The organism is Pseudomonas sp. B21-047 (assembly GCF_024748775.1).
GTDB lineage: Bacteria > Pseudomonadota > Gammaproteobacteria > Pseudomonadales > Pseudomonadaceae > Aquipseudomonas > Aquipseudomonas capeferrum.
Genome location: NZ_CP087169.1, coordinates 2329790 through 2444879 on the forward strand (window position 1 = coordinate 2329790; position 115090 = coordinate 2444879).

Below are 115090 nucleotides of genomic sequence, written 5' to 3' on the forward strand. Positions count from 1 at the left end.
GTGTTCTAGGCGACCAACCCATCCGCTCAGCCGCGAACAGATGTCCGAAGCGCTTACCAACCAGCATAATGGCTTAAAAGGTGCGCCCATATTTTCAATGTCTGACCATCCTGGCGAAGGGTTTTAAGACCCTCTACCGCAGATATTTTGGTCGGGCATCCACCGGTGAGGAAGATTTTGTCACTCTCCTGAAGGTAAAGATGCAGCAGGGTAAGAACCATAATCCTCTGTACTGGCACCATAGCTCTGTATGACTTGCGCATAGCTTTTAATGCTTCAGGAATAGGCTCTGAGTGGTCATAGTCGAACCCCTGCGGTCGCATTGTGTAGTGACGGCCTTCATCACCATAGGGGCGTACTTGCTTGAAGCAACTCTCTAAGTCGTAGTCGTTGACAATCTGCCAAGCGGTTTCGCCAAAAATCACTCCACGCTGCGCCGCTGAAGGGAAGAGCGGTGGCTCTGCACCGCAAATAATAGCGAGCGCGGTGAGTTCAGTAGCGTCCATGCAACATACTTTAGTTACCAAATCTACAAGCGAGTAATTTGGAATGCGACCTGCGGCGAAGATGGGATCGATAGCTGCATAGGCAGCCGCAGCCACGGGGGTGCGAGAGTGATGCATGTTGCTCGAGCTTGCCGTTACCCTGTCAGTAAATGCCCAGGCGCCTGTAGGCGTTCGGTAAACGCCTAATTCATTGATGATTACAAATGCGTCATCCACATATTGGCCGTAGCTGCTCATAAAAGCCTCACGCGTTGCTTAAAGTTAGTGGTCGGGTATGACCTACGCACCCGAGTTATAATGGCGTAAGAGTATTTGTTTAAAAGGTAGGTCTTTTACTAGTGCCTGCGGTCATAGAGATCTAAGGTTTCGAGAGGCATCGAACAAGGGTTTCAGGGTTCATGCCCCCGATTACTCAATCTCATTCCAGATGATGTGGGGGTCATCAGCTATTTTTTAATGTCTTTTGGGTTGGAGTAAGCATCCGAGATCGCTCGGATGTTGTGTCCTGTCTTGAGGTCTAGTGCAGTGGTTTAATAGTTATAATGCTTCGCGTAGGTGCAAAACTTGTTGAGCATAGCCGAATAGTAGATGGTTGACGCTCGTCCCAAACTTGGCTCAACTCCGGCGGCGCGCGCCCAGTTCGTACATGTTTGGCTAAGCATGGCCAAAGTCATAGGTTTATTTGCATCTTTATCTGATGCAAAGAGGTAGTCGTCATGTGACAGTCTCGACGCCTTGATGTGCTCATAGATCGCACTACCGTCTTTTATGGTAGTGCGCACTAAGATATTGCTGTTGCGAGCGTTCCTGAATTCTATTTCTAATTTTCGATCGTTGGTGGTTTCGTAGATTACATGGCATACTTTGATTCGCAGTAATGCCGCCCGATGTAATCCAGAAGTGATTAAGCTTAATAGGGCTTGATCCCTTAGGCTCCCCGAATCAGCAACACTATTGGCGATGTGGCTCAGCTGGTCTGAGGTCAATAATTTCCCTTCGGACATCATGTGCTCTATTAGATGAAAAATCGGTAAAATATAGCTTTGAAGAGTATGTCGGTAGGGAGCGCTGGATTGCTTTCTCGAGTTGGACATATCAAAATCCTCTTGGGTGTTGTTTTGATAGTCAAGCGTGTAATTTGCTATCGCTGATCGGGTGTAAGTGATTTCAGAATTTAGAGCTTTTTCTCTCAAAAGCAAGCGATGCGCTTGGTGATGTATGGGCGTTTAAGTGACGAGCAGGTGTGATTTTTGTCAATATAGGTATTTCATTTAGTTGGTTTTTCAACTGTACCGGTCTATTCTGCTACAGATTGCAAGCGCAGTGTGCAAACTGTATCGGTTGGCTCTCACATAGCAGCCAGAATAATTGCCGAGCTTTTTCCGATGAGTGGCATCACTTGCTCGGAGAAGATGGCGATGAAATTCCATATTCATGAGGTTTCAGTCGGCCTGGAGGCCGCCGAATATTTGCCACCTGCCCTCGATAAACCCTGTCACAAGAGCTGGAGGGTCTAAGCATCCCAGGCGGCGGCAAATACTCATGATGGCTGAATCTTTAGCCGAGAGACCCCTGTCGCTGATTCGGACTCGAAGAGGCCGGCTGCTCTGACCTACCAGGCGTTGGCATATAGTGCTCAACAGTCCGAGATATAGCCTTGACGAACCAAACCCTCCCTCTAAGCTGTTAGTGACGCCATGTGTAGGCGTTACGCCGTGAGCTGTGAAGCGGCTAGACAATAGACAACCCCTTACCCCGTTCGACGGGGAGATCGTTTTCTATTGTCTGGAGCCCGCCATGAAACCAGACTTGCCACCACCATCCCCCCTTGCTTTCCATCCCACCAACCTTGATACCACCCAAGAAAACCGGCTCAAGCTGCCTAATGGCCGCATGGTAGAGCTTGTGAGCTCCAACCCTGAAAAATTGGAAGAATATTGCCAGGCAAAATTTGGGAAGAGCTGGTTGAACATTCGGTGCGATGCAGAGCAAGACCTGGCTACCCGCCTTATCGTAATAGCTGACCGGATTCCACCGCTGGAAGCGCTACTGAGAAAAGGTCAGCCACCTGAAACTCTTGTCGAAGCCTATGACGACATCGATGATGCGCTGTTAGGGGCGTATGGGGATGGTTCACTCAAAGCGGTAGTACTGATGGGACATCTCAGCACCATCGGAAGCAAATTTCCTCCATTGGCGAAGCCTGGGGCTGGAATTGGTAGCTTCCAGGCGGCTGCCGATATGGGCTATATCGCCGCCTATTGTTTTCTTGGTGATTACCTTTTGAAAGAGGGCAGGGCAGTTGAAGCGGCTACGGCATACCAGCAAGGGGCTCAGAAGGGTTGCAGCGCCTGCCTGTACCAGCTAGGGCAATTCACAGAGCGAGGGGTAGGAGGGCTCGCTCAGAGTGACCGAGCTGCATTCGATCTATACGCTGACGCCATAAACGGGAACTATCCACCTGCTTGGGTTGCCATCGCTCGACTCTGGTTGAAAAGGTCTGGAAAGCTGCCTAGGCCGGAACATGTTGTCCAAATGCTCAAAGAGTGCGTCGAGATGAAGTGCGAGGGGGCTGCAATGGCATTGGCGGAGGTCTCCTTAGGTCACAACTACTCCTCTTACACGAAGCGGGCTGTGATGACGCTTTATCGTTGTGCAGCGGTTGATGACGACATTGAAGCGCAGCTTAAGCTGGCGAGTTTGCTGGCGGATGAGGGGGCCTATGAGATCGGCATCGAGCCGGATTTTGATGAGGCTTCGTGCTGGTATCTGCGCATTTGCAAGTCTGAAAATGCTTCGCCAGCCCAAGCAGCGCAAGCACACTTAGAGATCGGCCACTTGCTCATGGAAAAGGATAAATATGAACAGGCGGCACATCACTTTTCCATGGCTTCTCCTACTTACCTTGAAGCTGCCGAGCTTCAGCATATCTGCGAGAGTAAGGCGGATCATCTCAGGCGCTGGCAGCAGCACAATGCAGGTGAGTGAGCTTTTGTAAACCATAAGAACGAGCCAAGAGAGATTTCTGAAGCGTAGGGTGACAGGATGATGGCCTTTTCATCGTCCTGTCGCTTATTCTCGGCCCTGACCACGGTTGGTCAGCAAGCCAATCCAGCAGGTGAGCGGCATTTAATGGTGCGTAGCATAGAAGTGAAGCGCACAGCACATACTCTATGTACTAAAATCATTAACGTAGACTGTGAGAAAGATCTCTTTCGCGATCCTAGAGTGAGGAGCTTCACTGATGACTCAAACGATCCAGGCTTTGATGAAACGTCATAGTGTATAAGCTATAGGGAAGCTAGCAGAAGCCGTTCAGCGTTCACGTCTGCATCCTGAGGTTTTTTCCGTGCAGTGTCAAAATTTCATTTCTTATACTAGGTAAAGATCTTGAAACTGCGCGTCAGCTGGTAATATAGCAGCTTGACGAATCCTGCTGTTGAGGAAGCATGGGGGACTCGCCTCGCTTTAGGGGGGCGCGATCTATTCATTCCGAGGATTTGCATATTCGACGTACATCTGCTTCTTGGTTGTGAATGAGCTCTTCAGTTGCCGAAATGTAGTCTTCGATCGAGCATCCATCGCGTAGCATGTTAAGTCCGCGAGAGATCTGATATTTCAGCTCTTGAATATAATTCATCAGTTTTGCAGTACTGATGCTTTCATCAATGTTGTGAATTTTTTTGTATGCAGATTTGACGTATGGCAACAAACCATCTAGCGATTTGTGCCCAGTATCCATCATCATCTCTCTCAGAAGGCTATCATCCGTCCGTAAGCGTAATTCAAATTCTGCAGGAGAGATAAACTTGTATTTTTGATACGCGCAAACGAAATAGTTTTCGCAATAGGCATGGCGGAACATATGAGGGCAAGCTTTTTCGTCGATCCCTGCTAGGCCGGCCAATGTGTTGATTTCATTCGTCAGTGTGGTCTCGGCTAAAGGTTTTCCAGTTGTTTCAGATATGAAAAGAAAGTCGTGGTCAGGTTTGCCAGATTTGGTAAATTTTTTTATTATTTTTGACCGCTGATCGTCGATGTAATCACGTGCTTGTGTTAATAATATCTTGGTTATTGACTTTTCTCTCGTCTTAAAAGCTCCCTGCTTAAGTGTAGTGATGGTCAACATCGGATTTTGCATGTTCCATGCCCTGTTTATTTCTGAGACGGTTATCAAGTTCAATTCACCTCTTCGTGGCCCTAGGTACTCTAAAAATGAAATGTGCAATTGACGCCGACTGCAAATGAAATCTGATGTGCTGTCGGAATCAGCCGCGTCACGAAGCGCCTTTATGGAGTGGTCTGTGATTGCGCTCCTAGGTTCTGGTTCGTTGCTTTCGGCTGAAAAACTGTGGTGGTACATTGATGTCGAGGTGATTATCTTCCCATCTCGGAGTTTGCGTGTATATGTTCGATGGCAGATATTTATAATGCCAGACGGGGCAACGAAATTTGGAGTGCCGGCATAGTTTCCAAGAAACTGGAGAAACTTGAGGCATCTTTGAGCAGTAAGATTAGTGGTTTTTGAGTTTTTTCTCCTTTGGGTTATATTCTCTGCGCTGCGCTCCGTTCGTATTTGGGACACAAAGTCTGTGAAATCACCATCGGACAGTTGCAGAAATGATATTTTGCGAATGTAGCAGAATCTAATGAGCTGGCCTATCTGGGAGGCATAAGTACCTATCGAACCACCTTTAGTACCGTGCCTTGATAATGGAGTATTAGCTCTACCTGGTGAGTCTAGGAGTGTCAACATATACAGATTGGCTTGAGTGCAGGGCGAACCATCAGGCCAAAACATGAATGGTAATTTTGATGCGTCTTTTGTGATTGTTTTTCCTAAGGAATCGTGACTGAATAGTATTAAATTGTTGAGGAGTGAATGTAGTTGTTTGCCGCCAGCTAAGCTCATTTCTATGACTCCGGATGTAGCGGGGCGATTGAGATTGGATTGTGCAATTTGTTGAACGGGTGATCATTAAATAATAAGGTCTTGGCGATGCTGGAGATTTCATCTCGTGCTATTTTTTGTCTAAGACGACTGTCGTCTGTTTTAGATGTGTTTTCCAAAGCTGTGACGGCTCTGTTCAAAGCCTGCAGAAGTCGAAAGTTGGCTTCTCGATGCTTTTCGAGTCGTGACTCTAACACAGCAATCTGGTTGGTTAGCTTGACTTTAGAAGGGATAATTGGCTGATCATTTGAGAGGTTGGGATCGACATCGCTGGCCAGGTTGGCGTCTAGTAAAGTCAATGAATCTAGGGCTTGTTTTCTGAGGTGGTCGTAACTATTGAAGTCGAAACCGCCGCTATGAGTGGTAACTTTTGCTTTGAGCGTGGTAATGCTGAGTGGCGCAATCTGGATTGCGTTTTCTATATCAGTGTAGGTGAGCCCAGCAAGTGCGCCTTGGGATTTAAGGGCGTCGCGGATTGTTTCATTTTCAGAGAATTCTGAAGGATGGTCTATGATTCTATTGAGAAGTCTAATAGTAGATATAATTGAAGTTTTAATCTGTCCGGATTTGTTCTTGTTAATTTTCATCGGATTCTCCTGGTTAGTGTTTAACTGTGGTGGATTTTTACCGCGACTTTCATGTGTTTGCCATCATGTGATTCAAAGAAAATAGGTTCGATGGAAATGACTCCTCGCATCATGAGGTCTTGCAGATGGCTGTCGAGGACGTCCTCGTCTTTCGCTGAGAAGTTAGAAATTCCATATTCAGATTTCAGGAGCTTTGCAAGATCCTCGAATTGTTTTCCACGCTCGCCTACCATTTGCTGCGCAATATGTTGTGATTTTGCACCTCGGAGAGACTCACCATCTAAGGTTGCGGTGATGTAATTCCAAATGTGCTCAGCGTCCCTGTGACCAAGTACCCACCTCAGAGTATGAATAGTTCCCTCGTCGAAATAGTGGAAGAACATCAAAGCGAAGTAACGTCTCAGTTGATGCTGTCGTAGATAGTATCGGCGGCCCTTCGGATCCGTACCCGTCTGTACGTAGTCGCAGAAAAGGTCAAGATTTCGATTGAATGTTGCCCAGGAAGGTGAGTGTAGTCGCACATTCCCTGCAAGCGTCGGAGTTGAAAAAATAGAATCGTAATGTGTGAGGAATCCGATTTTTTTCAGATACCGCTGCATCCGTTGCAGTTCTCGAATCATCTTGGTTCCAAGTTTATCCAGAGGCCTGGCTTGAGTCTCTCTTTCACCCCAAAGTCCTTTGGTGCTCTTTGCTATCTCTATTATTAACCATTCCAAACTTGAGTCGAGACAGGACGTTGGAAGCCCCATTAGTTCTGAAGCACGTCTTGCCATCAGAGCGCCTATAACAACTTGCACTCCGCCGATGTAAATCGCGAGCAGCTCAAGTAAACCTTCATTATTGCGAAGCTTCTTGTAGTATGTTGCTTTCTGAGATTTGCGGGGTTTTTTCTGTGTTCCGTCGATTGAGCTAAAATTTTGGCAAGCTAGGCCTAGCTTTTTAACGCCCAGGTTAGCGAGCTCTGGGCCTATAATTTCTATTATTTCCTCATTAGATAGGTGAGTCATTTCTACACGATTTGTCACGCAATGCTTTGCCAGCTTCAGAAATCCATCGATAATCATCCTGCCGTGTTTGAAATGAAGCTCTACTGCATGTCTAAAAGCGTGATGGATGATGTCGGAAGGAACGGGCGTAAATCGATGGTAGGCAATTAGTTCTGGTTTGTAGTTTTCGATTATTTGAATGGCTTCTAAACGTGGTGCGCCGACGCCGATCGCGTGCAAGGTAGCAAGTGAGATCAAAGATCGCCGGAACGCCATAAATGTGGCTTTGGTAATGCCATCGTCATTTTTTGATGCTATCGGAACTCCAGAAAGCTCGCGTTTGTATGGCGGCTCACCGGGATAGAATGAAAGAAGTGGAACTCTGAGGCGGCCGAACCTTTTTTTTAGGACGTTTGGATAAATAGCAGATGTCAGCATGGATGTGTTGACGTGATATCCTCCGGCGTCGTGTCCCTTATAAAAACCTTGGTGATAAAGTGCTGCACGCACTAACGGAATGTCGTCCTGGTTTAAAGGTAGTCGGTCAGGTGACTCTAATAAGTCTGCACTAATTTCAGCTATGGCAGGAATGTCTTCAATGATTTTGTACAGGATTTTTCGATCAATACTGTGTTTTAAGTATATTAAGAACGCGAGCGCTTTAGGGGTGAAGTCATAAATTGACTCAGCAATTGTACCTTTGCTTGCGAAGGTGTCTAGGATTGCTTTTAGGTGAGAATCGTTGATCGCTGCAAGTCCATACTCGGCAAGCTCAAAGTAATCGGCATTGAGCAACAAGAAGTCGATATTATATATTGTGTTTTGCAGGCGTTGACGGTCTGTGCGCGCGGCAGCATTTTTTGAAAATTTGCCGTAGGTGCCCTCCGTGGAGCTGATCATCCAGTATTTTAGGCTGGCTAAGAGGTTCGCGTTTTCCGGGGCAGTTAACATTGTATTGTTGTTCAGCGAAATGCGCCAATCGATAGTTCTATCTAGTGAATAACCTGCATTGATAGTCCACACAGGTTCATCAAAGTCAGAAATAAGCCACCACGCTTTTCGCATTGATTGAGAATAATCTGCGTCCAGATTCTGCAAGAAAGGCAGTTGTTCATTACTGTCCAAGGATCTTCCTCACGAAAGGGGTGGGGTCGACTAGCTTTTTGGCTTCTGCCATTTTTCGTTTCAATTCACGCTGGAAACCGTTTTCGATATATTCTGAAAGTAGGTTGGTGATGCTTGCCCAGTGTAAGTAAACCGGTGATATGATTGCCTGGCCTATCGTCAGTCGGGTGGCATCCCTAAGCGATAGAAGGGTGCTTAGGCTTTTGACCCCTATACTGAACACGATTTTGTCTAGCTCCTCGGATTTAAGAGCTTCATCTACCCTGTCGGGGTCTTTTAAATAAGCAGGTAGTTCCTCATGTAGATAGTTCTTGGTGAATTCTTCAAGGTCTGAAAGGTTATCAAATCCAGCAGCTTCAGCTAGGAAAGGACTATCTTTAAGGGCCGTACAGATGATGATTTTCTGAATTACCATCACGCTTCGGCTTTCGATCAGCATGATGAAAATTTCTGGAAGGTAACTTTCGAGTAGTTTCTTATCAGTTTTATCGTGGCCGAGACATTCGCGCATTATCTCGGTTTTACCTGTTTGTAGATATATTTCGACTGCGCGCGAAGCTCGGATTGAAGAAGGGCTAATCTGCGCGACGAATTCGAGCGCTTCGTTGATGTCAGTTGCACCCAAGATCTTAGCAAATTCATGGACGAATTCGGGTGGGTCGTCCTTTTTGCGTAGAGTTTGCGCTTTATTCCACCGCGGTGTAGAGCTTGTCGTGGGTTTGATGATGCCCGAGGAGCTGGCGATAAATAGCTTTCTCCAGTTGTCATCCCCAATTTTTCGTAAGTAGTCCCGAGCTTGCTGGGTAATGCGAATAACGTCATCTATGATTTTTATGGCGGCAGGGGAAAGTTCAAATTCCTGTCGGGTTAGTGTTACGCCTCTGCGGGGTTTGTAACCCGAAATTATTGTGGCTTCGATCCCGGATTTTGATACAAGGTATGTCTTGCCACCTTCTCTTCTTATGCCCTTGATATTGCCGTTTTTATCGTAGAGATTAAAATTTTTTAGAAAGCTGTCAGTGATGTTGGGGTGTTCTAGTATAAGAAGGCACTGGAATGGGTAGAGATCTCTGGTGGCAGGGATCCCTAAGGCTTTAGAAATTGTTCGTGAAGAATTTCTAATGTTGTTTGTGATTCGGTATTTACTTGCAATTGTGTTCCAAGGCAGGTCGTAAGGAGTGGCTTCGAACAAAGCAGCAATATTGGCTAGGGTATTTGATTCCCAAAACTCTCTATCGGCTATGTCTGAGTTGGTTGCAGATTTTGCCAATTTTGCTCTTTCTAGAGATGCCATAATTACGGATGTTGCTTTAGTGGTCGCCCATTCTCGAAGGATGTTTATGTCTTTACTGATCTGCACTGCAAGAATATGGATGGCTTCTGTTTGAGTGACTTGGAGAGGGAGGGGGGTAATAAGCTTGGTGCGGACTTCTTTTCCCGCTTTGGTTACCTTGATATGGGTTTCCCCGCCTCTCGAGGGCTTGAGTTTTGTGACGGGCAAAGTTCGGATTGGTGAGGCCCATATACGAGGGTTGATAAAGGATCTATACACCTCGGATATGTGTCTGTCCCACCTGTGCCCCAAGTCGATTGTTGACCTGCTTTTGATACTTTTACCCTTGAAGGTATGCTTAAGTAAGTCTGCGAAAAAATTATAAATTCCAGTTGGGCTTTTGAAAGTGCTCGGAGGCCATAGCAGCGGGTTTGATACTAAGTGCGCCACGAGGCGCTCATAACCACGGTCAAATGTTGTTGCTCGACTTTCAGAGTAAACTCGTACGCCACGATAGAGTTCGTCGACAAATTTTTTTCCGTGTGTATTATATAAGTTTGCTAAGTGCATCCAATGAATAGAGCACTTTTTATCTTCAATCGGCCATCCCTGCCAGTAAGCTGCCTTTTCCTCAGATATCTGGTTTTTTGAGTTTGTCCAAATCTCTATATGTGCAGCAAATGGTTCTGGCTGCCATTTTTTTCTTTGCATTGAAGGGAATTGAATTTTGATCTTCTGAAGAATTGAAGCGAAGTATCGACAGAATCGCCGAGTTCGAAAAGACGAAAGCTTTATGAGTTGACCTGAGAGAAGGGCTCCGCAGAAGCCATTATGAATGGTCGCTAGGCAGGAGGTTGTGAGCATCGCCTGCGTAACCCGAAGCCCTGCAAGGTCGCAATAGCACTCCAGCATATACACAGTCAGGGCAGGGTCGTCTCCGGTGAAGGTCAAGTCGCTGGCGGCTTTCAGAAGGGTGTTAGCGACCTTTTCATCTAGGGCTCGAAAAGGATAATGGCGCAACCTGCGGAGGTCGTTTTCGATGATTGCCATTTTTGCAACTACCGCCTAAGCGTCTGTTTCTATTGGGTCTAGACGAAATTGGCGATTCTGTCAAATTAGCGAAATCGTGGGCCCTGGTACCGATGGGCTTGAGTTCGTATTCGCGGGCCAGGTGCACGTTGCTGGTGCCGACGAAGCGGCCCGGGAAGTCGCGTTTGAGGGTGTGCACCACGGCCTCCTGAACGCGGTACGAGAAGCGCCGCCGGGTGCCGAAGTCGGCCAGTTGAAAGCCTGCCAGCTCATCGGCGCTGGCCTCGGCCTTGAGCCAGTCGAGCTTCTGGTACAGCCGCTCGCCCACCTGCTCCATCACCACCTCGCGGTAGCGATAGCGGTTGCGCACTTCGCTGATGATCGCCAGCAGCGGGATCTCGTAGAGGATCACGTGCAGCCACGGCCCACGCACGCGAATCGCCAGCTGCCCGGCGTCATCCAGGCCCACCTGCACGTAACGCAAGTTGAAGCGGAACAGGCTGAGAAAGCGGATGAAGTCTGGTTTGATGAACGGAATCTGCTCCAGATACGCCAGTTGGTCGTGGGTGACGGTGACCTCGGCCAGTTGCTCGACCTGGTAGCGGATTTCTGCCAGGTAAGGGGAGAGGTCTTCACCATTACGGCAGCGGAACTCCCATTCCACCTCGGCATTGGGGTAGTTGTGCAGCACCGCCTGCATCATGGTGATCTTGTAGAAGTCGGTGTCCAGCAGGTTCTGGATGATCCGTGGGCCGAATACGCTGTCATTCATGGGCGGTCTTCCTTGATCAACGCGAGCTGGTGGTCGAGCGCGGCCTCGTCGCCGCAGAGGATGACACCCTCGGCAGCCAGCGCCCCGCAGGCGCTGATGGCGCCTTCCTGGGTCAGGGCGCGGCAGGCGGGCAGGTACAGCAGCACCTGGAAACCGGCCTGGCGCAGTTGGCGGGCAGTGGTCTTGACGCAGTAGTCCAAAGCCAGGCCGCCGACGATGACGGCCCCCACCTGTTGCACGGTGAGGTATTCGATGACCCCGGTGGAGCGGCGTTCGGCCAGGTCGTGGTAGCAGGCGCCGTAGGGGTGCAGGTCGGGTTCGACGCCTTTCCACACGAAGTAGTCGTAGTCGATGGGGGCGGGCAGGCCGCGCAGCAGCTCGAAGCCGGGCGTGCCTGGCACGCAGTGGCTGACCCAGGTCAGGTCAGCATTGGCCAGCGTCAGCGGTTGCAGCATCTGCCCAGGTTCGGCCACCACCCAGGCGGCATTGGCCGGGTGTGCGTCCTTGCTGCCCAGGCGCAGGTCGGCACGAAGGGCCATGATGTTGAGGTCGGCGGCAATTTCATTGCCCTCGGGTACCGGCAGTTCGTGTGGGGCGTTGGCAGTGAAGCCGTTTTGCGCGTCGACGTCGAAACTGGCGATCTTCATGGTGCTCTCCTCGCGGGTTTTGCTATATATTCCACCTGGTGTATTAAGTGTGTCAAGCACCAGAGCAGGTAGGAAAGATGCTTGTACTACTAAAGCGCTCTGGTGGAATATTGCAGGATTGAAGAGTGGAGCCTTTGCGTGAGTAGCACTGAAGTCCTGGCCAGCGTCGATATCGTCGCTCTGCGCATGGCCCCTGAAGCCCAGCACCTGCAAGTGTTGTTGCACCGCCGTGAGCGCGAACCGCACGTCGGCCAGTGGGCGTTGCCGGGTGTCATCGTCAACGGCCGTATTGCCGACACCAGCCTGGAAGGCGCCGCCGAGCGCGCCTTGCGCGAAAAGGCCCGTATCGTACCGTGCTACATGGAACAGGTAGGCACCGAAGGCAATGCTTTCCGTGACCCGCGCGGTTGGTCGCTGAGCACCTACTACCTGGCCCTGCTCGACCCTGGGCAGGCCGTTGAGGGTGAGCAGCTGGCGTTTTTTGATGTGGACAGCGTGCTGGAGCGCAGGGTCCTGTTGCCCTTCGATCACAGACTGCTGGTGGAGCGCGCCCGCGAGCGACTGGCGGCGAAGACGGTGTACAGCAGCCTGCCGTTGTACTTGCTGGCAGAGAAGTTCACGGTGCTCGATGCGTTGGCGTCAGTGCAGGCGTGCCTGGGGCAGGCTGTGAACAGCACCTCGCTGCGCAAGCGCCTGGAGCGTTTGCGCGAGCAGGGGTGGGTGAGGGACACCGGGGAGAAGAACCAGCCACGGCTGGGCAGGCCGCAGCAGTTGTTTCAATACACACCGCAGGGGCCGCGGCCGTTCATGTTCGACCGCAGCCTGTTGCCGGAGGGCGGGCAGTAGCTGCCTTGCCTGTGTTGGTTGCTTCAGGAGGGTGAAGATCGAGCGGGGCCCGCGAAGCGCAAGCCCCTCGATCCGACGAGCAACCCGCAGCCATTCTTACCGCCCACACCGGCTGGTATCACCATGCTCCGCCGGCGCTGTGCGCGCCGCAGCCAGCAGGGTCGCCAACACAATCAACACCGCCCCCGCCGCCATGCGCAGGCTCGGCTGCTCACCAAACAGCCACCAGGCACCGAGGATCGCATACACCGGTTCCAGCGCGATGATCATGCCGGCGGTACGTGCCTCCAGGCCTTCGAGGCTCTTGACGAACAGAAACTGCGACAGCCCGGTGCAGAACACCCCCAACAGCGCCAGGTTGACCCAGTCGTCGCCGCCCAGGCTGGTAATGGCCAGGTGGGTGAAGGCGAACGGCGCAACCAGCGCGGCTACCACCACGTTCTGCCAGAAGGCTACCTGCAAGGCATTCATGCTCGACGCATTGCGGCGGTTGGCCACGGTCAGCACGGCGAACGCCAGGCCCGAGCCCAGGCCCCAGATCAGGCCAAGGGTGCCGCTGTCGAGCAGGTCGAAGGACGGCACCACCATCACCAGGCCCGCAGTCACCATCAGCAACAGCAAGCCCTGCACGGCACCGATACGCTGGCCGAACACGCCGCGTTCGATCATGGCTATGAAGGCAGGGAAGCTGGCGAAGCCCAGCGTGGCCACAGCCACGCCGCCGACCTTGACGGCGATGAAGAAGGTCACCCAGTGCGTCGCCAGCAGCGCGCCGGTCACGCCCATGATGGGCAGGTTGCGCAAGGTCAGCGCATCGAGCAGGCGGGTGCCCTTGAGCCCGGCGACAAAGCCCAGGGCAATGAAGGCGAAGGTGGCACGGCCGAAGGTGATGATGCTGGCGTCGGCCTCGATCAAGTGGCCGAGGATACCAGTCAGGCCGAACAGCACAGCGGCGAGGTGTGCAACGAGCAGGGCGTTGCGCCGGCCGGTGGCAGCACCGGCTACGGGGATTGAAGTCGCGATCATGGCAGTCAAGTCTTCACAAAGTGGCGCGCGCAAACACTCCCGGCTGGCGCGGCGCGGGTCTCTGATTCTGGGAGTTTTATCGTTATGAGCCCGGGCGAATTGCCCGGTGCAAAAAGGCGCCACAGCGTTGGAATTGTGAAGCGAGGCTGCTTACTCGCAAATACCGCGTCAACCAGCCCACGGCGCGGGGCTGGTCGATGTGTGTATTATTTTTGTATACAGGGGTGTGAGGCCGATTGCGGGCGACGCATACATGTCAGATCGCGACATCGCTTGTTGCTTGACCGCGCCGTGTCATTCTTCGCCGTAGTTCATGATCGACAACAGCCGGATCGGCACCTGCACCAGTTGCTCCGGCCCGTGTGGGGTTTCGCCATCGAAGGTCAGGCTGTCGCCGGCATGCAGGTGATAGAGCTGATTACCGTGGCGGTACACCAGTTCACCCTCCAGCAAATGCAGGAACTCCGTGCCCGGGTGGGCAAAGGTCGGAAACTCCTCGCTGGCATCGTCCATGCTCACCATGTACGCCTCGAAGTTCTTCTTCGGGCCCCTGGCGTGATTGAGCAAGTGGTAGGTATGGCCCTTCTCGGTGCCGCGGCGCACCACCTCCAGCCCTTCACCGGCCTTGACCAGCAGTGCGTTGCCATCGGGCTGGTCATACTGGCTGAACAGCTTGGCCATCGGCATGCCCAGCACGTCGCACAGGCGGCTGAGGGTATCGAGGCTGGTCGACACCTGGGCGTTCTCGATCTTGCTCAGCATGCCCTGGCTGATCCCGGCGATGCGCGCCACATCGGCGAGCTTCAGCGACTGGGCCTGGCGCTGGCGCTTGATCTGCAGGCCCAGGTACTGCTCCAGGCGAAGGCGGGGTTCGGTTTCGGTCGGCATCAAGAGTCCTGCACGGTTTCAGTTCAAGAATAAATATTTCGCACTGGGAAAGTGCGCCGGGCGGCTGCGATGGCCGTCGGTTTCCTCGGGTGAAAACGAGTTTCCCATATCTATAACGAAAATGTCTCCGTCATGGCACCAGATCCTGTCGCGGGCAAGCCCCCTGTGACAAGGGATTGTGGGAGGGGACGTGCCCGCTAAGCGGTAGCACTCGGTAAGTTGGCAAGCACATTGCATTCCTGTGATGAAAGTAAGTTTCCCATGCGGAATTACATGCCGCCCCTTACCAGGAGTGTTCAACCCATGTTGCCAGCAGAAACCCAGCGCACGCTCGACCAGCACGGCATCAAGTACGTGCTGGCGCAGTTCGTCGATATCCATGGCTCGGCGAAGACCAAATCGGTGCCGATCTCGGGCCTGAAGATGGTGGCCGAGGAGGGCGCCGGTTTCGCCGGGTTCGCCATCTGCGGCATGGGCATGGAGCCGCACGGCCCGGACTTCATGGCCCGTGGCGATCTGGCCACGCTGATCCCGGTGCCCTGGCAGCCTGGTTATGGCCGGGTGGTATGCGTCGGCCACGTCAACGGTAAACCTTGGCCCTACGACAGCCGCTATGTGTTGCAGCAGCAGGTGCAGCGCCTGGCCGACAAGGGCTGGACGCTGAACACCGGGCTTGAGCCCGAATTCAGCCTGTTCCGCCGGGACGAAGCCGGCAAGCTGCAGGTGGTGGATGCCTCCGACAACCTCGACAAGCCGTGCTACGACTACAAGGGCCTGTCGCGCTCGCGGCTGTTCCTCGAACGCCTGACCGAAGCCCTGCAGCCGGTGGGCTTCGACATCTATCAGATCGACCACGAGGACGCCAACGGCCAGTTCGAGATCAACTACACCTACAGCGATGCCATGGAGTCGGCCGACCGCTTCACCTTCTTCCGCATGGCGGCCGGCGAAATCGCCAACGACCTGGGGATGATCTGCTCGTTCATGCCCAAGCCCGACCCCAAGCGTGCCGGCAATGGCATGCACTTCCACCTGTCTCTGGCCAGCAGCACACACAAGAACCTGTTTCATGACCCCTCCGACAGCAGCGGCATGGGCCTGTCCAAGCTGGCCTACCACTTTGCTGCGGGCTTGCTTGCCCATGGCCCGGCGCTGTGCGCGTTCGCCGCGCCCACGGTCAATTCGTACAAACGCCTGGTGGTCGGCCGCTCGTTGTCCGGTGCTACCTGGGCGCCAGCCTTCGTGGCCTATGGCGCCAACAACCGCTCGGCGATGGTGCGCATCCCCTATGGCCGCCTGGAGTTTCGCCTGCCGGATGCCGGCTGCAACCCCTACCTGGTCACCGCCGCGATCATCGCCGCCGGCCTGGATGGTATCGACCGTGAACTGGACCCTGGCCAGATGTGCAACGAGAACCTCTACAACCTGAGCCTGGAAGAAATCGCCGCACGCGGCATCAAGACCTTGCCGCAGTCGCTCAAGGAAGCCGCCGACGCGCTGGAGGCCGACCCGCTGTTCCGCGAGGTGCTCGGCGCCGAGATCGTCGACGAGTTCATCAAGCTCAAGCGCATGGAGTGGGTGGAGTATTGCCGCCACGTCTCCGACTGGGAAATCCAGCGCTACACCGAGTTCTTCTGACCGCCCCCATCCTTGGCGCGGCCAGCAAGACAGCGGTCGCCCACTGCCCAGTAAGGAGCAACACCATGTGTGGAATCGTAGGCCTGTACCTGAAAAAGCCGGCGCTGGAAGCCCAGCTCGGCAAACTCTTCGAACCCATGCTGCAGGCCATGACCGACCGTGGCCCGGACAGCGCCGGCTTTGCCATCTATGGCGATGAAGTAGCCGATGGCTGGGTCAAGCTGACCTTGCAGGCGAGCGCTGTGGACTATCCGTGGGCGGCGCTGATGGGGCAACTGGAAGGGCGCCTGGGCTGCTCGCTGGACTGGTTCCAGAACGCCAGCGCCGCCGTGCTCAAGGTGCACACGTGCGAAGCGGCCGCCCGTGCAGCCTTGGCCGAACTGGCCGCCGACGTGCGCATCATGAGCGCCGGGCAGAGCATCGAAATCCTCAAGGGCATGGGCCTGCCAGCCGAGATCTCTAGCCGCTTCGGCCTGGCCGGCATGCAAGGCAGCCACATCATCGGCCACACCCGCATGGCCACTGAAAGTGCAGTGACCCTGGAAGGCAGCCATCCGTTTTCCACCGGCGCCGACCTGTGCCTGGTGCACAACGGCTCGCTGTCCAACCACTTCCGCCTGCGCGAGGAGCTGAAACGCGAAGGCATTAGCTTCGAGACCGACAACGACACCGAAGTGGCGGCTGGCTACCTGGCCTGGCGCCTGCAACAAGGCGACAGCCTGGCACAGGCCCTGGATGGCGCCCTGCAAGACCTGGACGGCTTCTTTACCTTCGCCATCGGCACCCGCAATGGCTTTGCCGTGATCCGCGATCCGATCGCTTGCAAGCCGGCGGTGCTCGCCGAAACCGACGACTACGTGGCCATGGCCTCCGAGTACCAGGCCCTGGCCAGCCTGCCGGGCATTGAAAACGCCAAGGTCTGGGAACCAGCACCGGCCACCTTGTACGTCTGGGAGCGCGAAAGCGCCTGACCTGTCACCGACTCACTGGAGCACCTCATGAAAACGATCGACCTTTCCAGCGCCTCGGTGCGCGAACTCAACCAGGCCCTGCATGGCGACGTGCAGGACCGCGAATGGCGGGTCAGCCGCCCGGACGGCAAGCACAACCTGGCCGTGGGCATCAACCAGCCGGTGTCGGTGGATATCGACGGCCACGCCGGCTACTACTGCGCCGGCATGAATCAACAGGCCAGCGTCACCGTGCACGGCAACGTCGGCGTGGGGGTGGCCGAGAACATGATGTCCGGCTCGGTGCGGGTCAAGGGCAGTGCCTCGCAGGCAGCCGGCGCCACGGCCCACGGCGGGCTCTTGGTGATCGAGGGCGATGCCGGGGCACGCTGCGGCATTTCGATGAAGGGTGTGGACATCGTGGTCGGCGGCAGCATCGGCCACATGAGCTGCTTCATGGGCCAGGCCGGGCGCCTGGTGGTATGCGGCGATGCCGGCGATGCGCTGGGCGACTCACTGTACGAGGTGCGCATCTACGTCAAAGGCTCGGTGCAGTCGCTAGGCTCGGACTGCATCGAAAAAGAGATGCGTGCCGAGCACTTGCAAGAGCTGCAGGCGTTGCTCAACGAGGCAGGCCTGGAGCACAAGGCCGCCGATTTCAAACGCTACGGCTCGGCCCGTCAGCTGTACAACTTCAAAGTCGACAACGCCAGCGCGTACTGATCCAGGAGCCTACCCATGAGCGAACAATTCCCCCCGGTACTGCGTGAATCGGCCACCTTCGATCGCCTGACCATCCAGGAAATCCAGCGTGCCGCCGAAACCGGCATCTACGACATCCGCGGCGGCGGCACCAAGCGCCGTGTGCCGCACTTCGACGACTTGCTGCTGCTGGGCGCCAGCGTGTCGCGCTACCCGCTCGAAGGCTACCGCGAAAAGTGCGGCACCGATGTGGTGCTCGGCAACCGTTTTGCCAAGAAGCCGATCCACCTGAAGATCCCCGTGACCATTGCCGGCATGAGCTTCGGCGCGCTGTCGGCCAATGCCAAGGAAGCATTGGGCCGGGGTGCGACCATCGCAGGTACCAGTACCACCACCGGCGACGGCGGCATGACCCCGGAAGAGCGTGGCCAGTCGCAGCACCTGGTGTACCAGTACCTGCCGTCGCGCTATGGCATGAACCCCGACGACCTGCGCAAGGCCGATGCCATCGAGATCGTCCTCGGCCAGGGCGCCAAACCGGGCGGCGGCGGCATGTTGCTGGGCATGAAGGTTACCGAGCGGGTGGCCGGCATGCGCACCTTGCCGATCGGCGTAGACCAGCGCAGCGCCTGCCGCCACCCAGACTGGACCGGCCCGGACGACCTGGCGATCAAGATTGCCGAGCTGCGCGAGATCACAGACTGGGAGAAACCCATCTACGTGAAAATCGGCGCCAGCCGCCCGTACTACGACGTCAAGCTGGCGGTGAAGGCCGGCGCCGACGTGATCGTGCTCGACGGCATGCAGGGCGGTACCGCCGCGACCCAGGAGGTGTTCATCGAGCATGTCGGCATTCCCATCTTGCCGGCCATCCCGCAGGCGGTGCAGGCGCTGCAGGAGATGGGCATGCACCGCAAGGTGCAACTGATCGTCTCGGGTGGTATCCGCAACGGTGCCGACGTGGCCAAGGCCATGGCCCTGGGGGCTGACGCCGTGGCCATCGGCACCGCCGCGCTGATCGCCCTGGGTGACAACCACCCGCGGCTGGATGAGCAGTTGAAGGCGATCGGCTCTGCGGCTGGTTTTTACGATGACTGGCAGAACGGCCGTGACCCGGCGGGCATCACCACCCAGGACCCGGAACTGGCCAAGCGCCTGAACCCGGAGGAGGCCGGCCGGCGGCTGGCCAACTACCTGCGCGTGCTGGTGCTTGAGGCGCAGACCATGGCCCGCGCCTGTGGCAAGTCGCACCTGCATAACCTCGACCCGGAGGACCTGGTGGCGTTGACTGTGGAGGCGGCGGCGATGGCACGGGTGCCGCTGGCGGGCACTGCCTGGGTGCCAGGGCAGACGCAGTATTAATGCCGTAATTGGGGCCGCAAAGCGGCCCCTACCAGAGCGCGATGTCATAGGTCAGGTAGACCCGGTTACTGTCCCGCCCCCGGGAATAATCAGCGCGGTAGACGTAGTTGCGCAGCTTCACTCCCAGCCCCTTGAATGTGCCCGCCTGCACGACGTAGGCCAGTTCGCTGTCGCGCTCCCATTCACGTGCCCCGGCATCACCTGCCTTGTCGTTGTCACCGCTCAGGTAGCGGCTCATGAAGGTCAGCCCAGGCACACCGGCTGCCGCGAAGTTGTAGGCGTAACTGACCATCCAGGTCTTCTCGTCTTCTTCAATGAACTTGCCGATACCGACGTTGCTGAACGAGTACACGGTGGCGCCGCTGATGTAGGGCAGCCCGGCAACCCCATCGAGCACCTGATAACCCGCACCCACGGTGTGGCCGCTGTGGGCATAGCTGAGCTGGCCGCTGAGCATGTCGTTATCAATGGGGCCACCCTGCGCTGCGCCATCGTCGCGGCTCTTGAAGTAACGCACATCACTGGCCAGCACGCCCCCTGCCAGCGGCAGTTCATGGGCAATGCCGGCAAAGTCCTGGCGGTAGAAGTTGTTCAGCTCGCCGCGAAAGTAGCTCAATCGCAGGGTTTTGCTCACTGCGTAATCGGCACCGGCATAGCTGAAATCCGCCGATGCATCGCCGCTGTAGCCATCGGCGAACAGGCCAGTGCTGTCGGACGAATCGCGCTGCTTGAAACGCTGCAGATGGCCACCGGTCAAGGTCAACCCGTCAATATCGCTGGAGACCAGCTGGGTGCCCTGGTAGGTCTGCGGCAGCAGGCGCGCGTCGTTGTACACCAATACCGGTGTCTTGGGCAGCAACGTACCGTGCTTGATCACGGTCTTGCCCAGCCGGGCCTTGGCGGTGACCCCGGCACTGGCAAACCCATTGGCCGCGCGGCCATCGTCATGCACCGGCAACAAGCCGGTACCGCTGCGCCCACGGCCCGAGTCCAGCCTGACGCCCACCAGCGCCATGGCATCCAGGCCTACCCCTAGCGTGCCTTGTGTGAACCCGGATGCGTAATCCAGCAAGAACCCTTGCGCCCATTCCACCCGTTCACTTTTTGCCGTAGCAGCAGCACGTGCGCTGAGGCCTTGCTCGTCGCGAAAGTTCTCGTTGAAGTACACGTTGCGCAATTGCAGCTTGAGTGCGCTGTCTTCGATGAAACCAGCAGCGTGGGTCAGGGGCACATGGGCAAACAGCAGGCCGCACGCAGCCCTGCGGAGAATGACTTGGGTCATGGTCCGGATACTCTCTTGTTATTGTGGGTTGGGCATTCAGACGAAGAACGACAGCGCTCCGGTCAGCAGCGCAATGGCAGTAATGACCAGCGAGGTGAGCACGGCCCACTTGACCGTGGCTTTCTGGAAGTCGCCGATATCCCGGTCGACCATGCCTACCAGCAACAAGGTCGAGGCCACCAGCGGGCTCATCAGGTGCACCGGCTGGCCGAGCACCGAGGCGCGGGCGATCTCTACCGGGTCGATGCCATACGCTGCGGCGGCATTGGCCAGGATCGGCACCACACCGAAGTAATAGGCATCGTTGGAGAGCACGAAGGTCAGCGGCATGCTAGTGATGGCCACCACCAGCGGGAACCAGTGGCCCCAGGATGGCGGAATCCAGTCGACCAAGGTCTGCGCCAGCGCATCGACCATCTTGGTGCCGGAGAAGATGCCCGCGAAGATGCCTGCGGCAAATACCAGCAGTACGACGGTCATGGCATTGCCGGAGTGCGCCAGTATCCGCTCCTTCTGCACATTCAGTTGCGGGTAGTTGATCATCAGCGCGGCGACAAAACCAATCATGAACAGAATCGCGGCGTGCATCACCCCGGCTACCAGGGCGATCATCACTGCCACCACCAGCACCAGGTTGACGTAGGCCAGCCGTGGGCGCTTGTGCGGGGTCTCTTCCAGAATGGCCTTGATGTAGCAGTTGCCGCCGCCTGCTTGCAGCTGGATGTTGCCGATGCGCTTGCGCTCGGCGCGCCCCAGCAGAAATGCCGTGAACACCACCCAGGCGGCACCGCCGACCATGGTCGGCAGCATGGGGATGAAGTACTCGGACGCGTCCAGGCCCAGTGCCGCAATCGCCCGCGTCGCCGGCCCGCCCCAAGGGCTCAAGCCACTCATGATGCTCAGCGACAGCATGGCTACGGTGGCGAGGATCATCGGGTTCATGCCGATGCGTTTGTACAGCGGCAGCATGGCTGCGCAGGTGATCATGTAGGTGGTGGTGCCATCGCCGTCCAGCGCCACCAGCAGCGAGAGCAGGGCGGTACCGATGGCGATCTTTACCGGGTTGCCGTTGACACGCTTGAGGATCATGCGGATCAGCGGGTCGAACAGGCCTGCATCGATCATCAGGCCGAAGAACAAGATGGCGAACAGCAGCAATGCTGCCGAGGGTGCGACCATTTTCAGGCCGTCGAGCATCATTTTGCCAAGGTCGGGCGCGAAGCCTCCGATCACGGCGAACACGATCGGCACCAAGGTCAGGGCGACGATAGGCGACAAGCGTTTGCTCATGATCAGGTAGGTGAATGCCACCACCATGGTCAAACCCAGCAATGCCAGCATGGTTTTCTCTCTTGTTGTTATTGTCAGTGTGGCCGAACGCAAGGCAAACGGCGGTCTTGCCGCCCGGCGTCATGCCTGCCGGGCGGTGCGGTTAACGTAGGTGCAGCGGGGGTCAGCTTTGGCGGGTAGGCTCAGCGGCCGGCCAGGGGGCGTTCGGCTCGGCGACGGCGGTTGACGGCATTTTCCCGTCTGCCAGCATTTGCCTGAGCACCTGCCGGTCGCAAGCACCTTCGGACAGCGAGATGACCACGGTGGCCACGGCGTTGCTGGCCAGGCTGGTGAGGGCGCGTGCCTCTGACATGAAGCGGTCGATACCGATCAGCAGCGCCAGGCCGGCCAGCGGGATATCGTGGATCACCGTCAGCGTCGAAGCGAGCGCCACGAAACCGCTGCCCGTCACACCGGCGGCGCCTTTGGACGACAACAGCATGATCGCCAGCATGGTCAGCGTCTGGCCCAGGCTCAGGTCGATGTTGCACGCTTGCGCGATGAACACGGCGGCGAGCGACAGGTAGATCGCAGTGCCATCGAGGTTGAAGGAGTAGCCCGTGGGCAGCACCAGCCCGACCACGCCCTTCCTGCAACCCAGCGCCTGCAGCTTTTCCAGCATCCTTGGCAATACCGGCTCGGTAGACGAGGTGCCGAGTACCACCAGGAACTCCTCGCGGAAGAACCGCAACAGCTTCCACAAGCTGAAGCCGTGCAGCCGGCACAGGCCACCCAGTACCACCAGCACAAAGAACGCGCAGGCGATGTACAGGGTCATCACCAGCTTGGCCAAGGCGCCCAGCGACGTAATGCCGTACTGGCCCACGGTAAAGGCCAGCGCGCCGAACGCACCGACCGGGGCAAAGCGCATCAGGTAGCCGAAGATGCGGAACACCATCTGCGAGGCGGACTCCAGCACGTTCAGCACAGGCTGGCCATGTTCGCCCATGGCCGACAGGGCAAACCCCGACAGCACCGCGATGAACAGCACCGGTAGCACTTCACCTTTGTTGAAAGCGCCCATGAAGGTGTCAGGGATGATGTGCATGAAGAAGTCGACCACGCCCAGCTTGGCCGCCGACGCGGTGTACTGGCTGAGGCCCGCCGTGCTCAACGTGGCAGGGTCGATGTTCATGCCCACGCCAGGCTGGAACACATGCACGGCCACCAGGCCGATTACCAGGCTGATCACCGTCAGCACCAGGAACAGCAGCAGCGTCTTGCTCATCAGGCGCCCCAGCGAGCGCTTGTCGGTCATGCCGGCAATGCCGGTGACGATGGTGCAGAACACCACGGGCGCGATCATCATCTTGATCAGCTTGATGAAGGCATCGCCCAGCGGCTTCAGCGCCACGGCCTGCTCGGCCCAGAGGTGGCCGACCAGTACACCCAGCAGCACGGCGCAGAGGATCTGAAAGTACAACGATTTGATGAGTTTCATGAGGCATCACCCATTGTTGAAATTGTGCGGATGCGCTTTGGGTTGAACATGTGCAGTACGCGCTAGCTGGCAAGGCGGCGCATTGTCGGGGCATACACGTAACCTGAAAAGAGCCGGCGGGCAGTGCGGATCACCGACGCCTGCAGCTTGCCGCCATCGCGGCTCAAGGCCACATCGATGACGCCGCTGGGGTGCTCCAGCCGTACTTCGGACAGTTGCAGGGCGTGCTCGCCCAACAGTTGGGCGGTCACGGTGCCGGGAGTCACGCAGGCCGTGGCCAGGCCAATCGCGCCAGTGATCGCCAGCGCACGGTGGCAGTTGTGCGGCATGAAGTAGCGCACCTGCAGCGTGCCGTCGCTGGTTGGCGGCGACACCACCACCGGTTTCGGGATCACCATGCCACGCACATCACCCAGGCCCATGGCCCGGCCCGCTTGCAACCGCAGGGCTTCCAGGCGCTCGAGCAGTGCGCTGTCGGCATCCAGGGCGGCAGGGCGCTCGTTACCGGCCAGGCCCAGCTGGCTGGCTTCGATGATCATCAGCGGCATGGCCATGTCGATGCAGGTGACGGCCGTGCCATCGAACACATCGCGGGCCTGCCCGGTGGGGAACAGTTTTCCAGTCTTGCTGCCGACCGCGTCGAGGAAGGTCAGGTGGATCGGCGCGGCCGTGCCGGGTACGCCGTCGATAGCGGTGCGGCCTTCGTACTTGACGGTGCCGCCAGGGGTTTGCACCAGCGAGGTGACGAAGGTCTGGGTATTAAGGTTGCGAATGCGCACCAGGGTTTTGTCGCCTTGGGCTTTCACCAGCCCCTGTTCGATGGCAAATGGGCCGACCGCACACAACATGTTGCCGCAGTTGGGCGCGGTGTCGACGCGTCGCTCGGCGACCATGACCTGCACGAACAGGTAATCGACGTCGGCGTCAGGGTGCAGCGAGGGGCTGACGATCGCCACCTTGCTGGTTTGCGGGCTGCCACCACCGATGCCGTCGATTTCCAGCTCATGGCCAGACCCCATCAGGCTGATCAGTACTTCGTCGCGTTCCACCACATTGGCCGGCAGGTCCCAGGCATGGAAGAAAGGGCCTTTGGAGGTACCGCCGCGCATGAGCACACAAGGGATTCGTTGCATGACTACTGACTCTCGTTGATCAATTGGCATCATTGATGTGTTGAGAGAAAGAGTGACAGGCGTTGATAAATCAATCCAATGCAAATATCGTAGCGATTGATGCGTGTAGTTGAATAATTGCCGACGCTATGACGTGGAGTCAAACTTGTGGAATATGAGCTGCAAGATATCCGTTCTTTCGTGAAAATCGCCGAACTCGGTAGCTTTCATGAAGCAGCAGAGGCCCTGCACCTTTCCCAGCCAGCACTCAGCCGGCGGATCAAGAAGCTGGAAGAGGGCCTGGGCACGCCTTTACTCGAACGCACCACGCGTCGGGTTGGCCTGACCAGTGTCGGCCGCGATTTCCTGCCCAAGGCGCGGCGCCTGCTCGATGACTTCGAAGACTCGATCCTGAGTATTCGCGAACTGGCCGAGCGCCAGACCGGACAAGTCACCCTGGCGTGCATCCCGACGGCGGCGTTCTACTTCCTGCCCACCGTGATTCGCCAGTACAACGAGCAATACCCGAAAATCCGCATCCGCCTGCTCGATCTCAGCGCCAACGATGGCCTTGAAGCCGTCTTGCGCGGCGAGGCCGATTTCGGCATCAACATGATGAGTGGCCAGCACCCGGACATCGAGTTTGTGCCGCTGGTCAACGAGCATTTCGTGCTGGCCTGCCGCCGCGATCATGAACTGGCAAGCCGCGAATCGGTGACTTGGACGCAGCTGGCTGACCACCGCCTGATCGGCGTGGGGCGCCTGAGTGGTAACCGCATGCTGCTGGACCACGCCTTGTCGGGGCTCAACATACGGCCCAAATGGTTTTATGAGGTGCAGCACCTGTCCACTTCGCTCGGCATGGTCGAGGCAGGGCTTGGTGTGTCTGCGATGCCCAGCCTGGCCATGCCGGCAGCGGACCACCCGACCCTGGTCAGCGTGCCCCTGACCGACCCACAGGTGACGCGCACTCTGGGCCTGGTCTATCGGCGCGGGGCTTCGCTGTCGCCGGCTGCAGAAAAGTTCGTGTCGATCCTGCTGGAAAAATGGCGGGGCGGCTAAAAACGCCGTACGGGGGTCAGAAACAAGCCGGCCCGTGTCGCCACGGGCCGGTTGCAGGTGATGCCGGTTGGCTCGGCGGGCGATCAGACGCCCATCGCCAGCTTGGCACTGGTCTGCCGACGACGATAGGCACTGTCGCGGCTCGCCAGCCACCCGTACAGCGGCGAGGTGACCAGCAGCCCGACCAGCCACGACAGGTCGGCGCCGTTGATGTGCTCGGAGATCGGCCCGACGTACAGCGGCGTGTTCATGAACGGGATCTGCACCACGATGCCCACCGCATAGGCAATCAGCGCCTGGGGGTTGTAGCGCCCGTAGATGCCGCCATCGACCTTGAAGATCGACTGGATGTCGTAGTCGCCCTTGTGGATCACATAGAAGTCGATCAGGTTGATCGCGGTCCAGGGCACCAGCACCACCAGCAGCACCAGCACCATGTCGACGAAGTGGCCGATGAAGTCCTTCGAGGCGAACACGGCTACCACACTGCAAGCCGTCAGCACGATCAGCGACAGCACCGCGCGGCTCTTGGCTGTGGGGATCCAGCGGTGGGCGAAGGTCTGGATCAGGGTGATGATCGACAGCACCGCGCCGTACAGGTTGAGGGCGTTGTGGCTGATCACGCTGAGCAGGAACAGCACCAGCATGATCGGGCCGAGGGTGCCGGTGGCGAGCTTGACCGCGTCCATGGTGTCCATGCCGGCCGGGATCGCCAGCACCGCCACGGCGCCGAAGATGAACGACAGGCTCGAACCCAGGGCCGAGCCCAGATACGTGGTCCAGAAGGTCGATGAGACTTTCACGTCAGCCGGCAGGTAGCGCGAGTAATCCGACACGTAAGGGGCAAAGGCAATCTGCCACAGCGCCGCCAGCGACACGGTGGCCAGCCAGCCGGCCAGGTTGAAGCCGCCGCGGGTCAGGAAGTCGTCGCTTTGCACATGGCTGAAGATGTAGCCGAAGCCGACCACGATGCCGATGCCGAGCACCCAGGTGCCGATGCGGTTGAGCACGTGGATGAAGCGGTAGCCGATGATGCCGATGATGCCCGACCCCAGCGCACCGATGACGATACCCACCGGTACCGGCACGGCCTCGACCACACCATGCAGCGACTTGCCGGCCAGGACGATGTTGGAGGCGAAGAAGCCGATGTACATCACCCCGGCGATCACCACCACCAGCAGCGCGCCGAGCGAGCCGAACTGGGCGCGGCTCTGGATCATCTGCGGGATGCCCATCTGCGGGCCCTGGGCCGAGTGCAGCGCCATCAACACCCCGCCGACCAGGTGGCCGACCAGGATGGCGATGATGCCCCACACCAGGTTCAGGTGAAACAACTGCACGCCCAGCGCGCCGGTGACGATGGGCAGCGGCGCGATGTTGCCGCCGAACCACAATGTGAACAGATCCCTTACCTTTCCATGGCGGTCTTGCGGGGGCACGTAGCCGATCGTGTGTTTTTCTATGAGGGGTGCCGTGTTGGCTGCACTGGTCATGACTGACTCCAAGGCAAGGTGGGGCAGGGGGTACTGCCCGGGGGCGTGCCGGCGAAGGGCAACGCGTTCTTGTTGGAGGGATGATGCGGGGAGTCGGGATAACGAGAAATTAGTAAATATGTGCCCATAAACCTTAAAAAACCTAAGGCTGACAAAAGGTTAAGGGACGAGTGGTAGCAAGGAGCGGGCCACCGCGCTGAAAGCCTTGAGCTTGGGGGCTGCAGGCTGTCGGGAAACAGCACAGGTGAGCCGGCGTGGTGCGGCGTGCGCGTTTCCAGTGCAGGTGAACAGGCGGTAGATAATCAGAAATTGTCACTACATCGGTAACAGCCGATCCTGAATCACTTCCTTCATCACCAATGTCGAACTCAGCCGCTTCACATTGGGAATGCTGGTCAGGTGCTCGTCATACAGCTTCTGAAACGCTGGCAGGTCCTTCGCCACCACGTGCAGCAGGTAATCCGGGTCACCGAACAACCGCTGCGCCTCGACAATCTGGGGGATCTCGGCTAGTGCCGCCTCGAAGTCCGCCACCGGCTGGCGCGTCACCTCGCGCAGGGTGACGAACACCAGCGCGGCAAAGTTAAGCCCCAGCGCGGCCGGTGCCAGGCGCGCGTGGTACCCGAGAATGGCGCCGGCGTCTTCCAGCGCCTTCAGGCGACGATGGCAGGGCGACAAGCTCAACCCTACGCGGTCAGCCAGCTCGGTCACCGACAGGCGCCCATCTTTTTGCAGCTCGGCAAGGATTTTTCGATCTGTCCGGTCCATTGAGAAGAATCTTCCAGTATTTGTATGTTGGTGGGGAATATACGAAAGAAAATGCCCCGACGGAATCCGTAATCTTTCTGCACACAAAGACAACACATAAGGAAGATTCAAGTGGCAATCAGTGTGCTGACGGCGTTCTGGGCCGTGTCGTTGCTGTTTGTGATCACCCCAGGGGCGGACTGGGCGTATGCCATCTCCGCGGGCATGCGCGGGCGCTGGGTGATGCCTGCGGTGGCAGGCATGTTGTCGGGGCACTTCCTGGCAACCCTGGTGGTGGCTGCGGGCGTGGGCAGCCTGCTCGCTGGGCACCCGCTGGCGCTGATGTTGCTGACGCTGGCGGGCTGTACCTACTTGCTGTGGCTGGGCGGCAACCTGCTGCTGAGCCCGGGTGTGCCGCAGGCGGGGCAGGACGGCGTGGGGGACTCCGGTTCGCGCTGGGCATTGAAGGGCTTTTGCGTGAGTGGGCTGAACCCGAAGGTGTTCCTGCTGTTTCTTGCCCTGCTGCCGCAATTCACCGACCCACACTCCAGCTGGCCCGTGCCGCTGCAGATCCTGTTGCTCGGGCTGGTGCACCTGTGCAGCTCGCTGGTGATCTATTCGCTGGTGGGCTATGGCGCCAAGGCCGTACTGAGTACCCGGCCTGGGGCAGCGAAGATGGTCGGGCGGGTATCGGGCCTTGCCATGATCGCGGTGGCCCTGGGGCTGATTGCCGGGCAGTTGGGCTGAATCTACCGGCGCTGACGTGGCTCGGATACACTTGCCGCTTCTCTTCGCACAGCCAGGATGTGCCCCATGCCCGAAACCGCCCAACTGCTGACATTCGCGCTGATCTGCCTGGGCATGGTGCTGACGCCCGGGCCGAACATGATCTACCTGATTTCTCGTTCGATCTGCCAAGGCCGTAACGCCGGCTTGATATCCCTTGGCGGCGTGGCCCTGGGCTTCGCCATCTATATGCTCTGCGCGGCGCTGGGTATCACCGCGCTGGTGATGGCGGTGCCGTTTGCCTATGACGTGCTGCGCATCGGTGGCGCACTGTACTTGCTGTACCTGGCCTGGCAGGCGCTGCGGCCCGGCGGTAGCTCGCCATTTCAGGTACGTGAACTGCCTGCCGACAGCCCGCGGCGGCTGTTCACCATGGGTTTTGCCACCAGCCTGCTGAACCCCAAGATCGCGGTCATGTACCTGTCGCTGATGCCGCAGTTCATCGAGCCCGGTCACGGCAGTGTACTGGTGCAGTCGCTGGTGCTGGGCTGCACGCAAATCGCCATCAGCGTATCGGTCAATGCGCTGATCGCCGTGATGGCCGGTTCCATCGCCGTGTTTCTCGGCGGCCGGCCCGTGTGGCAGCAGGTTCAGCGCTGGCTGATGGGCACCGTACTGGCCGGCCTTGCCCTGCGCATGCTGGCCGAAGGGCGCCGCTGAACAACCGCTGATCTCTGTGGAACGAACCGTTGATTGCAACGCTCCTATCGTAAGATGGATAGCAAGGTGCCCGGGGCTTCCCAGACATGAACCTGTTACAGCAACGCGATGCGCACACTCCGCCACTGCATTTTCTGCTCAACGGCGGCACCATCGGTGGCCTGCTGCAGTCGATGGACTGGAGCAGCTCGCCGCTCGGCCCCCCCGAGCACTGGTCGCCCCACCTGCAGGCGGTAATGGCTACATTGCTGCCGGCCCAGGCGCAGTTCGTGCTGTTCTGGGGCGAAACTTACGTAGCGCTCTACAACGATGCCTATGCACCGACCATTGGTACCAAACATCCCCAGGCACTGGGGCGCCCGGCTGAGGACAACTGGCGTGAGCTGTGGGACGACCTTGAGCCGCTGCTGCGTGGCGTGCGTGAGACCGGCCAGACGTTTTCAGCCAAGGACCGCCCGTTCTATATAGAGCGTCGCGGCCTGGGTGAGACCGTGTACTTCGATGTCTCCTATTCCGCCGTGCGCGAAGCCGATGGCAGCGTTGGCGGGGTGTTGTGCCTGGTGACTGAAACCACCGAACGGGTTCGTTTCCAACAGCGCCAGGCGTTTTTGCTGGAGCTGGGCCGCACCTTGCCTGGGCTGGGTGAAGCGGAGCGTATCGAAGCGTATGTGGTAGCACGCCTCGCCCAGCACCTGGGGGCGACGCAGGTGTGTTTCGGCGAGGACCTGGGCGACGGCACAGGTTACAAGGTTGCGCATGACTGGGCTGACGGCCTGCCTTCGAGGGTCGGCCAGCACCGCTACGCCACCTACGGGGCATCGCTGCGTGAGCAGTTGGTGGCGGGCAAGGTGGTGCAGCAGGCTTATGACAGCGCATCGGCGCCGCTGAGCGGCTTGTGTAGCACGCTGCATGTGCCGGTGCTGCGCGCCGGCCACCTGGAAGCCATGCTTGCCGTGCACTTTCACACGCCACATCACTGCTTCGAAGACGAGTGCCAACTGGTCGAGGATGCCGCCAAGCAAGCCTGGGCGGCCATTACCCATGCCCGTGCAGAGCGTGCCCTGCACCTGCTCAACGAAAGCCTGGAGGAGCGCGTCGCGGCCGTGCTGGCCGAGCGCGAGGCGGCGATTCTGCAACTGCATGAAGCGCACAAGCTGGAGATGATCGGCCAGTTGACCGGTGGCATCGCCCATGACCTCAACAACATGCTCACGCCAATTATCGCCTCCTTCGAATTGATGCGTCGGCACCCGCAATCCGAGCGAGCTCCCCGCTTGATCGACGGTGGCCTGCAGGCTGCCGAGCGGGCGCGCAACCTGGTGGGGCGCTTGCTGAGTTTCGCCCGTCGACAAACCCTCAAGCCACAAGCCGTGTCGCTGGCTGCCTTGGTGGAGGACATGCGCGAACTTATGGCGCGCTCGCTTGGGCCGACCATTGCCGTGCAGGTGCAAGTCGACCCGTTGCTGCCCGCCGTGCTGGTCGATCCGCATCAACTGGAGCTGGCGCTGCTCAACCTGGTGGTCAATGCCCGCGACGCCATGGCCGGCGGCGGTGCCCTGAGCATCGTCGCCGGGCTCGATGCCGACGGCCCACCGCACCCGGCAGGCACTGCGGGCGCGCCGTTGGTCTGGCTGCAGGTTCGCGACAGTGGCAGCGGCATGAGCGATGAGCAGCTGCGCCGCTGCGTCGAGCCATTCTATTCCACCAAGGGCGTGGGCAAGGGCACCGGCCTTGGCCTGCCGATGGTGCAGGGGCTGGCGGTGCAGTCGGGTGGTGGCTTCGCGATTCGCTCGCAGCAGGGGGAGGGGACTGTGGCCACGCTGTGGTTGCCGATCAGCGATGTCGCCGCAGTTGGCCGTGACAGTGACAGTGACAGTGCAGAGGCGCCCCTGGCCGACCGCGCCAGCCGAATTCTGTTGGTGGATGATGAGGCGATCGTGCGCCATGCCACGGCCTTGCAATTGCGCGACCTGGGGTACGAGGTGTGCGAAGCGAGCAGTGCCGCGGCAGCGCTGCAGCGGGTGGAGCAGGGCTGGCAGCCGGACGTGCTGGTGACAGACCACGTCATGGCCGACATGACCGGGGTGCGTTTTGCCCAACAGATGCGCGAGCGCCAGGCTGACCTGCCGGTGTTGATCATCACCGGCTATGCCAACCTTACACCCCGCGAGCTCAAGGGATTCGAGGTGTTGCGCAAGCCATACCGGCGCGCCGAGCTGGCGCAGAGTGTGGCGCGGTTGCTGGCCGCCCCGCGTTAGCCGCTGTTCAGCTTCCCAGCACTTTGGCCAGCATCTGGCACACCTGCTCGGCCGAGTACGGCTTGGCCAGGAAGGCAAAGCCCTGGTGGCCGCCTTCGGCAATCGCATCGCTGTAGCCCGAGGTGAGGATCACCGGCAGTTGCGGGCGTTGGCGCCGCAGTTCGCGGGCCAGTGCCAAGCCCCCCATGCCGGGCATGAGCACATCGGAAAACACGGCATCGAAATCGCCCGCCGGGCCTGCCAACAAGGCCAGCGCTTCCTCTGCCGAATTTGCCCAACTGATCCGGTAGCCGTGGTCCTCGAGAATCTGCGCGGTGAACGTGCAGAGGTCGGGGTTGTCCTCCACCACCAGTATCCGCCCTCGCGCCTTGCCGACCTCGGGTTGGGTGGGGGCGGCGGTGACGTCGGCCGGTTCGGCAGGCGGGGCCTCTTGCGGCAGGTACAGGGTGAACGTTGTGCCTTCGCCCTCGACGCTGACCACGGCTACATCGCCACCGGACTGCTTGGCGAAACCAAACACCTGGGACAGGCCAAGCCCGGTCCCTTCACCGGGGGCCTTGGTGGTGAAGAAGGGGTCGAAGATGCGGTCGAGCAACTTCGCGGCAATGCCGATACCGCTGTCCACCACCGAGATGGCCGCAAACGTGCCCGCTGGCGCAGGCTGACCACGCAGCGCGGGCATGTGCTGATCGGCCAACAGGCGCAGGCGCAAGGTGCCTTCGCCGGCCATGGCATCGCGACCATTGAGCATCAGGTTGATCACCGCCGTCTCGAGCTGGCTGAGGTCGGCGCGGATATGGCAAGGCGCGGCTGGCAGTTGCAGTTCCACCTTGATGCGTGCTCCGGTGGCGGTGTCGAGCATCTCGGCCATGGCTTCCAGGCGTGGCCCGGCCTCGAACACTTGCGGGCTCAATGCCTGGCGGCGAGCGAAGGCGAGCAGTTGGCCGGTCAGCTTGGCGCCGCGGTCGACGGTGTCGGCCATGGTCTTCAGGTAGCGTTCGCGACGGCTTTGCTCAAGGTCGGGGCGCTGCAGGAAGTGCAACGACGAGCGAATGATGGTCAGCAGGTTGTTGAAGTCGTGCGCCACGCCACCGGTCAGCTGGCCGATGGCTTCAAGCTTCTGCGCCTGGCGCAACACGGCTTCGGTGTGCAGCAGTTGGCTGGTGCGTTGGTCGACGCGCTGTTCCAGCGTGGCATTGAGCGCCTCCAGCGCCGCCATTGCCTCGCGTACTTCGGCATGGGCCTGGACCCGCTGGATATGCGACCAGCAGCGCTCGGTCACCTCGCCGATCAAGCGCAGCTCGTAGCCGGTCCACACCCGGGGCGCCTTGTCGTGGATGGCCATCAGTGCGGTCAGGCGACCGTCCTTGATCAGCGGCATGCAGATGGTCGCGGTGATGCCGATGGCCTGGAAGGTCGCCGCTTCTTCGGCGGCCAGTTCGCTGAGGTTGTCGTTGATGACCAGCGGCTCGCCAGCGCGCAACTGGCTGACTGCCAGGCGGCCGAAGTCGGCCAGGCGGTATTGGCCGATCAGCCGTGGTGAACCGGCTGACACGGCGTCGCCACAGATGTTGAAGCCATCCTGGTCTGCATCCATGACCGCGTAGGCGCAGCTGGAAAGCTGCAGGTGCTCGACCAGCATGCGCGTGGTGATGGCCATGATCCGCTCGGGGTCGGTGGCGTTGGCCACCTCCCGGCCCAGGCCGTCGAGGAAGTTGAGGCGCTGGCTGTTGACCACGCTGGTGGTGGTTTCGGTCACGGTGTCGAGCATGCCCAGCACGCTGCCGTCCTCGCCACGGATGGGGCTGTAGCAGAAGGTGAAATAGGCGCGCTCGGGGCCACCGTTGCGGTCGATGACCAGCGGGAAGTCTTCGATGAACACCGCTTCACCGGCCAGGGCGCGGTCGGCCATGGCGCCGATCTCGCCCCAGGCTTCCTGCCACACCTCGCTGAACGGGCGGCCCAGGGCCTGTGGCTTGCTGCCGAGAATCTCGGTGAAGGCGTCGTTGTAGAGGGTAATCAGCTCATTGCCCCATAGCACTGCCTGCGGGAAGCGCGAGCCCAAGCACAGGGCCACCGTCGTCTTGAGTACGCTGGGCCATGCCTGCAGTGGGCCAAGTGGGGTGCTGTGCCAATCATGCTGGCGGATGTGTTCGGCCATCAGCCCGCCGCCATCTAGCCATTTCGCCATGTGCTCTGCCGATCCTTTTGCCTGGGAGCATAAGGGTGCACCGAGAATGGCCAATTGGCGAGGCCTTTATGTCGCCTGGTCCGGCCTTTTCGCGGGGCAGGCTCAGCGAATGAAGTGCACCTTGCCGGTATCGTCGTTGCCCATGTAGATGCCGTAAACCCCCGCCTGGCGCTCAAGAATGTAGCGCTCTAGAATCTGCCGGATCGCCGGATAGTAGATTTCGTCCCAGGGGATTTCCCCCGGTTCGAAGAACTTGTAGGCCAGGGTCTCCGGCCCGAACTGCCCGGTCTCCTGGGTGGCGATGGCGCGGAAGATGATGTACACCTCGCTGATCTTGGCCACGCTGAAGATCGAATAGGGCGAGACGATTTCGGCGTGCACGCCGCTTTCTTCCCACACTTCGCGCAACGCCGCCTGCTCGGTGGTTTCGCCCGCTTCCATGAAGCCTGCAGGCAAGGTCCAGGTGCCAGGGCGCGGCGGGATGGCGCGCTGGCACAACAGGTACTTGCCATCGCGCTCGATGATGCAGCCGGCGATGATCTTCGGGTTGATGTAATGGATGTAACCGCAGGCGGTGCAGCGCAGGCGTTCGTGGGTGTCGCCTGTGGGAACGCCCCGAGCCAGTTCCGTGGTGCAGTGCGGGCAGTAGCGCGGGGCGTTGGGCATGGTCAGCGGCCTATGCGGGGTTCTATACGGGGTTCTTTGAGGGCCAGGGGCTCGACCATGTCGCGCACCTTGGTGTTGTCATCCTGCTTCTGGCGCAGATAGTCCAGGGCTACCTTGGCGGCAGCGCGGACGTGATCGACCGAGGCCTGGTGGGCAACCAGCGGGTCGCCGCCCTTGATCGCCTCGACGATCTTTTCCATCTCCCGGTTGCTGGCACCCCGGCGGTTCTCTTGCGAGACCGAGGTGGCACGCAGGTAGCTGATGCGTGCCTGCAACTGGCGCAGCTGCTGGGCGGCGACCTGGTTGCCGGAGCCTTCCAGCAGCACGTCGTAGAAGCCTTGCACCGAGTCGAGCACCTGTTGCAGCTCGCCTTCTTCCAGCGCTTCGCGGTTGACCTCCAGCGCGCGTTCCAGGGCGCGGATGTCCTTGGCCTTGGCATTGAGCGTGAACAGCTGGACGATCAGGCCTTCGAGCACGCAGCGCAGCTCGTAGATATCGCGGGCATCTTCCAGGGTAATGATTGCCACGCGCGGGCCTTTGGCATCGGCGAATTCGACCAGGCCTTCGGATTCCAGGTGGCGCAGCGCTTCTCGCACCGAGGTACGGCTGACCCCGAGGCGGTCGCAGAGGTCGCGTTCTACCAGGCGGTCACCCGGCAGCAGATGGAAGTTCATGATCGCGGCGCGCAGCTTGTCGAGCACGATTTCGCGCAGGGTAACGGGGTTGCGGTTGACCTTGAAGCTGTCGTCGAGTGGCTGGCGTTTCATCAGGTGCGCTCTTTATGAGGCTGTTGCGCCAACATCGCGGAGTGCCTGGAACCTTGGCACTCCTTGCAGTGGTTCGAACAGCCCGTTGTTAACGGGTTGACTCCGCATCGGCTTCGGCGAACGCTTCGCGGGCCAGGCGGAAACTGTCCACCGCCGCGGGTACGCCGCAATAAATGCCGACTTGGAGCAGGATCTCGCGAATCTGTTCACGGCTCAGCCCATTACGCAATGCGCCGCGGATATGCAGCTTGAGTTCGTGGGGCCGGTTGAGCGCGGAAATCATGGCCAAGTTTATCATGCTGCGCTCTTTGAGCGACAAGCCATCGCGGCCCCAGACATGGCCCCAGCAGTACTCGGTGACCAGCTCCTGCAGCGGTTTGGTGAACTCGTCGGCGTTCTGGATGGAACGGTTGACGTACTCCTCGCCCAGCACCTGGGTGCGGATCTGCAGGCCTTTCTCGTACTTTTCGTTGCTCATGCACTGTACTCCGGAAGAAAACAGGGGCCGCTACCGAGGGTGAGGCGATAGCGCGGCCCCTAAAAGCAGGACGGTCGGTGTCTGTCAGCCAAGTGGCGGCAGGGCGCCCAGCTTGCCCCGGTGATAAACCATCGGCGTCACCGGCGCAGCCGGCAGCACCAGGTTCTTCACCGCGCCGACGATGATCGCGTGGTCACCGCCGTCGTACTCGCGCCACAGTTCGCACTCGATGATCGCCGTGGCCTTGGCCAGCAACGGGTTGCCCAACTCGCTCAGGTGCCAGTCGATGCCTTTGGCTTTCTCCTTGCCCTTGCCGGCAAACGCATAAGCCTCGGCAGTCTGGTCGGCAGACAGCAGGTGAATGGCGAACTGCTTGCTGTCACGCAGGATCGGGTAGGTGTCGGAGGCGTAGTTGGGGCAGAACAGCACCAGCGCCGGCTCGATCGACAGCGCGCTGAACGCGCTGGCGGTGATGCCGACGATGCCGCCGTCGGCGTCCAGGGTGGTGACCACCGTAACGCCGGACGGGAACGAGCCCATCACGTCTTTGTAGATGCCTGGTTCGATCATCTCGTGCTACCTCTCAACGCATCACAAACGGGTCGGGCATGGGCGCGGTGGACAGGTTGATCCACACGGTCTTCAGCTCGGTATAGGCCAGCACCGAATCGATGCCGCTTTCACGGCCGTAGCCGCTGTTCTTGAAGCCGCCGATCGGCGCCATGGCCGATACCGCGCGGTAGGTGTTGACCCAGATGATGCCCGAGCGCACGTCGCGGGCCAGGCGGTGGGCGCGGCCCAGGTCGCGGGTCCAGATGCCGGCGGCGAGGCCGAACTGCGAGTCGTTGGCGATTTCCAGGGCTTCTTCCTCGGTCTTGAAGCGGATGACCGCAGCCACTGGGCCGAACACCTCTTCCTGCATGATGGTCATGGCGTTGCTGTCGCACTCGAACAGGGTCGGCTCGTAGAACCAGCCGTCACCCTCGACCTCGGCACGCTTGCCGCCCAAGTGCAGCTTGGCCCCTTCAGCCTTGGCCGCGGCGACCAGGCCTTCGACCACGGCCAGTTGCTGGGCGGTGGCCATCGGGCCCATTTCACTGGCCTCGTCCTGCGGGTTGCCGATGCGGATGCGCTTGGCACGCTCGACCAGGCGGGCGACGAATTCGTCGAAGATCTCGTCCTGCACCAGCAGGCGAGAACCGGCCACGCAGCTTTGCCCGGAGGCGGCATAGATGCCGGCCACGGCGCCGTTGATGGCGCTGTCCAGGTCGGCGTCGGCAAAGATGATGTTCGGCGACTTGCCGCCCAGCTCCAGCGACAGCTTGGCGAAGTTCTCGGCGCTGCTGCGCACCACGTGGCGGGCGGTGGCGGCGCCGCCGGTGAAGGCGATCTTGCGCACCAGCGGGTGGCGGGTCAGCGCCGCGCCGGTGCTTGGGCCGTAGCCGGTGACCACGTTGACCACGCCCGGCGGGAAGCCGGCCTCATGGGCCAGGCGAGCCAGTTCGAGGATGGTCGCCGAGGCATGTTCGGACGGTTTGAGCACGATGGTGTTGCCGGCGGCCAGGGCCGGGGCCAGCTTGATCGCGGTCAGGTACAGCGGGCTGTTCCACGGGATGATCCCGGCGACCACGCCGATCGGCTCGTGCACGGTGTAGGCGAACAGGTCCGGCTTGTCCAACGGCAAGGTGCCGCCTTCGAGCTTATCGGCAAGGCCTGCGGTGTAGTGGAAGAACTCTGGCAGGTAGCCGACCTGGCCGCGGGTTTCGCGGATCAGCTTGCCGTTGTCACGGCTTTCCAGCTGGGCCAGGTGCTCTTTGTTCTCGGCGATCAGGTCACCCAGGCGGCGCAGCAGCTTGCCGCGCGCAGTGGCGGTGATGCTGCGCCAGGCCTTGCTGTCGAACGCGCGCTGGGCGGCCTGCACGGCCAGCTCCACATCGGCTTCGTCGGCGTCGGGTAGTTGCGCCCAGGCTTGGGCGGTGGCCGGGTTGAGGCTGTCGAAGGTCTTGCCGCTCTGGGCATCGAGCCATTGGCCGTCGATGCACATCTGGAAACGTACGAGGGTCATGCAACAATCCCCTTGGCGGATTCGGTGAGGGTGCGGGCTTGCTTGAGGAAGTCCAACAGCATCTTGTTGACTTCACGCGGTGCTTCCACCGGCATCATATGCCGTTGCTCGGCGAGGACCACGCTGTGCGCGCCCGGAATGCTGGCGGCAAGCTGGCGGGTCATGGCCGGGGTGGAGCCCGAGTCGAGTTCGCCGGTGGCGATCAGTGTCGGCACCTGGATACTGCCCAGGTCGCTGGCGCGGTACATGTCCTGGGTGGCGAACAGCGAATAGGTAGTGTGGTAGCCCTGCGGGTCGTTGCTCGCCAGTACCTGGCGAATGGCGGCGACCTGGGCCGGGTTGGCGGCCTTGTATTCACGGCTGAACCAGCGGTCGAGGGCGGCGTCGACGTTGGCGTCGGGGCCCAGTTCTGCAGCCTGGGCGGCGCGGGCGATTACCCCGGCACTTTGCTCGGGGGTGCGGTTGAACACACTGTTGAGCACCACCAGCGCCGCCAGCCGTTGCGGGTAGGCGAGGGCGAAGGCGCGGGCTACCAGGCCGCCCATGGAGAAGCCGATGACGGTTGCCTGGGCAATCTGCAGGTGGTCGAGCAGCTCGGCGAGTTGGGCGGCGTAGCCTTCCAGGCTGGTGTCGGCGGCTGGCAGCGCGCTCTGGCCGTGGCCGAGCATGTCATAGGCGATGACGCGGTAGTCGTTGGCCAGGCCAACGAACTGACCACCCCACATTTCTTTGTTCAGGCCCACGCCGTGGATCAGTACCACAGCCTGGCCCTGGCCTTGAACCAGGTAACTGGTCCCGGCCGGTGTGCGTTCAGCGACAGGCTGAATCATGGAGGGCGCTCCTTGAAGGTCGGGCGCGGCGGGTAAGCACGCCACGCCCCGGCCCGTCTTGGTTGTTGTTATTGAGCGTTGGCTTTTTCGGCAGCCAGTTCTTCCAGGTCGATGTAGCGGTTACCGATGCGCGGGTGCAGACGGCCACCGTCGGCGGCGCCCAGGACCACGACGATTTCGTCGGCACGTGGGGCGTCTTCGATCTGCATTTCCAGGGTGATGTAGTGCGAACGCAGGCCTTCGTCGTCCTTCTGCATCATCGGGATCTGGATCGAGGTGCCTGGGCCGCCGCGCTTGTTGGTGAAGCTCAGGTAGCTCTTGGCCTGCACCGCTTCGCGGTAGTGGTTGCCAAAGCGCAGGGTGTGGATCACGGCAGAGGCGTGCTCGATTTCGCCGTCGGCGCCGACCACTGCGGCTTTACCGTAGGCTTCGATCTTGTCGGCACCGCCGATGGCGGCAATCAGGCGCTCGACCATCAGCGCACCCAGCTCGGAGCAATTGGCGCGGATTTCCGGCTTCAGATCTTCAACAAAACCGCGACCGGCCCATGGGTTTTTGATCACCACAGCCAGGCCGACCATGGTCACCGGTTTGTCGGTGGCCTTGCCGCCTTCGATGCGGGTCTCTTCGGAGTAGGTGACGATCTTGCGGATTTCGAAACTCATGGGTGGCTCCTGGTGAGGGTTATCAGCTCTTGTTGTCTGATGGTATACCATAATATTTGTTGTGCAAGAGGGGGCTGGAAAAATCTCTTGCCGGGGGACGAAAGGCGTCTTGATCCCTTGATTTGCGCGGCATCTGTACCGGCCGAAAACTCAAAAAAATGCCCGCTCGCGAGGGCCACGAGGACCCCCGGGAGCGGGCTGATCCCGCAACTACTTCAGGCAAAGGGAATTCAGGCGAATGCCGGCACCACTTCGTTGATGAACAGCTCGAGCGACTTCTTCTTCTCGGCGTGGGGCAGGCTGTTGTCGCACCAGAAACTGAACTCGTCGACGCCCAGTTCCTGGTAGTACTTGATGCGCGCGATGATCTCTTCGGGTGTACCGATCATGGTGTTCTTGCGGATGTTCTCCAGCTGGAACGCCGGCACTTCGGCAAACTTCGACTCCGGGCTTGGCGCAAGGAAGCCATTGACCGGTACGGTCTTGTTGCCGAACCAGGCATCGAAGGTGCGATAGAAGCGCGAAATGGCCTGGGCGCCGACCTTCCAGCCTTCAGGCTCGGACGGGCTGTGCACGTGGGTGTGGCGCAGCACCATCAGTTGCGGGCGTGGCACATCCGGGTTGTTGTCCAGGGCCGTCTGGAACTTGTTGCGCAGGTCCAGCACTTCTTCATCACCCTTCATCAACGGGGTGACCATGACGTTGCAGCCGTTGGCCACGGCGAAGTTGTGCGAGTCCGGGTCGCGGGCGGCGATCCACATCGGCGGTTCGGCGTTGAAAGGCTTCGGTACGCTGGTGGAGGTGGGGAACTTGTACACCTCGCCGTCGTGGGCGTAGTCGCCTTCCCACAGCTTGCGCACCACCGGTACCATCTCGCGCAGGGCTTTGCCGCCGTCGGTGGCGGGCATGCCATTGGCCATGCGATCGAACTCGAACTGGTAGGCGCCACGTGCCAGGCCCACTTCCATGCGGCCGTTGCTGATCACGTCGAGCAGGGCGCATTCGCCAGCCACGCGGATCGGGTTCCAGAACGGCGCGATGATGGTGCCGGCGCCCAGGCGAATCTTCTCGGTGCGCGCAGCGAGGTAGGCCAGCAGCGGCATCGGGCTAGGCGAGATGGTGTATTCCATGGCGTGGTGTTCGCCGATCCACACGGTGCTGAAACCGCCGTGCTCGGCCATCAGGGTCAGTTCGGTCAGGTCTTCGAACAGCTGGCGATGGCTGACCTGTTCATCCCAACGTTCCATGTGTACGAACAACGAAAATTTCATGGGGCTTTCCTCGGAGCTTGAAAGTCTCGCCTGGCGCACCAGGCGTCAGTAATAAGGCTAGGTGCTTCAGGCGAAGGCGGGCAGGCTGGCCATCTTGCCGCGGCAGTAGATCATCGGCTGCGGGGCTTGCTCGGGGACGATGAGGTTGTGCACTTTGCCGACCATGATGGCGTGGTCGCCACCTTCGTATTCACGCCACAGTTCGCATTCGATAATGGCGGTGGCATTGGCCAGCAACGGGTTGCCCAAGGCGCTGAGGGTCCACTCGATGCCGGTGGCCTTGTCCTTGCCCTTTTTCGCGAAGGCATAGGCTTCGGCTTGCTGTTCACCGGACAGCAGGTGAATGGCGAAGCGCTTTTGCTTGATCAGCACAGGGTAGGAGTCGGAGCTGTAGTTGGGGCAGAACAGCACCAGCGGCGGGTCCATCGATAACGAAGAGAAGGCGCTGGCGGTGAGGCCGACGATCGAGCCGTCGTCGTCCAGGGTGGTGATGACGGTGACGCCTGAGGGGAAGGAGCCCAGGACGTTCTTATAGACGGTTGCGTCGATCATGGCGTGTTCCTCGAAAGGGGTAGCGGTGGGCCGCTTTTTATCGTTGATGTGTCTGATGGTATACCGTAATACTCGATTTGCAAGCGGAATTTTCTAGCGCACAAAATTCGCGATGAATGGCGCAAAGCCGCGTGAATAGTGGGTTTGGCGAAAGCGAGACGGCCTGAGCGCGGCTGCTGAACCGGATCAGTTAAAGATTTTTAGACCGAATCAGTGTTGTCAAAAGTTTGGAATACCATAATATGGTCCGCAGCTGAGAGGCCGCCTAGACGCGGTTTCCTTACAAAGATAAAAACGACCTTTCGAGCTGAAAACCATGTCCCAACCGTCATCGCAACACCAGTTTGTCGAGAATCACACGGTCGATTACGTTCCACCTGCCGAGCGCCATGGGAAGGCGCGCGACCTGTTCACCCTCTGGTTCAGCACCAACATTGCGCCACTGCCCATCGTCACCGGCGCCATGGTGGTCCAGGTGTTCCACCTGAACCTGTTGTGGGGCCTGGTCGCCATCGTGCTTGGCCATCTTGCCGGGGGCGTGGTCATCGCGCTGGCTTCTGCGCAGGGACCGCAGTTGGGCATTCCGCAGATGGTCCAGAGCCGCGGCCAGTTTGGCCGTTATGGTGCGTTGCTGATCGTGTTCTTCACGGCGCTGATCTACGTCGGCTTCTTCATTTCCAATATCGTGCTGGCGGGCAAGACCATCCACGGCATCGCCCCGAGCGTGCCGATGCCCGGTGCCATCGTCATCGGCGCCCTCAGCGCGACGGCCATCGGCGTGATCGGCTACCGCTTCATCCATATCCTCAACCGCATCGGTACCTGGGTCATGGGCTCGGCGCTGCTGGCCGGTTTCATCATGATGTTCGTCCAGGAGCTGCCGGCTGATTTCTTCAGCCGTGGGGCGTTCAACCTGTCCGGCTTCATCGCCACCGTGTCGCTGGGCACGATCTGGCAGATAAGCTTCTCGCCGTACACCTCGGACTACTCGCGCTACCTGCCCAAGGAAGTGGGCATTGCCAAGCCGTTCTGGGCGACCTACTTCGGCGCCACCCTGGGCACCATCCTGTGCTTCAGCTTTGGTGCAGTGGCGGTGCTGTGCGTGCCAGAAGGCACCGACGCGATGGACGCGGTCAAGCAAGCCACCGGCTGGCTGGGGCCGATCCTGATGGTGCTGTTCCTGCTCAACATCATCAGCCATAACGCGCTCAACCTGTATGGCGCGGTGCTGTCGATCGTCACGGCCATCCAGACCTTCTTCGCCAAGTGGACGCCGAGCATCAAGGTGCGGGTGGCCCTGGCCTCGGTAATTCTGCTGGGCTGTGGCTTGGTGGCGCTGAATGCATCGGCGGACTTCATCGGCCAGTTCATCGGCCTGATTCTGGCGCTGTTGCTGGTGCTGGTGCCGTGGGCCTCGATCAACCTGATCGACTTCTACCTGATCAAGAAGGGCCAGTACGACATCGCGTCTATCTTCAGTGCCGACGGCGGTATCTATGGCCGCTTCAACCACCACGCGATCATTGCCTATGCTTGCGGGATTGCGGTGCAGCTGCCGTTTGCCAATACCGCGCTGTATGTGGGGCCGTATTCGAACCTTGTCGAAGGGGCTGATTTGTCCTGGTTGATCGGCTTGCTGGTGACGGTGCCGCTGTATTACTGCCTGGCCACGCGAGGGCAGGCGGTAAACAGTGCGCGGGTTATCAGCGTCAACGACTGACAGTTGCAACGGGTGGCCGCCTTGCGGCCCATTCGCGGGACAAGCCCGCTCCCACAGGATCACTCAAAAAACTGAATCAACCTGTGGGAGTGGGCTTGTCCCGCGAATGGGCTGCAAAGCAGCCCGGTTATTCCTGATCAGACTTTGAACTGCGCCACCATGCCATTCAGGTCCACTGCCAACTGCGACAAGTCCTGCGCCGCTGCACTGGTCTGGTTTGCCCCCGCCGATGTCTGCATCGCCAGGTCACGAATGTTCACCAGGTTACGGTCCACCTCGCGCGCCACCTGTGCCTGTTCTTCAGAGGCGCTGGCGATTACCAGGTTGCGCTGGTTGATCGAGGCGATGGCCTCGGCAATCACCTCCAGCGCCTGGCCCGCACCCTGCGCCACTTCCAGGGTACCCGCAGCGCGCCCTTGGCTGCTGTGCATGGCCGTCACCGCACGCTCGGTGCCGGTCTGGATGCCCACGATCATCTGCTCGATCTCTGCCGTCGACTGTTGGGTACGGTGGGCGAGGGCGCGTACTTCATCCGCCACCACCGCAAACCCGCGGCCGGCCTCACCCGCGCGGGCGGCTTCGATGGCGGCATTGAGCGCCAGCAGGTTGGTTTGCCCGGCGATTGCGCCGATCACATCGAGCACCCGGCTGATCTCGTTGGCGTTGCTGGCCAGCTGTTCGATTTCGGCCGAGGTGCCGGTCACGTCGTCGACCAGGTGCTGGATCGACGCCAGCGCCTGGTTGACCTGGTCGCGGCCGTCACGGGTGGTGCGGTCGGCGCCTTTGGAGGCGTCAGCGGTACTCACTGCATTGTTGGCCACTTCTTCCACGGCGGCGGTCATCTGGTTGACTGCGGTGGCTGCCTGGTCAATTTCGGCGCTCTGCTGATGCAGGCCGCGGCTGGTGTCTTCGGTGACGGTATGCAGCTCTTCGGAGGCCGAGGCCAGTTGGTCGGACGAGGCGGCGATCTTGCGCAAGGTGTCGCGCAGGCTCTCTTGCATGCGGCCCAAGGCGCGCAGCAGCAGGGCAGGCTCGTCGCGGCCGGTGACCTGGATGTTCTGGGTCAGGTCGCCGGTGGCTACGCGCTCGGCCACGGCCACGGCATCGGCCAGGGGCACCACGATGCTGCGGGTGAGCAGTGTGGCGATGGCGGCCAGTACCAGCATGATGACCAGCAATGAACCGATGATCGCGGTCAACGCCTGGTCAGCGACGTCGCTGCTGCGTTGCGAGGCCTCTTCGGCGCCCTTGCCGTTGTAGGCGATCAGCGCCGCCATGGCTTTCATCATGCTGTCGGCATGCTCGGAAAGCGGGCCGTTGATCTGCAGTTTGGCCTGGTCGAGGCGCCCGGCAGCGATGTCGCTGATGACCTGCGCCTGAAGACTGACGTATTGCTCGTGGGCGGTATTGAAGCGGTTGAACAGGGCGCGGTCATCGGCGGCGACGATGGTGTTGTCATAATCCTTCAGGCCGTCCTTGAGTTGCGCATTGATGCTTTTGAGCATGTCCAGACTGCGCGCACGCTCCAGGTCGGTTTCTTCCAGCGCTGCGCGCAGGGTGATGGCACGCGCTCGGCCGAGGTTGCTGCTGATTTCACTGAGGGCTACCACGGCCGGCATCCAGGTGACACGGATTTCATCCGTGGCCTCATCCATTTGCCGGGTTTCATAGAGGGCTATCATGCCCATGGCCAGTACCAATACGCCCAACAGGGCGAATACGCTGGCTGCGCGAATGCCGATCTTCATATTCCGTAATTGCATGGAATGCTCCTTGACGGTGGCGTGCAGGCGTCAAGAGCATGGACGGAAGGCCGGCTCACCAGGGAGTGCCAGCTCTCGATGCGCTGCGGATTTAGTGTGTGTGCCTCACCCTCTTACGTTTTTATTTAAATGATGTCACAGTGCCATCATTATTGACCAGTCATTCAATGTAACGACGTGTGCGGGCAAATCCGTCGTTTACTGACGGTTTTGCCCGCAATCAGACGTCATACGATCGGGATCAACGGGTCGGCAGCGGCCAGTGCCTGCGCGCGGTCAGCGGCTGGCGGGTAGATCCATACCGAGTTGATCTGGCGTTTCAGCGCCTTGCCCTCCTGGCCGTGCAGCTTCAGCTCCCGTTCCCAGCCCTCGCTGTAGGCCGCGCCCCAGTCACCCAGGTCGAGGCAGGTGACATATTTGGGCTGGCGGTAGATAACAGGTTCGACGCCGAGCAGGTCGGCGGCCGCATTGTTGCCAGAGTGCCGGCCCATGGGGATGGCGTGCTGGCAGGTCATCAGGGCGTGGTTGCCCAGGTCGTCGACGGCGGCCCACGCAGTGTCGCCCGTGGCATAGATGTGCGCCTGGCCGATCACTTTCAGGTGCTCGTCGACCCGCAGGCGGCCCGCGCCGTCACGTTCGCCAGCGACCTGTGCGGTCAATGGGCTGGCCTTGACGCCTGCGGTCCAGATCACGGTGTTGCTGGCGATGTACGCGCCGCTGTCAAGGGTTACCCCGCCGGCGTCGACTGCCACCACCGAGGTGCCGGTCAGCCATTGCACACTCGCCTGCGCCGAGGCGGCCTGGATCGAAGGGGTGATGCCCGCGCCCAGCGCCGCGCCCACGCTGGCGCCGCGGTCGACCAGCAGCACCCGCACCGCGCTGTCGTCACCCAGGATGGCGCGCAGGCGCGCGGGCATTTCGGTGGCGGTCTCGATGCCGGTAAACCCGCCCCCACAGACCACTACCGTGTTGCGTGCCGGGGAGGCGGGCAGGGCGGCCAGCCGCAGCAGGTGCTGCTCAAGGGCGATGGCCGACTCCATCTGGTCGACATCGAAGCTGTGTTCGGCCAGGCCCGCCACCGGCGGGCGTGCTACCTGGCTGCCGGCGGCGAGGATCAAGCGGTCGTAGCCGAGCTGCTGTTGCTGCCCTGCGGCGTCGGTGTAGCTGACGCTGCGCCCGTCGGCATCGATGCGGTCAGCGTTGCCCTGGATGAAGTGAATGCCCACGGCCTCGAACAGCTCGCCCAGCGGTGCCTTCATGGCCTGCACATCCGCCTCGTAGAAACGTGGGCGAATGCGCAGTTCGGGTTGCGGGGCGAGCACGCTGATGCGCACGTCTTCGCGTTGCGCCTGGTCCAGCAGGCGGGCAGCGCTCAGGGCGCTCCAGACACCGGCAAAGCCGGCACCGATGATCAGGATGTTGGATTTCATGCAAGTGCTCCGCAGAGGTCGGATAGAGAAAAAGGGGCTTCGATCACACGCAAGGTGCCTCTCGAATAACTACGACTCTATTGGTCGTAGTTATTGCCTGCAAGCTTTTTTTCTTATCCACCCCCTCCTGCAGTGGCAGGGAGGAGGGGGCGGCGGGGCCGCAAACCTTGATATCCCCACCCCCATCCGTTATAGATAAAAAGGAAACCATAAAGAAAAGAGGCCATTTCAGCCCCCATGCACGAGATCACACGTATCTTCCGCCCCTCAGGCCCCCATTTCGCGCCCTGCGCAGATGGATACGGGCCGACCTCAATGACTCCTTCTCCGCTTTCGAGCCTGTTCCACGTGTTGTCGATCCCGCCGGTCAAGCTCCTGCTGACCCAGATGCGCAAACGCCCCGTCCCTCCACCTGCACCGTAGCGCCTGAATTCCACCACCCCGGCCTTTTGCCGTTCGGGGTTGGGGAGTCTTTGCATTTTTTCAGCGTTCAACTGTTCAGGAATCACTATGACTCTTCGTGTCGCAATCATCGGTGCCGGCCCGTCCGGCCTTGCGCAACTGCGTGCCTTCCAATCCGCCCATGCCCAGGGCGCACCCATGCCCGAGATCGTATGCTTCGAAAAGCAGGCCGACTGGGGCGGTATGTGGAACTACACCTGGCGCACCGGCCTCGACCAGCATGGCGAACCGGTGCACGGCAGCATGTACCGCTACCTGTGGTCCAACGGCCCCAAGGAATGCCTGGAGTTCGCCGACTACAGCTTCGATGAGCACTTTGGCCGGCCGATTTCCTCGTACCCGCCGCGCGAGGTGCTGTGGGACTACATCCAAGGCCGCGTGAAGAAGGCCGGGGTGCGCGACTACATCCGCTTCAATACTGCGGTCAAGAACGTCAGCTTCGATGAGAACACCCGCGAGTTCACCGTCAGCGCCCACGACTACAGCGCGGGGCTTGGCATCGAGCAGGTGTTTGATTATGTGGTGGTGGCCAGTGGGCACTTCTCTACCCCGCACGTGCCGGAGTTTGAAGGCTTCGAGCGGTTCACCGGGCGTATCCTGCATGCCCACGACTTTCGCGAAGCGATGGAATTCAACGGCCAGGACCTGCTCATTGTCGGCAGCAGCTACTCGGCCGAAGACATCGGCTCGCAGTGTTACAAGTACGGCGCGCGCTCGATCACCACGGCCTACCGCACCCAGCCGATGGGCTACAAATGGCCCAAGGGCTGGGAAGAGCGCCCGCAGCTGGTCCGCGTCGAAAACGACTTGGCGTTCTTCGCCGATGGCTCGAACAAGCGCGTGGATGCGATCATCCTGTGCACGGGCTACCAGCATCACTTCCCGTTCCTGCCCGATGAACTCACCCTCAAGACCAACAACCGCCTGTGGCCTGCCGGGTTGTACCAAGGCGTGGTGTGGGAGCAGAACCCGCAGTTGCTCTACCTGGGCATGCAGGACCTGTGGTACAGCTTCAACCTGTTCGACGCCCAGGCATGGTTTGCGCGCGACTACATGCTGGGGCGCATCAAGCTGCCGGCCAAGGCGGCCATGCAGGCCGACAGCGCGCGCTGGCGCGAGGAAGAGGAGCAGCTGGCAACCACCGCTTCGATGTATGAATTCCAGGGCCGATACATCAAGCACCTGATCGAGCAGACCGATTACCCGCGCTTCGATATCGATGCGGTGAACCGCATCTTCCTGCAATGGAAGAGCGACAAGAAGCACGACATCATGGGCTACCGTGACAAATCGTACCGCTCTGTGATCACCGGCACCAAGGCCGTGCCTCACCATACCCGCTGGCTGCAGGCGATGGACGACTCGCTGCAGGAGTACTTGCGCGAAACGGACGGCAAGCAAGGTGAGGTGAAGGTGCTGCGCGGGTAGCCGCCGGCACTGACATCGCGACCAAGTTGTGTGGCACGCGGGGAAGTGCTTTGCGGTGCTGGCCTTCCCCGCGTATCATTTGCGACAAAGTTGGTCGGAGATTGTTATGGCGCTTTACAGTGCTGGCGTCGAATACGGCATCCATTGCCTGTTGTACCTGGTGGGCGAGCGCGGTGACACGCGTGAGTCCAGCGTGCGCGACCTGGCTGAGCTGCAAGGTGTGCCTCAGGAATACCTGGCCAAGGTTTTCACCAAACTGGCCCGCGCCGGGCTGGTGGCTGCCACCGAAGGCGTGCGCGGTGGTTTCCGCCTGGCGCGGCCGTCGGACGAAATCACCGTACTGGATATCGTCAATGCTATTGACGGGCCCAAGGCTATTTTCGACTGCCGCGAGATTCGCGAGCGTTGCACGCTGTTCGAAGGTTCGCCGCCCGCTTGGGCGACTGAAGGCACCTGTGCGATTCATGCCGTGATGCTGGGGGCGCAGAAGCGCATGGAAGAGGCGTTGGCGCAGCAGACCATCCTCGACCTGGCGCGGCGCTTCGGGCGCAAGGCACCGGCGGCGTTTGGGCAGCGGGTGAATGAGTGGATGGGTGAGCGGCGTGATGGCAAGAGCGGGGGGGATATCCCGGTCGGTCAGCTGTAGGGCGCGCTCAGATTCAGTACGAACTGTCTGCAAACTGGCTTCTCACCGATGCACAACCTCTGTATTGAGTTGCGAATCGGTGGGAGGCCTGTTCGGCGCAGTTGGGGCCTGATGCAGCCTTTACTCTTCTGGAGTAAAAAATCGGCGCCTTCGCAGTTCTGATCGGGTATTCCCTGTCAAATTTTATTGGCAGGTAACTTCATCCCGAGGTTCAATTTTATTTCTGATGCACGGCAGGCGACGTAGTCGTAGACTTTATATTGGTGGCCGGCGGTTTCGAGTGTGTTGAAGGCGTCTTCGAGTGTGTGGGAGCCGGTGTTAGGTTTGAGAACCAGTATGTCGACATTATGCTTCTCCACGAGGTCCCACAGATTCGTGTGGTTGTATTTTTCAAAATGGTCAATCACGTAGTTAGATGTATAGTGGCCGCCGGGTACGGTTTTGGTTATATTACCTGTTCCTGCAGCTACTTTTCCTAATCCAACATCTCGAGAGACAATGTTTGTTCTCCGGATGTATGCGATGTCAGTGTTTGCCGTGCCAGTTGCGGGGGCGTAATGATTAAGTTGGGAATTGGACGGGATTTCTACTTTCCCTCCTCTGATTGCATTTTTCCCGTGGAATGACATGACCACTCTGTCTGATGGATGATAGGTCCTGCGGTACAAGTCATAGTCGCCTAGACTATCTACCGTCACTACGTGAGGCACATGCAACGTGCGGGGTGCAGCGACATTGGCAGGTGGAGTAGCGGGCCGGCTGGCGTTGAGCAAGTCTCTTTGTTTTTTCGTTACACGTCCAGGTATTGTATTTACCGGCATTTTCGACACTGTAACAATACGGTATTTGATACAACTGCTAAGGCTCTCGAAACCACTGCCCATGCGCTGTGAGAGTGAGGTGGACAGTCTTGACAACTTCTTGAACGCAGAAGTACGTAATAGCTGTAGTCCCTTAAGGCCTTTGCTGGCCCCTTTCATCAGTAAATTGCCAAGTTTCGCCAGGCCTCTGCCGGAGCCGTCGAACACAGTAGCCGCCGCGCTTGCCCAGCCCAGTTTCGACGATAAGCTGGGGTTGCGCTGTCGCAACGAAAGTTCCGCTGCTCCCAGGGAGAACGCCACAGCGGCAACGGCAAATAACAGACCCCCAAGCAAGCCGCCTGTCATGACTGAGCCGATGACAGCCAGCACAAAAAAGCCAGCCAGCAGCAGCCATTCCCACAACGCTGCAGGTTCATGATGGGGCGGGGTCGTTTCTCGGATCATCTCATCCAGTGAGGCTAGCTGCGTCGCTTGTTCTCGGCGGCTCACCATGATGTGCCCACTGGGATCATGCCAGTTGACAGGGTCACGCCCTGCGCAATACGCCCGATCGTTCAGACCACCTTCGTCAAATGGGCTCAGGTTGTCGCCCTGAAAAAAGGCCTGGAACTTGGGGTCGTACACGCGGTAGCCGTTACCCAGGTGGTAGGCGCCGGTTACCGGGTCGACGCGCTGACCGTTATAGCCCAAACCGCAATTGAGCGCATTAAGCTGATCCAGTGGCGCTTCGCCCCAAGGCGTGAAGCCTACCGACTGGCTTTGCCAGTTGCCGCTGGCATCGACCGAATACTCTTCGGCGCCACCGTTTTGTGGGTCTGGCAATAGGAAAAGGGTGTGCGTCGCAGGGGTCGCCTGGCCCATTTCTCGACACTGCACCACCAGCCCGGCCTCTTCATCGAGCACCCGGTGCCGCACAGGTTTGCTCTGCGCATCCAGCCACATTTCCCCACACAGCAGGTCGCCTTTGTATTGCATGACCCGGCGTTGTTTATTGGCTTCATCCCATTGAGAGGCCAGGCGACCGATGTGATCATATTCATAGCTTGCGAGGAGCTTACCATCACTGCCTCCAGTCACCGACTGCAGTTGCCCTTCAGGCGTGTAGGCGAATTGCCGTCCTGAGACGTCAGTCGTGAGGTTGCCATTGGTGTCACTGACAAGTTCGAGGATGGTTGAGGTGCTTTGTGTTGCCCCCTTCGGCGTCCTCGCCACCGTGACCTTCGTGCGTAGGGTGGGTTGCAGCTTATTGTCGTACGCGTAGGTGCGCTTCTCGCTTGCGCCGTCGTTATAGGCCGTGGTGCAGGTCAGCAGGTTGCCAAGCGCATCATAGGTGTAGGCCTGATTCTTGATGCTGTTCTTGTCCCTGTCTTGAATCTCGTAGCCTGTGACTGCCGTCACGCTCCAGCTTTTGAGTTCGTTGCGGTAGGTTTCGTAGGTGAAGGTTTCGGTACGCGTGGCCGAGCTTTCACCGTTGCGGTACCACGTTTTGCTCAAGAGCTGCCCGGTTCGCGACCACGTTTGGTCATAGCGGCTTTTGATCACGCCATCCAGGCGGTAAGTCCGCTGGGTTTCCCGGCCAAAGCTATCGTAAGCAAGGTCAACCAGCAGGTTTGTACCATTGCGCCGGTCGCTTACGAGCAATTGTTCAAGCTCGCCTTGCCCGGCATAGCGATAGCAATAGTCCAGGCCCGAGCGGCGTACCCGCGTACGTCGGTTCTGCCCATCGTGCCAAGCGCGGCTGACGATACCGTTGTTCAAGGCAGTTCGGTCGATAGTGCCACGCAGCGAATGCTGAACACGTTCCTGCTGCCGCATGCCTCGAAGCGTTCGGGTTGTCAGTATCTGCCCTAGCAGAAGAGGCGAAACGCTTTCGGTGCTGATCAGACTTTGCTGGTTGGGTTCGGTTGCGAGGCGCTCGGCCTTGATGCCCTGCGTGATTTCGTTGTAAGTGAATGTTTTAATCAGCACTTTGGCTGCGGCGTTCTTACCCTTGACGAACCAAGACACACTGGTGCCGTCGGCGCTGCTTTTATTCGTTACTTCAGTGCCATCAGGGCGTTGATAGCCACCTACCTTGAATGTGAACATCTGCGGTGAGCTGCTGGCATTGCCTTCATTCGTTACTTCAGTGCCATCAGGGCGTTGATAGCTGCTTCTCTTGAACGTGATCGTCGGCGCCGAGTCGCCGGCGCCCACCGTCCTGGAAACGATATCGCCGCCGTGCAAAGTTTGTTCAGCCAGTTGCTGCTCTTGGCCTGATTTGGCTTTGATGGTGACCTGGGTGGCAATGGTGCTGAGCCCTTCGTAAGCCCATTTGACCACCGTGTCATCGGGGCCGGTAGTCTGGGTTCGCCGCCCAAGCTCGTCATAGGCAAATGTCCATTCCCGGCTAACGGTGCCTACTTTTTCAGTGACCTTGTCGCATAGGCCGCGAGCATTGATTTGCTGCTTTCTACTCAGGCCTATGGCCTCCAGTTGTTTGCTCGTCGCGTTCCAGACTTTATGGCTGAGGGCGAGTGTGACCTTGCCGTCGGTGTGGTTACTCTGTGTGTCTTCGACGCTGTGCAGAGGGCCTCGCAGCAGGGTGCCAACGATAGTTTCTGTACGCTTACTCTGCGTGCCGTTTGCCTCCACCTTGTCGCCCTGCGCCTCGGCTTCCCAGAACCAGTCCCGCAAGGTGCCTGGCAAGCTCACGCCGTCGTTGCGAACGCACAATCCCCCAGGGTGGTAGTCGTAAATGCACTGGTGCTGCGGCTCACCGTCTGCGCCGTAGGCGATTTCTTCAAGGCATACGTAGTTCTGTGCCGAATCGTCATCGCCTGCCTGGCGCTGCAGTTCACGCCGAACGGGGCGTTGCAGGCCATCGAGCAAGGTGCGCCCTTTGCGGCCATCCGGGCCGAAGGTGACGATCCAGGTGCCGTTGCCTGTCTCTACCCATTGCTGTTCGGTTTTCGCCAGGGCCTCGCCATTTGCCTCTTGCGAGGTGTATTTATCGGAATTCCAGGCATAGGTAGTGCTGGTCAGCAAACGGTCTCGTGCGTCATAGGTGTGGTAAGCCATCGATGTTGGCCTGCCCAGCTCGTCTTGATCCGTCTCGGCTAGCACGCGGTCGCTGCGCGCGGAGCGAATGTGCTGGGCCACGGTAGCTGTGAGGTTCAGCTCGCCGTGCTTGAAGGGCGACTCGCTCTTTACCCGCAATTTGCCACTTGCGGTTGTGGTGGTTTCAGTCAGGGTGCGCGTCTGCCGGGCAGTATTGTTCTTGTACCAACGGGTCGAAGTCGTTTCGGTCTGCGTTTCTGCGCCGGTCTTGGTGTGGGTCACCTGCTGCAAGTCGACCACCAGCCCTTGGCGCCCCGTCGCAGTGGTGAGGGTCCACGGTGTAGTCGAAAAGTCGACCGTAACGCCTTCCAGGCTCAGCACCATGTCGGGCATCAAGACGCCGTGGCTGTCGGTGCTGGCGTTTGCATAACCGAACAGGGTCACGTTCATTTCCGACGTGCTGCCGTCGGGGAACTTCAAATAGCTGCATTGCGCAAGCAAGGGCGGGGTGCTGGTATCGGGGATCGTCGGGCAGGACAGCGACTGGGTGCGGATAGCAGCCCCATCCTTTTCCAGTTTGAGCCCTCTCAACTGCGCCCTCAGCGCCGTCAGCGTAGGCACCTTGTCGCTACGATCAGGTTTTGCCGTGCTGGCCGTTACCGGGTAGTAGCACAGGTGAGTGGTTTGCCCATCGTCAGCGCCGATCTGGGAAAGCAGCCCTGAATCCGCATCGTAAGTGAAGTGCGAGGTTTCACTTACCGTTCTGACCGGTGTAAATGGATCAGTACTGATAGTTGCCTTGGCATCGGTATTCATGAGCGGCTTTCCTCCAATGAGTTTTCGGCAGTACTGTTCACGGGCGCAGCGGGCTGCGCCCTGACGTTCAGATCTTCAGTGGTTACCGTCGTGCTGATGGGCTGTGTGGCCAGGCGGAATTTTAAGATCGCGCTGCCAGAGGTCGACGGTTTACTCGGCCTGGATATCGCCATCGACTGCCGTGTGGGTACCCAGGTGCACGAAGTTACTGGAGGTGACGCGCGCAGCTGTTCGCGGAAAAAGGCAGGCCATTTGTCCCGTGTGTTGTTCTCGCCGAATTTGAAACCTAACCGTGGGCCTACCGGCAGACCGGTATCATCGTCATGCACGCAGAGGTAGCGATCGGCGGACGCGGACATGTCCCCCACCGTCAAGCCAGTGTTGCAGCGGCGCCATTCCATAGTGCGACTCCATCGAGTGAGGGCCTGGCACAATTTGGACATGGCCTGCAGTCAGCCAACAACTGACAAAAATGCTAGTTTTCAGGCCCCACGCACGGGAGTAATCTCGAGGCCCATGGGGGACACTACAACCCTGCGCGTGCTTCATGTTGCCGCCGATAAGCCCCCGGCTGCACCCCCACCGCCTTGGCAAACGCCCGGGTAAACGCCGCCACAGACTGATACCCCACCTGCGCACCTACCTGCTCAACGGTGTTCCCTGCCTGCAGCAGCTGGCACGCATGGCGCATGCGCAAGGCCAGCAGCACCTGCCCCGGTGACTGCCCGGCCAGTTCGTTGAAACGCTTGAAAAACGCCGAGCGCGACAACCCCGTGCAAGCCGCCATGCTCTCCAGCGTCCACGCCTGCCCAGGCTGTTCGATCAGTTGCGCCAGCAACGCGGCAAACGCGGGCTGCCGGGCCAGGGCCACAAGCCCGCCAAGGGGCTGTCCGGCATGCACTTGCTGGCGCAAAACGTACAGGAACAACAAGTGCGTCAGCCGCTCCAGCAAGGTCTGCGATGGGGCTGGCGGGCGCTCGCATTCTTCCAGGATCAGCCCGAACAGCGCTCGCGCCGCATGCCCGGCAGGCTCGTCGGCGCGCAACAGAATCCAGTCGGCCAAACCCTCGACGATCAGTGACGACAGCCCCGGGCGGAAGTGAAAGAACCCGCACACCAAGCCCACGCCATCGCCGGCATGGGCATCCAGGGCCTGCATGGCCTGGCGCGGCTGGTTGCAGGCGCTTGCCGGGTCGTGGTCGCTGGACAACCGATAAGCCAGGTCGCGCAGCAAAAACACCGCATCGCCGGCCTCCAGCCGCAGCACCTCGGCCTCGCCATCAATGTGCAGCCAGCAATGGCCCTGCACCACCAGGTGGAAGCTGGCCCGCCCCATGCCCTGGGTGCTGGCGTGCCAGCCACCGCAATAGCGGCCGACATGAAACAGGCTGGCATCGAGCTCCAGGCCTTCTAATAACCAATCGACAAGGGGGCTGGACGAAATCATCTAATGCAAAGACTCAGGAGCAAGGAAAGGCGACTGATGAATATGGAGGCGAATTCTTATAACCAACAGACTGTAAGGACACCCACCACAGGAGACCACTCCATGTCCTCGCGCATTACTTTACACACTCTGCAGAGCGCCCCGGAAGCGGCCCGTCCATTCCTCGAAAACGCCCAGAAGAATTCCGGCTTCATCCCCAACCTGCTGGGCATGCTGGCCAACGCCCCGGCCGCCCTGGAAACGTACGTGACCGTGTCGGCGCTCAATGGCAAGTCCGAGCTGACCCTGGCCGAGCGAGAGGTGGTGCAGCTGATTGCCGCTACCCAGCATGGCTGTGATTTCTGCGTCGCCGGCCACACTGCGGTGGCCCTGAACAAGGCCAAGCTGCCCCAGGACGTGGTCGACGCGCTGCGCGCCCGTGGCGAACTGCCCGATGCCCGCTACGAAACCCTGGCCGCGTTTGCCCGTGAAGTGATCGCCACCCGTGGCAACGTCAGCGAGCCCACCTACCAGGCATTTCGCGATGCCGGCTTCAGCGAAGGCAACGCCCTGGAGGTGATTCTTGGCGTGAGCCTCGCAACCTTGTGCAACTTTGCTAATGTCTTCGCCCAGACACCGCTCAACGACGAACTCAGCAAGTACCGCTGGCAGCCGTCTGCGTAAGCCAAGTGTGGTGCCGGCCACGCCGGCGTTTTCAAAGGAGTAGAGACATGCTTGATCCCGCATTTCGGCAATGGCTGGATGCCAACGCCGAGGCAATCGACCAGGGCGTGTGCGACCCGCACCTGGTCCTGGCGCACATCGCCGAAGCGCAAGTGCTGCGCATCGGCGTCGATGCGGCGCTGGGTGGCACGGGCGGGCAGGTGACCGACGCGGTCGAAGCGATCGCGGCCATTGCCAGCCGTTCATTGGCGGCGGCGTTCGTCTGCTGGGGCCAGCGCGCCTTCATCGAATACCTGCTGCAAAGCCCCAACCAGCCGCTGCGCGAGCGCCTGTTGCCACGCCTGTTGACGGGTGAGCTGGCCGGTGCAACCGGGCTGTCCAATGCCATGAAGTTTCTCTCCGGCATCGAGAGCCTGCAGGTGCGAGGCCGCCAGAGCCGCGACGGGTGGCAGCTTGAAGGCCGGCTGCATTGGGTGACCAACCTGCGCAAGAGTGGTTTTGTGGTGGCGGCAGCCATCGAAGGTGAGGCCGAAGGGGCACCGTTCGTGGTGGCCATTCCGTCCGAGGCGCAAGGGTTGGAGCGCTCGGACGACCTGCAACTGATGGGGCTGCAATCGAGCAATACTGCCGCGCTGGCGTTCCACCAGGTTGAGCTGGGCCGCGAGTGGCTGCTGCACGAGAATGCCCGCGCGTTCCTGCCCAAGGTGCGCCCGGCCTTCCTGGCACTGCAATGCGGCATGGCCATCGGCTTGGCCCGGCGGGCACTGGATGAGGTGGCGGAACACCTGCAAGGCCGTGGCTCGTTCCTCGACGAGGCCGGCCAGGTGCTGAAGGCGCGCCTGGAAAACACCGTGAGCGAACTCAAGCAGGGCCTGCTCGACGAGCGCTTCCTGCAGCAGCCGGGGGCGCTGTTCAAACTGCGCATCACCCTCGCCGAATGCGCTGCCGACGCGGTGCAGCTGGAGTTGCAGGCCAGTGGTGGCAAGGCCTACCTGAGCGAGTATGGCGAAGGCTTCGCCCGCCGTTGGCGCGAGTCGGCGTTCGTGCCGATCGTGACGCCGAGCCTGGTGCAACTGCGCGCCGAACTGCAACGCCAGGCGGGCGCCGCATGAGCGAGGTACTGCTCGACGCCCGCGCCATCAGCCTGGGCTACCCCCGCGAAGGGGGCTGGCAAGAGGTGCTGGCACAGTTCGACCTGCAGCTGGCGCCGGGCGAGGTGGTGACCATCCTGGGCCCCAGTGGTGTCGGCAAGTCCAGCCTGTTGCGGGTGCTGGCGGGCTTGCAGGCGCCGCGTGGCGGTAGCGTGACGCTGCGCGGCGAGCCGCTGCAAGGGCCGCATCCGCGCCTGGCGGTGGCCTTCCAGGACCCCAGCCTGCTGCCCTGGTTGAGCCTTGAGAAGAACGTCGCCTTCGGCCTGGACTTCGCCCGCCAGCCCAAATTGGCGGCCAGCGAGCGGCGTGCGCGTATCGACCATGCGATTGCCGCCGTGGGCCTGGCCCATGCGCGCAACCAGTACCCGGCGCAGTTGTCCGGTGGCATGGCCCAACGCACCGCGCTGGCCCGCTGCCTGGCACGCCAACCTGAAGTGCTGTTGCTTGACGAGCCGTTTGGCGCCCTCGACGAGGTGACCCGGGCCGACATGCAGCAACTGTTGCTGCAACTGATCGCCACCCACAATACTGCGGCGGTGCTGATCACCCACGATATCGACGAAGCCCTGCTGCTGTCCGACCGGGTCCTGCTACTGGGCAACCACCCAGCGCATATCCTCGGCCAGTGGTGTATCGACCTGCCGCAGCCGCGCACGCACCGGGTCGAGGAACTGGGCGCCCTGCGCATCGAGATCGTCAAAACCCTTCGGCGGGCAAGCCGCACAGTCGAACCTTCCCCCACCCCCTTGCCCTCGGAGGCTGTCCATGTGCATGGATGACTGCTGTTCTACTTCGTCGCGTCGCGACTTTCTCAAGCTTGGCGCCATGCTCACTGCCGCCGGTGCCTTGCCGTTGCTGTCGAGCTTGCAAGCCCGCGCCGCCGCCGAACCGGACGCGCCGGTGCGCATCGGCTACTTGCCGATCACCGACGCCACGCCGTTGCTGGTGGCGCACAACAATGGCCTGTTCGAGGCCGAAGGCATCAACGCCGAGCGCCCGGTGCTGCTGCGCAGTTGGGCGCAGGTGATCGAGGCGTTCATCTCCGGCCAGGTCAACGTGATCCACCTGTTGTCGCCAATGACCGTGTGGGCGCGCTACGCCAGCAAGGTGCCGGCCAAGGTCGTGGCCTGGAACCATGTCGGCGGTTCGGGCCTGACCGTGGCGCCCGACATCACCGACATGAAGCAACTGGGCGGCAAGACCGTCGCCATCCCGTTCTGGTACTCGATCCACAACGTCGTGCTGCAGCAGATGCTCAACGACAACGGCCTGACCCCGGTGTCCAAACCGGTCAATACGCAGCTTGCGGCCAACGAAGTCAACCTGCTGGTGCTGCCGCCGTCCGACATGCCACCGGCACTGGCCAGCAAGCGTATCGCTGGTTATATCGTCGCCGAACCGTTCAACGCCCTGGCCGAAAACCTCAAGGTTGGCCGTGTGCAGCGGTTTACCGGCGATGTCTGGCGCAACCACGCCTGCTGCGTGGTGTTCATGCACGAGCACGACCTCAACAACCGCCCGGAGTGGTCGCAGAAGGTGGTCAACGCCATCGTCAAGGCCCAGCAATGGACCCGCGAGCACCGCGCCGAAGCCGCCGCGTTGTTGTCCAAGGCCGGCCCCAACAAGTACACCCCGCACGAGCCTGCGGTGCTGAGCAAAGTCCTGGCCCCAGCCGCCGAGGACCGCGCAGCCTATATCGCCAGTGGTGCGATCCAGCACCAGCAATGGGACGAGCGGCGTATCGACTTCCAGCCTTACCCGTTCCCCAGCTACACCGAGGAGCTGGTCAAGCGCCTGCAGCGCACGTTGATCGAAGGCGACAGTGGTTTTCTCGCAGGCCTGGACCCGGCGCAAACCGCCCGCGACCTGGTCGACGACCGCTTCGTGCGCAACGCCATCGCGGCCGCTGGCGGGCCATCGGTGTTCGGTATTGCCGACAGTTTCGAGCGTAGCGAGGAGTTCGCGGTCTGATGGGCAAGCATGTGGTTCATACCGGCCTGGGCTTGGCCGGGCTGTTGCTGTTGCTGCTGGCGTGGTGGGCGGGTGTGGCGCTGTTTGGCGAGGCCGACGGCCTGTCGGCGCGCTTCTCGCCCGAGGCCACCCTGGCCAGCCTGGTCGAGCTGTTGGGGCAGGGCGAGGTCTACGGCCACGTGTGGGTCAGCCTCAAACGTATTTTGATCGGGCTGCTGCTGGCGCTGTTGATCGGCGTACCCCTCGGTTTGCTGGTAGGCAGCTACCGGCACCTGGAGGCGGCGACCACGCCGGCCTTCCAGTTTTTGCGGATGATTTCGCCGCTGTCGTGGATGCCGGTGGTGGTGATGCTGATGGGGGTGGGCGACCAGCCGATCTATTTCCTGCTGGCCTTCGCCGCGCTGTGGCCGATTCTGCTCAACACCGCTGCGGGCGTGCGCCAACTCGACCCGCGCTGGTTGCAACTGAGCCGCAGCTTGAGTGCCACGCGCTGGGAGACGTTGTGCAAGGTGATCGTGCCGGGGGTGATCGGCCATGTGCTGACCGGTGTGCGCCTGGCCATCGGCATCCTGTGGATCGTGCTAGTGCCGTGCGAGATGCTGGGGGTCAGTGCGGGGTTGGGGTATTTCATTCTCGACACCCGCGACCGGCTGGCGTATTCGGAGCTGATGGCGATGGTGCTGCTGATCGGCGTGCTGGGCTTCATGCTCGATGCCCTGGCGCGTGGCGTGCATCGGCGCTGGGTGCATGGCTGAAAACAGGAGGGGCCGCTGTGCGGCCCCCCGTATCAATGCACGGTCTTGCGCTGCCTTACACAGGCCTGCGCCTGAACAGCCAGCTCGTCCAGCCGCTCGTCGCGCATCTGCTCGGCCTCGATCATCGCATCCTCGCCCTGCTGGTTGAGCAGGTAGGTATGGATCTGATGTACCTCGGTGGTCTGGTAGATCGGCCCGATATCCAGCCGGCCAATCAACGCCCCGCTGGCTTGCCCGGTGCTGCTCATCAGCACCTGCGGCCCGTTGGCCTCCACCACCTGCATGCCCATCGCTTCGAACCACGGTACCTGGCCGGCAAAGGTGTTCAATTCGACGCAGGCATGGCGGGCCTGCAAATCACCCAGCAGGGCGCGGGCGATACCTTGGCGGCGATGGCTGGCGCGCACGGCGAGAAATGCCAGCGCGCAGGTGTCCGGGTCGTCATCGGCCGGCAACGCCAGGGCAAAGCCGAGCAATTGGTCAGGGGCCTCGGCATCCAGCGCCAAGGTCAGCGTCACCGACAGGCCACCGGTACCGTCCATGGCCTGCAGGTACTGGTGCACCTCCATCCCGACACCGTACTGGTACAGCGGATACAGCGGGTTGTCGGCAAGAATGGCAACGCTGCTCAATTCGCCGACGTGGTTGATCACCAGCTCACGGATCTGGTTCTGGAAAGACTCGGGCGGCACGCTGTCGAGGCGGCTCAGGATGAACATCGGGGGGCAGGCTCCGGCGGGTAGGAATACAACCCGCGCCTGGCTGACGCGGGTACTACAGTCTAACCGGTTTTGCCGAATCAGCCTTGCGCGTGTAGCGCCGCGAGCATCAGCTCGAGGTTTTGTACCGCCGCACCAGAGGCGCCCTTGCCAAGGTTGTCGAACACCGCAGTCAGCAGTACCTGGCCATGCTCCGGGTTGGCGTACAGCGCCAGGCGCAGGTCATTGCTGTCGTTCAGTGCTTCGGGGTCGAGCGCCGCCGCCGGGCCTTGCTGATGCAGGGGCATCAGTTGCACGTGGCGAGCCCCTTCATAGTGCTGTTGCAGGCAGGCATGCAGCTGTTCGGCGCTGGCCTGGCCGGGCAGCAAGCGCAGTTGCAGCGGGATGCTGAGGACGATGCCCTGGCGATAGGCGCCGTAGCCGGGCATGAACACCGGCCGCGCCGACAGCCCGGCGTGCTGCTGGATCTCCGGCACATGCTTGTGCGCCAGCTCCAGGCCATACAGTTGCAAGGTCGGGGTTTTCTCGGTACCTGGCTGCTCATGGCGCTCGACCGCCGCGCGGCCGCCGCCGGAGTAACCCGAGATGGCATGAATGCTCAGTGGGTAATCGGTTGGCAGCAGCCCGGCGCTGACCAACGGGCGCAGCAAGGCGATTGCACCGGTGGGGTAGCAGCCAGGGTTGCTGACACGTTTGCTGTGGGCGATACGTTCGGCTTGCTGTTCATCCAGTTCTGGCAGGCCATAGACCCAACCTGGGCTGGTGCGGTGGGCGGAACTGGCGTCGATAACCCGTACCTGCGGGTTATGGATCGCCGCCACGGCATCGCGCGCTGCGTCATCGGGCAGGCAGAGCACGGCAATGTCGGCGCTATTGATCGCTTCGGCGCGGCGTTGTGGGTGCTTGCGCTCGGCTTCGGGCAGGGTCAGCAGGCGCAAGTCGCTACGCCCGTGCAGGCGGGCGTGAATCTGCAGGCCAGTGGTGCCTTGGTCACCGTCGATGAAGACAACAGGGGTGTGCATGGTCGGGGTCCGGTCGGGGGAGAGATGGCCTATGCTCGCCTGCGGCTGGACTAAAGGAAATTTGAATATCATGATGCTGATGTTCATTTTTACTGAAGCATGCCATGCGCGAAATCAGCCTTGACCGCCTCCGCACCCTGGTCGAAATCTCCGACCTGGGTTCTTTTGCCGAGGCCGCACGCCGGCTCAACCTGGCCCCGCCCACCATCAGCCTGCACGTGGCCGAGCTGGAGGCGCGGGTGGGTGCCCCCTTGCTCACCCGTAACCGTGGCCAGGTGCGCCCTACGGCCATTGGTGAGACGTTACTGGCCCGCGCCCGACGCCTGCTGGCCGACGCCGACCTGGCCCTGGAAGAGGTTCGCCGTCAGGTCGAGGGCCTGACCGGCCGGGTACGCCTGGGCGCCTCGACCGGCGCCATCGCCCACCTGTTGCCCAAGGCGCTGGAACACTTGCGTGTGGCTCACCCGGGGATCGACGTGCAGGTCCAGGTGCTGACCTCCCAGGCGTCACTGGCGCGACTGCGCGAGGGGGCTCTGGACATTGGCCTGGTGGCCTTGCCGCAAGTTGCGGGCAAAGGGCTGAAGGTCACCCCTTGGCGGCGCGACCCGATCCTGGCCTACGTGCCGGCCGACTGGCAGCCACCGGCCAAGGTAACGCCGGCATGGTTGGCGCGGCGGGCGTTGATTCTGAATGACAGCAGCACGCAGTTGTCGCGGGTGACAGGGGAGTGGTTCGCGGCGGCGGGGTTGTTCCCCGCACCGCGCATCGAGCTGAACTACAACGATGCGATCAAGAGCCTGGTGGGGGCGGGATACGGTGCGACGTTGCTGCCGCAGGAGGGCGACGCGGCGGAGCTGGACCGGCGTATTGCCCGCCGGCCGCTGCGCCCGGGGTTGTGGCGGCAGTTGGGGATTGCCTGCCGAGAGGGGCAGGTCGAGCGGGCCACGGGGTATGTGCTGGAGGCGCTGGAGCGGTTGTTGTAGGGCACCTGCTGTAACAAGGGCCCTGGCAGTCCCGTAGGTCTTGGGAAAGCATTAGGGCTGGCGGGTGCATGCCTTGATGCTTTCAGCGCCTGTGAGATCGAGCGCCGCGCGGGCGGCGCTCGATCTCACAGGCGCTAAAACTCCCAAGGCATGCACCTTCCACCCCTAACGCCTAACCAACCTCAGAACCAGCGGTCGTTCTTCTTCCGCCCGCGGGTCAGCGCCGGCATGATCAACCCCACCAACAAACCCGCGCCCGCAATGCTGCCGCCATACACCATATAGCGCATCATCACCTGCTTGTTCTCGTCCCCCAGGCGCGCCTGGGTGTCGCGCAGGGTCGACTGGCTCTGGTCCAGCTGCTCATTCAGCGCCTGGTTGCGCGCCTCCAGCTCATCGATCAATTGCTTGCGCGAATCCAGCGTTTCCTGCATGCCCTGCACGCGGTTCTTCCAACTGTCATCGATGCTCTTGAGCTGCCCGGACAGGTCCGCCACTTGGGCATCGAGCTGCGGCAGCCGCTCGCCCTGGCCCGGCACGTCCTGCAGGTCGCTGCTGAGGATCCACACCAGGTCACCATTCTGCCCGCGTACCTGGCTGTAGCTGCCTTGGCTGCCGACCAGAGTCAGCTTTTGCCCAGACTTGAGCGTGCCGACTATGCGGTGGCCATCGGTCGGCCCGCTGCGCACATAGGTACTCAGGCTGTCACTGACCCAGCGCGCATCACTGGCAGGCGTTTCGGCATGCACCGGGGCGGCTAGAGCCACCAGGGCTGCGATCAAGCCGCCGCGCAGGGCTGGGAGGGCGGAAAATGTTGGACGGGAGTCGGGCATGTTGAGTCTTCGCTGAAACAGGACAAAAGTAGGCCCGATGACTGGGCCGATGAACCGGTCGGTGAGTTGACCGTCAGCGAAAGACCGTTTTTATGTAAGCAGGTTCACTACCTGACATCGGAAATGTCTGCAGAATGTTGCAAAAGCCGAGGTGCACGGCCTGTCGCGATGGTGGTTGAAACACCGCGACAGGCGCGTGGCGATCAGCTCTCTGGCTGCGGCACGATGGCCAGGGCATCAGGCTCCGGCCCGGTTTGCCAGCGTGCCTTCTCGCGCCAGTCAACGGTATCGATGACGGCTACCTGGTCACCGCCGCTGATGGCCACGTAGACCCGTTTGCCATCCGGCGAGACCACCGCGCCGATGGGCAGGGCTTCGGCACCCAACAGTGTCTTGCGGTACTCGGCGCCTTCCTGAGCCAGGCTGATGCGCTTGATCTCGCGCTTGGCCGCGACGTCGAACACGGCCAGCTCCGCCGACTTGGCGCAGGTGACCAGAGCATGCTTGCCGTCCGGGGTCATGACGACGCGTATCGGAAACAGGCCGGTACGGAGGCGGTCGGTGACCTCCAGGCGTTCGGCATCGACGATCACCACTTCATTGCCTTCGCGATTGCTGACCCACACCTGTGCGCCCGTCTGGGTCACCGCAACGCCCTCGCTGCCGTTGCCGGTGGGGATGTCGGCGATCTTCTTCTTGTGCAGCAAGTCGATGACCGACAACGTGCCGGAGTCTACATGGGTCACGTAGGCGCGGTCCGCACCGGGCGACAGGGCGACCATGTGCGGCTTGCCGCCGCCGACGTCGATGCGGTCGAGGACCTGGCCCTGGGCCAGGTCGACAATCAGCAAGTGCTCGCTGTCCTCGGTGGTAACCACCACCCGCTGGCTGTCTGGCAGGAAGCGGATGCCGTGGGGGCGCGAGTCCTTGCCCAGGTCGATAGTGCGCACCACGCTGCGTGACGGCCAGTCGATCACGCTCAGGCTGTTGTTGGCGGTGCCGTGGGCGCCATAGTTGCCCACCACGGCCAGGCGGCCATTGCTGGCAACTACCACCTCGTGCGGGCCGGTGCCCACGGGCAGGCGGACCAGTTCCTTGCCGTTGCTGATGTCCAGTGCCGAGACACTGGCATCGGCCTTGTTGCCCACCAGCAGCACATCCTGCGCCTGAACCAGCGACGCGCAGGCCAGTAGTGCGCCAGCCAAGGCCAGGTTACGGATGCGGAGGGCGATCGGGTTGTAAGGGTAGGGCATGTCCAGTCTCCTTTGGATTACAGTCCATGTTGCATGCTCATAGGGTGTGACCGGGGCAGGGTGGCAAGGGTTTCGTTTTTTTGCCGCGCCACGCTCACGATCTAGACTGAAGGGTTCACACCTGTTCATGGAGCTACACCATGACTGCCAAGAATACGGTTTGCCTCTGGTACAACAATGATGCCGAGGAGGCGGCGAACTTCTACGCCGCGACCTTCCCCGACAGCCGCGTGGTGGCGGTTCACCAGGCCCCCAGTGATTACCCGTCGGGCAAGGCGGGTGATGTGATCACCGTCGACTTCACCGTGATGGGCGTGCCCTGCGTAGGGCTTAACGGCGGCACGGCGTTCAAGCACAGCGAAGCGTTCTCGTTCCAGGTCAGCACCGAAGACCAGGCCGAGACTGACCGCCTGTGGAACGCCATCGTCAGCAATGGCGGCGAAGAGAGCGTCTGCGGCTGGTGCAAGGACCGATGGGGGGTATCGTGGCAGATCTGCCCGCGCATCCTGATCGAGGCCCTCGGCAACCCTGACCGGGCGGCGGCCAAGCGGGCCTTCGAGGCCATGATGGAAATGGGCAAGATCGATGTCGCCGGGATCGAGGCGGCCTTGAAGGGCTGACGGCGAGCAACCCAGGGGCCGACAGGCGGCCCCTGGGTTGCTGCTTAGTCGTTCAACTCCACGTCGGCCTGGGGTTGTGTCTGCTTGGTCGCAGACTTCTTCTCCTGCACCACGATGTAGAACTCCTCGCCATGTTTCACCGCGCCATACAGCACGGCCTTTTCGATCAGCTCGGTACCCCGCAGATGCCGCAGCATCATCGGGTCCTTGCGCAGGTCGCGGTACAGCGCCAGGCACAACAGCACCATCACTACGACAAACGGCAGCGCCACCACGATCGTCAGGTTCTGCAACCCCGTCAGTGCCTCGCCGGGGTTGCTGGGGTCGCCGATCGCCAACATGACCGCCGCCACCGTGCCGGTCAGCGCCCCCCAGAAGATCACGGTGCGCCGCGACGGCGCGGTGGTGCCGTGTTCCGACAGGGTGCCCATGACCAGTGAGGCGGCATCGGCGCCGGAGACGAAGAAGATGCCCACCAGGATCATCACCAGCACCGAGGTCAACGAGGCCAGCGGGTAGCTGTCCAGCAACTGATAGAGCGCGTGGTTGCTGTTGACGGCGCCATTGACCAGCGCGAAGCTGCCCTCGCGCAGGGCATCGATCGCCGCACCGCCGAAAATGGTGAACCACACCAGGCTGACCAGGCTCGGTACCAGCAGCACCCCGGTGACGAACTGGCGAATGGTGCGGCCGCGGCTGATGCGGGCAATGAACATGCCGACGAAAGGCGTCCAGGAAATCCACCAGGCCCAATAGAACACGGTCCAGCCGGCCAGCCAGCTGTCCATCTGCTCACCGCCGCTGGCGTTGGTGCGTGCCATCATTTCTGGCAGCAGCTTGATGTAGATGCCGATCGAGGTGGGCAGCAGGTTGAGCATCAACAGCGTCGGGCCGACCAGGAAGACGAAGGCCGCCAGCACCAGTGCCAGCACCATGTTGGTGTTGGACAACCACTGGATACCCTTGCCGATGCCGGACACTGCGGAGGTGACGAAGGCAATGGTCAGCAAGGTGATGATCGAGATGTAGAACAGCTTGCCGGGGCTCTCGATCCAGCCGTTGTATTCCAGGCCGCCGGCGATTTGCAGGGCGCCCAGGCCGAGCGAGGCGGCAGAGCCGAACAGCGTGGCGAAAATCGCCATCATGTCGATCACGCGGCCGACGGGGCCGTTGGCGTGCTTGCCGATCAGCGGCCGAAAGGCCGTGGAAATCAATTGCGAACGCCCGCGGCGGAACGTGCCGTAAGCAATCACCAGGCCGACGATGGCGTACATGGCCCAGGGGTGCAGGGTCCAGTGGAACAGCGTGGTGGCCATGGCCACCTGCATCGCCTCGCTCGATTGCCCGGTCGTCGTCCCGGGAGGTGGCGTCACATAGTGCGACAAGGGCTCGGCAACGCCGAAGAACATCAGGCCGATGCCCATGCCGGCGCTGAACATCATGGCCACCCAGGAGACGGTACGGAATTCTGGCGCTTCGCCATCACGCCCCAGCGGGATCCTGCCATAGCGGCTGGCGGCTAGCCACAGCACGAAGATGACGAACACGGTCGAGGTGAGTACGAAGAACCAGCCAAAGTTGAGAATGACCCAGGACTGTGCCGACGACGCGCTGGCGGCAAGGCTGGCCTGGCTGACGAAGCCCCAGATGACGAAGGCAATGGCCAGAATGCTGGTGATGCCGAAGACGATCCAGTCGATCTTGCCCTCCAAGTGCCTGTCCTGGCGTGCCTCGGCGGTTTTCGAGGGGTCCGTAACGCCAAGGTCGAGCGTTTCGGTGATGTGTTCCTTTGCCATGAATAGTGATGCCCCTTTGTGGCTTACCTGCGTATGCAGGCTTGTTGTTGTGGGCTGCCGGGGTCGGTGACGGTCTCGGCGGGAAGTGCAGCTGGCCGAATTATCCTGCTTGGCAAACAGCAGCTCCTGTCCCGATAACGCCCTGGGGCGTCCACTGAACGACCTGTTTAATACTTTTAGTTCCGGGGGCGATGGCCCTTTCTGCGCCGCGTTCTGGTACCCTGATGGGCATTAACCTGGCCTGCATTCCCGAGCACCGTAGAAGCGGCGTTGCCTGCGGGCCTGGCCTTACCAGGAAACGGAGATTCGTCAATGGCCACTGACCGTGTGAGCCTGATTCATTTCGATAAATTGAGCATGAGCCCGGCTGCTGCCGATCGGTTCCAGACAGCCCTCGACGCGCTGGAAGCGCTCAAGCTGCAGGACCGTTACGTGTACCTCGTTGCTCCTTATCTGGGTGATATCGCCGACGCCTCCGACCGTGAGCAGCTGGCCACGGCCATGGAGCAGGGCATCCGCGTCGTGCATGACCTGTTGGCCGCCAAGTCGATCACCAAGGTGAAGTCCGAAGAGCTGTGCAACGTGTTTGAAAATGCCGCCGAGCGTGTGCGCGCTGAAATGCCGGCCTGAAGGGTGCAATGGCTAAGGACATAGACAACCCCTGCGTTTCGCTATGCCAGCTCAACAGCGAGCTGTGCGTCAGCTGTGGCCGCAGCCGTGAAGAAATCCGCAAGTGGCGTGGCATGAAGCGCCCGGAGAAGATGGCCACCGTGCAGCGGGCGGCCACGCGGATGAAAGCCATCGTCAAGAAGAGCGCGAAGCGGCAGAATGCCGACTGACCTTCGCATGCTGTTATAACCGCGTCCCCTGAACCTTTATCGAGCCTGGAAAATGGATTCTCACTCGCTTCTTGCCTTTACCCTGGTTGCCGCGATCGCCATCGCCAGCCCTGGCCCTGCGACCTTGATGGCGATCAACAACAGCCTGGCCCATGGGCAACGCAGCGCGGTCTGGTCTTCACTGGGCAATGGCTCGGGCCTGTTCTGCCTGTCGGCAGCGGCCATGCTCGGGTTGGGGGCGTTGCTGGCAAGCTCCGAAGTGCTGTTCAACGCCGTCAAGATCATCGGCGCGGGTTACCTGTTCTACCTCGGCGCACGGCAGTTGTTGAAGAAGAGCCCGATGCTGGAGGAGGGCGCCACCGCCGGGGTGGCCAAGGAGCGGCCGACACCGCTCAAGCTGTACAAGTCAGCATTCCTGACGGCGGTGACCAACCCCAAGGCGACCATGTTCTTCACCGCGTTGTTCCCGCAGTTCATCGACCAGGGCGCCGCGTTGCTGCCGCAGTTCCTGATCCTTACCGGGATCTTCGTCGCCTTGTCGCTCATTTCACTGACCCTGTACGCCGCGCTGGCCTCGCGAGCCAAGGGCGTGTTGACCCGGCCGGCGCTTTCGCGCTGGGTGAGCCGGGTCGTGGGCACGACCTTCATCGGCTTTGGTGCGGCGATTCTCACAATCCGTCGACAGTCGGCGTAGGTCTTCGGGCCGCCTGACGACGCGCAGCGGCCCTGGCAACTCCCCGGTCGATGAAAACCCTGGCGGCTGGCTACCGATGGGCCAGACTGTCTACACCACGCGAAGCCAGATGCCCCATGTGCCGAGGGTTGTAGATGATCGAGCGTTGCTTCCGCCACGCCTTGCTGTCGTTGCTGTGCGCGCTGCTGCCCGCGGTTGCAGGCGCGCAGGAGGCCTGCCAGCGCCTGACGGCCACCGGTAACCCCGAATACCCCCCTTATTTGTGGCGCGACCCCCATGACCCTCACCAGTTGATCGGTGCCAATGCCGACCTGCTCAAATACTTGGGCAAGCAACTTGGGCTGGAGATCGAAGTGGTTTACGGGGGGCCGTGGTCTCGTGCCCAGGAGCAAGTGCGCACCGGCCGTATCGACCTGCTTGCCGGGTATTTTCTGACCCAGGCACGGCAGCAGCTGATGGACTTCATAAGCCCGGCCTTCCTGCACACGCCCAGCGTGGTCTGGGTACGCCAGCAAGGGGCCTTTGCCTACCATCAATGGGCTGACCTGCAAGGCCGCAAAGGCGGGACCCTGGTCAATAACAGCCACGGCCAGCAGTTCGATGACTATGCCAAGGCCAACCTCACGCTCGAAGCGGTGCCCAGTGCCAAGCAGGCTTTCGAGAAGCTGCTGCTCAAGCGCAGCGACTACGTGGTGTTCGAGCACTATCCAGGCATGGCGTTAGCGCAGACGCTGGGCATGCAAGACAGCCTGCAGGTGCTGGACCCGCCGGTGTCCAGCGAAGGCTTGTACCTGGCGCTGTCGCATCAATCACCGTGCAACCAGCCGCAGTTGCGCGAAGACCTGGCACGGGAGATGAAAGCGATCGTTTCCGGCGCCTTGCCAGAACAGTTGTTGCGCCAGAACCTGGAGCGCTGGCATCAACAGCACACAGCAGCCATTGTTCAATGACCCATCGGTAAACCGAGGGCCTGAGGGACATCCACGTCCAGCACCACCCCGGCATCGTCAACGGCAACCGTGATACAAGCGTGCGGGTTGTCCAGAATGACCTGCCGGCCGCCCTGATCACCTTGCAGGTGCGCCAGCGCCGGCCAGAACGCACGGCCGAAAATCACCGGATGCCCGCGCTGACCCTGGTACTGCGGCAACACGATGTGTGCTGCGCTTGCTTGCCGGCAAAGTGTTTGCAAGCTGCCAGGTGCGATCCATGGCATATCCGCCAACAGCACCGCCACCGCCTGGGCCTGTGTCTGCAGCAGCGCCGTCACCCCGGCCGCGAGGCTGGCGCCCATGCCAAGCGCTGCCTGCTCGGCCCGCACGATATGGGCCCGCGGGTCGATACCCAGGTGCTGCGCATCGTCACCCGGCCGTAGCACGACGTGCACTTCTGCGAAATGATCGAATGCGCGCGCCAATGCCGTCGCCAGCAGGGTGTGCCCGGAGGGCAGGCGTGCCAGGCGTTTGTCGCTGCCAAAGCGCTGCGCACGCCCGGCCGCCAGCACCAGCGCGGTGCAGATCACAGGTTGTGCTGGCACGCCTCGGCCTCCCGGGCAAGCTTGGCCTTGGTCACGTTGACTGCCCCAGGCAGGCTCACGTCATTCTTGGCCGCGAGCATCTCGGCCATGACGCTGACGGCGATTTCGGCCGGGGTCTTGCTGCCGATGTAGATGCCGATAGGGCCGTGCAGGCGCTTGAGGGTGGCTTCGGTTTCGCCAAAGTGTTCGATCAGGCGCTCGCGTCGCAACTGGCTGTTGCGCCTGGACCCGATCGCGCCGATGTAGAACGCCGGGCTGTGCAGCGCCTCGAGCAAGGCCAGGTCGTCAAGTTTGGGGTCGTGGCTGACGGCAACGATGGCGCTACGCAGGTCGGGGGCGAAGGCACGCACCACATCGTCCGGCATGCCGGCCAGTTTCGAGACGCCCGCGACGCCCCAGCCGGCCATGTATTCAGGCCGGGGGTCGCACACCGAAACGTTGAAGCCATTGAACAGCGCCATGGTCGCCAGGTACTCGGCCAGCGCGCCGGCGCCGATCAGCAGCACGCGGTAGCCAGGGCCGAGGGTGCTGAGCATGCGCTGGCCATCGAAGCTGAACTGCTCGGGCGTGTTGCTGGCCATGAGCGCGGCTTCGCCGCTGTGCAAGTCCAGTTCACGGCGCACCAGGCTGCCGCTGTCGAGGCAGGCCAGCAGTTGTTCGAGGTGTTCTGCCGAAGGTTCGAACTCGAGGACCAGTTGCAGGGTGCCGCCACAGGGCAAGCCGAACCGGTGAGCGTCCTCGGCGCTGACACCGTAGCGCACCACCTCGGGCAGCCCGGTCTGCATACCTGGGCCACCGTAGGCAGTGGTGTAGCGGTGGATGAGGTCATCCTCGATGCAGCCACCGGACACGCTACCGACCACGCGACCGTCGCTGCGCAGCGCCATCATCGAACCGACCGGGCGAGGGGACGAGCCCCAGGTGCGGGCCACAGTGGCCAGCAAGACGCGCTCGCCGCTGGCAAGCCAGTCGCGGGCGGTGCGCAGGACCAGCAGGTCGATGCTTTCCATCATCTTTCTCCAAAGCGTAATGCTTGTGCCGGTTTCATCGCATGTGCAACACAATCGGGCTGCTGCTGGCCGGGTCTGTGTGCCCGCGCAACGTGCCCACGGCCTGCACACCCACTGCACCACCGTGGTTACCCCAGGCGCCGCGCACGAAGCTCAATACTTCGGCAATTTCCCGGTCGCTCAGCTGTTCACGGAAGGCCGGCATGCGGTAGGCATCGGGCAGCCCGGCAGCGACGATGCGCTGCGAGCCATTGAGGGTGATGTTGATCGCCGACGCGCTTTCCTTGGCCAAGGCCGACGTGGCCCCGGCCAACGGCGGCATCCACTCGGCCTGGCCCTTGCCGTCCAGGCCGTGGCATGACGCGCAACGGGTCACGTAAGTATGCGCCCCAGGGTTATCGAGCTTCGCGGCTACCGATTCAGCCTGGTACTGCCACGGCGTGCCGTCACGCTGTGGATCGCCGGGCAGCGATTTCAGATAGCGGCCGATCGCCGCCAGGTCATCGTCACTCATGAATTGCGTTGAGTTGTTGAACGCCTCGGTCATCGAGCCATAGACCACGGCATGCTGGTTGCGCCCGGTCTTGAGGAACTGCACGATTTCCGCTTCGCTCCAGCGGCCAAGGCCGGTGTTGTGGTCGGCGCGCAGGCTTGGTGCGTACCAGCCATCGAGCAGCGCACCGGCCAGGAAGGGTTTGCCACTTTCATCCAGGGCTTTCTCGTTGAAGGCCAGGCCACGTGGGGTATGGCAGCTGCCACAGTGCCCTGGGCCTTGAACGATGTAGGCGCCGCGGTTCCACAGGGCGTCCTGATCAGGCTTGGCGGCATACGGTGTGTTGGCGGCGAACAGCCCATTCCACAGGGCGATGGGCCAGCGCATGTTCAGCGGCCAGGGAATGTCACTGGCGAGGTTCGCCTGCTGGGCAGGTTGCACGCCCTTCATGAAGAACGCGTACAGGGCCCGCACATCGTCATCGCTGAGCTTGGCGTAGGAAGGGTACGGCATCGCCGGGTACAGCCGCCGGCCACCGGGGGCCACGCCGTGGCGTACGGCGCGGTCGAAGTCGGCAAGGCTGTAGTGACCGATGCCGGTGTCGCGGTCGGGGGTGACGTTGGTGGCGTGTATCGCCCCCAGTGGCGTGGCCATCTCCAACCCGCCGGCGAACGGTTTGCTGCCGGGCAGGCTGTGGCAGGCCACGCAGTCACTCAGCCGGGCCACATACTCGCCGCGGCTGACCAGTGCAGGGTCGAAACGGGCAGCCTGCTCGGCCTCGAAAGGTGACGCGGGGTCACGGGTGACGTACCAGGCCAGCAGGCCTGCCGCGACCAGGCACGGCAGCGCCAGCCAGCCGGCGGTTCTTGCGAATCGGCTGTGGGTCATGGGCGTTCCTTGTGCTGTCAGGTGAAGGTGTAGCGGCTTAGCGGAATGCTGCGGATGCGCTGGCCGGTAAGCCGCGCCACCGCGTTGGCCACCGCTGGCGCAACGGCAGGTAGCGGCGGTTCGCCGATGCCGCCCATCTTCGCGCCGCTTTCGACGATGCGCACATGCACCCGTGCCATGCGCGAAGGCGGCAGGATGGGGTACAGGTCGTAGTTGCGCCCGCGGGGCTGGCCGTCGATGTACACCGCCTCTTCCAGCAGCGTCTGCGACAGGCCCAAGGCCACGGCGCCGTTGACCTGGGCCTCGATGATCGCCGGGTTGACGATGCTGCCCGGGTCGATCGCCTGCCAGATGTCGTGCACCTTGACCTGGCCATTTTCGATCGAGACTTCGGCGATCACCGCCGCTTCCGAGCCGAACGGCGAGGCCATCGCCACGCCGCGCGCCCGCTTGCTGCCGTCCTCGGCAGTGAACGGCCCGCGCTTCCAGCCGCCAGACAGTTCACCTACCGCGTGCAGCAGGTTGGTCAGGCGCTGATTGTCACGCAGCAGGTGCAGGCGCAGCTCATAGGGGTCCTTGCCACCCTTGTCGGCCAGCTCGTCGAGGAACGCTTCGTAGAAGAAGTCGTTCAGCGAATTGCCCACCGAGCGCCAGTAGCCGAGCATGACCGGGCCTTTGACGTAGATCTGGGCGATGCGTTTGTTGGCGATGGCGTACGCTTTACCCGACAGCCCTTCGAGGGCGGTGGGGTCTATCTTGTCCCCTTGCTTGCCGGCCAGTGCCTCGGTCGGGCCTTCGGTGGCGCTCACCGCTTCTATGGCCACGGGCAGCCCATCGGCGTTCAGCGCGGCGCGGAACTTGACCACCGCCAGTGGGCGCAACACGTCGCGCAGAAACTCTTCCTCACGGCTCCAGATCAGCTTGACCGGGCGGCCGACCGCTTTGGCCAGGGCGATGGCCTGAGGGTAAGGGTTTGCCGAGTCGTAGAGAAAGTGCCGGCCAAAAAAGCCGCCGAGCAAGGGCGAGTGCAGGGTGATGCGCGCAGCGTCCAGGCCGGTGCGCTTGGCGATGTCGTCGCGGAACATGTCCGGAGCCTGGTTGGGTAGCCAGACCTCCAGCGAGCCGTCGGGGTTGAAGCGGGCCAGGGCCGAAGGTGGTTCAAGCTGGGCGTGGTTGAGGTACTGGTTGTGGTAGGTGGCCTCGACCTTTGTTTTGGCGTTGGCCAGCACCCCAGCCACATCGCCTTCGTTCTCTTCGTCGCGGGCCGGGCCTTGCTCGCTGGCCAAGCGCTCCCGGTAGGCGTCGCTGGAAAAATCCGCCGGCATCGGCCGTAGCGGGGAATCACTGCCGGGTTCTTGCCAGTCCACCTGGATGGCCTCGACCGCGCGCTTGGCATGCCACCAGCGCTCGGCGACCACCGCCACCGCGCCCGGCAATTGATGCACCGAGTGCACGCCTTTCATGGCCTTTACCTGCGCTTCGTTGCGCAGGCTGCCCACCGTCATGCCCAGGCGGGGGGCATGCTGCACGGCGGCGTGCAGCATGCCGTCGAGCTTGATGTCGATGGTGTACAAGGCTTTGCCGGTGGATTTGTCATAGGCGTCGACCCGGCGTACCGGCTTGCCGATCCAGCGAAACTGGCCGGGGTCGCGCAGCTGTACGCTGGCCGGATCTGGCACGGGCAGATCAAGGGCGCGTTCGGCCAGTTCACCGTAGGGCAGTGAACGGCCAGATGCGGCGTGCACCACCTTGCCAGGCTCGGTGGACAGTTCGCCGAGCGGCACCCCCAGTTGTTCGGCAGCGGCCTGCAGCAACATGGCCCGGGCCAGCGCGCCGAGGCGGCGCATGGTCGGGTAGCTCATGCGCACCGACATGCTGCCGCCGGTGATGCGCATGCCGTTTTCCATCACCACATAGGCCTCGCCGGGCGGCGCGCTGTCGACCAGGAACGTGGCAGGGTCGGCATCCAGCTCTTCGCCAACGATCTGCGCCATGGCGGTGTAGGTGCCCTGGCCGCCCTCCATGAACGGGCAGAGCAGGCGAACGGTGCTGTCCGGGCGGATTTCGAGGAAAGCCGGGACCTGGGTGCCGCGCTCCTGGGCAGCAGCGGTGGCGGCCTGGGCCCTGGCCGAACCCAGCGGCAGGCCAAAGCCGAGCACCAGGGCACCGGCGGCGGCACCGGCCGAAGCCAGCAGGAAGCGGCGGCGCGACAGGTTGACCGGCGCGCCCAAGGGCCCAAGCGGGCTATCGACAGGCGTGTTCATCAGGCACCCTCCTGCTGCGCGGCAATGTCGTGCACGGCCGCATGGATGGCGTTGTAGGTGCCACAGCGGCACAGGTTGACCATGGCCGCATCGATCTGCGCGTCGCTGGGGTTGGGCGTGTGCTTGAGCAGCGCGGTGGCCGCCATCACCTGGCCCGACTGGCAGTAGCCGCACTGCGCCACCTGGTGTTCGACCCAGGCTGCGACCACGCGCTTGCCGACGCTGTCGGCCTCGATCGCCTCGATGGTGGTCACCTCACGCCCGACCACGCCTGCCACCGGGGTCACGCAGGCGCGCACCACGCTGCCGTCCACCAGCACCGAACAGGCGCCGCACTGGGCCAGGCCGCAGCCATACTTGGTGCCGGTCAGCCCGAGGTCGTCACGGATCACCCACAGCAGCGGCGTGTCAGCGTCGGCTTCGACCTCATAGGTCTTCTGGTTGATGCGTAGTTCCATGGTTCACCTGCCCGTCATCGGTTTGCTGTCGCGTCGTTGTCTTGAGCGGGGGTACGTTGCCCCCAGTGCAGAAACGCTAGCACAGCGCGGCGGCCGGTGAGCCGGCGCTGCCGGGAGGTCAGGAGGATCAGGCAAGTAATCCGGCGAAATGCGCAAGGCCGGCGGTGCGCCAGGCAAACAGGACTTCCAGGCGAAAAACCCGGATAATGCCGGCCAATTTCGTTTTGCACGCTTAAATCACGGTAATCCCGCATGGAAATCAAGGTCAATTTTCTCGACAATCTCCGCCTCGAAGCCAAATTCGACGACTTCACGGTGATCGCCGACCAACCGATCCGTTACAAAGGCGACGGTTCGGCCCCAGGGCCGTTCGACTATTTCCTGGCGTCTTCGGCGTTGTGCGCGGCTTACTTCGTGAAGCTGTACTGCCAGACCCGCGATATCCCCACCGAAAACATTCGCCTGTCGCAGAACAACATCGTCGACCCGGAAAACCGCTACAACCAGATCTTCAAGATCCAGGTCGAGTTGCCCGAAGACATCTCCGAGAAGGACCGCCAGGGCATCCTGCGCTCCATCGACCGTTGCACGGTGAAGAAGGTGGTGCAGACCGGGCCTGAATTCGTCATCGAAGTGGTCGACAACCTGGATGCTGATGCCCAAGGGCTGTTGATGCCGGTGTCGGACACCACCACCTATATCCCGGGCAAGGACCTGCCGCTGGAGCAGACCATCGCCAACATGTCGGCGATCCTGGCCGGGTTGGGGATGAAGATCGAGATCGCTTCGTGGCGCAATATCGTGCCCAACGTATGGTCGCTGCATGTGCGCGATGCGCAGTCGCCGATGTGCTTCACCAATGGCAAGGGCTCGACCAAGGAGGCCGCGCTGGCCTCGGCGCTGGGTGAGTTCATCGAGCGTTTGAACTGCAACTTCTTCTACAATGACCAATTCTGGGGCGAAGAGATCGCCAACGCTGCGTTCGTGCACTACCCGAACGAGCAGTGGTTCAAGCCTGGGCCAAAGGATGCGCTGCCCAGCGAGATCCTCGACGCGAACTGCCTGGACATCTACAACCCCGACGGCGAACTGCGCGGCTCGCACCTGTACGACACCAACTCGGGCAATACCGCGCGGGGCATCTGCTCGTTGCCGTTCGTGCGCCAGTCGGACCAAGAGGTGGTGTATTTCCCGTCCAACCTGATCGAGAACCTGTTCCTCAGCAATGGCATGAGCGCTGGCAATACCCTGGCCGAAGCGCAAGTGCAGTGCCTGTCGGAAATCTTCGAGCGGGCAGTGAAGCGCGAAATCCTCGAAGGCGAGCTGTGCCTGCCGGATGTACCGCAGGAGGTGCTGGCCAAGTACCCGGGCATCGTTGCCGGCATCCAGGGGCTGGAAGAGCAAGGCTTCCCGGTGCTGGTCAAGGATGCGTCGCTGGGCGGTGAGTTCCCGGTGATGTGCGTGACCTTGATGAACCCGCGTACCGGTGGCGTGTTCGCCTCGTTCGGCGCGCACCCGAGCCTTGAAGTGGCGCTGGAACGCAGCCTCACCGAGTTGCTCCAGGGCCGCAGCTTCGAGGGCCTGAACGACCTGCCGCAGCCAACCTTCGAAAGCCACGCGCTGACCGAGCCGAACAACTTCGTCGAACACTTCATCGACTCAAGCGGCGTGGTGTCATGGCGTTTCTTCAGTGCCAAGGCCGATTTCGAGTTCGTCGAGTGGGACTTCTCCGGCCACGGCGAAGACTCCAACGTGCAGGAAGCCGCGACCCTGTTCGGCATTCTTGAAGACCTGGGCAAAGAGGCGTACATGGCGGTGTACGACAACCTGGGTGCCACTGCGTGCCGCATCCTGGTGCCGGGCTACTCGGAGATCTACCCGGTAGAGGACCTGATCTGGGACAACACCAACCGGGCCTTGTCGTTCCGCGCCGACATCCTCAACCTGCACAGCCTGGACAACCGCTCGCTCAAATTGCTGCTCAAGCGCCTGGACAACTGCGATGTGGATGACTACACGACCATCACCACGCTGATCGGTGTCGAGTTCGACGACAACACGGTGTGGGGCCAGTTGACCATTCTTGAGCTGAAGCTGCTGATCTGCCTGGCTGTGCAGCGCTTTGAAGAGGCCAAGGAGCTGGTCGAGGCGTTCCTGCAGTTCAACGACAACACCGTCGAGCGCGGCCTGTTCTACCAGGCCTTGAATGTGGTGCTGGAAGTGGTGCTGGACGATGAACTGGAGATGGAAGACTACGAAACCAACTTCCGCCGCATGTTCGGCAACCCGCGAATGGACGCGGTGCTGGGCTCGGTAGACGGTAGCGTGCGGTTCCATGGCCTGACGCCGACCAGCATGAAGCTGGAAGGCCTGGATCGGCATTTGCGTTTGATCGAGAGCTACAAGAAGCTGCATGCCGCTCGGGCGAAGTTTGCCTGAGGCGGTTTAGCTCTTGAGTGTTTCAGCGCCTGGTAGATCGAGCGCCGCGCGGGCGGCGCTCGATCTACCAGGCGCCGCAAGCCTCAAACCACACGCCTCAGTTCTTGCACTTCGCCATCACCACCTGGCAAGTCCTGGGTGTGCCCCCCGATCGCCCCGCGTAGCGAACGCAGTTATTCAGCGACTTCTGCCGGGCAATACTCAAGGTATTGCCCCAGGCCAGGCCGCCTTCGCCGGTGCTGGGCACGGCCTTGGCGAAGCAGTTGGAGCCGACGGTGGTGGCTGCGTAGCGGGCCTTGCTGTTTTTGCTGGAGCAGCCCGAGGCCAGGCCCAGGCCGAGGATGAGCAGCGTGTTCAGTGCCCAGAGCGCACCCGTGCGCCCCCAGTTGTTGCTCATGCCGATCTCCTCGTTGAAAAATGCCGCACAGAAACACCGTGGCGGTTCTTGTCAGGATATTTCATTCAAGCGAAACGGTGAACTATCGCGCTGTAGAGACGCTCCTTTGCTAAGCGCACCCCGCGCACGCCTGATGGCTTCAGCCATCAGCCAAGGGTCACTGAACGATAAGGAGGCGCCGTGACCGCATCAGAGCAAACCCTCTACCGCTGCACGCCAGGCCCGTTGCACGCCATGCTGCTGGCCGGCAGTGTTCCGTTGTTTTTTGGCGCGCTGCTGAGCGATATCGCCTACTTCAACAGCTTCCAGATCCAGTGGAGCAACTTCGCTGCCTGGCTGATCGCCGGTGGCCTGCTGTGCTGTGGGCTGGCGCTGCTGTTCGCGTTGGTCAACCTGGTCCGCGCCGAGCACAAGGGTGGGCGTGCAACCCTGTACTTCGTACTGTTGCTGGCCACCTGGGTGCTGGGGCTGGTCAATGCCTTCGAACATGCCAAGGACGCCTGGGCGGTAATGCCCTCGGGCTTGGTGTTGTCGGTGATCGTGACCGCGCTTGCAGCTGTGGCCGCGTGGACCGGGCTGAGCAACCTGCGTTCGGGAGGTGTGGCATGAAGCCTTTGCATGCATTGAGCCTGTTGAGCGTGGCGGTATTGCTGAGCGCGTGTGGCGGGGAAGGGGAGCCTACCCAGGCCCATGGCCCCGACCCGAAGTTGCCGGAGCCACAGCGCGGGCTGCTGCCGAGCATGAAAATCGCCGAGCCGGTGGCCTGGGGTGAACAGAAACCCACCGTGCCCGAAGGCTTCAGCGTCACGGCGATCGCCACCGGCCTGAAGATCCCCCGCCAGAGCCTGGTGCTGCCCAATGGCGATATCCTCGTGGCCGAGGGCCGCGGTGGCAGCGCAGCGAAACTCAAGCCCAAGGATGTGATCGCCAGCCAGATCAAGGCCAAGGGCAATACCCAGGTCAAAGGCGGCAATCGCCTGACCCTGCTGCGGGACGCCGACGGCGATGGCACCTACGAGCTGCAGACGGTGTTCGCGGAAAACCTCAATGCACCCTATGGCCTGGCGTTTGCCGACGGCAAGCTGTACGTGGCCAACCAGGATGCGCTGGTGCGTTTCGACTACCAGGACGGCCAGACCAAGGCCAGTGCTGCGCCGACCAAGGTCACCGACCTGCCGGCCGAGATCAACCACCACTGGACCAAGGCGCTGACCGCAAGCCCTGATGGTCGTTTCCTGTATGTCGGCATTGGTTCGAACAGCAACATCACCGAGCGCGGCCTTGAAGTGGAGATCGATCGGGCCATGGTCTGGCAGGTCGATGCCCAGACCGGCGCGCACCGGCCCTACGCGACCGGCCTGCGCAACCCGACGGCCTTGGCTGTCCAGCCACAGACCGGGCAGGTGTGGGCGGTGGTCAACGAGCGCGACGAACTCGGCCCCGACCTGGTGCCGGACTACCTCACGTCAGTGCGCGAAGGCGGCTTCTATGGCTGGCCCTACAGCTACTGGGGGCAGAACGTCGATGAGCGGGTCAGGCCGCAGAACCCGGACAAGGTAGCGGCGGCGATCAAGCCGGATTACAGCCTGGGTTCGCATGTGGCCGCCTTAGGTGTCGACTTCTCTATTCCGGCCATGGGCGAGCGCTTCGCCGACGGTGTGTTCGTGGGGCAGCACGGCAGCTGGAACCGGCCGAACCCGGTGGGCTACAAGGTGGTGTTCGTGCCGTTCAGCAATGGCAAGCCGGCAGGCGAGCCGGTTGACTTCGCCACAGGCTTTCGCGGTGAGGATGGCAAGACCCGTGGGCGGCCAGTGGGGGTCACGGTCGACCCGCGTGGCGCCTTGATCATCGCCGACGACCTGGCCAACACCGTCTGGCGGGTGACTCGCAACCGCTAAGCGCAACGGGCGCCCTTGCATCGCCGCACGGGCGCCCGACAGTGTCTATGCTTGTTGGCGCGTGAGTATTTCACGCACCAACCCGGAAACGATTACAGGGAAGCATGCCTATGAAACCTATCAGTTCACTCGCTCGCGCTGTGGCAATCGCCTCGCTGGTCTTCGCTGGCAGCTTCACAGCCCAGGCCGCCGACGTGCCGATTGGCAGTGAAGCGCTTGAAAGCCATGTCACCACCCAGGTCCAGGCCATCGACCTGGAGAAGCGCCTGGTCACGGTGCAGGGGGCCAACGACAAGCCTGTGACCTTCCAGTTGACGGAAAAGGCCAAGGCGCTGCCCAACCTCAAAGTCGGTGACACGGTCGACATCTACGTGACCCGCGCGGTGGCCTATGTGCTCAACACCGATGTGGGCGGTGCGCCGAAGGTCAGTGATGAGTCCGGCACCATTCGCGCCACCGAAAACAACCCGAACCCGGGCGGCGAGGCGTTCCGCCAGGTCAGGGTCACCTCGCAGATCAAGAAGATCGACCTCAAGCAGCATGAAGTGAGCCTGCTGCCGCCAGAGGGCAAGCTGCAGGTGGTCAAGGTCGAGAACCCCGACCTGCAGGCGCGGATGAAAAACCTCAAGGTGGGCCAGACGGTCGATGCCATCTACACCGAAGTGCTGAGGGTCGAGACGTCGCGTTGACGGCGGCCGCTTAGGGGGATTCAGCGCGTCAGGCTGCGTGTGGCCCGTTGCTGGATGCGTCGCGAGGCCTTGCAGGCCGGTGGATGGCGCTCGAACAGGTCGAGTACCCAGTCTGGTCGGGTTTTGCTGGCGTCATTGAGCCAGTTGGCTACCGAGTCCTGGGGGTATTTCTCGCTTTCCGCCAGGTGCGGCACCAGCAGCGCTTCGGCGGCCTCCGGCGCCTGCTTGAGGGCCGTTATGTGTTCGCACCAGACGCCGCGGGGGCGCAGCACTTCGATGCAGAACCGACGTTCCAGCGGGTCTTCGCTACTGGCCTGCCTGCCGAGCAATGCGAGGGCCGCAGGGAGGTCCTCGCTGAGGCGCGGTCGCAAGGCGATCCAGGCCCATTCGCGCACACCGAAGTGCGGGTCTCTGGCGAAGCGCAGTTGGGCCGCCAGGGCCGCCTGCAGGTCAAGGCTGACGGTGAGGTGCGCCTGCGCGAAGGCCGCCCAGCTGCGCACCGTATCCGAAGGGTGGGCACCGCAGTGTTCGAACACCTGCTGGCTAATCGCAACGGGGGCTTGTTGCAACCATTGGCCAAGGGCCAGGCCGATGCCCGCGATTTTTTTCGACAGCCCCAAGGGCTGTTTTTCCTTGGTTGCCTGAACCAGGCATTCACCTACGGCAGGCGGCAGTTGCTGTGCGACGGCCGTTGCCAGGGCAAGTTGGTCGACTGCCAGGCATTCTGCAAGGTTGCGGGTCGGTATCAGGCCGTGGTCCAGTTGCGTCTTGCGTTCATCGCTCATCGAATGTGTTCCATCACAAAAGGGGAAATACACCTGCGGCCCACAGCGTGTGGGCGCGCAAGGCCAGCATCCTAGCTCAACGGGTTGGTTCTGGGGCTGCCCTGTATCACGGTCCGGTCTCCCGCCATCCATCGCGCGAATAATTCGCGTGCATATTTTCGATTTCCATGGTCCTGGCAAATGTCCGGATCATGACCCTCTAACTACCGATATTGAGGGCGTCATGTACAGCAAAACCCTGCTTTTCATCGTTGTCCCGGTTGCCATGGCCTTTCTCGCGGGTGCGCTGCTGCCGTTTCAGGCGGCTGGCAACGCGGCGGTTGGCCGGGCCTTGGGGCATTGGTTGTGGGGGGCATTCACCTCACTTGCGGTGAGTTCGCTGGTGGTGATCGCAGCGCTGCTGATCCTCCGGGTACCCGCACCAGACGTAAGCAAGGCCCTGCAAGGGCCCTGGTGGTTATGGATCGGCGGCGTGCTGGGTGCCATTTACGTGGCCGGCGCGGCCGCACTTACGCCGAAACTGGGCGCAGCGGGTTTTCTTGCGCTGGTGGTGGCAGGGCAGATCCTGATGGCGGTAATTGCTGACCATTTCGGGGTGATGGGGTTGGGTGGCAAGCCGATCAGCCTGGTCAGGCTGGCCGGGGTGGTGCTGATTTTGTGCGGGGTATTCATGGTGCAGGGCAACTGGGCGACAAGCGCTGCGGCCAAGCCGCCAGCGCTCAATCAGTCAGAAGGCTGATCAAGCGGCTGACTGCAAGCCCACACGGCTTCGCGCAGCCAGCGGTGCCCGGGGTCGCTGTCTTTGCGCTGATGCCAGGCCTGTTGATAGGCAAATGAGGGAATGGCCAGTGGCGGTTCAAACCGGCGCAACGCTGTGTGCTGGCGCAATGAACCGACCGCACGGCTGGCCACTGTGAGAATCAGGTCGGTGCCGGCAAGTACCTCCAGCGCCGCGCTCCAGTGCGGCAGCGCCAGGGCAATGCGCCGTTGCAGGCCTCGGGCGGCCAGCGCGCGTTCGATTTCATCGTGGGCATCCGGGCGCATAGCTATCAACACATGGGGCCGCGCAAGCCACTCGGCCAACGTCAGGCCCCCGCTGGCGGGCAACACCTGGCAGTCAGCGACGCTGGTGAAGCTTTCCTCGAACAGTGGCTGTGCGGTGATGTCCTGCGGCAGGTCGGGGAATATGCCCAAGGCCAGGTCGAGTTCGCCATCGAGCAGCTGAGCCAACATGGTTTCACGGCTGGCCTGGCTGATCGCCAGGTCTACGCCTGGGGCGACCTGGCGCACGTGGCGAACCAGCGCGGGCAGGATGATGCGCGACGAATAGTCGGACAGTGACAAGCGGAAGCGGCGCTGGGCCTGGGCCGGGTCGAACAGGGGGGCGGCCAGCAGCGCATTGAGGTTGCCCAAGGCGTCTTGCAGCGGCTTGGCCAGCGACTGCGCACGTGCGGTCAGCGCCATGTGGCCGTTCTGGCGGATTAGCAACGGGTCGTCGAAATGCCTGCGTAGTTGTGCCAATGCATGACTCACTGCCGGCTGGCTGCGATGCAGACGAAGGGCGGCGCGGGTCACGTGCTTCTCGGTCAGCAGCGCATGCAAGGCCAGGAGCAGGTTGAGGTCGATCTTGCGCAGTTCATCCATGGGGCGAATAGTCGAGGCTGGCCGAGAGGGGTTTGATCAGCCTAACAGATGTCCAGGCGCTGGACGCCGGTCACAGCGTCTAGCGGCTGCGGCCGACGGCGCGGCTTGATAGTTCGGACAGGATCCGTATTCAATGTTTTACTTAAAGTATCTACTCTAAGTTTATGAAAAATAATATTTTATCTTCTTGCCACAGCATGCTGCACGCATTGCTCGTAGTAGGTCTGCTTGATCGCCGCCGGCTTCAACCGCGATCGGCTGTTGTAGGTCTGCTCGGTAATGCCGAAGGCGGTCATGCGCATCCACGGTTTGGCGAACCTGCGCACCTGCAGCTTCTTGCGCGTGGCATACAGGGTTACCCCCGCTAACTTGGCCTGCTGAGCTTCTGCGGCAATCTGCGCGCCCCAGCCACAGGTGTGGCGATCATTCTGGCTCAGCGCCTTGGCCTGGGCGCCGAAGGCGGCCGTGGCCAGCAGGCAGCCGGCCATCGTTGCTAGAAGTACTCGCATGTTGCTGTCCTAAGCATCTGAAGGAGAAGGGAGTTTGCCTTCGCTTCAAGCCACTGGGGGCCAGCAATTTGCCGTCAGATTGCGGCCATGCGCAGCGCGTTGGCTGGCGGGCGCAAGCTGGCCCAGGCCAGGCCAGCCACCCAGATCACCGATATGCCGTAGTTCAGGCGCTGGTACAGGCCGAACAGATGGCCGCTCTGCGCCGCCTGCCCCATCAGCACGACGGTGGCGATCGCCAGCACCACGCACGCCAGGGAGAACAGCGCCAACGTTCGCGAACCGGCAAGCCGCTTGCCCAGCCATGCCCACAGGGCACTGGCCAGGGTCAATGAAAGAAACATCAGCAGGCCCGAGAGGTTGTGCAGTTGCTGTGACAGCGAGGGCTGCGCCGGTGCGCAGCCCTGGTCGCAGGGGAACCAGCCAGTGCCCAGGCTGCCCAGGCCATGCAGCAGCACCAGAACGGCGCTGACCCGTGCCAGGGTCGACCCCTGCCAGCGACGGGCCAGGCCCCAGGCGAACAGGGCGAACAGCACGGCCAGGGGGAAGTTGCTGACCCGTGGCGACCAGAGCTGGGTGGGTGAACCCTCGGCGCCGAGTTGGCTCATGGCCTGTTGCAGGTGGTCGTAACCTGGGTAAGCCTGGGCGGTCAGCCAGACGCCGGCCAGCAGCCAGAGGGGGATCAGCAGGCCAGTGGCGAGCAGAAGACGGTCGAGGGGTTTCATGCTGTCGTTTCCTTCCATGGATGAGTGAGCGCGAAGGCGCACAGTACAGCCTTGCAGCGGGGATAGACCAGCGCGTGAAGCAGATTCTTTGCGTAGTGCGTGGCGCAGACCCATACAGAAATACCGCATACGGTGTATGTGATCGTACAACTGCTTGCGCTATCATGGGCATTGTCTTTCAAGGTGAAATACAGGGCATGACAGAGCAGCAGGTACAGGCAAGGACCCGGCGCAAGCCGCGCAGTCTGGCCCAGGAACTGGTCACAGTGCTGACCGAGCGGATTCGCAGCGGCCAGCTCAAGCGCGGCGACAAGCTGCCGACCGAATCGCAGATCATGGCCGAAGAGGGCGTCAGCCGCACGGTGGTGCGCGAGGCCATCTCGCGGCTGCAGGCCGCAGGGCAGGTGGAGACCCGGCACGGCATCGGTACGTTTGTGCTGGATGCACCGTCCACGGGCGGTTTCCGTATCGACCCGGCGACCGTGGTGACCCTGCGTGAAGTGCTGGCGGTGCTGGAGTTGCGCATTGCCCTGGAGATCGAGTCGGCGGGCCTGGCGGCGCAGCGGCGCAGCGATGAACAGCTGGTCGGCATGCGCGCGGCGCTGGATGAGCTCAACGAAGGCGCGGCCCATGCCAACGATGCCGTATCGGCGGATTTCCAGTTCCACCTGCGCATTGCCCAGGCCAGTGGCAACCACTACTTCGCCGACATCATCAACCACCTGGGTACCAGTATCATCCCGCGTACCCGGCTCAACTCGGCGCGCCTGGCCCATGACGACCAGGCGCACTACATGAGCCGGCTGATGCATGAACACGAGGCGATCTACGAAGCCATTGCCCGGCAAGACAGCGAAGGGGCGAAGATGGCCATGCGCATGCACCTGAGCAACAGCCGCGAGCGCCTGCGCCAGGCGCATGAGGAAGCTGAGGCGCAAGGGGCCTGAGACCTCTCTCACCCGCGAAGAGGCCGGTACCGACAAAAGAAAAAGCCCCGACGTGTGCGTAATGCTGTTCACTTAGGGCTGCTGCGCAGCCCATCGCGGCACAAGGCCGCTCCTACAACGTCAGCGTAAGCCAATATTCAGGGGCTCACGCGGATACTGTAGGAGCGGCCTTGTGCCGCGAAAGGGCCGCAGAGCGGCCCCCGGCGAACTTAAGTGAACAGCATTACGACGTGTGCGGGGCTTTTACATTTCAGGGCGATCAGATCCCCCCGTCACTCCACTGCCCATTCACCAACCGGCGCAACCCCAGCGGGTTCTCATCGCGAAGTGCCTCAGGCAGCAACGCCTGCGGGTAGTTCTGGTAGCACACCGGGCGCAGGAAGCGGTCGATGGCCAAGGTGCCGACCGAGGTGCCGCGCGCATCCGACGTAGCCGGGTACGGCCCGCCGTGGACCATGGCATCGCACACTTCGACGCCGGTGGGGTAGCCATTGACCAGAATCCGACCGACCTTTTCTTCCAGCAGCGGCACCAGCCAGGCGAAGGCTTCGAAATCTTCAGGCTCGCCGATCAGGGTCGCGGTCAACTGGCCACGCAGGCCAAGCAGGGCGGCGCGCAGCTGTGCGTTGTCCTGGGCTTCGACGGCCACGGTGGTCGGGCCAAACACTTCTTCTTGCAGCAAGGGGTCGGCGTCGACCAGCAGGCGCGCCTGTGCCTTGAACAGCTGGGCCCGCGCCTGGCTGCCTGCTTGCGGTTGGCCAGCCAAGTGTTCGATGCCCGCATGGGCGTGCAGGTGTTCCAGGCCGCCCACATAGCTGCGCAGGCCGCCAGCGTTGAGCAGGGTCTGGCCGGCCTGTTGCTCGAGGTGCTGACCGAGCTCGGCGAGCAGTTGGCTGTATTGCGGCGATTGCAGGCCGATCACCAGGCCCGGGTTGGTGCAGAACTGGCCGGCACCCAGGCACACCGAGCCCGCCAGTTCGCGGGCGATGGCTTCGCCGCGCTTGGCCAGGGCACCAGGCAGGATGATCACCGGGTTGATGCTGGACATCTCGGCGAATACCGGGATTGGCTGTGGGCGCTCGGCGGCCATGCGGCACAAGGCGTCACCACCCTTGAGCGAGCCGGTGAAACCGACCGCCTGGATGGCCGGGTGCTTGACCAGCCATTCGCCGACACCGCCGCCGAAGACCATGTTGAACACGCCCTTGGGCATGCCGGTGCGCTCGGCGGCGCGCTGGATTGCACAGCCGACCAGGTCTGCTGTGGCCATGTGGCCGCTGTGTGCCTTGAACACCACCGGGCAGCCAGCGGCGAGGGCGGCAGCCGTGTCGCCTCCGGCCGTCGAGAAGGCCAGCGGGAAGTTGCTGGCACCGAACACGGCGACCGGGCCTACGCCGATGCGCATCTGGCGCAGGTCGACGCGAGGCAGTGGTTGGCGCTCGGGCAGGGCCAGGTCGATGCGTGCACCGAGGTAGTCACCGCGCCGCAGCACGTGCGCGAACAGGCGCATCTGGCCACTGGTACGGCCGCGCTCGCCCTGGATCCGCGCTGCAGGCAGGGCGGTTTCGCGGCAGACGATGGCGACGAAGGCGTCGTCCAGTTCATCCAGCTCGGCGGCGATGGCATCGAGGAACTCGGCGCGGCGCGCCGGGGTCAGTTGGCGGAACTCGGCAAAGGCGGCAGCGGCGGCCTGGGCGGCTTGGTCGACTTCGCTTTCAGTGGCTTGCACGAAGCTGTAAGGCAGGGCCTCGCCGGTGGTGGCGTCCAGGCTCTGCAGGCGTTGCGCGCCAGCGGCACTGCGCTGACCGGCGATGAAGTTGTGGCCTAGGATCTCAGGCATTTTGGCACTCCTGTAGGTGAATGTAGGGGTTAGGCGCTCAAGAAGGGCTGCAAAGCAGCCCCAAGGCCCTCAGGTAATCGGCGCCGGGTTGAACAGGGTGATGTCGTTATGCAGCCTGTGCTGCTCGGCCCAGGTCTGCTTGCGGCCGCTGGCCACGTCCAGGTAGTAGTGGAACAGCTCCCAACCCAGTTCCTCGATGCTCGAGCGGCCTGTGGCGATGCGCCCTGCGTCGATGTCGATCAAGTCGGGCCAGCGTTCGGCCAGTTCAGTGCGGGTGCAGACCTTGACCACCGGGGCCATGGCCAGGCCGTACGGTGTGCCGCGGCCCGTGGTGAACACATGCAGGTTCATCCCGGCCGCCAGTTGCAAGGTGCCGCAGACGAAGTCGCTGGCCGGGGTGGCGCAGAAGATCAGGCCTTTGCGCGCCACCCGCTCGCCAGGGCCAAGCACGCCCTGAATGGCGCCGCTGCCGGACTTCACGATCGAGCCCAGGGACTTTTCGACGATGTTGGACAACCCACCCTTCTTGTTGCCCGGCGTGGTGTTGGCGCTGCGGTCGGCCGCGCCTTGTTGCAGGTAGCGGTCGTACCAGTCCATCTCACGCACCAGCGCCTCGGCCACGTCCTGGTTCTCGGCGCGGGAGGTCAGCATGTAGATGGCGTCGCGCACTTCGGTCACTTCCGAAAACAGCACGGTCGCACCCGCACGTACCAGCAGGTCCGAGGCGTAGCCCAGTGCCGGGTTGGCGGTGATGCCGGAGAACGCATCGCTGCCGCCACACTGCATGCCCAGGATCAGCTCGCTGGCGGGCACCGTTTCGCGGCGGCGCTGGTCGAGTTTTTTCAGGCGGGTTTCAGCCAGCGCCATGATCTGTTCGATCATTTCGCCGAAGCCCAGGCTGGCATCCTGCAGGCGGTACAGCCACGGGTCGCTGAGGTCTACCGACGGATCGTTGTCATGCATGACCTGGCCGGCCTGCAGTTTTTCGCAGCCCAGGCTGATGACCAGCGCTTCGCCACCAAGGTTGGGGTTGCGCGCCAGGTTGCGCACGGTGCGGATCGGGATGTAGGCATCGCGGGCATTGATCGCCACGCCGCAGCCGTAGCTGTGGGTGATGGCGACCACGTCATCGACGTGGGGGTACTTGGGCAGCAGTTCTTGGCGAATGCGCTTGACCGCATGCTCCAGCACGCCGGTCACGCATTGCACGGTGGTGGTGATGCCAAGGATGTTGCGGGTGCCCACGGTGCCGTCGGCATTGCGGTAGCCCTCGAAGGTGAAGCCTTCGAGCGGCGGCAGGGCCTCGGGCACGGCATCGCAACGCGGTAGGCTGTCCAGCGCCGGCGCCTCTGGCATGGCCAGCTGGCGTTCCTGCACCCAGGTGCCCTGGCGCAAGTCTTCCAGGGCGTAGCCGATGACCTGCCCATAGCGGCGCACCGGCTCGCCCTTGGCGATCAGCACGGTGGCCACCTTGTGGCTCTGTGGCACGCCTTCGACCAGGGTCAGGCCGTCGGGGAAGCGGGCGCCTTCACCCAGGCCACCGTCGTTGACCACTACCACGACATTGTCGTCATCGTGCAGGCGGACGTAGCGGGGCGAGTCGGAATGTTCGATCAACTGCATGTTCGGGCCCTTCTAGTGATTGCTCAGGCTTTATACATCCGCCCGCCGCCGGCAGGTGCCGGCGGCGGGCGTGTTCACTCAGTGACGAGAGCTTGCCAGTTCGCCATTGGCGCCGGGCTCGGCTTCAGCCTTTGGGGTTTCACGCAGCTCGATGCGCTTGATCGGGCCGACGATCACCAGGTAGCTGAACACCGCGACCAGCGCGTTGGCGCCCACATATACCAGGGCCCACTTGAACGAGCCGGTGGCGCTGATGATGTAGCCGATGACGATGGGCGTGGTGATCGAGGCGATGTTGCCGAAGGTGTTGAACAACCCGCCCGACAGGCCAGCGATCTGCTTCGGCGAAGTGTCGGCGACCACCGCCCAGCCCAGTGCGCCAATGCCCTTGCCGAAGAAGGCCAAGGTCATGAAACCGACCACCATCCACTCAGCATCGACGTAGTTGCAGAAGACCATGGTGGTCGACAGTAACAGGCCGCAGACGATGGGCAGCTTGCGCGAGAAGGTCAGCGAGTTGCCGCGGCGCAGCAGCCAGTCCGACAGCACACCGCCCAGCACGCCACCGATGAAACCACAGATGGCGGGCAGCGAGGCGATGACACCCGCCTTGAGGATGGTCATGCCGCGCTCCTGCACCAGGTACACCGGGAACCAGGTCAGGAAGAAGTAGGTGATGGCGTTGATGCAGTACTGGCCCAGGTACACCCCAAGCAGCATGCGGCTGGTCAGCAGCTGCTTGATGTAGCCCCATTTCGGGCCGTCGTTGCCGCGTTTCTGGTCCATGTCTACCAGGCCGCCGTTCTGCTCGATGTGTTCGAGCTCGCTTTGGCTGATGCGCGGGTGTTGCTTGGGGTTGTAGATGGTTCTCAGCCACACGAACGAGAACAGGATACCGAGCACGCCCATCACCACGAACACGTGTTCCCAACCGAAGCTGAACACGATCCAGCCCATGATCGGGGCAAACAGTGCGGTGGCAAAATACTGCGCCGAGTTGAAGATGGCCGACGCCGTACCGCGCTCTGCGGTGGGGAACCAGGCCGCGACGATGCGGGCGTTGCCCGGGAACGACGGGGCTTCGGCGAAACCGACCAGAAAGCGCAGGGTGAACAAGGTTACCACCGCCCAGGCCACCGGCATGCCACCGACAAACCCTTGCAGCAGGGTGAACAGCGACCAGGTGAAGATGCTGAACGCGTAGACGTTCTTGGAGCCGAAACGGTCGAGCAGCCAGCCACCAGGAATCTGGCCAGCCACGTAAGCCCATCCAAAGGCGGAGAAGATATAACCGAGGGTAACGGCGTCAATGCCGAGGTCTTTCTGCAGGCTGGAGCCTGCGATTGCAATGGTGGCGCGGTCGGCATAGTTGATCGTGGTCACCAGAAACAGCATGAACAGGATCAGGTAGCGCACATGCGTCTTTTTAGTCGCTTGCATGCTGGTAATACTCCCACTAGTTATTTTTGTGCGGGCTCACGAGTTGTAGCCGGGGTGGGGGGCTCCCACTCCGGCGGCGGCAGTTCAGGCCGCAGGGGTTCGCTTATTGCGGACCCATCTTGTCCATCAGCGCTGCGAGCATTTCGTATTCTTCGCCGGTCAGGTCGGTCAGCGGCGTGCGTACCGGGCCTGCGTCGTAACCGGCAATCTTCGCGCCCGCCTTGACGATGCTCACGGCGTAGCCGGCCTTGCGGTTACGGATGTCCAGGTACGGCAGGAAGAAGTCATCGATCAGCTTGCCGACGGTGGCGTGGTCTTCGCGGGCGATGGCGTGGTAGAAGTCCATCGCGGTCTTCGGCACGAAGTTGAACACGGCCGAGGAGTACACCGGCACGCCCAGCGCCTTGTAGGCCGCAGCATACACCTCGGCGGTCGGCAGGCCACCCAGGTAGCTGAAGCGATCGCCCAGGCGGCGACGGATCGACACCATCAACTCGATGTCACCCAGGCCGTCCTTGTAGCCGATCAGGTTCGGGCAGCGCTCGGCGAGCTTTTCCAGCAGGTCGGCATTCAAACGGCAGACATTGCGGTTGTAGACCACCACCCCGATCTTCACCGATTTGCACACGGCTTCGACGTGGGCGGCGACGCCATCCTGGCTGGCTTCGGTCAGGTAGTGGGGCAGCAGCAGCAGGCCCTTGGCACCCAGGCGCTCGGCTTCTTGCGCGTATTCGATGGCCTGGCGGGTCGAGCCGCCGACGCCGGCAAGGATCGGTACCGAGGTGGCGCAGGTATCGACGGCGGTCTTCACCACCTGGCTGTACTCGCTGGCCGCCAGGGAGAAGAACTCACCGGTACCACCGGCCGCGAACAGGGCGCTGGCGCCGTAGGGGGCGAGCCATTCCAGGCGCTTGATGTAGCCAGCCTGGTTGAAGTCGCCTTGGGCATTGAAGTCGGTGACCGGGAAAGACAGCAGGCCGTGGGAGAGGATGGATTTCAGTTCTTGTGGATTCATTGTTGTTGGCATCCTGAGGCGCTTGGGGTGAAGGGAGTGATGTGCTGCGATAGAGGTAAGTTATCGTACAACTAGGGGAATGGCTAGTGCCTTGGGAGAAATTTTTATGAGTTGGGTGCTTGGCTGGGGTGTTGGGGGGGCGATCGATCTTCTAGGCACAGAAAATCCCACGACAACCACCTGAACAGTCATCGTATCTCTTAAGCGGGGGATGGCTAAAAAAACGATCGCGGAGACAGGCACAAGCCCGCCGCCCGCTTCCACGGGAAGTGTTCTGGAACCAGCAGAGGGTGACCGGGGAAGCGGGGGCGGCCTTGCGCCGCCCCGCGATCAAAGCTAACGAAGCTTTGTGTCAGGCAGCCTGATGGTGCTTGACCTGGGACTTGCGGACCTGGGCACGGCACGCATCGCCGAACGCCTGGAAGATCTTGATCGAATCAGGGTTCTTCGCGGCTTGCCACTCGGGGTGCCACTGCACCGCGAACAGGAAGGGCGAAATGCTTGGGGCATGGATGGCCTCGACCAGGCCGTCTTCGGCCAGGGCAATTGGCTCGATGCCTTTACCCAGGTTGCGCAGGCCTTGGCCATGCAGCGAGTTCACGCGGATCTCGTCGCAGCCCAGGATGTCGCGCAGCCAGCTGCCTGGCTTGACCTTCACACTGTGGACCTGGGCGTACTGTACTTCGACCGGGTCTTCGGGGTTTTCACGGTGGTCGTTGAAGCCTGGCTCGGCATACACCTTCTGATAGATGTCGCCACCCAGGGCCACGTTGATTTCCTGCATGCCGCGGCAGATGCCGAAAATCGGCAGGCCACGCTTGATGGCTGCCTTGACCAGCGGGATGTCGAACAGGTCGCGTGCCTTGTCCTGGCCCTTGCCCGGGGTTTCGTTGTCCTGGCCGTACAGGGCCGGGTCGATGTTGCTGCCGGCACCGGTCAGGTAGACGCCGTCGGCCATGTTCAGATAGGTCTCGAGGTCTTCGGTGCCACAGCAAGTGGGTACCAGGACCGGGACGCAATCGGCGAAGTCGACCAGCGGCGTGATGTATTTATGGGTCATGACCTGATAGTCATGGCCTTTGCGCTCTTGGCTGCCCATGGTCATCAGGACGACGGGTTTGCGCAGGGAAGGTTGCTTGTTGCCAATGTTGCTGTTGGACATATGTCACCTTGGGACAGGTTCGACCTGTCGTTGTTGTGCAGGCGCACGGCCGGGGCCTTGTGTGCGACCTGAAGCTCCGAGCACTGCCGGCTCGTCAGAGGCGACGATTCCGGTCGGGACTTGTTGATAGCTTGCCAGAGCCGTTCGATATGTCAAACGACTGGTAGAGGCTTTAGCGGGAGGGATACGCCGAATTCAGGGGGGTTAAACCGTTGCAGCCCTGTAGCGGCAAGGGTTTGGCAGGGGGTTAGGTCAATTATATTTAACGACGCAGTTGGTTCATTGCACCGCTGCAATGAAGGGGGCCTGTACCGGCCTCTTAGTGGGCAAGCCCGCTGACAAAGGAAGCCGGTACAGGGAGGAACGGGCTCAGTGCAGAATCTGCGCCAGGAAACCCTTGGCCCGTTCTGTCTTGGGCTGGTTGAAGAACACCTGTGGCGGGCTGTCCTCGATGATCTGCCCGCCCTCAAGGAACAGCACCCGTTCGGCCACCTGCCGGGCAAAGCCCATCTCATGGGTAACGCAGAGCATGGTCATGCCCGTGCCGGCCAGTTGCACCAGGACATCCAGCACTTCGGCGACCATTTCCGGGTCCAGTGCCGAGGTCGGCTCATCGAACAGCATGATCCGGGGTTTCATGCACAAGGCGCGGGCAATGGCCACGCGTTGCTGCTGGCCGCCGGAAAGCTGGCTGGGGTATTTGTGCGCCTGGGACTCGATGCCGACCTTGCACAGGTACATCCGTGCCCGTTCTTCGGCGTCCTTACGCGACAGCCCGCGCACGCTGGTAGGGGCCAGCAGGCAATTGTCGAGCACAGTCATGTGCGGGAACAGGTTGAAGTGCTGGAACACCATGCCGATTTCGCTGCGGATCTGCGCCGCCTGGCGTGTGGTGGCAGCCAGGTCGGTGCCATCAACCTGGATGCTGCCCTGTTGGGCCACTTCCAGGCGGTTGATGCAGCGGATCAGGGTCGACTTGCCCGAACCGGACGGGCCACAGAGGACGATGCGTTCGCCTTCGCGTACCTGCAGGTTGATGTCGCGCAGCACATGGTACGCGCCATAGTGCTTGTTCAGGCCCTCGATGCGGATGAGCACCGGGCGCGGGTCGGGTTCTGGGGCAAGGCTGGCAAGGCTCAGAGGGGCGGTCATATTGTTGTTCTCCGCAAGGTTCAGTCGAAACGCGTCGCGCTGTAGGGCGCAGGGTCGGTAAAGGGGCGCTCGCCGGTCAGAAGCTCTGCCAGCAGCCGGCCACTGACCGGGCCAAGGGTGAGGCCATGGTGGGCATGGCCGAAGTTGAACCACAGGCCTTGGTGCCGAGGGGCAGGGCCAATTACCGGGCGCATGTCTGGCAGGCACGGGCGACGGCCCAGCCAAGGGGTGTCGTCGAGGCGCTCGCCGAGCGCCGGGAACAAGCGCCTGGCCAAGGCCTCGCAGCGGCGCAGTTGGATCTCGTTGCCGGGCGCATTACTGGCGGCAAACTCGATGCCGGTGGTCAGGCGCACGCCCCGGGCCATGGGCGCCAGCACGTAGCCGCCTTGGGTATCGCAGACCGAGTGTTCGAGTTGCGCACCGTCGCGGGTGCTGTAGTGCATGTGGTAACCGCGTTTGATCGCCAACGGGATCTTGTAGCCCAGGCCTTCGTACAAGTCTGCCGACTGTGGACCGAGGCAGACCACCACTTCGTTTGCGGTGACAGGGCCACGACGGCTGTCGACCTGCCATTGCCCTTCCACTTGGCGCAGGCTGCGCGCATCACCATGCAGGAACTGTCCACCACGCTGCACGAACAACGCGGCATAGCCCCGGGTGAGGCCACCGGGATTGTTCACCGTCTTCGGGTCGAGCCAGTGAATGCCACCGACCACGGTGCTGTCCAGTTGGTGCTCGCGGGCCTGGAGCTGCCCGCATTCGAGGATTTCATACTGCAGGCCGTAGCGGCTCAGGCCTTTGACCTCGGCCTTGGCCTGCTCGAACAGGGCCGGGTCACGGAACACTTCGATCCAGCCTTTGGCCTGTACCAGCCCTTCAAGGCCGGCGGCTTTGATCAGGGCGTCATGCTCCTCGACGCAGCGTTGCACCAGCGGCAGCATGTCGGCAGCGGCGCCCGCCAGGCGGCCCGGCGCCGATTGGCGCCAGTAGCGCCACAGCCAGGGCGCGGCCTTGGGCAAGTGCAGGAGGCTGTAGCGCACGTCAGGCTGGCGGTTCAGGCCGTAGCGCAGCAGCGCACCGGCTTGGCGCGGGAAGGCATACGGGATGACGCTGGAGCGCTCGATCAGCCCGGCGTTGCCATGGCTGGTACCGCTGCCGGGTTCGTCACGGTCGATCAGAATCACCTGGCGCCCACGCGCCTGCAGGTGCAGCGCGGTGCTGACGCCGACAATGCCGGCGCCGAGGACGAGGGTCTGGCAATGCATGGTAGGTATCCTTCGGTCAGTTCAGGTGGCGGCCCAGGCGGGCTTCCAGGTGTTTCAGGAGGCGCCGCACCAGCTCGACGATCACCAGGTAGAGCACAGCAGCCCACAGGTAGATCTGGAAGTCGAAGCTGCGCGAGAACGCCAGTTTGGTCACGCCCATCAGGTCGTAGATGGTTACCAGCGAGGCAATGGCGCTGGCCTTGATCATCAGTATCAATTCATTGCCCAGTGGGCCGATGGCCACCAGCAACGACTGCGGCAGGATCACCTTGAAGAAGGTGGTCGAGCGTTTCAGGTTCAGCGCCCGCGCAGCTTCGTACTGCCCAGGGGCGACGGCCATCAGGCTGCCGCGGAAGATCTCGGCCTGGTAGGCGGCGGTGTTCAGGGTGAACGCCAGCAAGGTGCAGAACCAGGCCTCGCGGAAGAACCACCACAGGCCGACGTCTTGCCAGAACCCCTTGAGCGAACCGAGGCCGTAATAAAGCAGGAACAACTGAGCCAGCAGCGGCGAGCCGCGGAAGAAGTACACGTAACCGGCGGCCATGCGTTGCAGCAGTTGGCTGCGCGACAGGCGTGCCAGTGCCAGCAACAGGCCGAGCACAGCACCCAGGGTGAACGAAATCGCCACCAGCTTGGCCGTTACCAGCAGGCCATCGACGAAGCGTGGGCCGTAGCGTTCCAGCAGGTCGGGGTCGAGGACTACCGCCAGCCATTGTTCGACGTTCATGCCCGGGCTCCTTGCAGGTGGCGGCTGCTACGCCGCTCGATGAAGGCAAAGACCCGGCCCGAGACTGCCGAAAACAGCAGGTAGCCCAGGCAGGCAACGCCATAGAAGAACATCGGTTCCTTGGTCACGCTCACCGCCAGGTTGGTCTGGCGCATCAGGTCGACCAGCGAGATGGTCGACACCAGTGAGGTGTCCTTGAGCAACGACAGCCAGTTGTTGGACAGGCCGGGCAGGGCGATGCGTGTCAGTTGCGGCAGCACCACCTTGAAGAAGCCTGTGCGTTTGCTCAGGCCCAATGCCGAGCAGGCCTCAAGCTGCCCTTTGGGCAGGGTCTTGAAGGCGGCCAGCCAGATCTCGCTGGAGAACGCGGCAAACACCAGGCTGAACGCGATCATCGCGGCCAGGAAGGTGTTGATTTGGAACTCGCCCTGGTAGCCCATGGCGGCCAGCAGCTTTTGCGCTGCGATCTGGCAGCCGTAATAGATGATCAGCAAGGTCAGCAGTTCGGGCAGGCCGCGGAACACGGTCGAGAAGGTCGTGGCCCAGGCCCGGGGCAGGCGCTTGCGCGAGCGCGCCGCGAGGGCCACGGCCAGCCCCAGGGGCAGGCCGATGGGCAGGCAGGCGAGGGCCAGCGAGACGGTTACCAGGGCACCGGCCAGCAACGCCTGGCCCCAGCCTCCGCTGGCGAAAGACAGCAAGGACAATTGATCGAGCATGACAAACCCCTTGGACGGGTAATGCGGTCGCTGTAGGAGCGGCCTTGCGTCGCGAAAGGGCCGCGTAGCGGCCCCGGCAATCTGTGCCGTTGCATAAATCCCGGGGTCGCATAACGTCCCCGGCAATCTGTGCCGTTGCATAGATCCTGGGGTCGCATAACGTCCCCCTGCAATCTGTGCCGTCGCATAGATCCCGGGGCCGCTACGCAGCCCTTTCGCGACGCAAGGCCGCTCCTACAGATCAGTTGTAGATATCGAAAGCGAAGTACTTGCTGGCGATCTTCTGGTAGGTGCCGTTGGCCACGATCTGTTGCAGCGCGGTGTTCAGGCGCTGGCGCAGCGCCTCGTCATCCTTGCGCACGGCAATGGCGGCGTCGGCCTTGGTGTCGGCTACGTCGCCGAGGATCTTGCAGCAGTCCTGGCCGTTCTTGTTCATCCACTCGTGCAGGGGGAACTTGTCGGCGATCACCCCGTCCAGGCGGCCCGCGGCCAGGTCGGCGTTGGCTTCGTCCATGGTCGGGTACAGCTTCACATCGGCACCGGCCTTGCCATAGACGTCTTCGGCATAGATGGCCTGGGTCGAAGAGGATTGCGCGCCGACGGTGTAGCCGACGAAATTGTTCTGAGCGTCGCTGATCTCGCTGTCCTTGGCCACGGCCACGGTCAGCGGGGTGCGGTAGTAATGATCGGTGAAGGCGATTTTCTTGCGGCGCTCTTCGGTGTCGATCATCGACGCGACCACGGCGTCGTACTTACGTGCCATCAGGGCCGGGATGATGCCTTCCCAATCCTGGGCCACCAGCGTGCACTCGACTTTCATCTGTTCGCACAGGGCGTGGGTGATGTCGATGTCGAAGCCGTGCAGTTGGTTATCGGCGTCGACATAGTTGAAGGGCGGGTACGCGCCCTCGGTGGCGAAGCGCAGGGTTTCGGCACTGGCGGCGCCCGTCAGCAGCAGGGCACACGCACCCACCATAGCCATGGTCTTGTTCATCTCGCACCTCTTGCACTCTTGCTATTGTTGTTTTGCCGACGGCCACGAGGTGTAGCCGACGAATTCGTTATGTAGAGCGGCAGTCGCTTCCAAGCGTTTTTCAACATCCGGCCCGAGCTTCTTGCAGACCTCGTTGACCATCAGGTGCACCCACGACAGCATGGTCGCGGTGGATTCCCAGAACAGATTGAACTCGGTGGGGATGCGGAACACCTCGTCGGCGTTGGCATCGGCCCAGTCACAGAAGGTGTCGGTCACCAGGGTGACCGCAATGCCGGCTGCGCGCGCCTTCTGGCACAGCTGCAGGGCGTGACGTGAATAGCGGCGGGCCTCGAACACCACCAGTGCGCTGTCTTCGGCGCGGCCCAGCAGCACGTCGCCGAAATGCCCGGCGCTGAGGTCGACCAGTTGCACGCCATCGCGCAGGTACTGCAGCAGGTGGCTCATGCACATGGCGACGCCGCGCTCGGTCTGAAAGCCCGCGACGAATACCCGCTGCTTGCTCGCCAGACGTTGCGCGGCGCGGTGCCAGGGCTCGCTCTGGCGGTACTCGTGCACTCGGACCAGGGCGGCGATTTCCAGCTCCAGGCTGCCGGCGGTGTCGCTGGCATCGTGGTTCTGGCGGTAGTCTTGCAGGCGGTCACCCACCAGCCATGGGCCATCGCCCAGGTCGTTCTGCAGGTCTTGCTTGAGCGCCTTGAGGTGGGCATAACCTAACGAGCGGCAGAAACGGCCGACACTGGATTCGCTGACGCCGAGCTTGGCAGCAATGCTTGCCGAGGTCTGGAACGGCAGTTCGTGCAGGTTGGCGAGCATGTAGCTGGCGATCGTGCGGCCTGAGGCGGCGGCCCCTTGCAGGCTGTTTTCCAGGCGTTGCTTGATCGGTTGGCTCATGCTGCATCTCCGGGGTGAGGCTTGCGATAGAAAATGAATGTTTTCTGTCATCAAGTCAACATTTGACAGATAGCTGTCACATGCAGGAAAGTTTTTGTCGTTGCAACGCTGTAGCCATTCCAATTCCAACAAGGAGCTTCAGATGTCCGCACCTTCCACCGGCACTGTCGTACGCGTGCCTTTTACCGAGCTGCAGACCCTCTTGCAGGCGATTTTTCAGCGTCATGGCTGCAGCGAGACAGTGGCCCAGGTGCTTGCCCACAACTGCGCCAGCGCCCAGCGCGATGGCGCCCACAGCCACGGGGTGTTCCGTATTCCGGGCTATGTTTCGACCCTGGCCAGCGGTTGGGTCAATGGCCGTGCCACCCCGAAGGTGACCGACGTGGCCTCCGGTTATGTGCGTGTCGATGCCGCTGGCGGCTTCGCCCAGCCGGCACTGGCAGCGGCCCGTGCGCTGTTACTGGAAAAGGCCCGCAGCGCCGGTATCGCCGTGCTGGCCATCCACAACTCGCACCATTTCGCCGCACTGTGGCCGGATGTCGAGCCGTTCGCCGACGAGGGCCTGGTGGCGCTCAGCGTGGTCAACAGCATGACCTGCGTGGTGCCGCATGGCGCCCGCAAGCCGCTGTTCGGCACCAACCCCATCGCTTTTGCCGCACCCTGTGCCGAACACGACCCGATCGTCTTCGACATGGCCACCAGCGCCATGGCCCACGGTGATGTGCAGATCGCCGCCAGGGCTGGCCAGCAGTTGCCCGAGGGCATGGGCGTGGACGCCAATGGCCAGCCGACCACCGACCCCAAGGCCATTCTCGAAGGCGGCGCCTTGTTGCCGTTTGGCGAGCACAAGGGTTCGGCGCTGTCGATGATGGTCGAGTTGTTGGCCGCAGCGCTGACCGGCGGGCACTTTTCCTGGGAGTTCGACTGGTCCGGGCACCCAGGGGCGAAAACGCCATGGACCGGGCAGTTGATCATCGTCATCGACCCGAGCAAGGCCGAAGGCGAGCGTTTTGCCCAGCGCAGCCGCGAACTGGTGGAGCAGATGCAGGCGGTGGGGTTGACGCGCATGCCGGGCGAGCGCCGCTACCGCGAGCGTGAAGTGGCCGAGGAGGAGGGCGTGGCGCTGACCGAGCAGGAGCTGCATGGCCTCAAGGCGCTGCTGGGCTGAGCCAGGCTGTCGGCGCAGATCGGCGGCTGTGCAATCTTGCATAGACAACCTGCACAATAGGTGATGTTACTCAGCAGCGACTCCGGGTATCCTCAGGGCAGCCTTTCCGAACTGTCCTGATCCAAGGAGCTGCACGCTGTGTTCAAACATGTCGATGCCTATGCCGGCGACCCGATCCTCTCGCTGATGGAAACCTTCAAGGCCGATCCCCGTGCCGACAAGGTCAACCTGAGTATCGGCCTGTACTACGATGAAGCCGGCGTGGTGCCGCAGTTGGCAGCGGTGGATGCGGTCGAGAAACGCATCGCCGGCCAGGCTCACGAAGCCTCGCTCTACCTGCCGATGGAAGGCCTGGCCAGCTACCGCCAGGCCATTCAGGCCCTGCTGTTCGGTGCCGATCACCCGGCGGTGACCGGCGGCCGAGTGGCCACCGTGCAGACCGTGGGCGGTTCTGGCGCACTGAAAGTCGGTGCCGACTTCCTCAAGCGTTATTTCCCGCAGTCCGAAGTCTGGGTCAGCAACCCGACCTGGGATAACCACCGCGCCATCTTCGAAGGCGCCGGTTTCAAGGTGAATAGCTACCCGTACTTCGACCAGACAAGCCGTGGCGTCGACTTCGCTGGCATGCTGCAAGCGCTGCAGACCTTGCCGGCCAACAGCGTCGTGCTGCTGCACCCGTGCTGCCACAACCCGACTGGTGCCGACCTGGACCAGAACCAGTGGCAGCAAGTGGTGGAAGTGGTCAAGGCGCGTCAGCTGATCCCGTTCCTCGATATCGCCTACCAGGGCTTCGGTGAGGGGCTGGTCGAAGATGCCTTCGCCATCCGCGAAATGGCCCGTGCCGGCGTGCCGTGCCTGGTCAGCAACTCGTTCTCGAAAATCTTCTCGCTGTACGGCGAGCGAGTAGGGGGCCTGTCGGTGGTCTGCGACGACGACGCCACTGCCCAGAGCGTACTCGGCCAGTTGAAGGCTACCGTGCGCCGCAACTACTCCAGCCCACCCAACTTCGGTGCTCAGCTGGTTGCCGGTGTGCTCGGCGATGCCGCGCTCAATGCCCAGTGGGCGGCGGAGGTCGAAGTGATGCGCAAGCGTATCCTCGACATGCGTCAGGCACTGGTCGATGCCCTGGGCACGCTGCTGCCGGGGCAGGACTTCCAGTTCTTCCTGCGCCAGCGCGGCATGTTCAGCTACACCGGTTTCAGCGTCGAGCAGGTGCGTCGCCTGCGTGACGAGTTCGGCGTGTACCTGATCGACAGTGGCCGGGTGTGCATGTCTGGCCTGCGGCCGGCCAACCTGCAACGGGTGGCCGAGGCGTTCGCCGCCGTTCAGCAGTAATGTGACAGGGGGGCCGCAAAGCGGCCCCCTTGGTTTCACCTTGTTGTCATGACAAGTGCAACCGTCCCTCGGACGGGGCTTCGCAAGTGCAACCTTTCAGTGCACAATCGCGCCCTCTTTTTCGGTTGAGGGGTGCGATACGTCTGTTTCGCCACTCTCAGCCTGTTGCAGTCTTGCGAGTGGAGCTACACCCGGAATGAATGAGCAGGCCCCAAGCGTCGAACGGCGCTATGAAGAATCGACCCCGGCAGCCTTGGGCAGCTGGGCACGTCAAGACACCACCTGGATGCTGGGCCTGTTTGGCACCGCCATCGGTGCAGGCACCTTGTTCCTGCCCATCAATGCCGGCTTGGGCGGCTTCTGGCCGTTGCTGATCCTGGCCGTACTGGCCTTCCCGATGACCTACTTCGCCCACCGCGGGCTGACCCGTTTTGTCCTTTCCGGGCGCACGGGCGGCGATATCACGCAAGTGGTCGAGGAACATTTCGGCATCAAGGCCGGTGCGCTGATCACCGTGCTGTACTTCTTCGCCATCTTCCCGATCCTGCTTATCTATAGCGTGGCGCTGACCAACACCGTTACCAGCTTCATGGAGCACCAGTTGCACATGACGCCGCCGCCACGGGCGCTGCTGTCGTTCGTGCTGATCCTCGGCCTGCTGGCCATTGTGCGTTGCGGTGAGCAGGCTACGGTCAAGGTCATGAGCCTGCTGGTCTACCCGTTCATCGTTGCCTTGGCGTTGCTGGGCCTGTACCTGGTCCCGCACTGGACCGGGGGTATCCTCGACAGCGCCACGCAACTGCCCTCGGGCTCCGCCTTCCTGCACACCGTGTGGCTGGCGATTCCGGTGATGGTGTTCTCGTTCAACCACTCACCGATCATCTCGGCCTTCGCCGTCGACCAGAAGCGCCGCTACGGCGAGCATGCCGATGAGCGCAGCGGCCAGATCCTCGCCCGCGCCCACCTGCTGATGGTGGCCATGGTGCTGTTCTTCGTCTTCAGTTGCGTGCTGACCCTCAGCAGTGCCCAACTGGCTGAGGCCAAGGCGCAGAACCTGTCGATCCTGTCGTACCTGGCCAACCACTTCAGCAACCCGACCATCGCCTTTGCCGCACCACTGATCGCCTTCATTGCCATCGCCAAGTCGTTCCTGGGCCACTACATCGGCGCCAGCGAAGGCCTCAAGGGCATCATCGTCAAGGCCGGTGCGCGCCCGGGTGCAAAAACTCTGGACCGCGTGGTCGCTGCGCTGATGCTGGTGGTCTGCTGGATTGTCGCCACCCTCAACCCGAGCATTCTGGGCATGATCGAATCGCTGGGCGGCCCGATCATCGCGGTGTTGCTGTTCCTGATGCCGATGTACGCCATTCGCCGTGTACCGTCGATGCGCAAGTACAGCGGCGCGATGTCCAATGTGTTCGTCGTGACAATCGGCGTGGTTGCGCTGACTTCGGTGGTTTACGGCTTGCTGAGCTGATTCACCACCGCTGCAAGCAGTGCCCAGGTCGCTTGTCGCGATCTGGGCATTTTTTTTGTCCACAATAATTGTCTGGCAATAGAACAATTTTAACTTCACCCATAGGCACCCGGCCGCCTTCATGCTTAACTCAGTGTCCTTTTCAAACCCCGCATAAGGATTTCGTTCATGGCTCAAGTGACTCTCAAAGGCAACCCGGTTCAGGTCAAGGGCAACCTGCCGCAGGCCGGTGCTCAGGCCCCAGCCTTCTCGCTGGTGGGTGAAGGCCTGGCCGACCAGTCGCTGCAGAACTACGCCGGCAAGCGCAAGGTGCTGAACATCTTCCCGAGCGTCGATACCCCAACCTGCGCCACCTCTGTGCGCAAGTTCAATGCCCAGGCCAATGACGTGGCCAACACCGTGGTGCTGTGCATTTCCGCCGACCTGCCGTTCGCCCAGGCGCGCTTCTGCGGTGCCGAAGGCCTGGAGAACGTGAAAAACCTGTCGACCCTGCGCGGCGCCGAGTTCCTCGAGAACTACGGTGTGGCGATTGCTGACGGCCCGCTGGCCGGCCTGGCTGCGCGTGCGGTAGTGGTACTGGACGAGAACGACAAGGTGCTGCACAGCGAGCTGGTAGCTGAAATCGCTGAAGAGCCTAACTACGAGGCAGCGCTGGCTGTCCTGAAGTAAGGGCTTCTGGCGGGGCCGGTACCGGTAACGGAACTCCTGCCACGCCCACCGCTCCAAGCAACACCCTGTAACGGCCCGGAACGATTTCCGGGCCGTTTTCGTTTAAAGTTCAGCGTTTTGGCAACGTCAGCCAAAGGTAAACCTCTGGTAAAGGGCCTTTGCTAAAACGATGCCAGTGCTTATCGTTCACCCTCCCCACATCGTTATTCCGAACAAGGTTCGTTCAACCCATGCAAGCGTCCAAATCCCGTTCCTCCCGTCGCTGGCTCGTCGGCCTGCTGATCCTGCTGCTGGTGGCCTTGCTGGCCTGGTGGCTGTGGCCCGCAACGCCGGCCCACACAGAGGCCGGCAGCGGGCGCATGGGCAAGGGCGGGCGCCCAGGGTTCGGCGCATCCAGCGACCCGGTGCCGGTACGCGTCGAGCCGGCACGGGTTGGCGACTTCCCGCTCTATTACAAAGCCTTGGGCACGGTCACCGCGACCAACACCGTCAACGTGCGCAGCCGGGTGGGCGGTGAGCTGGTCAAGATCCACTTCAAGGAAGGCCAGCAGGTCAAGGCCGGCGACCTGCTCGCCGAGATCGACCCGCGCAGCTACCGCATCGCCTTGCAGCAGGCCGAAGGCACCCTGGCGCAGAACCAGGCTCAGTTGAAGAACGCCCAGGTAGACGTCGCGCGCTACCGAGGCCTGTATGCCGAAGACAGCATCGCCAAACAGACCCTCGACACCGCCGAAGCCCAGGTCGCGCAGTTCCAGGGCCTGGTCAAGACCAACCAGGCGCAGGTCAACGACGCGCGCCTGAACCTCGATTTCACCCAGATCCGTGCGCCGATCAATGGCCGTGTAGGGCTGCGTCAGCTCGACCTGGGCAACCTGGTAGCCGCCAACGACACCACGGCGCTGGTCGTCATCACCCAGACCGAGCCGATCAACGTCGTGTTCACCCTGCCGGAAACTGAGCTGAGCACCGTACTGGAACGTTATCGCAGCGGCGCCAGCCTGCCGGTCGAAGCCTGGGACCGCAGCGACAGCAAGCTGCAGTCCAGCGGTGTACTGGGCAGTATCGATAACCAGATCGACACCACCACCGGCACCCTCAAGTTCAAGGGCCGGTTCGAGAACAAGGACCTGGCCCTGTTCCCCAACCAGTTCGTCAACGTGCGCCTGCTGGCCGACACCCTCAAGCAGGTGGTAATGGCCCCTGCGGCGGCCATCCAGTTCGGTAACGACGGCACCTTCGCCTATGTGATCAACGCCGAGAACACCGTCAACGTGCGCAAGCTCAAGGTCGGTGCCAGCGATGGTGAAAACAGCGTGATTCTCGAAGGCCTGGCTGCCGGCGACCGCCTGGTGCTGGAAGGCACCGACCGGCTGCGAGAGGGCACCAAGGTGGACGTGGTCGAAGACAGCTCGCAAGTGCCGACCGCCCCCGGTCAGCACCTGCAAGGCCAGGACGCCAAGGGCGCCGCCCAGGCTGCTGAAGCAGGCAAGGCGGGCGCATGAACCTCTCGCGCCTGTTCATCCTGCGGCCGGTCGCCACCACGCTGAGCATGCTGGCCATCGTCCTGGCCGGCCTGATTGCCTACACGTTGTTGCCGGTTTCGGCCCTGCCTCAGGTCGATTACCCGACCATCCGGGTCATGACCCTGTACCCCGGCGCCAGCCCGCAAGTCATGACCAGTGCGGTCACCGCGCCGCTTGAACGCCAGTTCGGGCAGATGCCGGGCCTGACCCAGATGGCCTCGACCAGCTCCGGCGGTGCTTCGGTGCTGACCCTGCGCTTCAGCCTCGACATGAACATGGATGTCGCCGAGCAACAGGTGCAGGCAGCGATCAATGCGGCCAGCAACCTGCTGCCCAGCGACCTGCCCGCACCGCCGGTGTACAACAAGGTCAACCCGGCCGACACCCCGGTGCTGACCTTGGCCATTTCCTCCAAGACCATGCCGCTGCCCAAGCTCAACGACCTGGTCGATACCCGGGTGGCGCAAAAGCTCGCCCAGATCAGTGGCGTGGGCATGGTCAGTATCGCCGGTGGCCAACGCCAGGCGGTGCGCATCAAGGTCAACGTCGATGCCCTGGCTGCCAATGGCCTCAACCTCGATGACGTGCGTACGTTGATCGGCGCCTCCAACGTCAACCAGCCCAAAGGCAACTTCGACGGCCCGACCCGGGTGTCGATGCTCGATGCCAACGACCAGCTGCGTTCCCCGGCGGAATACGCCAACCTGATCCTGGCCTACAACAACGGTGCGCCGCTGCGCCTGAAGGATGTGGCCGAGATCGTCGACGGTGCCGAAAACGAGCGCCTCGCCGCCTGGGCCAACGAAAACCAGGCCGTGTTGCTGAACATTCAGCGCCAGCCGGGGGCCAACGTCATCGAAGTGGTCGACCGGATCAAGGAACTGCTGCCTTCGATCACCGACAACCTGCCGGCCGGCCTCGACGTGTCGGTGCTCACCGACCGTACCCAGACCATCCGCGCCGCGGTCAAGGACGTGCAGCACGAATTGCTGATCGCCATCGTCCTGGTGGTCATGGTCACCTTCGTGTTCCTGCGCCGTTTCAGTGCCACCCTGATCCCGTCGATTGCCGTCCCGCTGTCGTTGATCGGCACCTTTGGCGTGATGTACCTGGCCGGTTTTTCGGTGAACAACCTGACCCTCATGGCCCTGACCATCGCCACTGGTTTCGTGGTGGACGATGCCATCGTCATGCTGGAGAACATCTCCCGGCACATCGAGGAGGGCGAAACCCCCATGCAGGCCGCGCTCAAGGGCGCCCGGCAGATCGGCTTCACCCTGATATCGCTGACCTTCTCGCTGATCGCGGTACTGATCCCGCTGCTGTTCATGGCCGATGTGGTCGGCCGGCTGTTCCGCGAGTTCGCGATCACCCTGGCGGTGGCGATCCTGATTTCCCTGGTCGTGTCGCTGACCCTCACGCCGATGATGTGCGCGCGCTTGCTCAAGCGCGAGCCCAAGGAAGAAGAGCAGGGCCGTTTCTACCGCGCCAGTGGCGCCTGGATCGACTGGCTCATCGAGCACTACGGCCGCGGCCTGCAGTGGGTGCTCAGGCATCAGCCGCTGACCCTGCTGGTGGCGTTGGCCAGCCTTGCGCTTACCGTGGTGCTCTACATGGCGGTGCCCAAGGGCTTCTTCCCGGTGCAGGACACCGGCGTGATCCAGGGTATTTCCGAAGCGCCGCAATCGACCTCGTTCGCCGCCATGAGCGAGCGCCAGCAGTCGCTGAGCAAGGTAATCCTGCAGGACCCGGCCGTGCAGAGCCTGTCGTCCTACATTGGCGTGGATGGCGACAACGCCACGCTCAACAGTGGGCGTTTGCTGATCAACCTCAAGCCGCACGGTGAACGTGACGTCACCGCCGGCGAGGTCATCAGCCGCCTGCAGCCGCAGCTCGACAAGCTGGTGGGCATCCGCCTGTTCATGCAGCCGGTGCAGGACTTGAGCATCGAGGATCGGGTCAGCCGCACCCAGTACCAGTTCAGCCTGTCCTCGCCTGACGCCGACCTGCTGGCGCAGTGGAGCGGCAAGCTGGTGCAGGCGCTGCAACAGCGCCCGGAGCTTGCCGACGTGGCCAGCGACCTGCAGGACAAGGGCCTGCAGGTGTACCTGGTGATCGACCGCGACATGGCCAGCCGCCTTGGCATCACGGTTGCGCAGATCACCAACGCCTTGTACGACGCCTTCGGCCAGCGGCAGATCTCGACCATCTACACCCAGGCCAGCCAGTACCGCGTGGTGCTGCAGTCGCAAGCCGCCGCCAGCATCGGCCCGCAGGCGCTGGAGTCGATCCACGTCAAGGCCACCGATGGCGGCCAGGTGCGGTTGTCGGCGCTGGCGCGTATCGAGCAGCGCCAGGCGCAGTTGGCGATTTCGCACATCGGCCAGTTCCCGGCGGTGATGATGTCGTTCAACCTGGCACATGGCGCGTCGCTGGGCGAGGCGGTGAAGGTCATCGAGCAGGTGCAGCAGGAGATCGGCATGCCGATTGGCGTGCAAACCCGCTTCCAGGGCGCCGCAGAAGCCTTCCAGGCCTCGCTGTCGAGCACCTTGCTGCTGATTCTCGCCGCCGTGGTGACCATGTACATCGTGCTGGGTGTGCTCTACGAGAGCTACGTCCACCCGGTCACCATCCTTTCGACCTTGCCCTCGGCGGCGGTCGGCGCGTTGCTGGCATTGCTCATCAGTGGCAACGACCTGGGCATGATCGCCATCATCGGCATCATCCTGCTGATCGGCATCGTCAAGAAGAACGCGATCATGATGATCGACTTTGCCCTTGAAGCCGAACGCCATCAGGGCATGACCCCGCAGGACGCCATCTACCAGGCCGCGTTGCTGCGCTTCCGGCCGATCCTGATGACCACCCTGGCCGCGTTGTTCGGTGCGGTGCCGCTGATGCTCGCAACCGGCTCCGGTGCCGAACTGCGCCAGCCGCTGGGCCTGGTGATGGTGGGCGGGCTGCTGGTCAGCCAGGTGCTGACACTGTTCACCACGCCGGTCATCTACCTTTATTTTGATCGGCTTGCGCATCGTTTTGGTCGGCAGGACGTTGCGGAGGAGCCGGCATGAGCGGCCTCAAGCATCAAGCCGCAAGCTGCAAGCTGATTGGCGTGAGCCGGAGTTCCGAGCCTGCTCGCACGCCCACTTGTAGCTTGCAACTTGCAGCTTGGAGCTACAAATGAACCTGTCCGGTCCTTTCATCCGGCGCCCGGTAGCGACCATGCTGCTGAGCCTGGCGATCATGCTGCTGGGTGGGGTCAGCTTCGGCCTGCTGCCGGTTGCGCCGCTGCCGCAGATGGACTTCCCGGTGATCGTGGTGCAGGCCAACCTGTCCGGTGCCAGCCCTGAAGTCATGGCCGCCACCGTGGCCACGCCGCTGGAACGCAAGCTGGGCAGTATCGCCGGCGTTACCACGCTGACCAGCAGCTCCAACCAGGGCTCGACGCGGGTGATCATCGGCTTTGAAATGGGCCGTGACATCGACGGCGCGGCGCGTGAGGTGCAGGCGGCCATCAATGCCACCCGCAACCTGCTGCCCAGCGGCATGCGCAGCATGCCCACGTACAAGAAGATCAACCCGTCGCAGGCACCGATCATGGTGCTGTCGCTGACCTCCGATGTGCTGCAGAAGGGCCAGCTGTACGATTTGGCAGACACCATCCTGTCGCAGAGCCTGGCCCAGGTATCCGGGGTAGGGGAGGTGCAGATCGGCGGCAGTTCGCTGCCGGCCGTGCGCATTTCGGTGGAGCCGCAGTTGCTCAACCAGTACGGCGTGTCGCTGGACGAGGTGCGCACCGCCGTGGCCAACGCCAACCAGCGCCGGCCCATGGGCTTCGTCGAGGATGCCGAGCGTAGCTGGGAGGTGCGGGCTAACGACCAGCTGGAAACGGCCAAGGACTACGAGCCGGTGGTGATCCGCCAGCAGAACGGCACCATTCTGCGTCTGTCCGACGTGGCGACCATCACCGACAGCGTCGAGAACCGCTACAACAGCGGCTTCTTCAACGACCAGAGCGCGGTGCTGCTGGTGGTCAACCGCCAGACCGGGGCCAACATCATCGAAACGGTCGACCAGATCAAGGCGCAGTTGCCAGCGTTGCAGTCGCTACTGCCGGCCAGCGTCCAGCTGAACGTGGCCATGGACCGCTCGCCGGTGATCAAGGCGACCCTCAAGGAGGCCGAGCACACCCTGTTGATCGCGGTAGGCCTGGTGATTCTGGTGGTCTACCTGTTCCTTGGCAGCCTGCGTGCCTCGTTGATCCCGAGCCTGGCGGTACCGGTGTCGCTGGTGGGCACCTTTGCCGTCATGTACCTGTGCGGTTTCTCCCTCAACAACCTGTCGCTGATGGCGCTGATTTTGGCCACCGGCCTGGTGGTGGACGATGCCATCGTGGTGCTGGAGAACATCTCCCGGCACATCGAGGATGGCCAGCCGCCGATGCGTGCGGCGTTCCTGGGTGCCAAGGAAGTGGGCTTCACGCTGTTGTCGATGAACGTGTCGCTGGTGGCGGTATTCGTCTCGATCCTGTTCATGGGCGGCATCGTGCGCAGCCTGTTCCAGGAGTTTTCGATCACGTTGGCGGCGGCGATCATCGTCTCGCTGGTGGTCTCGCTGACCCTGACACCGATGCTCTGCGCGCGCTGGCTCAAGCCGCACCAGGCGCAGCAGACGCGCGTGCAGCGCTGGAGCGACAAGCTGCACCAGCGCATGGTCAATGGCTATGACCGCAGCCTTGGCTGGGCGCTGCGCCACAAGCGCCTGACCCTGCTCAGCCTGTTGGCCACTATCGGCATCAACATTGCCCTGTACGTGGTGGTGCCCAAGACACTGATGCCGCAGCAGGACACCGGCCAGTTGATGGGCTTTATCCGAGGTGACGATGGCCTGTCGTTCAGCGTGATGCAGCCGAAGATGGAAATCTACCGCCGCGCCTTGCTCGCCGACCCTGCGGTGCAGAGCGTGGCGGGCTTTATCGGCGGCAACAGTGGTACCAACAATGCCATGGTGCTGGTGCGCCTGAAACCGATCAACGAGCGCAAGATCGATGCCCAGAAGGTTATCGAGCGCTTGCGTAAAGAGATGCCCAAGGTGCCCGGCGGGCGCCTGTTCCTGATGGCCGACCAGGACTTGCAACTGGGTGGCGGCGGGCGTGACCAGACTTCGTCGCAGTACCTCTATACCCTGCAGAGCGGCGACCTGGCAGCCCTGCGCGAGTGGTTCCCGAAAGTGGTCGCGGCGGTGCGTGCCTTGCCCGAGTTGACCGCCATCGACGCCCGTGACGGCGCCGGCACCCAGCAGGTAACCCTGGTGGTCGATCGTGACCAGGCCAAGCGCCTGGGCATCGACATGGACATGGTCACCACGGTGCTCAACAACGCCTACAGCCAGCGGCAGATCTCGACCATCTACGACAGCCTCAACCAGTACCAGGTAGTGCTGGAGATCAACCCGAAATACGCCTGGGACCCGAGTACCCTGGAGCAGGTGCAGGTGATCACCAATGATGGCGCCCGGGTGCCGTTGTCGACCATTGCCCACTACGAGAACAGCCTGGCCAATGACCGGGTCAGCCACGAGGGCCAGTTTGCCTCCGAAGACATTGCCTTCGACGTTGCCGAAGGCTACAGCCCCGACCAGGCCATGGCTGCAGTGGAGCGGGCGGTGGCCAAGCTGGGCCTGCCCGAAGAAGTCATCGCCAAGCTCGGCGGCACCGCCGACGCTTTCGCCAAGACCCAGGAAGGCCAGCCCTTCATGATCCTCGGCGCGCTGGTGCTGGTGTACCTGGTGCTGGGCATTCTTTATGAAAGCTACATTCACCCGCTGACCATTCTCTCGACACTGCCCTCGGCGGGCGTCGGTGCCTTGCTGGCGCTGTATGTCACCGGCGGCGAGTTCAGCCTCATCTCGCTGCTGGGCCTGTTCCTGCTGATTGGCGTGGTGAAGAAGAACGCGATCTTGATGATCGACCTGGCGCTGCAACTGGAGCGCCACCAGGGCCTGTCGCCGGAAGAGTCCATCCGCCGCGCTTGCCTGTTGCGCTTGCGGCCGATTCTGATGACCACCCTGGCGGCCATCCTTGGCGCCTTGCCGCTGCTGGTCAGCCGTGCCGAAGGCGCGGAAATGCGCCAGCCGCTGGGTTTGACCATCATCGGCGGCCTGGTCTTCAGCCAGATCCTCACCCTTTATACGACACCGGTGGTCTATCTGTACCTCGACCGCCTGCGTCACCGTTTCAACCATTGGCGCGGCGTGCGCACCGACGCCGCTCTGGATACCCCGCTATGAACTTTGCCCAGACACCCCTTCACCGTACCCTGCAGTCGTTGACCCTGGGGCGTGGCTCGCGCCTGCTCGGCGCCAGCCTGTGTGTGGCGCTGCTCAGTGCCTGTACCCTGAGCCCGGACTACCACCGCCCCGAGCTGAGCACCCCGGCGCAGTACAAGCAGGCCGAGGGCTGGAGCCAGGCCAAGCCGTCGGACGCCATTGCCCGTGGCGCCTGGTGGGAGGTCTATGGCGATGCCGGGCTCAATGCCTTGGTCGAAGAGCTCAACCGCAGCAACCAGACCGTCGCGCAGTCCGAAGCCCAGTACCGCCAGGCCCAGGCGCTGGTGCGCAGCAGCCGCGCCGCACTGTTCCCGAGCCTGGACCTGAGCGCCAGCAAGAACCGTTCGGCTCAAGGCACTGGCAGCTCCAGCTCCAGCCTGTCGAACAACAGCAGCGGCATTCGCAACACCTACAACACGCAGCTCGGCGTGAGCTGGGAGATCGACCTGTGGGGCAAGCTGCGTGAAACCTTGAACGCCAACGAAGCCAGTGCCGAAGCCAGCTTTGCCGACCTTGCCTCGATCCGCCTGAGCCAGCAGTCGGAGCTGGTGCAGAACTACCTGCAGTTGCGTGTGATCGATGAGCAGAAGCGCCTGCTGGAAGCGACCGTGGCCACCTACGAGCGCTCGCTGCGCATGACCGAAAACCAGTACCGCGCCGGTGTGTCCGGGCCGGATGCGGTGGCGCAGGCGCGGACCCAGCTGAAAAGCACCCAGGCGGACCTGATCGACCTGATCTGGCAGCGTGCGCAGTTCGAGAATGCCATTGCCGTGTTGCTGGGCAAGGCCCCGGCTAACTTTGCATTGGCCGACAGCAAGAGCATCCCGGCGCTGCCGGACATCCCCGTGACATTGCCCTCGCAATTGCTCGAGCGCCGCCCGGACATTGCCTCGGCCGAGCGCAACGTGATGGCCGCCAACGCCAATATCGGCGTATCGCGGGCTGCCTACTTCCCCGACCTGAGCCTGAGCCTGAGTGGGGGCTATTCCAGCAGCAGCTTCAGCAATTGGATCGAACTGCCGAACCGGTACTGGTCGGTAGGGCCTTCGCTGGCCATGACCCTGTTCGATGCGGGCAAGCGCAGCGCCGAGGTGGACCGTACCGTGGCGGTGTATGACCAGACCGTAGCGCAGTATCGCCAGACCGTGCTCGATGGCTTCAAGGAAGTGGAAAACTACCTGGTGCAGCTGAAGGTATACGGCGATGAAGCGGTGGTACGCCAGGAGGCATTGGACGCGGCGCGTGAGTCGCTTCGACTGACGGAGAATCAGTACCGCGCGGGGTTGATCGGCTACCTGGATGTGGTGAACGTGCAGACCACGGCGTTGAGTAACGAGCGCAGTGTGCTGAACCTACTGCAAGGGCGGTTGGTGGCGAGTGTGCAGCTGATTGCTGCGCTGGGCGGCGGTTGGGATGCCGAGCAGGCGTTTGCCGAGTAGGAACTCGCCCAGCCCTAGGGCTGTGTGAGCACCTGTCTTGCTCGAAACTCAGAAAACACGCATGACCCATTAGGAGCGGGCTTGCCCCGCGAATACGGGCGAAGCCCGTGCCATTCTCTGCGGTGCCTGCTTCGCGGGGCAAGCCCGCACCCACAGGCCGCGCCTGGGCAGGGCCTAAGAAGGGGATGTTGGATCCATTCCCATTCGCAAAAACCCCGTGCGTTTCGCCAAAGCTTGAGTACAATCGTCAGCTTTTTCCGGGCCCCCTGGCCTGTCGCTGGAACTCCCAATGCTCACAGGCAGCTACTCCTCTTCGTTGGTGTTGATTTCGCTGTGCGTGGCGATCCTGGCGTCCTATACCGCCCTTGACCTGACCGGCCGTATTGCCACGGCCAAAGGCAGGGCTGTGCACCTGTGGATGGGGGGCGGCGCGCTGGCCATGGGCATCGGCGTGTGGTCGATGCACTTCATCGGTATGCTCGCGTTCAGCCTGCCCATCGACCTGGGCTACGACCTAGGGCTCACGGCGTTTTCGCTGTTGATCGCTGTGCTGTCGTCAGGCTTTGCTTTGTGGCTGGTGAGCCAGCCAAGCCTGCCCTGGCTGCAACTGGGCTTCGGTGCGTTGATCATGGGGGCAGGCATCAGTTGCATGCACTACACCGGTATGGCCGCGCTGCGCATGCTACCGGGCATCGACTATGACCCAACGCTGTTCGGCGCTTCGCTGTTGATCGCCGTTGGCGCCTCGGCGGCGGCGCTGTGGATCGCGTTTCGCTTGCGCAGGCACACCCCTTACGTGCGCCAGATCCGGGGCCTGGCGGCCGTGATCATGGGGGTTGCCATAGTGGGCATGCACTACACCGGCATGGCGGCGGCCAATTTCCCTACGGGTAGCTTCTGTGGTGCGCTGGGCGGCGGGCTGCAAGGCGACGGGCTGGTCTACCTGGTGCTGATCACCACCCTGGCGGTATTGGCGGTGGCGTTGCTGACCTCGGTGCTGGACGCGCGCCTGGAAGCGCGCACCGCTGAGCTTGCCCGCTCGCTGACCCTGGCCAACCAGGAGCTGACCCAGCTGGCCCTGCACGACACGCTCACCGACCTGCCCAACCGTACCCTGCTGGCCGACCGCATCGAGCAGGCCATCGGCAAGGTGGCGGAGCAGGGCGGGTGCTTTGCCTTGATGTTCATCGACCTGGATGGCTTCAAACCGGTCAACGATGCCTTTGGTCATCATGTCGGCGACTTGTTGCTCAAGGCCGTGGCCGCACGTTTGCGTGGCCACTTGCACAGCCAGGACACCTTGGCGCGCATTGGCGGCGACGAGTTCGTGCTGCTGGTGGAATTGCAGGAGCCAAACGATGCCATGGACGTGGCGGTCAAACAGGTCAACCTGGTGTCGCGGCCGTTCCGTGTCGCCGAGCATGATCTGCAACTCACGGCCAGCCTGGGCATCGTCTTGTACCCCGGCAATGGCCTGGACCAGCACGAGTTGCTGCGCAATGCCGATGCCGCGATGTACCACGCCAAAAGCGCAGGTAAGAATGGCTACAGCTTCTTCGACGTGTCGATGAACAGCAACGCCCGGCAGCAACTGCAGTTGCTGCAGGACCTGCGCCAGGCGCTGGAGCAGGGCCAGTTCCGCCTGCATTACCAGCCCAAGTTCGATGCCCAGGCCTGCCAGCCGATCGGTGCCGAAGCCCTGCTGCGCTGGGAGCACCCGCAGCAGGGGTTGTTGCTGCCTGATCGGTTCATCGGCCTGGCGGAAAAGACCGGCCTGATCATCCCCATTGGCGAATGGGTGCTCGACGAAGCCTGCCGGCAGATGCGCCAGTGGCTGGACCAAGGGCACCTGGGCTGGCGCATGGCGGTCAACCTTTCGGCCATCCAGTTCTGCCACGCTGGGCTGGTCGAAAGCGTGGCCCGGGCTTTGAGCGAGAATGGCCTGCCGGCCAACTGCCTGACCCTGGAAATCACCGAAACCACCGCCATGCACGACGCCGATGCCAGCCTGACGGTGCTGCAACGCCTGTCCGACATGGGCGTGGACTTGTCAATCGATGACTTTGGCACTGGTTACTCCAGCCTCATGTACCTCAAGCGCCTGCCGGCTAACGAACTGAAGATCGACCGCGGTTTCGTGCGTGACCTGGAGCAGGACAGCGATGACGCCGCGATTGTCTCTGCAATCGTTGCCCTGGGCCAGGCACTGGGTTTGCGCATCGTTGCCGAAGGGGTAGAGACCGACAAACAGCAAGACTTCCTCACCCGCCTGGGGTGCGATTCGCTGCAAGGTTATCTGCTGGGCCAGCCGGTGCCGGCAGAGCAGTTCATGGGCAATTTGCAGTCGCTGCGCCAGGAACCCGAGGTGCCGGTTTAGCCTGCGTCGCGCAAGGCGAAGACCGGTACGAAGGCGTCCATTTCGGCCTCGACCGCTTCGATGATGCGCTCGACATCCGCTGCGGCCATGATGGCGGCGCAAGGGATGCCGGCGATGGCCAGCAGGGTTTCCCCGGTGGCGCGGTCGAACAGGCGCGCGATCATGCTGCGCGGCGCATCCATGCTGGCCTCGAAGCCCAACGGGTGGAAATGCCAGCGCATCACCTGGCAGGCGTTTGGGAACGTCATCTTGTTCATGCCAGCCTCCTTGTCCTTACCTGGACGCGGTGAGCGGGTGGCCGCAGGCACGGCCGCCGGGAATGTAACCATAGCACCTGCCATGGGGAATTCCCGGCTGCAGATAGGGTTAATGTGCCAATGCATGACCGTGGTCACATCCTTTTCATGGACCGCACTGGGCTAATGACGTCTTGGCAAACGTTTTCCTTGGGCAACAGCGCGCGGATACAACGTTATTCTGCACAATCAGTACGTAGTAATTTCAGACGAATGGTGCGGCGTGCCATTTCTGACGCTCGATTGAATATGGGGCAGTCCGCCGATGGCATCTGATACGCGTGGACGGTTGAATTGAGATGCAATTTCTAATGGCGGCTGAAGGGTGGGCTGTTCCCGTAGAATCAATGTCCTGGCCCTCATCGACTGCTCGGTTGGGACAGACGCGGCAGCCATTATCACGTCGCGGAGTACCCTTAAGCCTGGCGCTATCTGGTCAGCCGCATGGTGCGAAGTCTCCGTAATGACATGAGTGGCAGTGCGAATTAACCCGCGGGTAGCACGGAGTAGGTATCGAACTATCCAAAACTGACCGCTTGGATCATGTCGATTGACTGGATCGCCTTGGCAATAGCTGTATGAATTAGATCCCCCTTTTCCAAAGGGAGACAGCGCGTCCGATGAGGCGAACCGGAAAATGCCGGGTTTATAGAGACGCAGTCCATTGCCCAACGGATAACCGCCAGAAGCAGTGTCGAAGCGTTGGCCGACGAAAGATGACGAAAGCAAGGGTTCATCCGAGCTCCCGCCACCATAAGGTGTGTAGGGAAATGCCGAGCGTGTTGAAGCGCTTCCTATAATGGAGCGTGCGTCGTCTAACTGGTAAAGCTGCACATTCGTGGTATCAGATTTTTGCCCGATCCCGATTCCCTGAGCCCGCAGGATACGCTCGGATGAGGCACCCTTGATACTGCATAAGCGATTTGCCTCGTAGAAGAATCGCGTAGACGTTGGAGGTTGGGCAAAAATAGTCATGGTTTCGACCTGCAGCGGATAACGAATTCCTTATTCTTTCTGCCTGTTGACGGGCCGTCTACTGGCAGAACTGTCAGGGTAATTAACCCAGCAGGCCCGCCGCAATATTGATGGTGAACCCCAGAATCGCCGTGTTGAACACGAAGCCGACCACGGAGTGCGCCAGCACCACCCGCCGC

97 protein-coding genes and 1 pseudogene (1 of these 98 only partly in view) are annotated in these 115090 nt (G+C 61.8%); 39 read left to right on the forward strand and 59 right to left on the reverse strand.

Annotated features, from left to right (window positions below; translation table 11 throughout):
* Positions 1–53: 53 nt before the first annotated feature.
* Complete coding sequence (locus LOY26_RS10730; RefSeq protein ID WP_258714724.1) at positions 54–743, reverse strand: hypothetical protein; 690 nt, start codon at positions 741–743, stop codon at positions 54–56.
* Between the two features lie 293 nt (positions 744–1036).
* On the reverse strand, positions 1037–1600 hold the full coding sequence (locus LOY26_RS10735; RefSeq protein ID WP_258714725.1) for a hypothetical protein: 564 nt from the start codon (positions 1598–1600) through the stop codon (positions 1037–1039).
* 703 nt (positions 1601–2303) lie between these two features.
* On the opposite strand from LOY26_RS10735, the gene LOY26_RS10740 reads away from it, so the two are divergent.
* Positions 2304–3494 (forward strand): hypothetical protein, encoded by a 1191-nt coding sequence (locus tag LOY26_RS10740; RefSeq protein WP_258714726.1) that lies wholly within the window; start codon positions 2304–2306, stop codon positions 3492–3494.
* A gap of 499 nt (positions 3495–3993) precedes the next feature.
* On the opposite strand, the gene LOY26_RS10745 is transcribed toward LOY26_RS10740, so the two are convergent.
* The 6 genes and pseudogenes from LOY26_RS10745 to LOY26_RS10770 all read right to left on the reverse strand — a co-directional run bounded on the left by LOY26_RS10745 (position 3994) and on the right by LOY26_RS10770 (position 11876).
* Positions 3994–5418, reverse strand: coding sequence for a site-specific integrase (locus tag LOY26_RS10745; RefSeq protein WP_258714727.1), 1425 nt, complete (start codon positions 5416–5418; stop codon positions 3994–3996).
* A 2-nt stretch (positions 5419–5420) separates the two neighbouring features.
* On the reverse strand, positions 5421–6044 hold the full coding sequence (locus LOY26_RS10750; RefSeq protein WP_258714728.1) for a hypothetical protein: 624 nt from the start codon (positions 6042–6044) through the stop codon (positions 5421–5423).
* 20 nt (positions 6045–6064) lie between these two features.
* A complete protein-coding gene (locus LOY26_RS10755) occupies positions 6065–8155 on the reverse strand; it encodes a hypothetical protein (RefSeq protein WP_258714729.1) in 2091 nt (696 codons plus the stop codon).
* Complete coding sequence (locus tag LOY26_RS10760) at positions 8145–10478, reverse strand: hypothetical protein (RefSeq protein ID WP_258714730.1); 2334 nt, start codon at positions 10476–10478, stop codon at positions 8145–8147. Before LOY26_RS10760 ends, LOY26_RS10755 begins: the two co-directional genes overlap by 11 nt.
* Before the next feature lie 70 nt (positions 10479–10548).
* A pseudogene (locus LOY26_RS10765) lies at positions 10549–11229 on the reverse strand (nicotinate phosphoribosyltransferase); the annotation flags it as partial.
* Positions 11226–11876 (reverse strand): isochorismatase family protein, encoded by a 651-nt coding sequence (locus LOY26_RS10770; protein ID WP_258714731.1) that lies wholly within the window; start codon positions 11874–11876, stop codon positions 11226–11228. The gene LOY26_RS10770 and the pseudogene LOY26_RS10765, both read right to left, overlap by 4 nt.
* Before the next feature lie 138 nt (positions 11877–12014).
* On the opposite strand from LOY26_RS10770, the gene LOY26_RS10775 reads away from it, so the two are divergent.
* Entirely contained in the window at positions 12015–12722 is a 708-nt protein-coding gene (locus LOY26_RS10775; protein WP_186659421.1) for an NUDIX hydrolase, read from the forward strand.
* Between the two features lie 96 nt (positions 12723–12818).
* On the opposite strand, the gene LOY26_RS10780 is transcribed toward LOY26_RS10775, so the two are convergent.
* The gene (locus LOY26_RS10780; RefSeq protein ID WP_258714732.1) at positions 12819–13748 is read right to left on the reverse strand and encodes a DMT family transporter; all 930 of its coding nucleotides are present in this window, start codon (positions 13746–13748) and stop codon (positions 12819–12821) included.
* A 294-nt stretch (positions 13749–14042) separates the two neighbouring features.
* A complete protein-coding gene (locus tag LOY26_RS10785; protein WP_186659426.1) occupies positions 14043–14636 on the reverse strand; it encodes a cupin domain-containing protein in 594 nt (197 codons plus the stop codon).
* A 303-nt stretch (positions 14637–14939) separates the two neighbouring features.
* On the opposite strand from LOY26_RS10785, the gene glnT reads away from it, so the two are divergent.
* From glnT to LOY26_RS10805, 4 genes are all read left to right on the forward strand, one after another.
* A complete protein-coding gene (glnT, locus tag LOY26_RS10790) occupies positions 14940–16274 on the forward strand; it encodes a type III glutamate--ammonia ligase (protein ID WP_186659429.1) in 1335 nt (444 codons plus the stop codon).
* A gap of 65 nt (positions 16275–16339) precedes the next feature.
* Positions 16340–17245 carry a glutamine amidotransferase family protein gene (locus LOY26_RS10795; RefSeq protein WP_186659431.1) on the forward strand — a complete coding sequence of 302 codons (906 nt, stop codon included), beginning with the start codon at positions 16340–16342 and terminating at the stop codon, positions 17243–17245.
* Positions 17246–17272: 27 nt separating this feature from the next.
* A complete protein-coding gene (locus LOY26_RS10800; protein WP_047583883.1) occupies positions 17273–17947 on the forward strand; it encodes a protein glxC in 675 nt (224 codons plus the stop codon).
* Positions 17948–17962: 15 nt separating this feature from the next.
* Positions 17963–19288, forward strand: coding sequence for an FMN-binding glutamate synthase family protein (locus tag LOY26_RS10805; RefSeq protein WP_033697307.1), 1326 nt, complete (start codon positions 17963–17965; stop codon positions 19286–19288).
* Positions 19289–19316: 28 nt separating this feature from the next.
* Here LOY26_RS10805 and LOY26_RS10810 read toward each other — a convergent pair whose 3' ends face one another.
* From LOY26_RS10810 to LOY26_RS10825, 4 genes are all read right to left on the reverse strand, one after another.
* Positions 19317–20570, reverse strand: a complete 1254-nt coding sequence (locus LOY26_RS10810; protein WP_258714733.1) for an OprD family porin — start codon at positions 20568–20570, stop codon at positions 19317–19319.
* Positions 20571–20606: 36 nt separating this feature from the next.
* Positions 20607–21932, reverse strand: a complete 1326-nt coding sequence (locus LOY26_RS10815; RefSeq protein WP_328286657.1) for a citrate:proton symporter — start codon at positions 21930–21932, stop codon at positions 20607–20609.
* A 91-nt stretch (positions 21933–22023) separates the two neighbouring features.
* Positions 22024–23340 carry a C4-dicarboxylate transporter DctA gene (gene dctA, locus LOY26_RS10820; protein ID WP_033697310.1) on the reverse strand — a complete coding sequence of 439 codons (1317 nt, stop codon included), beginning with the start codon at positions 23338–23340 and terminating at the stop codon, positions 22024–22026.
* Positions 23341–23402: 62 nt separating this feature from the next.
* The gene (locus LOY26_RS10825) at positions 23403–24473 is read right to left on the reverse strand and encodes a 4-oxalomesaconate tautomerase (RefSeq protein ID WP_077068377.1); all 1071 of its coding nucleotides are present in this window, start codon (positions 24471–24473) and stop codon (positions 23403–23405) included.
* A gap of 147 nt (positions 24474–24620) precedes the next feature.
* Between LOY26_RS10825 and LOY26_RS10830 the strand changes: the two genes are divergently transcribed.
* Entirely contained in the window at positions 24621–25514 is an 894-nt protein-coding gene (locus LOY26_RS10830) for a LysR family transcriptional regulator (protein ID WP_033697311.1), read from the forward strand.
* A gap of 83 nt (positions 25515–25597) precedes the next feature.
* Here LOY26_RS10830 and LOY26_RS10835 read toward each other — a convergent pair whose 3' ends face one another.
* Positions 25598–27010 (reverse strand): cytosine permease, encoded by a 1413-nt coding sequence (locus LOY26_RS10835; RefSeq protein WP_258714734.1) that lies wholly within the window; start codon positions 27008–27010, stop codon positions 25598–25600.
* 315 nt (positions 27011–27325) lie between these two features.
* Positions 27326–27778: an Lrp/AsnC family transcriptional regulator gene (locus LOY26_RS10840; RefSeq protein WP_033697313.1), complete on the reverse strand. Its 453-nt coding sequence runs from the start codon at positions 27776–27778 to the stop codon at positions 27326–27328.
* A 111-nt stretch (positions 27779–27889) separates the two neighbouring features.
* On the opposite strand from LOY26_RS10840, the gene LOY26_RS10845 reads away from it, so the two are divergent.
* From LOY26_RS10845 to LOY26_RS10855, 3 genes are all read left to right on the forward strand, one after another.
* Entirely contained in the window at positions 27890–28504 is a 615-nt protein-coding gene (locus LOY26_RS10845; protein ID WP_047583884.1) for a LysE family translocator, read from the forward strand.
* A 66-nt stretch (positions 28505–28570) separates the two neighbouring features.
* On the forward strand, positions 28571–29203 hold the full coding sequence (locus LOY26_RS10850) for a LysE family translocator (protein WP_258714735.1): 633 nt from the start codon (positions 28571–28573) through the stop codon (positions 29201–29203).
* A gap of 86 nt (positions 29204–29289) precedes the next feature.
* Positions 29290–31461: a response regulator gene (locus tag LOY26_RS10855; RefSeq protein ID WP_186659451.1), complete on the forward strand. Its 2172-nt coding sequence runs from the start codon at positions 29290–29292 to the stop codon at positions 31459–31461.
* 7 nt (positions 31462–31468) lie between these two features.
* Here the strand turns inward: LOY26_RS10855 and LOY26_RS10860 are convergent, their stop codons facing one another.
* The 10 genes from LOY26_RS10860 to LOY26_RS10905 all read right to left on the reverse strand — a co-directional run bounded on the left by LOY26_RS10860 (position 31469) and on the right by LOY26_RS10905 (position 40946).
* Positions 31469–33652 carry a response regulator gene (locus tag LOY26_RS10860; RefSeq protein WP_186659459.1) on the reverse strand — a complete coding sequence of 728 codons (2184 nt, stop codon included), beginning with the start codon at positions 33650–33652 and terminating at the stop codon, positions 31469–31471.
* A gap of 102 nt (positions 33653–33754) precedes the next feature.
* Complete coding sequence (locus tag LOY26_RS10865) at positions 33755–34318, reverse strand: NUDIX hydrolase (protein ID WP_033697318.1); 564 nt, start codon at positions 34316–34318, stop codon at positions 33755–33757.
* A 2-nt stretch (positions 34319–34320) separates the two neighbouring features.
* The gene (locus LOY26_RS10870) at positions 34321–35085 is read right to left on the reverse strand and encodes a GntR family transcriptional regulator (protein WP_033697319.1); all 765 of its coding nucleotides are present in this window, start codon (positions 35083–35085) and stop codon (positions 34321–34323) included.
* An 88-nt stretch (positions 35086–35173) separates the two neighbouring features.
* On the reverse strand, positions 35174–35563 hold the full coding sequence (locus LOY26_RS10875) for a carboxymuconolactone decarboxylase family protein (RefSeq protein WP_033697320.1): 390 nt from the start codon (positions 35561–35563) through the stop codon (positions 35174–35176).
* Between the two features lie 84 nt (positions 35564–35647).
* On the reverse strand, positions 35648–36133 hold the full coding sequence (locus LOY26_RS10880; RefSeq protein ID WP_033697321.1) for a flavin reductase family protein: 486 nt from the start codon (positions 36131–36133) through the stop codon (positions 35648–35650).
* Between the two features lie 13 nt (positions 36134–36146).
* The gene (locus LOY26_RS10885) at positions 36147–37628 is read right to left on the reverse strand and encodes an aldehyde dehydrogenase (protein WP_047583887.1); all 1482 of its coding nucleotides are present in this window, start codon (positions 37626–37628) and stop codon (positions 36147–36149) included.
* On the reverse strand, positions 37625–38458 hold the full coding sequence (locus LOY26_RS10890; RefSeq protein ID WP_033697323.1) for an alpha/beta fold hydrolase: 834 nt from the start codon (positions 38456–38458) through the stop codon (positions 37625–37627). The genes LOY26_RS10885 and LOY26_RS10890 overlap by 4 nt, the downstream gene beginning before the upstream one ends.
* Positions 38459–38526: 68 nt before the next feature.
* The gene (locus tag LOY26_RS10895; RefSeq protein WP_033697324.1) at positions 38527–39123 is read right to left on the reverse strand and encodes an amino acid synthesis family protein; all 597 of its coding nucleotides are present in this window, start codon (positions 39121–39123) and stop codon (positions 38527–38529) included.
* 230 nt (positions 39124–39353) lie between these two features.
* On the reverse strand, positions 39354–40394 hold the full coding sequence (locus LOY26_RS10900) for an LLM class flavin-dependent oxidoreductase (RefSeq protein ID WP_186664828.1): 1041 nt from the start codon (positions 40392–40394) through the stop codon (positions 39354–39356).
* A gap of 66 nt (positions 40395–40460) precedes the next feature.
* Positions 40461–40946 (reverse strand): flavin reductase family protein, encoded by a 486-nt coding sequence (locus tag LOY26_RS10905; RefSeq protein WP_033697327.1) that lies wholly within the window; start codon positions 40944–40946, stop codon positions 40461–40463.
* A 316-nt stretch (positions 40947–41262) separates the two neighbouring features.
* On the opposite strand from LOY26_RS10905, the gene LOY26_RS10910 reads away from it, so the two are divergent.
* On the forward strand, positions 41263–42666 hold the full coding sequence (locus LOY26_RS10910; protein WP_186659461.1) for a cytosine permease: 1404 nt from the start codon (positions 41263–41265) through the stop codon (positions 42664–42666).
* A gap of 137 nt (positions 42667–42803) precedes the next feature.
* Here the strand turns inward: LOY26_RS10910 and LOY26_RS10915 are convergent, their stop codons facing one another.
* Both LOY26_RS10915 and LOY26_RS10920 read right to left on the reverse strand, forming a co-directional pair.
* Positions 42804–44429, reverse strand: coding sequence for a methyl-accepting chemotaxis protein (locus tag LOY26_RS10915; protein WP_186659463.1), 1626 nt, complete (start codon positions 44427–44429; stop codon positions 42804–42806).
* A 227-nt stretch (positions 44430–44656) separates the two neighbouring features.
* On the reverse strand, positions 44657–45859 hold the full coding sequence (locus tag LOY26_RS10920; protein WP_186664825.1) for an NAD(P)/FAD-dependent oxidoreductase: 1203 nt from the start codon (positions 45857–45859) through the stop codon (positions 44657–44659).
* 510 nt (positions 45860–46369) lie between these two features.
* Here LOY26_RS10920 and LOY26_RS10925 point away from each other — a divergent pair.
* Both LOY26_RS10925 and LOY26_RS10930 read left to right on the forward strand, forming a co-directional pair.
* Positions 46370–47749: an NAD(P)-binding domain-containing protein gene (locus tag LOY26_RS10925; RefSeq protein ID WP_186659467.1), complete on the forward strand. Its 1380-nt coding sequence runs from the start codon at positions 46370–46372 to the stop codon at positions 47747–47749.
* A gap of 106 nt (positions 47750–47855) precedes the next feature.
* On the forward strand, positions 47856–48395 hold the full coding sequence (locus tag LOY26_RS10930) for an Rrf2 family transcriptional regulator (protein WP_186659469.1): 540 nt from the start codon (positions 47856–47858) through the stop codon (positions 48393–48395).
* 176 nt (positions 48396–48571) lie between these two features.
* Here the strand turns inward: LOY26_RS10930 and LOY26_RS10935 are convergent, their stop codons facing one another.
* Positions 48572–53071: an RHS repeat-associated core domain-containing protein gene (locus LOY26_RS10935; RefSeq protein ID WP_258714736.1), complete on the reverse strand. Its 4500-nt coding sequence runs from the start codon at positions 53069–53071 to the stop codon at positions 48572–48574.
* A gap of 526 nt (positions 53072–53597) precedes the next feature.
* A complete protein-coding gene (locus LOY26_RS10940) occupies positions 53598–54518 on the reverse strand; it encodes an AraC family transcriptional regulator (RefSeq protein ID WP_258714737.1) in 921 nt (306 codons plus the stop codon).
* Between the two features lie 102 nt (positions 54519–54620).
* Between LOY26_RS10940 and LOY26_RS10945 the strand changes: the two genes are divergently transcribed.
* Genes LOY26_RS10945 through LOY26_RS10965 form a run of 5 tightly spaced genes read left to right on the forward strand, consistent with a single transcriptional unit; the run spans position 54621 to position 59058 of the window.
* Positions 54621–55181: a carboxymuconolactone decarboxylase family protein gene (locus LOY26_RS10945; protein ID WP_258714738.1), complete on the forward strand. Its 561-nt coding sequence runs from the start codon at positions 54621–54623 to the stop codon at positions 55179–55181.
* Between the two features lie 47 nt (positions 55182–55228).
* Positions 55229–56293 carry an acyl-CoA dehydrogenase family protein gene (locus tag LOY26_RS10950; protein WP_258714739.1) on the forward strand — a complete coding sequence of 355 codons (1065 nt, stop codon included), beginning with the start codon at positions 55229–55231 and terminating at the stop codon, positions 56291–56293.
* A complete protein-coding gene (locus LOY26_RS10955) occupies positions 56290–57111 on the forward strand; it encodes an ABC transporter ATP-binding protein (RefSeq protein WP_186663546.1) in 822 nt (273 codons plus the stop codon). The genes LOY26_RS10950 and LOY26_RS10955 overlap by 4 nt, the downstream gene beginning before the upstream one ends.
* Positions 57098–58303 carry an ABC transporter substrate-binding protein gene (locus LOY26_RS10960; protein ID WP_258714740.1) on the forward strand — a complete coding sequence of 402 codons (1206 nt, stop codon included), beginning with the start codon at positions 57098–57100 and terminating at the stop codon, positions 58301–58303. Before LOY26_RS10955 ends, LOY26_RS10960 begins: the two co-directional genes overlap by 14 nt.
* Positions 58303–59058 carry an ABC transporter permease gene (locus LOY26_RS10965; protein ID WP_186663547.1) on the forward strand — a complete coding sequence of 252 codons (756 nt, stop codon included), beginning with the start codon at positions 58303–58305 and terminating at the stop codon, positions 59056–59058. Before LOY26_RS10960 ends, LOY26_RS10965 begins: the two co-directional genes overlap by 1 nt.
* Before the next feature lie 32 nt (positions 59059–59090).
* Here LOY26_RS10965 and LOY26_RS10970 read toward each other — a convergent pair whose 3' ends face one another.
* A complete protein-coding gene (locus LOY26_RS10970) occupies positions 59091–59777 on the reverse strand; it encodes a GNAT family N-acetyltransferase (RefSeq protein ID WP_186663548.1) in 687 nt (228 codons plus the stop codon).
* 80 nt (positions 59778–59857) lie between these two features.
* A complete protein-coding gene (gene argC, locus LOY26_RS10975; RefSeq protein ID WP_258714741.1) occupies positions 59858–60799 on the reverse strand; it encodes an N-acetyl-gamma-glutamyl-phosphate reductase in 942 nt (313 codons plus the stop codon).
* A 104-nt stretch (positions 60800–60903) separates the two neighbouring features.
* Between argC and LOY26_RS10980 the strand changes: the two genes are divergently transcribed.
* Positions 60904–61782, forward strand: a complete 879-nt coding sequence (locus LOY26_RS10980; RefSeq protein WP_186659495.1) for a LysR family transcriptional regulator — start codon at positions 60904–60906, stop codon at positions 61780–61782.
* Positions 61783–61964: 182 nt separating this feature from the next.
* On the opposite strand, the gene LOY26_RS10985 is transcribed toward LOY26_RS10980, so the two are convergent.
* Positions 61965–62615: a TIGR04211 family SH3 domain-containing protein gene (locus tag LOY26_RS10985; RefSeq protein ID WP_186659498.1), complete on the reverse strand. Its 651-nt coding sequence runs from the start codon at positions 62613–62615 to the stop codon at positions 61965–61967.
* Positions 62616–62818: 203 nt separating this feature from the next.
* Positions 62819–63868 carry a cytochrome D1 domain-containing protein gene (locus LOY26_RS10990; protein WP_258714742.1) on the reverse strand — a complete coding sequence of 350 codons (1050 nt, stop codon included), beginning with the start codon at positions 63866–63868 and terminating at the stop codon, positions 62819–62821.
* Between the two features lie 140 nt (positions 63869–64008).
* Between LOY26_RS10990 and LOY26_RS10995 the strand changes: the two genes are divergently transcribed.
* Entirely contained in the window at positions 64009–64488 is a 480-nt protein-coding gene (locus LOY26_RS10995; protein WP_156311067.1) for a VOC family protein, read from the forward strand.
* A gap of 44 nt (positions 64489–64532) precedes the next feature.
* Here LOY26_RS10995 and LOY26_RS11000 read toward each other — a convergent pair whose 3' ends face one another.
* The gene (locus tag LOY26_RS11000) at positions 64533–66284 is read right to left on the reverse strand and encodes a BCCT family transporter (protein WP_095065095.1); all 1752 of its coding nucleotides are present in this window, start codon (positions 66282–66284) and stop codon (positions 64533–64535) included.
* Between the two features lie 312 nt (positions 66285–66596).
* Here LOY26_RS11000 and LOY26_RS11005 point away from each other — a divergent pair, with 312 nt between their 5' ends.
* The 4 genes from LOY26_RS11005 (at position 66597) to LOY26_RS11020 (ending at position 68767) form a co-directional block, all read left to right on the forward strand.
* The gene (locus tag LOY26_RS11005; protein ID WP_033697356.1) at positions 66597–66914 is read left to right on the forward strand and encodes a hypothetical protein; all 318 of its coding nucleotides are present in this window, start codon (positions 66597–66599) and stop codon (positions 66912–66914) included.
* Between the two features lie 8 nt (positions 66915–66922).
* Positions 66923–67123, forward strand: a complete 201-nt coding sequence (locus LOY26_RS11010; protein ID WP_186659508.1) for a DUF1289 domain-containing protein — start codon at positions 66923–66925, stop codon at positions 67121–67123.
* Between the two features lie 52 nt (positions 67124–67175).
* Positions 67176–67817 carry a LysE family translocator gene (locus LOY26_RS11015; protein ID WP_033697360.1) on the forward strand — a complete coding sequence of 214 codons (642 nt, stop codon included), beginning with the start codon at positions 67176–67178 and terminating at the stop codon, positions 67815–67817.
* Between the two features lie 134 nt (positions 67818–67951).
* Complete coding sequence (locus LOY26_RS11020) at positions 67952–68767, forward strand: ABC transporter substrate-binding protein (RefSeq protein WP_258714743.1); 816 nt, start codon at positions 67952–67954, stop codon at positions 68765–68767.
* Here the strand turns inward: LOY26_RS11020 and LOY26_RS11025 are convergent.
* Genes LOY26_RS11025 through LOY26_RS11045 form a run of 5 tightly spaced genes read right to left on the reverse strand, consistent with a single transcriptional unit; the run spans position 68761 to position 74467 of the window.
* On the reverse strand, positions 68761–69354 hold the full coding sequence (locus tag LOY26_RS11025) for an NTP transferase domain-containing protein (protein WP_258714744.1): 594 nt from the start codon (positions 69352–69354) through the stop codon (positions 68761–68763). The genes LOY26_RS11020 and LOY26_RS11025 overlap by 7 nt on opposite strands.
* Positions 69336–70364 carry an XdhC family protein gene (locus tag LOY26_RS11030; protein WP_186663552.1) on the reverse strand — a complete coding sequence of 343 codons (1029 nt, stop codon included), beginning with the start codon at positions 70362–70364 and terminating at the stop codon, positions 69336–69338. Before LOY26_RS11030 ends, LOY26_RS11025 begins: the two co-directional genes overlap by 19 nt.
* Before the next feature lie 34 nt (positions 70365–70398).
* On the reverse strand, positions 70399–71745 hold the full coding sequence (locus LOY26_RS11035; RefSeq protein ID WP_186663553.1) for a cytochrome c: 1347 nt from the start codon (positions 71743–71745) through the stop codon (positions 70399–70401).
* A gap of 17 nt (positions 71746–71762) precedes the next feature.
* The gene (locus tag LOY26_RS11040; protein ID WP_186663554.1) at positions 71763–74009 is read right to left on the reverse strand and encodes a xanthine dehydrogenase family protein molybdopterin-binding subunit; all 2247 of its coding nucleotides are present in this window, start codon (positions 74007–74009) and stop codon (positions 71763–71765) included.
* Positions 74009–74467 carry a (2Fe-2S)-binding protein gene (locus LOY26_RS11045; protein ID WP_258714745.1) on the reverse strand — a complete coding sequence of 153 codons (459 nt, stop codon included), beginning with the start codon at positions 74465–74467 and terminating at the stop codon, positions 74009–74011. Before LOY26_RS11045 ends, LOY26_RS11040 begins: the two co-directional genes overlap by 1 nt.
* A gap of 252 nt (positions 74468–74719) precedes the next feature.
* Here LOY26_RS11045 and LOY26_RS11050 point away from each other — a divergent pair, with 252 nt between their 5' ends.
* Entirely contained in the window at positions 74720–76906 is a 2187-nt protein-coding gene (locus tag LOY26_RS11050) for an OsmC domain/YcaO domain-containing protein (RefSeq protein ID WP_033697372.1), read from the forward strand.
* A 97-nt stretch (positions 76907–77003) separates the two neighbouring features.
* Here the strand turns inward: LOY26_RS11050 and LOY26_RS11055 are convergent, their stop codons facing one another.
* Positions 77004–77303: a hypothetical protein gene (locus tag LOY26_RS11055; protein ID WP_186659518.1), complete on the reverse strand. Its 300-nt coding sequence runs from the start codon at positions 77301–77303 to the stop codon at positions 77004–77006.
* 234 nt (positions 77304–77537) lie between these two features.
* Between LOY26_RS11055 and LOY26_RS11060 the strand changes: the two genes are divergently transcribed.
* From LOY26_RS11060 to LOY26_RS11070, 3 genes are all read left to right on the forward strand, one after another.
* Positions 77538–77912 (forward strand): DUF2231 domain-containing protein, encoded by a 375-nt coding sequence (locus tag LOY26_RS11060; RefSeq protein ID WP_186663663.1) that lies wholly within the window; start codon positions 77538–77540, stop codon positions 77910–77912.
* Positions 77909–79201, forward strand: coding sequence for a sorbosone dehydrogenase family protein (locus LOY26_RS11065; RefSeq protein ID WP_186659521.1), 1293 nt, complete (start codon positions 77909–77911; stop codon positions 79199–79201). The genes LOY26_RS11060 and LOY26_RS11065 overlap by 4 nt, the downstream gene beginning before the upstream one ends.
* Positions 79202–79311: 110 nt before the next feature.
* The gene (locus LOY26_RS11070) at positions 79312–79890 is read left to right on the forward strand and encodes a hypothetical protein (RefSeq protein WP_033697378.1); all 579 of its coding nucleotides are present in this window, start codon (positions 79312–79314) and stop codon (positions 79888–79890) included.
* A 20-nt stretch (positions 79891–79910) separates the two neighbouring features.
* On the opposite strand, the gene LOY26_RS11075 is transcribed toward LOY26_RS11070, so the two are convergent.
* Complete coding sequence (locus LOY26_RS11075) at positions 79911–80675, reverse strand: DNA alkylation repair protein (RefSeq protein ID WP_186659525.1); 765 nt, start codon at positions 80673–80675, stop codon at positions 79911–79913.
* A gap of 223 nt (positions 80676–80898) precedes the next feature.
* Here LOY26_RS11075 and LOY26_RS11080 point away from each other — a divergent pair, with 223 nt between their 5' ends.
* Positions 80899–81414 carry a DMT family transporter gene (locus tag LOY26_RS11080; RefSeq protein ID WP_186659527.1) on the forward strand — a complete coding sequence of 172 codons (516 nt, stop codon included), beginning with the start codon at positions 80899–80901 and terminating at the stop codon, positions 81412–81414.
* Here the strand turns inward: LOY26_RS11080 and LOY26_RS11085 are convergent.
* The 3 genes from LOY26_RS11085 to LOY26_RS11095 all read right to left on the reverse strand — a co-directional run bounded on the left by LOY26_RS11085 (position 81399) and on the right by LOY26_RS11095 (position 83550).
* Positions 81399–82319, reverse strand: a complete 921-nt coding sequence (locus LOY26_RS11085) for a LysR family transcriptional regulator (protein ID WP_186663556.1) — start codon at positions 82317–82319, stop codon at positions 81399–81401. The two genes, LOY26_RS11080 and LOY26_RS11085, sit on opposite strands and share 16 nt — an antisense overlap.
* Before the next feature lie 179 nt (positions 82320–82498).
* A complete protein-coding gene (locus LOY26_RS11090; protein ID WP_186659532.1) occupies positions 82499–82828 on the reverse strand; it encodes a hypothetical protein in 330 nt (109 codons plus the stop codon).
* A gap of 74 nt (positions 82829–82902) precedes the next feature.
* Positions 82903–83550 (reverse strand): DUF998 domain-containing protein, encoded by a 648-nt coding sequence (locus LOY26_RS11095; RefSeq protein ID WP_186659534.1) that lies wholly within the window; start codon positions 83548–83550, stop codon positions 82903–82905.
* Positions 83551–83747: 197 nt separating this feature from the next.
* Between LOY26_RS11095 and LOY26_RS11100 the strand changes: the two genes are divergently transcribed.
* Positions 83748–84497 carry a FadR/GntR family transcriptional regulator gene (locus tag LOY26_RS11100; protein WP_033697384.1) on the forward strand — a complete coding sequence of 250 codons (750 nt, stop codon included), beginning with the start codon at positions 83748–83750 and terminating at the stop codon, positions 84495–84497.
* A 259-nt stretch (positions 84498–84756) separates the two neighbouring features.
* On the opposite strand, the gene LOY26_RS11105 is transcribed toward LOY26_RS11100, so the two are convergent.
* The 11 genes from LOY26_RS11105 to LOY26_RS11155 form a co-directional block, all read right to left on the reverse strand.
* A complete protein-coding gene (locus tag LOY26_RS11105; RefSeq protein ID WP_186659536.1) occupies positions 84757–86337 on the reverse strand; it encodes an aldehyde dehydrogenase (NADP(+)) in 1581 nt (526 codons plus the stop codon).
* Positions 86338–86406: 69 nt separating this feature from the next.
* The gene (gene garD, locus LOY26_RS11110; RefSeq protein ID WP_186663558.1) at positions 86407–87960 is read right to left on the reverse strand and encodes a galactarate dehydratase; all 1554 of its coding nucleotides are present in this window, start codon (positions 87958–87960) and stop codon (positions 86407–86409) included.
* Positions 87961–88038: 78 nt separating this feature from the next.
* Positions 88039–89400, reverse strand: coding sequence for an MFS transporter (locus LOY26_RS11115; protein WP_033697387.1), 1362 nt, complete (start codon positions 89398–89400; stop codon positions 88039–88041).
* A gap of 103 nt (positions 89401–89503) precedes the next feature.
* Positions 89504–90415: a 5-dehydro-4-deoxyglucarate dehydratase gene (gene kdgD / locus LOY26_RS11120; protein ID WP_033697388.1), complete on the reverse strand. Its 912-nt coding sequence runs from the start codon at positions 90413–90415 to the stop codon at positions 89504–89506.
* Between the two features lie 352 nt (positions 90416–90767).
* The gene (locus tag LOY26_RS11125) at positions 90768–91577 is read right to left on the reverse strand and encodes a gamma-glutamyl-gamma-aminobutyrate hydrolase family protein (protein WP_186659540.1); all 810 of its coding nucleotides are present in this window, start codon (positions 91575–91577) and stop codon (positions 90768–90770) included.
* A 369-nt stretch (positions 91578–91946) separates the two neighbouring features.
* Positions 91947–92729, reverse strand: coding sequence for an amino acid ABC transporter ATP-binding protein (locus LOY26_RS11130; protein WP_186659542.1), 783 nt, complete (start codon positions 92727–92729; stop codon positions 91947–91949).
* Between the two features lie 20 nt (positions 92730–92749).
* Positions 92750–93994: an FAD-binding oxidoreductase gene (locus LOY26_RS11135; RefSeq protein WP_033697391.1), complete on the reverse strand. Its 1245-nt coding sequence runs from the start codon at positions 93992–93994 to the stop codon at positions 92750–92752.
* Positions 93995–94010: 16 nt separating this feature from the next.
* Positions 94011–94721, reverse strand: coding sequence for an ABC transporter permease (locus LOY26_RS11140; protein ID WP_033697392.1), 711 nt, complete (start codon positions 94719–94721; stop codon positions 94011–94013).
* Positions 94718–95437, reverse strand: a complete 720-nt coding sequence (locus LOY26_RS11145; protein ID WP_186659543.1) for an ABC transporter permease — start codon at positions 95435–95437, stop codon at positions 94718–94720. Before LOY26_RS11145 ends, LOY26_RS11140 begins: the two co-directional genes overlap by 4 nt.
* Positions 95438–95678: 241 nt before the next feature.
* Positions 95679–96431 carry a transporter substrate-binding domain-containing protein gene (locus LOY26_RS11150; protein ID WP_186663560.1) on the reverse strand — a complete coding sequence of 251 codons (753 nt, stop codon included), beginning with the start codon at positions 96429–96431 and terminating at the stop codon, positions 95679–95681.
* Positions 96432–96452: 21 nt separating this feature from the next.
* Entirely contained in the window at positions 96453–97325 is an 873-nt protein-coding gene (locus LOY26_RS11155) for a MurR/RpiR family transcriptional regulator (RefSeq protein ID WP_033697396.1), read from the reverse strand.
* Between the two features lie 142 nt (positions 97326–97467).
* Here LOY26_RS11155 and LOY26_RS11160 point away from each other — a divergent pair, with 142 nt between their 5' ends.
* The 9 genes from LOY26_RS11160 (at position 97468) to LOY26_RS11200 (ending at position 113640) form a co-directional block, all read left to right on the forward strand.
* The gene (locus LOY26_RS11160; RefSeq protein ID WP_033697397.1) at positions 97468–98493 is read left to right on the forward strand and encodes an Ldh family oxidoreductase; all 1026 of its coding nucleotides are present in this window, start codon (positions 97468–97470) and stop codon (positions 98491–98493) included.
* A gap of 138 nt (positions 98494–98631) precedes the next feature.
* Complete coding sequence (locus LOY26_RS11165; RefSeq protein WP_033697399.1) at positions 98632–99828, forward strand: amino acid aminotransferase; 1197 nt, start codon at positions 98632–98634, stop codon at positions 99826–99828.
* Positions 99829–100024: 196 nt separating this feature from the next.
* Positions 100025–101305, forward strand: coding sequence for a serine/threonine transporter (locus tag LOY26_RS11170; protein WP_047583738.1), 1281 nt, complete (start codon positions 100025–100027; stop codon positions 101303–101305).
* A 168-nt stretch (positions 101306–101473) separates the two neighbouring features.
* Positions 101474–101974 carry a thiol peroxidase gene (gene tpx / locus LOY26_RS11175; RefSeq protein WP_033697401.1) on the forward strand — a complete coding sequence of 167 codons (501 nt, stop codon included), beginning with the start codon at positions 101474–101476 and terminating at the stop codon, positions 101972–101974.
* Positions 101975–102204: 230 nt separating this feature from the next.
* Entirely contained in the window at positions 102205–103476 is a 1272-nt protein-coding gene (locus tag LOY26_RS11180) for an MdtA/MuxA family multidrug efflux RND transporter periplasmic adaptor subunit (RefSeq protein WP_095065104.1), read from the forward strand.
* Complete coding sequence (locus LOY26_RS11185) at positions 103473–106568, forward strand: MdtB/MuxB family multidrug efflux RND transporter permease subunit (protein ID WP_258714746.1); 3096 nt, start codon at positions 103473–103475, stop codon at positions 106566–106568. Before LOY26_RS11180 ends, LOY26_RS11185 begins: the two co-directional genes overlap by 4 nt.
* 109 nt (positions 106569–106677) lie before the next feature.
* Entirely contained in the window at positions 106678–109785 is a 3108-nt protein-coding gene (locus tag LOY26_RS11190) for an efflux RND transporter permease subunit (protein WP_033697405.1), read from the forward strand.
* Positions 109782–111263 carry an efflux transporter outer membrane subunit gene (locus LOY26_RS11195; protein ID WP_186659550.1) on the forward strand — a complete coding sequence of 494 codons (1482 nt, stop codon included), beginning with the start codon at positions 109782–109784 and terminating at the stop codon, positions 111261–111263. The genes LOY26_RS11190 and LOY26_RS11195 overlap by 4 nt, the downstream gene beginning before the upstream one ends.
* A 289-nt stretch (positions 111264–111552) precedes the next feature.
* The gene (locus tag LOY26_RS11200; protein WP_186659552.1) at positions 111553–113640 is read left to right on the forward strand and encodes a bifunctional diguanylate cyclase/phosphodiesterase; all 2088 of its coding nucleotides are present in this window, start codon (positions 111553–111555) and stop codon (positions 113638–113640) included.
* Here the strand turns inward: LOY26_RS11200 and LOY26_RS11205 are convergent.
* The 3 genes from LOY26_RS11205 to LOY26_RS11215 all read right to left on the reverse strand — a co-directional run.
* The gene (locus tag LOY26_RS11205; RefSeq protein ID WP_027593589.1) at positions 113637–113897 is read right to left on the reverse strand and encodes a DUF1652 domain-containing protein; all 261 of its coding nucleotides are present in this window, start codon (positions 113895–113897) and stop codon (positions 113637–113639) included. The two genes, LOY26_RS11200 and LOY26_RS11205, sit on opposite strands and share 4 nt — an antisense overlap.
* A 228-nt stretch (positions 113898–114125) precedes the next feature.
* A complete protein-coding gene (locus tag LOY26_RS11210) occupies positions 114126–114911 on the reverse strand; it encodes an RHS repeat-associated core domain-containing protein (protein ID WP_258714747.1) in 786 nt (261 codons plus the stop codon).
* An 82-nt stretch (positions 114912–114993) separates the two neighbouring features.
* Positions 114994–115090 carry the 3' end of a DUF1345 domain-containing protein gene (locus LOY26_RS11215; protein ID WP_186659556.1) on the reverse strand. 551 nt of this gene lie beyond the right edge of the window, so the window shows 97 of its 648 coding nt (coding positions 552–648); its start codon lies beyond the right edge, outside the window — the gene reads right to left on this strand; it ends in the stop codon at positions 114994–114996.

Bases quoted from the DNA above. Each gene is read 5' to 3' on its own strand.
- LOY26_RS11190 (WP_033697405.1), top strand. From the start codon at position 106,678: ATGAACCTGTCCGGTCCTTTCATCCGGCGCCCGGTAGCGACCATGCTG.
- LOY26_RS11070 (WP_033697378.1), top strand. From the start codon at position 79,312: ATGAAACCTATCAGTTCACTCGCTCGCGCTGTGGCAATCGCCTCGCTG.
- LOY26_RS11185 (WP_258714746.1), top strand. From the start codon at position 103,473: ATGAACCTCTCGCGCCTGTTCATCCTGCGGCCGGTCGCCACCACGCTG.
- kdgD (WP_033697388.1), bottom strand. From the start codon at position 90,415: ATGAATCCACAAGAACTGAAATCCATCCTCTCCCACGGCCTGCTGTCT.
- LOY26_RS10810 (WP_258714733.1), bottom strand. From the start codon at position 20,570: ATGACCCAAGTCATTCTCCGCAGGGCTGCGTGCGGCCTGCTGTTTGCC.
- LOY26_RS10990 (WP_258714742.1), bottom strand. From the start codon at position 63,868: ATGCCCTACCCTTACAACCCGATCGCCCTCCGCATCCGTAACCTGGCC.
- argC (WP_258714741.1), bottom strand. From the start codon at position 60,799: ATGCACACCCCTGTTGTCTTCATCGACGGTGACCAAGGCACCACTGGC.
- LOY26_RS10730 (WP_258714724.1), bottom strand. From the start codon at position 743: ATGAGCAGCTACGGCCAATATGTGGATGACGCATTTGTAATCATCAAT.
- LOY26_RS11015 (WP_033697360.1), top strand. From the start codon at position 67,176: ATGGATTCTCACTCGCTTCTTGCCTTTACCCTGGTTGCCGCGATCGCC.
- LOY26_RS10795 (WP_186659431.1), top strand. From the start codon at position 16,340: ATGTGTGGAATCGTAGGCCTGTACCTGAAAAAGCCGGCGCTGGAAGCC.
- LOY26_RS11160 (WP_033697397.1), top strand. From the start codon at position 97,468: ATGTCCGCACCTTCCACCGGCACTGTCGTACGCGTGCCTTTTACCGAG.
- LOY26_RS11105 (WP_186659536.1), bottom strand. From the start codon at position 86,337: ATGCCTGAGATCCTAGGCCACAACTTCATCGCCGGTCAGCGCAGTGCC.
- tpx (WP_033697401.1), top strand. From the start codon at position 101,474: ATGGCTCAAGTGACTCTCAAAGGCAACCCGGTTCAGGTCAAGGGCAAC.
- LOY26_RS11005 (WP_033697356.1), top strand. From the start codon at position 66,597: ATGGCCACTGACCGTGTGAGCCTGATTCATTTCGATAAATTGAGCATG.
- LOY26_RS10865 (WP_033697318.1), bottom strand. From the start codon at position 34,318: ATGCCCAACGCCCCGCGCTACTGCCCGCACTGCACCACGGAACTGGCT.
- LOY26_RS11040 (WP_186663554.1), bottom strand. From the start codon at position 74,009: ATGAACACGCCTGTCGATAGCCCGCTTGGGCCCTTGGGCGCGCCGGTC.
- LOY26_RS11135 (WP_033697391.1), bottom strand. From the start codon at position 93,994: ATGCATTGCCAGACCCTCGTCCTCGGCGCCGGCATTGTCGGCGTCAGC.
- LOY26_RS11140 (WP_033697392.1), bottom strand. From the start codon at position 94,721: ATGAACGTCGAACAATGGCTGGCGGTAGTCCTCGACCCCGACCTGCTG.
- LOY26_RS10935 (WP_258714736.1), bottom strand. From the start codon at position 53,071: ATGAATACCGATGCCAAGGCAACTATCAGTACTGATCCATTTACACCG.
- LOY26_RS10970 (WP_186663548.1), bottom strand. From the start codon at position 59,777: ATGTTCATCCTGAGCCGCCTCGACAGCGTGCCGCCCGAGTCTTTCCAG.
- LOY26_RS10780 (WP_258714732.1), bottom strand. From the start codon at position 13,748: ATGATCGCGACTTCAATCCCCGTAGCCGGTGCTGCCACCGGCCGGCGC.
- LOY26_RS11205 (WP_027593589.1), bottom strand. From the start codon at position 113,897: ATGAACAAGATGACGTTCCCAAACGCCTGCCAGGTGATGCGCTGGCAT.
- LOY26_RS10915 (WP_186659463.1), bottom strand. From the start codon at position 44,429: ATGCAATTACGGAATATGAAGATCGGCATTCGCGCAGCCAGCGTATTC.
- LOY26_RS10925 (WP_186659467.1), top strand. From the start codon at position 46,370: ATGACTCTTCGTGTCGCAATCATCGGTGCCGGCCCGTCCGGCCTTGCG.
- LOY26_RS11075 (WP_186659525.1), bottom strand. From the start codon at position 80,675: ATGAGCGATGAACGCAAGACGCAACTGGACCACGGCCTGATACCGACC.
- LOY26_RS10930 (WP_186659469.1), top strand. From the start codon at position 47,856: ATGGCGCTTTACAGTGCTGGCGTCGAATACGGCATCCATTGCCTGTTG.
- LOY26_RS10855 (WP_186659451.1), top strand. From the start codon at position 29,290: ATGAACCTGTTACAGCAACGCGATGCGCACACTCCGCCACTGCATTTT.
- LOY26_RS10890 (WP_033697323.1), bottom strand. From the start codon at position 38,458: ATGATTCAGCCTGTCGCTGAACGCACACCGGCCGGGACCAGTTACCTG.
- LOY26_RS10885 (WP_047583887.1), bottom strand. From the start codon at position 37,628: ATGACCCTCGTACGTTTCCAGATGTGCATCGACGGCCAATGGCTCGAT.
- LOY26_RS10900 (WP_186664828.1), bottom strand. From the start codon at position 40,394: ATGAAATTTTCGTTGTTCGTACACATGGAACGTTGGGATGAACAGGTC.
- LOY26_RS10880 (WP_033697321.1), bottom strand. From the start codon at position 36,133: ATGATCGAACCAGGCATCTACAAAGACGTGATGGGCTCGTTCCCGTCC.
- LOY26_RS10805 (WP_033697307.1), top strand. From the start codon at position 17,963: ATGAGCGAACAATTCCCCCCGGTACTGCGTGAATCGGCCACCTTCGAT.
- LOY26_RS10950 (WP_258714739.1), top strand. From the start codon at position 55,229: ATGCTTGATCCCGCATTTCGGCAATGGCTGGATGCCAACGCCGAGGCA.
- LOY26_RS10785 (WP_186659426.1), bottom strand. From the start codon at position 14,636: ATGCCGACCGAAACCGAACCCCGCCTTCGCCTGGAGCAGTACCTGGGC.
- LOY26_RS10985 (WP_186659498.1), bottom strand. From the start codon at position 62,615: ATGCCCGACTCCCGTCCAACATTTTCCGCCCTCCCAGCCCTGCGCGGC.
- LOY26_RS10960 (WP_258714740.1), top strand. From the start codon at position 57,098: ATGTGCATGGATGACTGCTGTTCTACTTCGTCGCGTCGCGACTTTCTC.
- LOY26_RS10895 (WP_033697324.1), bottom strand. From the start codon at position 39,123: ATGAGTTTCGAAATCCGCAAGATCGTCACCTACTCCGAAGAGACCCGC.
- LOY26_RS11035 (WP_186663553.1), bottom strand. From the start codon at position 71,745: ATGACCCACAGCCGATTCGCAAGAACCGCCGGCTGGCTGGCGCTGCCG.
- LOY26_RS11000 (WP_095065095.1), bottom strand. From the start codon at position 66,284: ATGGCAAAGGAACACATCACCGAAACGCTCGACCTTGGCGTTACGGAC.
- LOY26_RS10980 (WP_186659495.1), top strand. From the start codon at position 60,904: ATGCGCGAAATCAGCCTTGACCGCCTCCGCACCCTGGTCGAAATCTCC.
- LOY26_RS10875 (WP_033697320.1), bottom strand. From the start codon at position 35,563: ATGAGCAACGAAAAGTACGAGAAAGGCCTGCAGATCCGCACCCAGGTG.
- LOY26_RS10955 (WP_186663546.1), top strand. From the start codon at position 56,290: ATGAGCGAGGTACTGCTCGACGCCCGCGCCATCAGCCTGGGCTACCCC.
- LOY26_RS11155 (WP_033697396.1), bottom strand. From the start codon at position 97,325: ATGAGCCAACCGATCAAGCAACGCCTGGAAAACAGCCTGCAAGGGGCC.
- LOY26_RS10905 (WP_033697327.1), bottom strand. From the start codon at position 40,946: ATGATCGACGCAACCGTCTATAAGAACGTCCTGGGCTCCTTCCCCTCA.
- LOY26_RS11095 (WP_186659534.1), bottom strand. From the start codon at position 83,550: ATGAAACCCCTCGACCGTCTTCTGCTCGCCACTGGCCTGCTGATCCCC.
- LOY26_RS11210 (WP_258714747.1), bottom strand. From the start codon at position 114,911: ATGACTATTTTTGCCCAACCTCCAACGTCTACGCGATTCTTCTACGAG.
- LOY26_RS11130 (WP_186659542.1), bottom strand. From the start codon at position 92,729: ATGACCGCCCCTCTGAGCCTTGCCAGCCTTGCCCCAGAACCCGACCCG.
- LOY26_RS10800 (WP_047583883.1), top strand. From the start codon at position 17,273: ATGAAAACGATCGACCTTTCCAGCGCCTCGGTGCGCGAACTCAACCAG.
- LOY26_RS11080 (WP_186659527.1), top strand. From the start codon at position 80,899: ATGTACAGCAAAACCCTGCTTTTCATCGTTGTCCCGGTTGCCATGGCC.
- LOY26_RS10750 (WP_258714728.1), bottom strand. From the start codon at position 6,044: ATGAAAATTAACAAGAACAAATCCGGACAGATTAAAACTTCAATTATA.
- LOY26_RS11085 (WP_186663556.1), bottom strand. From the start codon at position 82,319: ATGGATGAACTGCGCAAGATCGACCTCAACCTGCTCCTGGCCTTGCAT.
- LOY26_RS10840 (WP_033697313.1), bottom strand. From the start codon at position 27,778: ATGGACCGGACAGATCGAAAAATCCTTGCCGAGCTGCAAAAAGATGGG.
- LOY26_RS10735 (WP_258714725.1), bottom strand. From the start codon at position 1,600: ATGTCCAACTCGAGAAAGCAATCCAGCGCTCCCTACCGACATACTCTT.
- dctA (WP_033697310.1), bottom strand. From the start codon at position 23,340: ATGAAACTCATCAAATCGTTGTACTTTCAGATCCTCTGCGCCGTGCTG.
- LOY26_RS11045 (WP_258714745.1), bottom strand. From the start codon at position 74,467: ATGGAACTACGCATCAACCAGAAGACCTATGAGGTCGAAGCCGACGCT.
- LOY26_RS11145 (WP_186659543.1), bottom strand. From the start codon at position 95,437: ATGCTCGATCAATTGTCCTTGCTGTCTTTCGCCAGCGGAGGCTGGGGC.
- LOY26_RS11115 (WP_033697387.1), bottom strand. From the start codon at position 89,400: ATGCAAGCGACTAAAAAGACGCATGTGCGCTACCTGATCCTGTTCATG.
- LOY26_RS10825 (WP_077068377.1), bottom strand. From the start codon at position 24,473: ATGCAACGAATCCCTTGTGTGCTCATGCGCGGCGGTACCTCCAAAGGC.
- LOY26_RS11020 (WP_258714743.1), top strand. From the start codon at position 67,952: ATGATCGAGCGTTGCTTCCGCCACGCCTTGCTGTCGTTGCTGTGCGCG.
- LOY26_RS10745 (WP_258714727.1), bottom strand. From the start codon at position 5,418: ATGAGCTTAGCTGGCGGCAAACAACTACATTCACTCCTCAACAATTTA.
- LOY26_RS11150 (WP_186663560.1), bottom strand. From the start codon at position 96,431: ATGAACAAGACCATGGCTATGGTGGGTGCGTGTGCCCTGCTGCTGACG.
- LOY26_RS10870 (WP_033697319.1), bottom strand. From the start codon at position 35,085: ATGAAACGCCAGCCACTCGACGACAGCTTCAAGGTCAACCGCAACCCC.
- LOY26_RS11010 (WP_186659508.1), top strand. From the start codon at position 66,923: ATGGCTAAGGACATAGACAACCCCTGCGTTTCGCTATGCCAGCTCAAC.
- LOY26_RS10910 (WP_186659461.1), top strand. From the start codon at position 41,263: ATGTCCCAACCGTCATCGCAACACCAGTTTGTCGAGAATCACACGGTC.
- LOY26_RS11180 (WP_095065104.1), top strand. From the start codon at position 102,205: ATGCAAGCGTCCAAATCCCGTTCCTCCCGTCGCTGGCTCGTCGGCCTG.
- LOY26_RS11125 (WP_186659540.1), bottom strand. From the start codon at position 91,577: ATGTCCAACAGCAACATTGGCAACAAGCAACCTTCCCTGCGCAAACCC.
- LOY26_RS10770 (WP_258714731.1), bottom strand. From the start codon at position 11,876: ATGAAGATCGCCAGTTTCGACGTCGACGCGCAAAACGGCTTCACTGCC.
- LOY26_RS10995 (WP_156311067.1), top strand. From the start codon at position 64,009: ATGACTGCCAAGAATACGGTTTGCCTCTGGTACAACAATGATGCCGAG.
- LOY26_RS10850 (WP_258714735.1), top strand. From the start codon at position 28,571: ATGCCCGAAACCGCCCAACTGCTGACATTCGCGCTGATCTGCCTGGGC.
- LOY26_RS11170 (WP_047583738.1), top strand. From the start codon at position 100,025: ATGAATGAGCAGGCCCCAAGCGTCGAACGGCGCTATGAAGAATCGACC.
- LOY26_RS10945 (WP_258714738.1), top strand. From the start codon at position 54,621: ATGTCCTCGCGCATTACTTTACACACTCTGCAGAGCGCCCCGGAAGCG.
- LOY26_RS11060 (WP_186663663.1), top strand. From the start codon at position 77,538: ATGCTGCTGGCCGGCAGTGTTCCGTTGTTTTTTGGCGCGCTGCTGAGC.
- LOY26_RS11100 (WP_033697384.1), top strand. From the start codon at position 83,748: ATGACAGAGCAGCAGGTACAGGCAAGGACCCGGCGCAAGCCGCGCAGT.
- LOY26_RS10860 (WP_186659459.1), bottom strand. From the start codon at position 33,652: ATGGCGAAATGGCTAGATGGCGGCGGGCTGATGGCCGAACACATCCGC.
- LOY26_RS11050 (WP_033697372.1), top strand. From the start codon at position 74,720: ATGGAAATCAAGGTCAATTTTCTCGACAATCTCCGCCTCGAAGCCAAA.
- LOY26_RS11090 (WP_186659532.1), bottom strand. From the start codon at position 82,828: ATGCGAGTACTTCTAGCAACGATGGCCGGCTGCCTGCTGGCCACGGCC.
- glnT (WP_186659429.1), top strand. From the start codon at position 14,940: ATGTTGCCAGCAGAAACCCAGCGCACGCTCGACCAGCACGGCATCAAG.
- LOY26_RS10740 (WP_258714726.1), top strand. From the start codon at position 2,304: ATGAAACCAGACTTGCCACCACCATCCCCCCTTGCTTTCCATCCCACC.
- LOY26_RS10965 (WP_186663547.1), top strand. From the start codon at position 58,303: ATGGGCAAGCATGTGGTTCATACCGGCCTGGGCTTGGCCGGGCTGTTG.
- LOY26_RS10920 (WP_186664825.1), bottom strand. From the start codon at position 45,859: ATGAAATCCAACATCCTGATCATCGGTGCCGGCTTTGCCGGTGTCTGG.
- garD (WP_186663558.1), bottom strand. From the start codon at position 87,960: ATGCAGTTGATCGAACATTCCGACTCGCCCCGCTACGTCCGCCTGCAC.
- LOY26_RS10760 (WP_258714730.1), bottom strand. From the start codon at position 10,478: ATGGCAATCATCGAAAACGACCTCCGCAGGTTGCGCCATTATCCTTTT.
- LOY26_RS11195 (WP_186659550.1), top strand. From the start codon at position 109,782: ATGAACTTTGCCCAGACACCCCTTCACCGTACCCTGCAGTCGTTGACC.
- LOY26_RS10835 (WP_258714734.1), bottom strand. From the start codon at position 27,010: ATGACCAGTGCAGCCAACACGGCACCCCTCATAGAAAAACACACGATC.
- LOY26_RS11065 (WP_186659521.1), top strand. From the start codon at position 77,909: ATGAAGCCTTTGCATGCATTGAGCCTGTTGAGCGTGGCGGTATTGCTG.
- LOY26_RS11055 (WP_186659518.1), bottom strand. From the start codon at position 77,303: ATGAGCAACAACTGGGGGCGCACGGGTGCGCTCTGGGCACTGAACACG.
- LOY26_RS11030 (WP_186663552.1), bottom strand. From the start codon at position 70,364: ATGGAAAGCATCGACCTGCTGGTCCTGCGCACCGCCCGCGACTGGCTT.
- LOY26_RS11200 (WP_186659552.1), top strand. From the start codon at position 111,553: ATGCTCACAGGCAGCTACTCCTCTTCGTTGGTGTTGATTTCGCTGTGC.
- LOY26_RS10940 (WP_258714737.1), bottom strand. From the start codon at position 54,518: ATGATTTCGTCCAGCCCCCTTGTCGATTGGTTATTAGAAGGCCTGGAG.